The sequence below is a fragment of the Microbulbifer mixtoriginis (SeqCode) genome, from assembly GCF_052468275.1.
Map to the genome: position 1 here is coordinate 4,262,988 of NZ_CP174341.1, position 115,343 is coordinate 4,378,330.

General features: G+C 46.0%; 106 protein-coding genes and 1 tRNA gene (2 of these 107 cut by a window edge). 67 read left to right on the top strand and 40 right to left on the bottom strand.

Annotation, left to right across the window (positions count from 1 at the left end; all coding sequences use genetic code 11):
- Window positions 1–694, bottom strand: partial view of an argininosuccinate synthase gene (locus tag ACJJIC_RS18715; protein WP_252084944.1) — the 5' portion only. 527 nt of this gene lie to the left of the window's left edge; only the first 694 of its 1,221 coding nucleotides appear in the window; the start codon lies at window positions 692–694; its stop codon lies beyond the left edge, outside the window.
- A gap of 321 nt (window positions 695–1,015) precedes the next feature.
- On the opposite strand from ACJJIC_RS18715, the gene pyrC reads away from it, so the two are divergent.
- The 3 genes from pyrC (at window position 1,016) to ACJJIC_RS18730 (ending at window position 3,181) form a co-directional block, all read left to right on the top strand.
- Window positions 1,016–2,047, top strand: a complete 1,032-nt coding sequence (gene pyrC / locus ACJJIC_RS18720; protein ID WP_445357625.1) for a dihydroorotase — start codon at window positions 1,016–1,018, stop codon at window positions 2,045–2,047.
- Window positions 2,048–2,137: 90 nt separating this feature from the next.
- Complete coding sequence (gene rnt / locus ACJJIC_RS18725) at window positions 2,138–2,812, top strand: ribonuclease T (protein ID WP_252084942.1); 675 nt, start codon at window positions 2,138–2,140, stop codon at window positions 2,810–2,812.
- A gap of 174 nt (window positions 2,813–2,986) precedes the next feature.
- Entirely contained in the window at window positions 2,987–3,181 is a 195-nt protein-coding gene (locus tag ACJJIC_RS18730) for a PFL_1563 family small protein (protein ID WP_252084941.1), read from the top strand.
- A gap of 135 nt (window positions 3,182–3,316) precedes the next feature.
- Here ACJJIC_RS18730 and secF read toward each other — a convergent pair whose 3' ends face one another.
- The 4 genes from secF to queA form a co-directional block, all read right to left on the bottom strand.
- Complete coding sequence (secF, locus tag ACJJIC_RS18735) at window positions 3,317–4,318, bottom strand: protein translocase subunit SecF (RefSeq protein WP_252084940.1); 1,002 nt, start codon at window positions 4,316–4,318, stop codon at window positions 3,317–3,319.
- Between the two features lie 11 nt (window positions 4,319–4,329).
- Window positions 4,330–6,198: a protein translocase subunit SecD gene (gene secD, locus ACJJIC_RS18740; RefSeq protein WP_445357626.1), complete on the bottom strand. Its 1,869-nt coding sequence runs from the start codon at window positions 6,196–6,198 to the stop codon at window positions 4,330–4,332.
- 205 nt (window positions 6,199–6,403) lie between these two features.
- Window positions 6,404–7,522 carry a tRNA guanosine(34) transglycosylase Tgt gene (tgt, locus tag ACJJIC_RS18745; protein ID WP_445357863.1) on the bottom strand — a complete coding sequence of 373 codons (1,119 nt, stop codon included), beginning with the start codon at window positions 7,520–7,522 and terminating at the stop codon, window positions 6,404–6,406.
- A gap of 14 nt (window positions 7,523–7,536) precedes the next feature.
- Entirely contained in the window at window positions 7,537–8,610 is a 1,074-nt protein-coding gene (gene queA, locus ACJJIC_RS18750) for a tRNA preQ1(34) S-adenosylmethionine ribosyltransferase-isomerase QueA (protein WP_445357627.1), read from the bottom strand.
- A gap of 178 nt (window positions 8,611–8,788) precedes the next feature.
- Between queA and ACJJIC_RS18755 the strand changes: the two genes are divergently transcribed.
- The 5 genes from ACJJIC_RS18755 to ACJJIC_RS18775 all read left to right on the top strand — a co-directional run bounded on the left by ACJJIC_RS18755 (window position 8,789) and on the right by ACJJIC_RS18775 (window position 11,453).
- Window positions 8,789–8,875 (top strand) — tRNA-Leu (locus ACJJIC_RS18755).
- Window positions 8,876–9,256: 381 nt separating this feature from the next.
- Complete coding sequence (locus tag ACJJIC_RS18760) at window positions 9,257–9,733, top strand: hypothetical protein (RefSeq protein WP_445357628.1); 477 nt, start codon at window positions 9,257–9,259, stop codon at window positions 9,731–9,733.
- Window positions 9,734–9,771: 38 nt separating this feature from the next.
- Window positions 9,772–10,059, top strand: coding sequence for a hypothetical protein (locus tag ACJJIC_RS18765; RefSeq protein WP_445357629.1), 288 nt, complete (start codon window positions 9,772–9,774; stop codon window positions 10,057–10,059).
- A 54-nt stretch (window positions 10,060–10,113) separates the two neighbouring features.
- On the top strand, window positions 10,114–10,968 hold the full coding sequence (locus ACJJIC_RS18770) for a DUF2971 domain-containing protein (protein WP_445357630.1): 855 nt from the start codon (window positions 10,114–10,116) through the stop codon (window positions 10,966–10,968).
- 104 nt (window positions 10,969–11,072) lie between these two features.
- A complete protein-coding gene (locus ACJJIC_RS18775) occupies window positions 11,073–11,453 on the top strand; it encodes a hypothetical protein (protein WP_445357631.1) in 381 nt (126 codons plus the stop codon).
- A gap of 55 nt (window positions 11,454–11,508) precedes the next feature.
- Here ACJJIC_RS18775 and ACJJIC_RS18780 read toward each other — a convergent pair whose 3' ends face one another.
- Both ACJJIC_RS18780 and ACJJIC_RS18785 read right to left on the bottom strand, forming a co-directional pair.
- Complete coding sequence (locus tag ACJJIC_RS18780) at window positions 11,509–11,751, bottom strand: hypothetical protein (RefSeq protein WP_445357632.1); 243 nt, start codon at window positions 11,749–11,751, stop codon at window positions 11,509–11,511.
- Between the two features lie 30 nt (window positions 11,752–11,781).
- Entirely contained in the window at window positions 11,782–12,198 is a 417-nt protein-coding gene (locus ACJJIC_RS18785; protein ID WP_445357633.1) for a hypothetical protein, read from the bottom strand.
- Between the two features lie 484 nt (window positions 12,199–12,682).
- On the opposite strand from ACJJIC_RS18785, the gene ACJJIC_RS18790 reads away from it, so the two are divergent.
- Window positions 12,683–13,114, top strand: a complete 432-nt coding sequence (locus ACJJIC_RS18790) for a GFA family protein (protein WP_445357634.1) — start codon at window positions 12,683–12,685, stop codon at window positions 13,112–13,114.
- A 348-nt stretch (window positions 13,115–13,462) separates the two neighbouring features.
- Here ACJJIC_RS18790 and ACJJIC_RS18795 read toward each other — a convergent pair whose 3' ends face one another.
- Together ACJJIC_RS18795 and ACJJIC_RS18800 are read right to left on the bottom strand one after the other, a co-directional pair.
- Window positions 13,463–13,720 carry a hypothetical protein gene (locus ACJJIC_RS18795; RefSeq protein WP_444885786.1) on the bottom strand — a complete coding sequence of 86 codons (258 nt, stop codon included), beginning with the start codon at window positions 13,718–13,720 and terminating at the stop codon, window positions 13,463–13,465.
- Window positions 13,721–13,762: 42 nt separating this feature from the next.
- A complete protein-coding gene (locus ACJJIC_RS18800) occupies window positions 13,763–13,990 on the bottom strand; it encodes a hypothetical protein (RefSeq protein ID WP_152452121.1) in 228 nt (75 codons plus the stop codon).
- A 679-nt stretch (window positions 13,991–14,669) separates the two neighbouring features.
- Between ACJJIC_RS18800 and ACJJIC_RS18805 the strand changes: the two genes are divergently transcribed.
- Together ACJJIC_RS18805 and ACJJIC_RS18810 are read left to right on the top strand one after the other, a co-directional pair.
- Window positions 14,670–15,143 (top strand): NYN domain-containing protein, encoded by a 474-nt coding sequence (locus ACJJIC_RS18805; protein WP_444888275.1) that lies wholly within the window; start codon window positions 14,670–14,672, stop codon window positions 15,141–15,143.
- A 693-nt stretch (window positions 15,144–15,836) separates the two neighbouring features.
- The gene (locus ACJJIC_RS18810) at window positions 15,837–16,865 is read left to right on the top strand and encodes a patatin-like phospholipase family protein (RefSeq protein WP_445357635.1); all 1,029 of its coding nucleotides are present in this window, start codon (window positions 15,837–15,839) and stop codon (window positions 16,863–16,865) included.
- Between the two features lie 451 nt (window positions 16,866–17,316).
- On the opposite strand, the gene ACJJIC_RS18815 is transcribed toward ACJJIC_RS18810, so the two are convergent.
- On the bottom strand, window positions 17,317–18,036 hold the full coding sequence (locus ACJJIC_RS18815; protein WP_445357636.1) for a helix-turn-helix transcriptional regulator: 720 nt from the start codon (window positions 18,034–18,036) through the stop codon (window positions 17,317–17,319).
- A 176-nt stretch (window positions 18,037–18,212) separates the two neighbouring features.
- On the opposite strand from ACJJIC_RS18815, the gene ACJJIC_RS18820 reads away from it, so the two are divergent.
- Window positions 18,213–19,157, top strand: a complete 945-nt coding sequence (locus ACJJIC_RS18820) for an alpha/beta fold hydrolase (RefSeq protein WP_445357637.1) — start codon at window positions 18,213–18,215, stop codon at window positions 19,155–19,157.
- Window positions 19,158–19,229: 72 nt separating this feature from the next.
- Here ACJJIC_RS18820 and ACJJIC_RS18825 read toward each other — a convergent pair whose 3' ends face one another.
- A complete protein-coding gene (locus ACJJIC_RS18825; RefSeq protein WP_445357638.1) occupies window positions 19,230–21,176 on the bottom strand; it encodes an aconitate hydratase in 1,947 nt (648 codons plus the stop codon).
- A 461-nt stretch (window positions 21,177–21,637) separates the two neighbouring features.
- On the opposite strand from ACJJIC_RS18825, the gene ACJJIC_RS18830 reads away from it, so the two are divergent.
- Window positions 21,638–22,663 (top strand): patatin-like phospholipase family protein, encoded by a 1,026-nt coding sequence (locus tag ACJJIC_RS18830; RefSeq protein WP_445357639.1) that lies wholly within the window; start codon window positions 21,638–21,640, stop codon window positions 22,661–22,663.
- A gap of 205 nt (window positions 22,664–22,868) precedes the next feature.
- On the opposite strand, the gene ACJJIC_RS18835 is transcribed toward ACJJIC_RS18830, so the two are convergent.
- The gene (locus tag ACJJIC_RS18835; protein ID WP_444891040.1) at window positions 22,869–23,519 is read right to left on the bottom strand and encodes a class I SAM-dependent methyltransferase; all 651 of its coding nucleotides are present in this window, start codon (window positions 23,517–23,519) and stop codon (window positions 22,869–22,871) included.
- Between the two features lie 489 nt (window positions 23,520–24,008).
- On the opposite strand from ACJJIC_RS18835, the gene ACJJIC_RS18840 reads away from it, so the two are divergent.
- Both ACJJIC_RS18840 and ACJJIC_RS18845 read left to right on the top strand, forming a co-directional pair.
- A complete protein-coding gene (locus tag ACJJIC_RS18840; protein ID WP_445357640.1) occupies window positions 24,009–24,893 on the top strand; it encodes a DUF4396 domain-containing protein in 885 nt (294 codons plus the stop codon).
- Between the two features lie 312 nt (window positions 24,894–25,205).
- Window positions 25,206–26,297, top strand: a complete 1,092-nt coding sequence (locus ACJJIC_RS18845; protein ID WP_445357641.1) for an acyltransferase family protein — start codon at window positions 25,206–25,208, stop codon at window positions 26,295–26,297.
- A 141-nt stretch (window positions 26,298–26,438) separates the two neighbouring features.
- On the opposite strand, the gene ACJJIC_RS18850 is transcribed toward ACJJIC_RS18845, so the two are convergent.
- Window positions 26,439–27,077 (bottom strand): LysE/ArgO family amino acid transporter, encoded by a 639-nt coding sequence (locus tag ACJJIC_RS18850; protein WP_252084900.1) that lies wholly within the window; start codon window positions 27,075–27,077, stop codon window positions 26,439–26,441.
- A 101-nt stretch (window positions 27,078–27,178) separates the two neighbouring features.
- On the opposite strand from ACJJIC_RS18850, the gene ACJJIC_RS18855 reads away from it, so the two are divergent.
- Window positions 27,179–28,081, top strand: coding sequence for a LysR family transcriptional regulator ArgP (locus tag ACJJIC_RS18855; RefSeq protein ID WP_444885796.1), 903 nt, complete (start codon window positions 27,179–27,181; stop codon window positions 28,079–28,081).
- Between the two features lie 40 nt (window positions 28,082–28,121).
- Here the strand turns inward: ACJJIC_RS18855 and ACJJIC_RS18860 are convergent, their stop codons facing one another.
- Both ACJJIC_RS18860 and ACJJIC_RS18865 read right to left on the bottom strand, forming a co-directional pair.
- The gene (locus tag ACJJIC_RS18860; protein WP_445357642.1) at window positions 28,122–28,922 is read right to left on the bottom strand and encodes a fatty acid desaturase family protein; all 801 of its coding nucleotides are present in this window, start codon (window positions 28,920–28,922) and stop codon (window positions 28,122–28,124) included.
- A gap of 116 nt (window positions 28,923–29,038) precedes the next feature.
- Window positions 29,039–29,845, bottom strand: coding sequence for a hypothetical protein (locus ACJJIC_RS18865; RefSeq protein ID WP_445357643.1), 807 nt, complete (start codon window positions 29,843–29,845; stop codon window positions 29,039–29,041).
- An 896-nt stretch (window positions 29,846–30,741) separates the two neighbouring features.
- On the opposite strand from ACJJIC_RS18865, the gene ACJJIC_RS18870 reads away from it, so the two are divergent.
- Window positions 30,742–32,025: a CAP domain-containing protein gene (locus ACJJIC_RS18870; protein WP_445357644.1), complete on the top strand. Its 1,284-nt coding sequence runs from the start codon at window positions 30,742–30,744 to the stop codon at window positions 32,023–32,025.
- Window positions 32,026–32,651: 626 nt separating this feature from the next.
- Here ACJJIC_RS18870 and ACJJIC_RS18875 read toward each other — a convergent pair.
- Window positions 32,652–33,656, bottom strand: coding sequence for a hypothetical protein (locus tag ACJJIC_RS18875; RefSeq protein WP_445357645.1), 1,005 nt, complete (start codon window positions 33,654–33,656; stop codon window positions 32,652–32,654).
- Window positions 33,657–33,811: 155 nt separating this feature from the next.
- Window positions 33,812–37,117 carry a DUF5060 domain-containing protein gene (locus ACJJIC_RS18880; RefSeq protein ID WP_445357646.1) on the bottom strand — a complete coding sequence of 1,102 codons (3,306 nt, stop codon included), beginning with the start codon at window positions 37,115–37,117 and terminating at the stop codon, window positions 33,812–33,814.
- A gap of 860 nt (window positions 37,118–37,977) precedes the next feature.
- Here ACJJIC_RS18880 and ACJJIC_RS18885 point away from each other — a divergent pair.
- Window positions 37,978–38,979: an AraC family transcriptional regulator ligand-binding domain-containing protein gene (locus tag ACJJIC_RS18885; RefSeq protein WP_445357647.1), complete on the top strand. Its 1,002-nt coding sequence runs from the start codon at window positions 37,978–37,980 to the stop codon at window positions 38,977–38,979.
- A gap of 412 nt (window positions 38,980–39,391) precedes the next feature.
- Here ACJJIC_RS18885 and ACJJIC_RS18890 read toward each other — a convergent pair whose 3' ends face one another.
- Both ACJJIC_RS18890 and ACJJIC_RS18895 read right to left on the bottom strand, forming a co-directional pair.
- Window positions 39,392–40,231 (bottom strand): nucleoside deaminase, encoded by an 840-nt coding sequence (locus ACJJIC_RS18890; RefSeq protein ID WP_445357648.1) that lies wholly within the window; start codon window positions 40,229–40,231, stop codon window positions 39,392–39,394.
- 25 nt (window positions 40,232–40,256) lie between these two features.
- Complete coding sequence (locus ACJJIC_RS18895) at window positions 40,257–41,126, bottom strand: LysR family transcriptional regulator (RefSeq protein WP_445357649.1); 870 nt, start codon at window positions 41,124–41,126, stop codon at window positions 40,257–40,259.
- A gap of 93 nt (window positions 41,127–41,219) precedes the next feature.
- Here ACJJIC_RS18895 and ACJJIC_RS18900 point away from each other — a divergent pair, with 93 nt between their 5' ends.
- Window positions 41,220–41,723 carry a lactoylglutathione lyase family protein gene (locus tag ACJJIC_RS18900; protein ID WP_252084890.1) on the top strand — a complete coding sequence of 168 codons (504 nt, stop codon included), beginning with the start codon at window positions 41,220–41,222 and terminating at the stop codon, window positions 41,721–41,723.
- Window positions 41,724–41,796: 73 nt separating this feature from the next.
- Here ACJJIC_RS18900 and ACJJIC_RS18905 read toward each other — a convergent pair whose 3' ends face one another.
- Window positions 41,797–42,441, bottom strand: coding sequence for an SGNH/GDSL hydrolase family protein (locus ACJJIC_RS18905; protein WP_444885805.1), 645 nt, complete (start codon window positions 42,439–42,441; stop codon window positions 41,797–41,799).
- Between the two features lie 113 nt (window positions 42,442–42,554).
- Complete coding sequence (locus ACJJIC_RS18910) at window positions 42,555–43,754, bottom strand: multidrug effflux MFS transporter (protein ID WP_445357650.1); 1,200 nt, start codon at window positions 43,752–43,754, stop codon at window positions 42,555–42,557.
- A 523-nt stretch (window positions 43,755–44,277) separates the two neighbouring features.
- Here ACJJIC_RS18910 and ACJJIC_RS18915 point away from each other — a divergent pair.
- Window positions 44,278–45,249, top strand: a complete 972-nt coding sequence (locus tag ACJJIC_RS18915) for a glycosyltransferase family 25 protein (RefSeq protein WP_444888256.1) — start codon at window positions 44,278–44,280, stop codon at window positions 45,247–45,249.
- A gap of 176 nt (window positions 45,250–45,425) precedes the next feature.
- Here the strand turns inward: ACJJIC_RS18915 and ACJJIC_RS18920 are convergent, their stop codons facing one another.
- The 4 genes from ACJJIC_RS18920 to ACJJIC_RS18935 all read right to left on the bottom strand — a co-directional run bounded on the left by ACJJIC_RS18920 (window position 45,426) and on the right by ACJJIC_RS18935 (window position 48,813).
- Window positions 45,426–45,863, bottom strand: a complete 438-nt coding sequence (locus tag ACJJIC_RS18920; RefSeq protein ID WP_252084886.1) for a potassium channel family protein — start codon at window positions 45,861–45,863, stop codon at window positions 45,426–45,428.
- Window positions 45,850–46,305 (bottom strand): tRNA adenosine(34) deaminase TadA, encoded by a 456-nt coding sequence (gene tadA / locus ACJJIC_RS18925; RefSeq protein ID WP_252084885.1) that lies wholly within the window; start codon window positions 46,303–46,305, stop codon window positions 45,850–45,852. The genes ACJJIC_RS18920 and tadA overlap by 14 nt, the downstream gene beginning before the upstream one ends.
- Before the next feature lie 73 nt (window positions 46,306–46,378).
- Window positions 46,379–47,182 (bottom strand): putative RNA methyltransferase, encoded by an 804-nt coding sequence (locus tag ACJJIC_RS18930; protein WP_445357651.1) that lies wholly within the window; start codon window positions 47,180–47,182, stop codon window positions 46,379–46,381.
- Window positions 47,179–48,813 (bottom strand): GMC family oxidoreductase, encoded by a 1,635-nt coding sequence (locus tag ACJJIC_RS18935; protein WP_445357652.1) that lies wholly within the window; start codon window positions 48,811–48,813, stop codon window positions 47,179–47,181. Before ACJJIC_RS18935 ends, ACJJIC_RS18930 begins: the two co-directional genes overlap by 4 nt.
- A gap of 83 nt (window positions 48,814–48,896) precedes the next feature.
- Between ACJJIC_RS18935 and ACJJIC_RS18940 the strand changes: the two genes are divergently transcribed.
- From ACJJIC_RS18940 to ACJJIC_RS18950, 3 genes are all read left to right on the top strand, one after another.
- On the top strand, window positions 48,897–49,586 hold the full coding sequence (locus tag ACJJIC_RS18940; RefSeq protein WP_445357653.1) for a class I SAM-dependent methyltransferase: 690 nt from the start codon (window positions 48,897–48,899) through the stop codon (window positions 49,584–49,586).
- A 409-nt stretch (window positions 49,587–49,995) separates the two neighbouring features.
- Window positions 49,996–50,484, top strand: a complete 489-nt coding sequence (locus ACJJIC_RS18945; RefSeq protein ID WP_445359698.1) for a hypothetical protein — start codon at window positions 49,996–49,998, stop codon at window positions 50,482–50,484.
- Window positions 50,485–50,560: 76 nt separating this feature from the next.
- Window positions 50,561–51,058 carry an RDD family protein gene (locus tag ACJJIC_RS18950; protein ID WP_444888252.1) on the top strand — a complete coding sequence of 166 codons (498 nt, stop codon included), beginning with the start codon at window positions 50,561–50,563 and terminating at the stop codon, window positions 51,056–51,058.
- Window positions 51,059–51,085: 27 nt separating this feature from the next.
- Here ACJJIC_RS18950 and lptG read toward each other — a convergent pair whose 3' ends face one another.
- A complete protein-coding gene (gene lptG, locus ACJJIC_RS18955) occupies window positions 51,086–52,147 on the bottom strand; it encodes an LPS export ABC transporter permease LptG (RefSeq protein WP_445357655.1) in 1,062 nt (353 codons plus the stop codon).
- Window positions 52,140–53,270 carry an LPS export ABC transporter permease LptF gene (lptF, locus tag ACJJIC_RS18960; RefSeq protein WP_444888250.1) on the bottom strand — a complete coding sequence of 377 codons (1,131 nt, stop codon included), beginning with the start codon at window positions 53,268–53,270 and terminating at the stop codon, window positions 52,140–52,142. Before lptF ends, lptG begins: the two co-directional genes overlap by 8 nt.
- Window positions 53,271–53,457: 187 nt before the next feature.
- Between lptF and ACJJIC_RS18965 the strand changes: the two genes are divergently transcribed.
- The 5 genes from ACJJIC_RS18965 to ACJJIC_RS18985 all read left to right on the top strand — a co-directional run bounded on the left by ACJJIC_RS18965 (window position 53,458) and on the right by ACJJIC_RS18985 (window position 60,434).
- Window positions 53,458–54,924 (top strand): leucyl aminopeptidase, encoded by a 1,467-nt coding sequence (locus ACJJIC_RS18965; protein ID WP_444885815.1) that lies wholly within the window; start codon window positions 53,458–53,460, stop codon window positions 54,922–54,924.
- An 89-nt stretch (window positions 54,925–55,013) separates the two neighbouring features.
- Window positions 55,014–55,445, top strand: coding sequence for a DNA polymerase III subunit chi (locus ACJJIC_RS18970; protein WP_252084876.1), 432 nt, complete (start codon window positions 55,014–55,016; stop codon window positions 55,443–55,445).
- A 15-nt stretch (window positions 55,446–55,460) separates the two neighbouring features.
- Window positions 55,461–56,312: a hypothetical protein gene (locus ACJJIC_RS18975; protein ID WP_445357656.1), complete on the top strand. Its 852-nt coding sequence runs from the start codon at window positions 55,461–55,463 to the stop codon at window positions 56,310–56,312.
- 148 nt (window positions 56,313–56,460) lie between these two features.
- On the top strand, window positions 56,461–59,235 hold the full coding sequence (locus tag ACJJIC_RS18980; RefSeq protein ID WP_445357657.1) for a valine--tRNA ligase: 2,775 nt from the start codon (window positions 56,461–56,463) through the stop codon (window positions 59,233–59,235).
- Window positions 59,236–59,789: 554 nt separating this feature from the next.
- Window positions 59,790–60,434: a DUF4304 domain-containing protein gene (locus ACJJIC_RS18985; protein ID WP_445357658.1), complete on the top strand. Its 645-nt coding sequence runs from the start codon at window positions 59,790–59,792 to the stop codon at window positions 60,432–60,434.
- A gap of 429 nt (window positions 60,435–60,863) precedes the next feature.
- On the opposite strand, the gene csrA is transcribed toward ACJJIC_RS18985, so the two are convergent.
- A complete protein-coding gene (gene csrA / locus ACJJIC_RS18990) occupies window positions 60,864–61,070 on the bottom strand; it encodes a carbon storage regulator CsrA (RefSeq protein ID WP_445357659.1) in 207 nt (68 codons plus the stop codon).
- 939 nt (window positions 61,071–62,009) lie between these two features.
- Here csrA and ACJJIC_RS18995 point away from each other — a divergent pair.
- The 21 genes from ACJJIC_RS18995 (at window position 62,010) to ACJJIC_RS19095 (ending at window position 79,337) form a co-directional block, all read left to right on the top strand.
- Window positions 62,010–63,149 carry a hypothetical protein gene (locus ACJJIC_RS18995; protein WP_445357660.1) on the top strand — a complete coding sequence of 380 codons (1,140 nt, stop codon included), beginning with the start codon at window positions 62,010–62,012 and terminating at the stop codon, window positions 63,147–63,149.
- A gap of 102 nt (window positions 63,150–63,251) precedes the next feature.
- Window positions 63,252–63,530: a hypothetical protein gene (locus tag ACJJIC_RS19000; protein WP_445357661.1), complete on the top strand. Its 279-nt coding sequence runs from the start codon at window positions 63,252–63,254 to the stop codon at window positions 63,528–63,530.
- Window positions 63,531–63,866: 336 nt separating this feature from the next.
- A complete protein-coding gene (locus ACJJIC_RS19005) occupies window positions 63,867–64,430 on the top strand; it encodes a hypothetical protein (protein ID WP_445357662.1) in 564 nt (187 codons plus the stop codon).
- Window positions 64,431–64,937: 507 nt separating this feature from the next.
- Entirely contained in the window at window positions 64,938–65,450 is a 513-nt protein-coding gene (locus tag ACJJIC_RS19010; protein ID WP_445357663.1) for a CbrC family protein, read from the top strand.
- A gap of 97 nt (window positions 65,451–65,547) precedes the next feature.
- Window positions 65,548–65,961: a hypothetical protein gene (locus ACJJIC_RS19015; RefSeq protein WP_444908917.1), complete on the top strand. Its 414-nt coding sequence runs from the start codon at window positions 65,548–65,550 to the stop codon at window positions 65,959–65,961.
- Window positions 65,962–66,670: 709 nt separating this feature from the next.
- Window positions 66,671–67,159, top strand: a complete 489-nt coding sequence (locus tag ACJJIC_RS19020; RefSeq protein ID WP_445357664.1) for a hypothetical protein — start codon at window positions 66,671–66,673, stop codon at window positions 67,157–67,159.
- Window positions 67,160–67,177: 18 nt separating this feature from the next.
- Window positions 67,178–67,600, top strand: a complete 423-nt coding sequence (locus tag ACJJIC_RS19025) for a GNAT family N-acetyltransferase (protein ID WP_444908915.1) — start codon at window positions 67,178–67,180, stop codon at window positions 67,598–67,600.
- A 651-nt stretch (window positions 67,601–68,251) separates the two neighbouring features.
- Window positions 68,252–68,734: a YcxB family protein gene (locus ACJJIC_RS19030; RefSeq protein ID WP_445357665.1), complete on the top strand. Its 483-nt coding sequence runs from the start codon at window positions 68,252–68,254 to the stop codon at window positions 68,732–68,734.
- A 109-nt stretch (window positions 68,735–68,843) separates the two neighbouring features.
- Entirely contained in the window at window positions 68,844–69,212 is a 369-nt protein-coding gene (locus ACJJIC_RS19035; protein WP_445357666.1) for a DUF6559 family protein, read from the top strand.
- 600 nt (window positions 69,213–69,812) lie between these two features.
- Window positions 69,813–70,307, top strand: coding sequence for a T6SS effector amidase Tae4 family protein (locus ACJJIC_RS19040; RefSeq protein ID WP_444885832.1), 495 nt, complete (start codon window positions 69,813–69,815; stop codon window positions 70,305–70,307).
- Between the two features lie 1,131 nt (window positions 70,308–71,438).
- Window positions 71,439–71,915 (top strand): hypothetical protein, encoded by a 477-nt coding sequence (locus ACJJIC_RS19045; protein WP_445357667.1) that lies wholly within the window; start codon window positions 71,439–71,441, stop codon window positions 71,913–71,915.
- Between the two features lie 24 nt (window positions 71,916–71,939).
- Window positions 71,940–72,458: a hypothetical protein gene (locus ACJJIC_RS19050; protein ID WP_444908910.1), complete on the top strand. Its 519-nt coding sequence runs from the start codon at window positions 71,940–71,942 to the stop codon at window positions 72,456–72,458.
- A gap of 751 nt (window positions 72,459–73,209) precedes the next feature.
- Window positions 73,210–73,455 carry a VF530 family protein gene (locus ACJJIC_RS19055; RefSeq protein WP_226648534.1) on the top strand — a complete coding sequence of 82 codons (246 nt, stop codon included), beginning with the start codon at window positions 73,210–73,212 and terminating at the stop codon, window positions 73,453–73,455.
- A 546-nt stretch (window positions 73,456–74,001) separates the two neighbouring features.
- A complete protein-coding gene (locus ACJJIC_RS19060; RefSeq protein ID WP_445357668.1) occupies window positions 74,002–74,487 on the top strand; it encodes a hypothetical protein in 486 nt (161 codons plus the stop codon).
- A gap of 59 nt (window positions 74,488–74,546) precedes the next feature.
- Entirely contained in the window at window positions 74,547–75,233 is a 687-nt protein-coding gene (locus tag ACJJIC_RS19065) for a WYL domain-containing protein (RefSeq protein ID WP_444908908.1), read from the top strand.
- Window positions 75,234–76,049: 816 nt separating this feature from the next.
- The gene (locus ACJJIC_RS19070) at window positions 76,050–76,670 is read left to right on the top strand and encodes a class I SAM-dependent methyltransferase (RefSeq protein ID WP_445357669.1); all 621 of its coding nucleotides are present in this window, start codon (window positions 76,050–76,052) and stop codon (window positions 76,668–76,670) included.
- 268 nt (window positions 76,671–76,938) lie between these two features.
- Complete coding sequence (locus ACJJIC_RS19075; protein WP_444908906.1) at window positions 76,939–77,160, top strand: transposase; 222 nt, start codon at window positions 76,939–76,941, stop codon at window positions 77,158–77,160.
- Between the two features lie 36 nt (window positions 77,161–77,196).
- Window positions 77,197–77,295: an IS3 family transposase gene (locus ACJJIC_RS19080; protein WP_445357864.1), complete on the top strand. Its 99-nt coding sequence runs from the start codon at window positions 77,197–77,199 to the stop codon at window positions 77,293–77,295.
- A gap of 317 nt (window positions 77,296–77,612) precedes the next feature.
- Complete coding sequence (locus tag ACJJIC_RS19085) at window positions 77,613–77,870, top strand: hypothetical protein (RefSeq protein WP_444908905.1); 258 nt, start codon at window positions 77,613–77,615, stop codon at window positions 77,868–77,870.
- On the top strand, window positions 77,864–79,108 hold the full coding sequence (locus ACJJIC_RS19090; protein ID WP_445357670.1) for a cytochrome-c peroxidase: 1,245 nt from the start codon (window positions 77,864–77,866) through the stop codon (window positions 79,106–79,108). The genes ACJJIC_RS19085 and ACJJIC_RS19090 overlap by 7 nt, the downstream gene beginning before the upstream one ends.
- Before the next feature lie 28 nt (window positions 79,109–79,136).
- Window positions 79,137–79,337, top strand: a complete 201-nt coding sequence (locus tag ACJJIC_RS19095) for a hypothetical protein (protein WP_444908903.1) — start codon at window positions 79,137–79,139, stop codon at window positions 79,335–79,337.
- 34 nt (window positions 79,338–79,371) lie between these two features.
- Here the strand turns inward: ACJJIC_RS19095 and ACJJIC_RS19100 are convergent, their stop codons facing one another.
- Both ACJJIC_RS19100 and ACJJIC_RS19105 read right to left on the bottom strand, forming a co-directional pair.
- Window positions 79,372–79,539: a hypothetical protein gene (locus ACJJIC_RS19100; RefSeq protein ID WP_445357671.1), complete on the bottom strand. Its 168-nt coding sequence runs from the start codon at window positions 79,537–79,539 to the stop codon at window positions 79,372–79,374.
- A gap of 503 nt (window positions 79,540–80,042) precedes the next feature.
- A complete protein-coding gene (locus ACJJIC_RS19105; protein WP_444938491.1) occupies window positions 80,043–80,198 on the bottom strand; it encodes a hypothetical protein in 156 nt (51 codons plus the stop codon).
- Between the two features lie 607 nt (window positions 80,199–80,805).
- Between ACJJIC_RS19105 and ACJJIC_RS19110 the strand changes: the two genes are divergently transcribed.
- On the top strand, window positions 80,806–81,039 hold the full coding sequence (locus ACJJIC_RS19110; RefSeq protein ID WP_252084850.1) for a DUF5062 family protein: 234 nt from the start codon (window positions 80,806–80,808) through the stop codon (window positions 81,037–81,039).
- Between the two features lie 259 nt (window positions 81,040–81,298).
- Here ACJJIC_RS19110 and ACJJIC_RS19115 read toward each other — a convergent pair whose 3' ends face one another.
- Window positions 81,299–82,708 (bottom strand): YdgA family protein, encoded by a 1,410-nt coding sequence (locus ACJJIC_RS19115; protein ID WP_445357672.1) that lies wholly within the window; start codon window positions 82,706–82,708, stop codon window positions 81,299–81,301.
- Window positions 82,709–83,272: 564 nt separating this feature from the next.
- Here ACJJIC_RS19115 and ACJJIC_RS19120 point away from each other — a divergent pair.
- The 15 genes from ACJJIC_RS19120 (at window position 83,273) to ACJJIC_RS19190 (ending at window position 100,235) form a co-directional block, all read left to right on the top strand.
- Window positions 83,273–83,983: a DUF3885 domain-containing protein gene (locus tag ACJJIC_RS19120; protein ID WP_445357673.1), complete on the top strand. Its 711-nt coding sequence runs from the start codon at window positions 83,273–83,275 to the stop codon at window positions 83,981–83,983.
- A 454-nt stretch (window positions 83,984–84,437) separates the two neighbouring features.
- Window positions 84,438–84,851, top strand: coding sequence for an NADH-quinone oxidoreductase subunit A (ndhC, locus tag ACJJIC_RS19125; RefSeq protein ID WP_252084847.1), 414 nt, complete (start codon window positions 84,438–84,440; stop codon window positions 84,849–84,851).
- A gap of 18 nt (window positions 84,852–84,869) precedes the next feature.
- Window positions 84,870–85,517, top strand: a complete 648-nt coding sequence (locus ACJJIC_RS19130) for a NuoB/complex I 20 kDa subunit family protein (RefSeq protein ID WP_444885845.1) — start codon at window positions 84,870–84,872, stop codon at window positions 85,515–85,517.
- 41 nt (window positions 85,518–85,558) lie between these two features.
- Window positions 85,559–87,364 (top strand): NADH-quinone oxidoreductase subunit C/D, encoded by a 1,806-nt coding sequence (gene nuoC, locus ACJJIC_RS19135; RefSeq protein ID WP_445357674.1) that lies wholly within the window; start codon window positions 85,559–85,561, stop codon window positions 87,362–87,364.
- Between the two features lie 130 nt (window positions 87,365–87,494).
- Window positions 87,495–88,061: an NADH-quinone oxidoreductase subunit NuoE gene (nuoE, locus tag ACJJIC_RS19140; RefSeq protein ID WP_445357675.1), complete on the top strand. Its 567-nt coding sequence runs from the start codon at window positions 87,495–87,497 to the stop codon at window positions 88,059–88,061.
- Window positions 88,039–89,313, top strand: a complete 1,275-nt coding sequence (gene nuoF / locus ACJJIC_RS19145; protein ID WP_444891087.1) for an NADH-quinone oxidoreductase subunit NuoF — start codon at window positions 88,039–88,041, stop codon at window positions 89,311–89,313. Before nuoE ends, nuoF begins: the two co-directional genes overlap by 23 nt.
- A 56-nt stretch (window positions 89,314–89,369) precedes the next feature.
- Window positions 89,370–92,210 (top strand): NADH-quinone oxidoreductase subunit NuoG, encoded by a 2,841-nt coding sequence (nuoG, locus tag ACJJIC_RS19150; RefSeq protein WP_445357676.1) that lies wholly within the window; start codon window positions 89,370–89,372, stop codon window positions 92,208–92,210.
- Window positions 92,211–92,213: 3 nt separating this feature from the next.
- A complete protein-coding gene (nuoH, locus tag ACJJIC_RS19155; protein ID WP_252084841.1) occupies window positions 92,214–93,170 on the top strand; it encodes an NADH-quinone oxidoreductase subunit NuoH in 957 nt (318 codons plus the stop codon).
- A gap of 40 nt (window positions 93,171–93,210) precedes the next feature.
- Entirely contained in the window at window positions 93,211–93,729 is a 519-nt protein-coding gene (gene nuoI, locus ACJJIC_RS19160; protein WP_444885850.1) for an NADH-quinone oxidoreductase subunit NuoI, read from the top strand.
- A gap of 166 nt (window positions 93,730–93,895) precedes the next feature.
- A complete protein-coding gene (gene nuoJ / locus ACJJIC_RS19165; protein WP_445357677.1) occupies window positions 93,896–94,420 on the top strand; it encodes an NADH-quinone oxidoreductase subunit J in 525 nt (174 codons plus the stop codon).
- Window positions 94,410–94,727, top strand: coding sequence for an NADH-quinone oxidoreductase subunit NuoK (nuoK, locus tag ACJJIC_RS19170; RefSeq protein WP_435583630.1), 318 nt, complete (start codon window positions 94,410–94,412; stop codon window positions 94,725–94,727). The genes nuoJ and nuoK overlap by 11 nt, the downstream gene beginning before the upstream one ends.
- 1 nt (window position 94,728) lies before the next feature.
- Window positions 94,729–96,567 (top strand): NADH-quinone oxidoreductase subunit L, encoded by a 1,839-nt coding sequence (gene nuoL / locus ACJJIC_RS19175; RefSeq protein ID WP_445357678.1) that lies wholly within the window; start codon window positions 94,729–94,731, stop codon window positions 96,565–96,567.
- Window positions 96,564–98,156, top strand: coding sequence for an NADH-quinone oxidoreductase subunit M (gene nuoM, locus ACJJIC_RS19180; RefSeq protein ID WP_445357679.1), 1,593 nt, complete (start codon window positions 96,564–96,566; stop codon window positions 98,154–98,156). Before nuoL ends, nuoM begins: the two co-directional genes overlap by 4 nt.
- A complete protein-coding gene (locus ACJJIC_RS19185) occupies window positions 98,153–99,694 on the top strand; it encodes an NADH-quinone oxidoreductase subunit N (RefSeq protein WP_445357680.1) in 1,542 nt (513 codons plus the stop codon). Before nuoM ends, ACJJIC_RS19185 begins: the two co-directional genes overlap by 4 nt.
- A gap of 82 nt (window positions 99,695–99,776) precedes the next feature.
- Window positions 99,777–100,235 (top strand): hypothetical protein, encoded by a 459-nt coding sequence (locus ACJJIC_RS19190; protein WP_252084835.1) that lies wholly within the window; start codon window positions 99,777–99,779, stop codon window positions 100,233–100,235.
- Window positions 100,236–100,303: 68 nt separating this feature from the next.
- Here ACJJIC_RS19190 and ACJJIC_RS19195 read toward each other — a convergent pair whose 3' ends face one another.
- From ACJJIC_RS19195 to ACJJIC_RS19225, 7 genes are all read right to left on the bottom strand, one after another.
- The gene (locus ACJJIC_RS19195; protein WP_444891092.1) at window positions 100,304–102,826 is read right to left on the bottom strand and encodes a TonB-dependent receptor plug domain-containing protein; all 2,523 of its coding nucleotides are present in this window, start codon (window positions 102,824–102,826) and stop codon (window positions 100,304–100,306) included.
- Window positions 102,827–103,334: 508 nt separating this feature from the next.
- Window positions 103,335–104,045 carry an aspartate/glutamate racemase family protein gene (locus ACJJIC_RS19200; protein WP_444908892.1) on the bottom strand — a complete coding sequence of 237 codons (711 nt, stop codon included), beginning with the start codon at window positions 104,043–104,045 and terminating at the stop codon, window positions 103,335–103,337.
- 119 nt (window positions 104,046–104,164) lie between these two features.
- On the bottom strand, window positions 104,165–104,983 hold the full coding sequence (locus tag ACJJIC_RS19205) for an MBL fold metallo-hydrolase (RefSeq protein WP_252084832.1): 819 nt from the start codon (window positions 104,981–104,983) through the stop codon (window positions 104,165–104,167).
- A 149-nt stretch (window positions 104,984–105,132) separates the two neighbouring features.
- On the bottom strand, window positions 105,133–105,636 hold the full coding sequence (locus tag ACJJIC_RS19210; protein WP_444888215.1) for a protein disulfide oxidoreductase: 504 nt from the start codon (window positions 105,634–105,636) through the stop codon (window positions 105,133–105,135).
- 81 nt (window positions 105,637–105,717) lie between these two features.
- Entirely contained in the window at window positions 105,718–107,751 is a 2,034-nt protein-coding gene (locus ACJJIC_RS19215; RefSeq protein ID WP_444888214.1) for a protein-disulfide reductase DsbD family protein, read from the bottom strand.
- 975 nt (window positions 107,752–108,726) lie between these two features.
- A complete protein-coding gene (locus ACJJIC_RS19220) occupies window positions 108,727–109,755 on the bottom strand; it encodes a glycosyltransferase family 4 protein (protein ID WP_445357681.1) in 1,029 nt (342 codons plus the stop codon).
- Window positions 109,756–109,848: 93 nt separating this feature from the next.
- The gene (locus ACJJIC_RS19225) at window positions 109,849–111,006 is read right to left on the bottom strand and encodes an NAD-dependent epimerase/dehydratase family protein (RefSeq protein WP_444908890.1); all 1,158 of its coding nucleotides are present in this window, start codon (window positions 111,004–111,006) and stop codon (window positions 109,849–109,851) included.
- A 1,089-nt stretch (window positions 111,007–112,095) separates the two neighbouring features.
- On the opposite strand from ACJJIC_RS19225, the gene ACJJIC_RS19230 reads away from it, so the two are divergent.
- The gene (locus tag ACJJIC_RS19230) at window positions 112,096–113,724 is read left to right on the top strand and encodes a di-heme oxidoredictase family protein (protein ID WP_444908889.1); all 1,629 of its coding nucleotides are present in this window, start codon (window positions 112,096–112,098) and stop codon (window positions 113,722–113,724) included.
- Window positions 113,725–113,781: 57 nt separating this feature from the next.
- Here ACJJIC_RS19230 and ACJJIC_RS19235 read toward each other — a convergent pair whose 3' ends face one another.
- Window positions 113,782–114,264 (bottom strand): GFA family protein, encoded by a 483-nt coding sequence (locus tag ACJJIC_RS19235; RefSeq protein WP_444908888.1) that lies wholly within the window; start codon window positions 114,262–114,264, stop codon window positions 113,782–113,784.
- Window positions 114,265–114,356: 92 nt separating this feature from the next.
- On the opposite strand from ACJJIC_RS19235, the gene ACJJIC_RS19240 reads away from it, so the two are divergent.
- On the top strand, window positions 114,357–115,151 hold the full coding sequence (locus tag ACJJIC_RS19240; RefSeq protein WP_445357682.1) for a class I SAM-dependent methyltransferase: 795 nt from the start codon (window positions 114,357–114,359) through the stop codon (window positions 115,149–115,151).
- A 115-nt stretch (window positions 115,152–115,266) separates the two neighbouring features.
- Here the strand turns inward: ACJJIC_RS19240 and ACJJIC_RS19245 are convergent, their stop codons facing one another.
- Window positions 115,267–115,343: the 3' end of an MBL fold metallo-hydrolase gene (locus tag ACJJIC_RS19245; protein ID WP_445357683.1), read on the bottom strand. Its footprint extends 745 nt past the window's final position; the window shows 77 of its 822 coding nt (coding positions 746–822); its start codon lies beyond the right edge, outside the window; it ends in the stop codon at window positions 115,267–115,269.

The window sequence follows — 115,343 nt, forward strand, 5'->3', positions numbered from 1 at the left end:
GATCACCTTTCTCAAAGCCGATGGTGATGTAAGTCGGCTCTTCTGGCGCGGCCTCCGGGCTCACACTCCAGCGCCACATATCTTCCTCGGCTTCCGCCCAGGGGTCTTCGAGGATGCCACCCTCGTAGGAAATGTGCAGCAGGTTGGCATCCATCGAGTAAGGGGATTTTTTCTTCGTAGAAGAGAAATCCACTGGAATCTTGTGCTGCTCGCAGTATTGCATCAGCTTTTCGCGGGAATTTAAGTCCCATTCGCGCCAGGGCGCGATTACCTGAATACCCGGCTTCAGTGCGTAGGCACCCAGCTCAAAGCGCACCTGGTCGTTGCCTTTACCGGTGGCACCATGGGAAATAGCATCGGCACCGGTCTCGTTGGCAATTTCAATCAAGCGCTTGGCGATCAGCGGACGCGCGATAGAGGTGCCCAGCAGATACTCGCCCTCGTAAATCGCATTGGCACGGAACATCGGGAAAACGAAGTCCCGCACATATTCCTCGCGCAGATCGTCGATATAAATCTCTTTCACACCGAGCGCCTCGGCCTTGGCCCGCGCCGGTTCAACTTCCTCACCCTGGCCAATATCCGCCGTGAACGTCACTACTTCACAGCCGTAAGTATCCTGCAGCCATCGCACAATCACTGAAGTATCCAGTCCGCCGGAATATGCCAGTACTACCTTCTCGATTTTGCTCATTGCTGTCCTCTGCTGCTGGATTTTTGCCGCCACGATCAAAGTGCGGCGATTGGAATCACCTATCTGTGAAGTTTGTTTCGTTCTGGGGGAGGTTATTCTTGGAGGTATGCCCAGGCTCGGTATTTATGGGCACAATTAATACCCACACACTTTATCGGGGCGCGATTGTAGCGCCTCTGCTCGCAATCGACTAGCGCCAAGGTGAGAGTCTATACAATTGATTAACTTTTAACCGGTTCGCGCATCGCATTTTGACCCTGCATCGGGTAGCATGCGCGCCGCACAGAGACACTTCTACAGCAATTGATATCCTGGAGTACCATGACGGAGCAAATCACTCTTCGCGCCCCCGACGACTGGCATATTCACCTGCGTGATGGCACCGCCCTGGAACGCACCGTTGGCGATGCCGCCCGACAATTTCACCGCGCAATTGTGATGCCAAATTTGGTACCGCCCGTCACCACCGGTGAAGGCGCAGCCGCATACCGCGAACGCATTCTCGCGCATATCCCAGCCGGCCACACTTTTGAACCGCTGATGGTGATTTACCTCACCGACAAGACCGATGCCGAAGTGATTCGCCAGGCCCACGCCAGCGGCGTAATCGCAGCAAAACTCTACCCGGCTGGTGCCACCACCAACTCCGACTCCGGCGTAACTGACATTGCCAATATTTACCCGGCTTTGGAAGAAATGCAGTCCTGCGGCATGAAGCTGTTGGTACACGGTGAGGTCACCACCAGCGATATCGATATTTTCGACCGCGAGCAGGTATTTATCGAGAAGACCCTAGCGCGCCTGGTAGAAGATTTCCCCACTCTGAAAGTGGTTTTTGAGCACATCACAACCGCCAATGCCGCTGAGTTTGTGCAAAATGCCCGCGAAGGCGTTGCCGCGACGATTACCGCGCACCACTTGCTGTACAACCGCAACCATATGCTGGTTGGCGGTATTCGCCCGCATTTTTACTGCCTGCCAATTCTCAAGCGCGGCGATCATCAGTCCGCACTGATTGAAGCCGCCACCAGTGGCAGCCCGAAATTTTTCCTCGGCACTGACTCGGCCCCCCACGCGCACCACAAGAAAGAGCACGAGTGCGGCTGTGCCGGTTGCTACACCGCTTACTCCGCTATCGAGCTGTACGCCGAAGCCTTTGAGCGCGCCGGTAAGCTGGATAAGCTCGAAGGCTTCGCCAGCAATTTCGGCCCGGATTTCTACGGCCTGCCGCGCAACCAGGACACCATCACTCTGGTGAGGCAGCCCTGGGCACTTCCCGAAGCGCTGGATATGGGCGGCGAAAAGCTGATCCCCCTGGCCGCCGGTGAAACCCTGAACTGGAAGCTCGTATAATTCCAGTTCAAACCCTCGCGGGCCCAAGCCCGCGAACCCCCTACCCCGCCGGATTTATCCCGGCACAACTGAGATTTACAAGGACCCAAAGTGACCCCGGCCGAAGAACCCACAGGACCAAAGAGCTCCCTTGCCCAGCGATTTCGCGGCTTCCTGCCGGTTGTGATCGATCTGGAAACCGGCGGCTTTAATGCGCGCACCGATGCCCTGCTGGAAATTTCGGCGGTAATCCTGGATATGGATGAAGAGGGGAAACTTTTCCCGCTGGAAACCCACAGCTTTCACCTGGAACCATTCGATGGCGCCAATGTGGAGCAATCGGCGCTCGACTTTATCGGCATCGATCTGGAGTCCCCCGAGCGCGAGGCCTGGCCAGAGGAAATCGCCCTGCCGGAAATGTTCCGCAAGATCCGCAGTGCCGTGAAGAAACACAGCTGCACCCGCGCCATTATGGTTGCCCACAACGCCCACTTCGACCTGGGCTTTGTGAATGCCGCGGTTGAACGGACCGGGATCAAGCGCAATCCCTTCCACCCCTTCTCCTGCTTTGACACCGCTACCCTCGCCGGACTCGCCTACGGCCAAACCGTGCTGGCGAAAGCCTGCCAGGTAGCCGGTATTGAGTTCGACAATAGCTGCGCCCACTCCGCCGAATACGACGCGGAAAAAACCGCAACCCTGTTCTGCGGTATCGTCAACAAATGGCGGGAGCTGGGTGGCTGGCCAGTGGCCAATACCGAACTCCTGGAGCAGGAGACCGAGTAATCCTCGTTCGGGCCAGTGCAACTGGCCCTCTCCCACAAACCGCCCTTTAGTGACAGTGCAACCTCTGTATATGGCGGCAAACTGTGCACTATGAGTGCCACTTAGGCAGTTGGATGCTTTTTTATCCAATTTGCTGTATGATGACTGGCCAACCCAAAACACCGGACAGTCACCGTGGCCAAAAAAGCATCCTCCTCTTCCAGTCGTAAGCAGACCGCCCCCTTAGAGACCAGCGAGAGTATTGAGGCGCAAGTGCAAGCCTTTTTGGAGAAGGGTGGCGAGATCGAGCAGGTCCCCAAGGGGGTCAGCGGCCAGACCAACACTTCCGGTCCCAAACATATCACTCTGGGCAAAAAACCTCGCAGCTAACTGTTTGCCACTAGCTACGCAAATCACCCCACAGTGAAAACCCCGGTATCAGTATTTGCTTGTCAGGACTGAACAATCGGGGCAAAAAAAAGGCCGCTAAACAGCGGCCTTTTTTTATTTGGAAGCTCTTCCTGATTAGGGCATTTCTTCCAGCTCTGCACCTTCCTTCACCGGCGGCATCAGATCCTCTTTGCTGATCTTCAATGCCATCAGCACGTTCGCTGCGACGTAAACAGACGAGTAAGTACCCACAACCACACCGACGATCAACGCCAGGGAGAAGTTGTGGATCAGCTCACCACCAAAGAACTGCAGTGCCCAAAGCACTAACAAGGTGGTGAAAGAGGTCATAAAGGTACGGCCCAGGGTCTGACTGATGGAGATGTTAATAATCTCCTCCGACTCTGCCTTGCGCACTTTACGGAAATTCTCGCGGATACGGTCAGATACCACGATAGTATCGTTCAACGAGTAACCGATCACCGCCAGCACCGCCGCCAACACGGTCAGATCGAAGTCCAACCCCATCAGAGCAAAGAAGCCCAGCACAATAATGACATCGTGCCCCAATGCCGCTACCGCGCCAACCGAGAACTTGTACTGGAAGCGCAAAGCGACGTACATCATCACCAGTGCCAGCGCCACCAACATACCGAGGCCGCCATCGTCGCGCAGCTCGGCACCCACTTGCGGGCCGACCAGTTCGACCCGGCGCAGGGTAACGGTGCCCTCACTGCCGGCACGTAGAACCTCTACCACCTTGTCACCAATAGGCGTAGTGGTCTCCTGATCGGTGGCGCTAATACGAGTCTCTTCTTCGGCTACCTCTGGGGGCAACTTGATCATCAGCTCGTTATCGGAGCCGTAGTTAACAACCGTGGCGCCTTCGAAGCCGGCATCTTCCAACTGAGTGCGCACGTCGTTAATAAACGGAGTAACTTCGTAGCCCACTTCTACCTGCGTACCGCCGGTAAAATCCAGACCGAACTTCAGGCCCTTGGCCGCCAGTATCCCGATCGAAGCCAGCACCAGTACAACGGATAGTACGGTGGCAAACTTGCGCCAGCGCATAAAGTCGTACACGCGCTTGCCCATGTACTCGGTAATCTTTCCGCTTTCCACTTTGGTCTCACTCATGGCCAGCCTCCTTAAATCCAGAGTTTCTGTACACGGCGACCGCCGTAGAACAAATTGATGATTGCGCGTGTGCCCATGATGGCACTAAACATAGAGGTGAGAATACCGATAGACAGGGTCACCGCGAAGCCCTGTACTGGGCCGGAGCCGATAGCGTAGAGGATCACCGCCACAATCAGGGTAGTGATATTCGCATCCACAATGGTGCTGTAGGCGTTATCGAAACCGGCACTAATCGCCGTTTGGGGAGGCATCCCATTCCTGAGCTCCTCCCGTATTCGCGAGAAGATCAGCACGTTGGCATCCACCGCCATACCCACCGTCAATACGATACCGGCGATACCGGGTAGCGTCAGGGTGGCGCCGAGAATCGACATCACCGCCACCAGCAGAATCATATTGACCGCCAGGGCAATATTGGCGGCGAGACCAAATACCCGGTAGGAGATCAGCATACAAATAATGACTGCGAGTAGACCGATCTGTACCGATTGCACACCCACCTTGATGTTATCCGCACCCAAGGACGGGCCGATCACACGCTCTTCCACAAAGTACATGGGAGCGGCCAGCGCACCGGCGCGCAGCAGCAGGGCCAGTTCCTGAGCTTCTGCCGGGCTGTCCAGTCCGGTTACACGGAACTGTTTGCCCAGGGCGCTCTGCACGGTGGCCAGGCTGATAATCTTTTTATCTTCAGTTCTAACCTGCTCGACAATCTCATTGCCTTCGGCATCCGTTTTGGTCTGCGGGGTAAAACGGGTCTCGATAAACAGGGTGCCCATACGGCGGCCGACATTCTTCCAGGTAGCGCGGTGCATCAGCTCACCACCACGGGAATCCAGGGTGATATTCACCTGGGGAAGACCGCTCTCATCGTAGCCGACACGCGCATTGGTTACGCTGTCACCCTTGATGATGATCTTGCGCTCCAGCCAGGCGCCGCCGTACATCTGCTGTTGGCGCTCGCTGCGGTACTCGAAGTACTCCTTGTTGGTGACCAGCTCATCGGGGCGGGCCTCCATACGGTATTCCAGGTTGGCGGTCTTACCGATAATCCGCTTGGCTTCGGCAGTATCTTGAACACCGGGCAGCTCCACCACAATACGGTTGCGCCCCTGGCGCTGTACGATCGGCTCGGCCACACCCAGCTCGTTCACCCGGTTGCGCAGGGTGGTGAGGTTCTGGGAAACCGCGTAGTCCTCAAGTTGCTTAATCTCCTGCTCGGACAAGGTGGCCCGGATTTCCAGATTCTCGCCACTGCCGGTCTCGCGCAGTTGCAACTGCGGGAATTCCTTGCGCATGGTGGAAAGGGCCAGACTGCGCAGCTCCTCGTTGCGGAAACGCGCCACAATCTCGCGATCGTCGATCAGGTTAACGCTACGATAACGGGCCTTGGCCGCGCGCAGTTTGGTTTTCACATCCTGCACATAGCCTTCCATATTGGTTTTTACGATGGTGTTGGTATCCACCTCCATCAGGAAGTGCACACCACCGGCCAGGTCGAGACCCAGCTTCATGGGGCTGGCGCCGATATCACTGAGCCACTGGGGGGTAGTAGACGCCAGGTTTAGAGCAACCACGTAATCGCTGTGCCCCAGGGCCTCCTGAATCGCGCGCTTGGCAGGTAGCTGCTGATCGATGGATTCGAGGCGGATCAAAATCGCCTTATCACCCACCTCGCCACCAAAGTGGGCGATACCCGCGTCATCCAGGGCTTTGCGCGCCTTGGAGAGGACATTTTCATCCATCTCCATGGCACTGGACTGCCCGGAAATCTGCACCGCAGGGTCCGGCTTATAGAGGTTGGGCGCGGCGTAGATCAGGCCGAAGGCCACAACCGCGAGAATCAGAAAGTACTTCCAGATCGGGTAGCGATTCATGCTGTTCTCATTGTTCTAGTGTGACCCCGAGGGCCGGTAAATCTTGGCAATCTGCCACGATATGTGGGCGCAGTACACAGATTGCAAGGTGCACAGCCGCCGACAAAAGTGGGAGCGATTATACGGGGATCGAATGAACGGACAAATGACAGGGGCACAATCGTGCGATCGACTGTGCCCCAGATAGGATAAATGTGCGACAGGACTAGGCCTGCAGTGGCGGCACCTCACGATCCAGACCGCGGTAGAACTCCGCGACATACGCCTCCAGCTCGTTGGCGGCAATAGCATCGCGCAGCTTTTGCATCAGGCGCTGGTAGTGACGCAGATTGTGAATCGTATTCAGCTGTGCACCGAGAATTTCACCGCAGCGATCCAGGTGATGCAGGTAAGCGCGGGAGAAGTTCTCGCAGGTGTAGCAATCGCACTCTTTCTCCAAGGGGCCCGTATCGTGGCGGTGCTTGGCGTTGCGGATTTTCACCACACCCTCGAAAGTAAACAGGTGGCCGTTACGCGCATTGCGCGTGGGCATGACGCAGTCGAACATATCCACTCCGCGACGCACCGCCTCGACAATATCTTCCGGCTTGCCCACGCCCATCAGGTAGCGCGGCTTATCTTCCGGCATCTTGTGCGCCAGGTGATCCAGTACCTTGATCATCTCTTCTTTCGGCTCACCCACAGACAAGCCGCCAATGGCATAGCCATCGAAACCAATCTCGGTCAGGCCGCGCAGGGACACATCGCGCAATTCCGGGTACATACCGCCCTGTACAATACCGAACAGCGCCGATGGGCTATCGCCGTGGGCCTTCTTAGAGCGCTCCGCCCAACGCAGGGACAACTCCATAGATTTGCGCGCTTCGTCAGTGGTGGCCGGATAAGGCGTGCACTCATCGAAGATCATGACAATATCGGAACCCAGGTCCCGCTGAACGCGCATGGATTCTTCTGGGTCCAGAAATACCGGACTGCCATCGATCGGCGAGCGGAAGGAAACCCCCTCCTCCGTAATCTTGCGCAGCTCACCCAAGCTAAACACCTGGAAACCGCCGGAGTCGGTGAGGATCGGTCCGGACCATTGAGTGAAATCGTGCAAATCGCCGTGGGCTTTAACCACTTCGGTACCCGGGCGCAGCATCAGGTGGAAAGTATTGCCCAAAATAATTTGTGCACCGATCCCTTCGATATCCCTCGGCAACATGCCTTTCACGGTGCCGTAAGTGCCCACCGGCATAAACGCCGGGGTTTCCACCACACCGCGAGGGAAGCGCAAGCGGCCGCGACGGGCCTTGCCATCAGTGTTATCCACTTCAAACTGCATAAAACATTCGCGGCTCACTGGGTATCTCCTTTCGCTGGTGCGACTTCTTCTTTTTTGGCATTGGGATCGCGGGTAATAAACATGGCATCGCCGTAACTAAAGAAGCGGTAACGCTCCTCAACTGCGGCCTTATAGGCGGCCATCGTATGCTGGTACCCGGCAAAGGCGCTCACCAGCATCAATAAGGTGGATTCCGGTAGATGGAAGTTGGTGACCAACTTATCCACAACCTGGAATTCATAACCGGGATAAATAAAGATATCTGTCTCTCCCACGGTGGCCTGTAACTGGCCACTGCGCGCCGCACTTTCCAGCGCGCGTACGCTTGTGGTACCCACCGCAATCACACTGCCATTGCGCGCGCGGCAAGCGGCTACCGCATCCACCACATCCTGGGAAACATCCAGCACTTCGCTGTGCATCTGGTGCTCGTAAATATTGTCTACGCGCACCGGCTGGAAAGTACCGGCACCCACATGCAGGGTAACGAAGACAACCTCGACACCTTTATCCTGCAGCGCACCGATCATCTCATCATCAAAGTGCAGCCCCGCCGTCGGCGCGGCCACTGCACCGGCATTGCGGCCGTACACTGTTTGGTAGCGCTCCCGATCGCTGGCATCGTCTTCACGATCAATATAAGGAGGCAGCGGCATATGGCCGAGGCGATCCAGAATCGCCAGCACACCCTCTTTTTTGGGGAAGGACAATTCAAATAGCGCATCCTTGCGGCCGGTCACCTCTATACGGGTACCGTCTTCAAGGACGATCGTGGAACCGGGCTTAGGCGACTTACTGGAGCGCACATGGGCCCAGATATCCGTCTCGTTGAGCACCCGCTCCACCAGGATTTCCAACTTACCGCCGGTCTCCTTCTGCGCGAACAAACGCGCCGGGATCACCCGGGTATCGTTAAAGACTATCAGGTCACCTGCCTGTACCTGGTCGAGAATATCTGGGAACTGCCGATGTGCAATGGCCCCGCTGGGCCCATCCAGACACAAAAGACGGCTGCCACGGCGCTCTTCAGTAGGCGCGCGGGCGATCAGCTCATCGGGCAGATGAAAGTCAAAGTCCTGACGCTGCATGGAATCCTGGAAATCTAGAAACTATGGAGAGGTCGCGAAGGTTATAGGAAATTTTAGGAGCTGTTAACTGGGACGACAGAAAATGCGCTAAGTTATTGAAATCACTGGTTGACCCAGACCAAAGCATTGCTATAATCACGCCCTCTTCGCACCGACCCCAAGGTCGAGCAGCGAAAGTGCCAGAGTGGTGAAATTGGTAGACACAGGGGATTCAAAATCCCCCGCCCTTAAAAGCGTGCCGGTTCGAGTCCGGCCTCTGGTACCATCTCTCAAACCCGCGTCAGCCCTAGCTTTCGCGGGTTTTTTAATTCTGACTTACCTTCCCTCAATTTTGAAGAATGGCGCTTAAAAGCTCTAAAGTGTCCACATTGTGTCCACACAGGATTTTTTTGTCTCTCCCCCGCCCACATGTGGACACCATCCATTTATTGCTTTCCCCCTATGAAACTCCTCTTCATTTCTCTTCCCATCTCTTCAAAGTGTGAAATCCAAAGCATCCACAAACCCCGCACTAACTCAGGCCTGGGCCGACGATCTCATTTCACCAACTAAAAGAGCGCCCAAAATCGGCAGGCGTGGGGAGGAGTGACCGGCGGCAATTTTTACTGCACAATTATTAACCACAAGAAATCAGAAGGAGCTGGTTATGCGAATTTTTAAAGGGTTTTTGAAGGTTGGCGCCTGCCTGGTGACTTTATCTGGCTGCCAGGATGCTATGAAGGGAAATGAAATCTACCCAACAGCAGATAACCTAATAGAAATTGATCCAGACCAGCTAAGTATTATGGAAGCCAGGAACAGTGATGATGGCATCCTGATTGTGGTTGGTGAGTCCCCTTCTCACAAGTGTGAAATAATAATACCTGGAGCAAACCTTGGACAAAAAATCGCAGTTACTTCTTTAATGAATGAAGAGGGAATACAAGCAACCTGTCTTTGGGGTAGCGAAAAATATATACAGTCAAGGGAGCATCACACTGTAACCACGGCTCGTGTTGCCGATAGAATAATAATAGATATCCAACTTTATAACCCCTCCGCCGGAAAGTATTTGGCAATAACGGCTTTTCTTCCCCATCAAAATCTTAGGGTAGGCCAGCACGCCGACAAGCATATTAGTTAACCTAATTAACAAAAAACAAAAAGGCAAAACGCCATTCTATGAGAAAATTATTTTTCAAATTAATCAAAAAAGAAGAATTTCTCAAAGCAGCACTAGTTAAAAACCACCTATCTGTAATTTTAACTTTAGCTAGCGTCACATGGCTTATTTTCTTTGGAGGGCTGGAGCTTATATTTGCATCCGCTCCTAGTCCTGGAATGAAAGTGGCAACCATACTGATTGGCTATGGAACTCCTTTGGTCAATTTCATATACGGATACAAAGAAATAAAGATCAGACATGAAACCTACATTATTCGTAGATCAAACCATGGAAATCATGCATAAATACCATGAATCCCCCACTGGCGTAAAACCACTAAGTATTCAAGGGAAAAGTGAATGATCAATAGAACTTTTAAATTTAGGTTCGGAAATAAAGATGACCTTAACGCCTTGCATGAAAATTATGTATGGTTTGCTGACTTTGAAAGTCTCAATGACCCCTTTGAAGGCCAAGTCCAATTTATTACAGATGACATCAATGATGAATTAAGACTGAAATTCTTAACAAAATGCTTCTCCGAGCGCCCACTAAAGGAGGCCTCCCCGGAAGCTGAGGCCGACAGCTATTACAGAGAATATGAAGAAGTTAAAGGTATTCCATTCTCTCAATTTGTCGACTCGTGGGCCAAAAAAGAATTTGAAAAAATCCAAAAATCACATAGGAGTAGATATTTTGTATTCTCACAATCGCAAACCGGAGATGACCATGAATTTCCTTCTCCATTAAACAATATACAAATGTGGTCACACTACGCAAACAAATTTGAAGGTTATTGTATTGAGTTCGACTTTGATAGACTGAAAGACACAATTCAATCCATGAACTCAATAATGCTCAACGCTGCCCCTGTCAAGTACCCTCAAGTTGGAACCCTTCCTACATTAAACCTAAAGACTTTCATGCAGGACTATTTAAATGGCGATAAAGAGGCAGCCAAAGAAATACTAAAGGCGCTCTACGTTAAGCAGCAAAACTGGATGATAGAGAATGAAGTTCGCTTTATTTCTCAAAATCGCGGGAAACACTATTATGACCCATCGAGCATTAGGGCAATATACATCGCTGAAAAAATGCCATCAACGGATCGAGAAGAGATCATCTCAACCGTAGAGGCCAAGCGAAAAGGCATAAAAATTTTTGATGTGGAAATTCATGAAGATGAATACATGCTTGGATTTTCCCCAAGATAGAGTTCACCGATTAAAATTTTTTTCAATCAATCAACCCTCAGCTAGGCAAGTCGCACCTTACACAATTACTTATTCATGACACTATTGTAAAGTAAATATTAGCAATGAATGAATCACAACTTGCATCAGAAATTGCAAATAAAATTATTTCGGACTCAAAATTCTGGATTGCCTTAATAGGCTTATGCGGGGCAATTGTCGGCTCTCTTTTGACATTTCTGGGAAATTTTATTTTACACCAGCTAAAGGAAGGCCCCCAAAAAAAACTAGAAAACCAACGTATCGACCTGCTAAAAAAGATGCTCGATGATGATAGATTTGAACAAAAATGGAGAAGCCTATCTGTACTGAGTGCAGTAATTGGCGCATCTGAAGAGGAGACTAAACGGCTCCTCTTTATTTCTGGCGCTAGAGGATCAGAAGAGACTGATGGAAAATGGGGGTTAATAAAAAATCACCCCTTACCAGGCCCGCAGAATTTATAGTAAAAACGAAATGTAATCTACACTATATCCAACAGCCATCAAGGCAAGGGTAGGTTTATACTACCCTTGCCTCTAAAACCCCACCCCACTTTATCGAATACTCGGTATAGCTTCCGGTCACAACATCCAAAATCTGCAACCAAGAATAAAACTCCGCTTTCTTAGACTTCGCAATTTCTTCCGCCAGCTCCATTGCCGTTTCTTCTGTAGGTGCGGAACCTCTAAAGCTCTTAGCTCCGCCATTCATCAAGTGAACCCGTTCGGCGAAAATGGCGTACCTGTTTACTCTGTTTTTCATAACTTCTCTCCTTTTAAGTGTATAACCAGCTTAAGCCCGAACCGCGCTAAGCTGAGATTTCAAACTATCCGCACTGCTCTTGTGCCCATTAATTGCCGCCTCCTGGTCTGGTTTTTTGCCATTACTGGGGTGCGTGTGTGTAGCGAGTGTTCCGGCCAGGGCCGACATTACGCCGATTAAATCTTCTAATACCTTCAGCACATTTAAAGATTCACTACCTAACCAAACCTTGCCGCCGTCTTTTACTTTGATGGTTTGGCGGACCTTGGCCACTGATTCGCGAATATTTCCCATCTGTTCTTTTAAGTCGCGCCCCACTGAAATATTAATATCACTGCCGCTTGTAATATTTAGATTGTCTAGGGCTGACAAGTTCAGGCCACCAGCAGATAAGAAACGTAAAGCTCCAAGAAATTCAATTATTTTTACGCCGGCCATTTCTTCCACGGAATGCTCATGGACTTGTCGGTGCTCGCTTTCACAGCTTGTCTTTATTTCGGCGGCCTCTGTAATTCCGTGTAATAATTTCTCGCGTATATCCCCGTGGGTTTCCCGGCTACAGTCTGTGCTGTCATCCACTTTTAGTCACACTGAGTCGCATTGCTGCCACATTAAACTCTACGGTCGAGTGCTAGGGGCCCTACCCCGTGCGATAACACCGTACGAACAAATGGCTCATCAGCCATTGTGCATAGTGCAGTGATAGCGGTACAAAAAAACAGGCAAGAAATCAAATGAAAACCTCTACCATCTCGTAATTTATATCGACATAGGACGGATAAATAACTAGCCAAGCTAACAACATTTATGTTTACATCACGTTGTGTGATCAGCATTTATGATTCAAACAAATCATCTTGTCGATAATAAAAAAGCATACTTAATTTAGATTCTTATTTTAAGTCCACTTTTACATCTACAGGCTCAATATATGAATAGTGAGAATTCAATTACTTCCGGTGGTTGCTTATGTGGAGCTGTGCGGTATGAGGTTAAAGGGCCACTACGCAACGTAGTTAACTGCCATTGTAGTATGTGTCAAAAGCTACATGGAAGTTTCGGCCCTCACACAAAGGCTCGCAAGGTCAATATTAAGATAACAAAAGATGACGGGCTGGCGTGGTATAAAACATCAGAAGTAGCCCGCAGAGGTTTCTGCCAGCAATGTGGATCAAGCCTATTCTGGGAACCATTTAATCTCGATGCTACTGGAATTATTGCAGGATCACTAGATGGCCCAACTGGGTTGAAAACAATGGGGCATATTTTCACCGGCGAAAAATCTGATTTTTACGAAATTGATGACGAACACCCTCAATTCAAGGGATCATCAAATGGGCAGCTTGTCAATGACTACAAATAAATTATTATTTTTTTGACTGAGAGAAAACCCCAAATCTAAAAGATGAAAGGCAAATAATCCCTTGATCGTAGGCTCAATCTCTACCTGATCAAAAACAATCAATTTAGGTAGCAATAGTCAATGAGCTGACACTTAAGTGATAATATCGACTTTAGTGACAGCTCAAATTGAAACAGTGCAAACAACATAGCTGATAGCCTTTTGGCAGTAAAACAATCTCTCAGGAAAAGGATTTCCCCGGCCACTCTCGCAACGGTTAAGGCTCCCTTCTATGATGCCTTCTTCTATGATGCCCTCTTCACTTTTATCCAACTTGACTGAAACCAGAGGGTGTCATTAATTAGCTATTCAGTTTTTACTATCCGGACACTCTCTTTCCTCCAACACCCCACCGGTCTTGATTGAATACTCGGTATAGTTACCAGTCATAATATCGAGAATTTGCAGCCAAGAATAAAACACCGCTTTTTCAGACTTAGCAATTTCTTCTGCCAGATCCATGGCGGCTTCCTCTGTAGGTGCAGAATCCCTAAAACTTTTTGCACCGCCATTCATCAAATGAATTCGTTCGGCAAAAATTGCGAATCGATTGATCTTTCTTCCCATGATCTATCTCCTTTCGATAAAACTGCTTAAGCCCTTACATCCTTATGCAGGGGCTGCCAGCCAATCCATACTGCGCTCGACTTCCCGCATCTGCGTCAATGTCAGATCCAACTCCTTGCGCAGATTTACACCAACAGAAACTGAAAAGCTGCGCACATACTTCGTATAATTCAGCATACAGATAGCATACATTGCTCGGTTGTCATAATCCGAGCGATACCGGCAAATCCGGACAGGCTCTCCGTCGAAAATGATGCTTCTGGTTCCCATGACCACCCTTACCAAACTACTGTACATGCATACAGTATAAGATATGGTGATCCTGCTTTGTCAACCCACAATGGACTCAACACCCTTAATGAGCCCTGAATAGGCTAAAAATCAACCTGTTATCACAAAGTGGTGTCTTGAAGATTTTTGAGGTCTGAATGAGTCGCAGAATAAACTGGGATTTGTCAAAACGACGAAAAACCGCTAAATAACATCACTAAAAATTGGTCGTTCAGAAAGGTAGCCCTGTACCAATTACAAGTAGTCAAGGGAGACTGAACTCCATTCAACGCTACTCTATTTCTTAAGAGAAACAGATTTTCTGAAATATGGCCTGAATAACCATACTGGACTAGATTTAAGCGCTTACTAGTTTATCTTGTTTTATATCATTGAGTAGATAGCACCAAATTGGTCAATCAGCAAAATTATTCACTAAGGGTAGAAGGCATTCCAAGCGTTCAGTTTGCACAGCATTGGTTTTATATACCATCGTTTTGCCAATACATGCTGTCATTTTTAATAGCCTGTTTTTATAATCCAGAACATTCAAAATTTAGTATTGACTAACAATTGTCACTTGAAAATGAAAGGCGAGCAACATAAAGTACCCACTTAAGCAATAACACTTAATATCGCTATTTTTAGTATCAGGCTTTTAACATTATTGGAATATCAAATGGAAAAGGTTGCCATTCTTGTTGACGTGCAGAATGTTTATTACACATGCAGGCAAATCCATAAACGAAACTTTGATTATAATAAGTTTTGGTCTGAAGCAACTCATGGAAGGAAAGTTGTAAAAGCCGTGGCCTACGCCATCGACCGTGGCGATAGAAAACAGTATCAATTTCAAAATATCTTAAGATCTATCGGTTTTGAGGTGAAACTAAAACCCTTCACTCAACGGTCCGATGGTTCCGCCAAAGGTGATTGGGATGTGGGGATAACGATAGATGCGATGGAATATTCAAGCTTAGTAGACACTATAGTTTTAGTTTCAGGTGATGGTGACTTTGATATTCTTGTGCATAAGCTCAGATTAGATAGAGACAAAAAGGTTGAAGTATATGGCGTACCAGAGTTGACCGCTGCCACATTATTCAACGCGGCAAGTAAATTTATTCCAATTGATAACAAACTTTTACTTTAACAACTATCTATCTAAGTATACGGCTCTTTTATAGGCTAATATGCATCTATAGGACGACAGCACAAGCTCCATAGCCAAACATCAGCAAGGAGCTTAGTACTAACTTGAAAATTTAATGCGGGCGCTGATACTCCTCTATACACTTTTACCAGCAGTAGTGATTCAAATACCTATAAGACCCTATTTAATGACTTAGGGTGGCAGCCTCTCTACAGTTTAACCTCAGGATATACCGCTGCACTTCTGGTTATTAAAGATTTCTCAAATGCACAAGTCAGTATAACTACTATTTACCAGCGTCATGACAACACCCTAGACATTGATAGAATAAAATCGATGGAATCGACCAGATCTGTAGATGTTCTCCCCCAATTTAAAAAGCTCAGGCTTTTCGAGCTAGTAAGCCATAAAACCTAATTGACTTACAATGAGAGCTTTAAAAGAACCTATCAGTCAATTTTGTACTTACTTAAACCTTTCTATCTATCCAATAATCAACCCAAGGTCTGGGTGCTTGTATATTTTTCCATTTTGACAACTACTTATTTAACTCACAAATATCCATAACATATTGATATTTATACTAATTATAAGAACTCATAAAAAGCTTGACCCTTCAAAACAACAACCGATCAATCAAGTGCTATGTTTTTAAAGATAACCTCTAAGTGTCAGGGTAGAGGAGAGTCGATAATGACTATGAGAATCCTATCTATCGATGGAGGGGGTATCAGGGGAATACTGCCTGGCGAGATACTGGTATCTCTTGAGGAAAAACTAAAAAAAGAATCAAAAAATCCAGATGCCAGGATCGGCGACTATTTTGATCTCATTGCCGGCACAAGTACAGGTGCCATACTCGGTGCTGCATATATCTGTCCTAACAAGAAAGGAAAACCTAAATTTTCAGCTCGAGAAGTAGCCAATATCTATTTTGAAGAGGGAGATGATATATTTGAAGTCAGACCCTTGCAAAAAATTAAACTATTGCGGGTATTTCAAGATGAAAAATACTCCGCACATGAACTAGAGAGAGTTCTGAAATATTACTTCAAAAAAATAAAACTGAGCGAGCTATTAAAGCCAACTTGTTTTGTTTCCTATGACATTAAAAGTCGCAAACAAATAATTTTCAGGCAACATTGCGCAAAAACGGGAAGTGAGGATTTCCTGGTAAGAGATCTACTGCGTGGAAGTTCCGCTGCACCAACATATTTTGAAGCAGCACGTATCCGCCCACAACTACCATTTAAGACAAAATATGTCCTAGTGGATGGCGGTATGGTCGCCAACGATCCAGCCTTATGTGCTTACTCCGAAGCAATAAAGTTTAGTGGGGTGGGAGGGATTGAAGATATGGTAATTGTTTCTCTCGGAACAGGTAAAAAACTTAGAGAATACTATTATCAAGAGGTAAAAGATTACGGGATTTTGGGATGGTCAAGACCTGTAGTTGACATTGCACTTAATGGTAACTCACAAATGACTGACTATCATCTGGAAAAAATCGCCTCTACCGTAAAAGGTAGACAATATTATAGAATTGAACCTCTGCTGTTCGACGCAGAAAAAGAAATGGACAGTGCCACCCCAGAAAACTTAAACAACCTAAAAGAAGCTGGAAAAAAGAATGCTGATGAATTTGACTCTGTATTAGAAGAGATAGCTGAGATACTAGTTACACCTAATAAGCCTCACGAATATATACCATATCACAAGTGATGGTCTAAACAAGCTACTTTAAATGTTATATTTATACTAAATATTTATCTTTTGATTTTTGCTAGATAATCGTAGATTACTAAGGCATCCTATTTAATATAAAACTTACAAAATCATCTAACAAAGATAACCAATAATCCTTGATCGTTAAATATTAGCCTTACCTTTCGTGAGCTTGAAAACAATCACTGTCAAAGTTATCTCTGAAGTTGTAATCATAATTAAAAGGTATAAACAAGATTCATCAGCAAAATTTCAAACTAGAGCGTTTAAAACTGCTGAAAAAATATACAATTAAGAGTAAAATATAACCTTAATATGAATAGCCAATATACTTTATATTGAAACCCCTTTCAGATCTATTGAGAATGTTCTGACGAAAGATACCTTTTTTCCTCTTATAATGAAGATATACGAAAACCTAAAGATCAGCTTTATAAACTAGTGAAGATTAACGAGGTAAATCCTGAATTGGAGAGACACTATCTTCGAATAAAACATGTCGGCGTCGAAATGTTTTGCCCTTAAGGTATTCCGGATTACTGATTCTGTCCATTCGAAAATGACGGAAGTCTTTGCGTGCGGGATCCCAAGCTACCAAATACCATAGAGGTGGCAAAATCAGCATCGCCTGTGGCTCAACAACCCTACTGGTTACAGATCCCTTTGCATCACGGTATTGGAAGCTTAGTTGTAACCGCTGGAGAAAGGCTGTCTCGAAAGTGGGGAGCAACGCGGGCTCCATTTCCTGAATATTTGATACGTCTACCTTTGGTGAAAGCTTACCGATATATAAGCAGTCTAAAAACCGGCGTAAATCACGTACTTTGTCCGGTGGCAAAGCCTTCTCTATTTTGGCAAGCCCAGTATCTGCAAGCCCCGAAAAAGGTAAATTCCCGGCTGCACGCATTGATGCAACGCTGATAAGGAGTGCAAAGACCTCGGCAACCGAGAGGCGCGCTGTGGTTTGGACCGATTGCGGGTCTAATTGCAGACCGCCCCCAGGGCCAGGGTCAGAATGGATAACAAAGCCCTCATCGCGCAGTGCGCTAATATCACGCAACACTGTACGCCTGGATACACCGACCTCTTCTGCTAAGTCAGCAATCGTAGAAGTACCATTTCGGCGAAGGCTGCGCACGATGGCGTCTTGTCGAAGTCGAACACTCATTTTGTAAAGATATTATTAAATGGTGACATTATTTGGCACCATTTAATTTTAGCCTATGTCTGTTCCTTTCAGCAAAGGAGTTCTGAAATTGCAACGCACATCCGTAGCCCCAAGTCGAAGAAAAGGGGCTGTCCGGCACATAAGGCATTGTTGAGCCTCAAAAAAGGAGAAATACATTGTTTAATCTAACCGAATTCCCCAAGCCCACTCTTATTCCAGTCAACGGCGTTGAGTTAGAAGTCTTTGAAGCAGGTCAACAGAATACGGGAAAACCAATTGTGCTTTGTCACGGCTGGCCAGAACATGCCTATTCTTGGCGCCACCAGCTGCCTGTACTTGCCGAAGCCGGCTACCACGTTATCGTTCCAAACCAGCGTGGTTATGGCAATTCATCCCGTCCTGCCGATATAACTGACTATGGTATTGAAAACTTGTCGGGTGACCTCGTCGCGCTTCTTGATCACTACGGATACAAAGATGCCACCTTTGTCGGCCATGATTGGGGCGCAATGGTAGTTTGGGGGCTTACGCTATTACATCCAAACCGGGTCAACAAAGTTATAAATATGGCCCTACCCTACCAGGCTCGCACAGAAAAGCCGTGGGTCGAGTTTATGGAAGAATTTCTAGGAAGCGACTACTACATTGTTCACTTTAACCGACAGCCAGGCATCGCGGACACTGTGTTAGATGCAAATACTTCACAATTCCTTCGCAATATATTCCGCAAGAACGTACCTCCAGCACCACCAGAGCCTGGAATGATGATGATCGATCTCGCCAAAGCAAAAGCGCCACTTGGCGAGCCCTTAATGAGTGATAGCGAACTGGCTGTTTTTGTTTCCGCATTTGAGAAAACAGGATTCATGAGCAGTATTAATTGGTATAGAAACCTTGACCGAAATTGGCAGATCTTGGCAGATGTAGAGCCAACCATCCAAAAGCCAGCACTTATGATTTACGGCGATCGAGACTTGATCCCTAAGGCTCCAAACTTAAAAGAGTTCGTCCCCAATGTTGATATAGTCAGTCTCAACTGCGGCCACTGGATTCAACAGGAAAAACCGGAAGAAACAAATCAGATCATTCTAAAGTGGTTAGAAAAACAGGATGCCTCTTAGCGTAAAAGGCTATTCGATATAAAAAGTATTTAATTAAAGCATTTGAGTAATTTACGGGTGCACTAAAACCCACTATTTCTCGTTACTCAGATACTTTTCTCGTACTTGATTAATCATGCCACCAGCCTCTAGCACTTCGATTTCATCTGCTGACAAGTCACTGCGCAGATTAATACTCTCGCCGGATGACTTAATCAAAAGCTTTACAGAATTGTTTGATTTCAGTTGTGCTATTGGCTTGTCAATCTCAAGGATTGAATCCTGCTCCAGTCGATCGTAATCATCAAAGCTCTCAAAAAGTAGTGGCAGAACACCAAAATTAATGAGATTACGGCGGTGGATACGAGCCATGCTTTTTGCAATTATGCACCTTACCCCAAGAAATCGTGATGATACCGCTGCATGCTCACGGCTGGAGCCTTGCCCATAATTTTCACCACCAACAACAAAACAGTCACCATTCAATTTTATCGCCCGCTGGTAAAAGTTTTCATCAATACGGGAAAATGTATAGCGACTAATGGCGGGGATATTTGAGCGTAAAGGTAAAATCTCCGCTCCAGCAGGCAGTATTTCATCTGTCGAAACGTTGTCACCCGCTTTCAGTAATAGCGGACCCGTTAAGGTGTTTGGAAGCTTTTCAAAGTTTGGCAACGGTTTGATATTCGGACCTTTAATCAGCTCAACGGCTACAGGGATTTCTTGGGGTGGCTGAAGTAAAGGTCTTATATCTGGCAGATATTCCGGCTCACTAAAGCTGGGATAGTCCATGTCCAGATCACGAGGATCGGTGATCACGCCCTTCAGTGCACTGGCAGTGGCGGTTTCAGGGCTGCATAAATAGACTTGGTCATCTGCTGTGCCGGATCGACCGGGGAAATTACGTGGCACAGTACGTAGGCTGATACGGCCAGTGGCCGGAGCCTGCCCCATACCAATACAACCGCCACAACCTGTTTGGTGCAAGCGCGCACCCACTTCAAGTAGTTTTGTGAGATCGCCACTCCGGCTAAGCTCCTCTAGCAATTGGCGCGAGGTTGGGTTGATATCAAAAGAGACATCGTCGGCTAATCGACGACCTGCGACAATACGCGCTGGTATGGCGAAATCCCTCAGCCCAGGGTTAGCAGAAGAGCCAATATAGCTCTGGTAAATAGGGCGACCAGCCACTTCACGTACGGTTATCACTTTGTCTGGACTGGATGGGCAGGCGATCAGCGGCTCAAGATCAGATAAATTAATGGTGTCCTCTTCGTCATAGCTTGCACCCTCATCGGCTTTCATTTCTACATAATCGCTTTCCCGATGCTGTTGCTTGAGGAAGGCCTTCACAGCGTGATCGGCAGGAAAGACACTGGCCGTGGTACCCATCTCCTGCCCCATATTGGCGATTACATGGCGGTCCATAGCAGTAAGATTGGCGAGGCCTGGGCCGTGGTACTCGACAATTTTATTCACACACCCCTTGACCGTTTGCCTACGCAACATTTCCAGGATGATGTCTTTGGCACTGACCCATGGCGGCAATTCACCCTCAAGCTTTACGCCGAGCACTTTCGGCATTTTCAGCGCGAAGGGAACGCCAGCTATAGCCATGGCCACCTGTAGACCACCAGCACCAATGGCCAGCATACCCATAGAGCCGGCTGCACAGGTATGGCTATCGGCGCCAAGTAGCGTCTTTCCGGGAATATCAAAGCAAGCCATATGTACCGGGTGACTTACACCGTTTCCAGGACGTGAAAACCAAAGTCCAAACTTGCGACAGGCGCTTTGCAGGAACAGGTGATCATCCGCATTTTTGAAGTCCGTCTGTAGAAGGTTGTGGTCTACATACTGTGCGGAAAGCTCAGTTTTGATTTGTGATAAACCAAGCGCCTCTAGCTCTAACATCACCAGAGTGCCAGTACCATCCTGAGCCAGCGTCTGGTCAATCTTTATCTCTATTGGGCTACCGGGTTCCAATGAACCGCTCACGAGATGACTCTTAATCAGTTTCTGTGCGAGGTTCATAGCCATAGTGGGTACCCTTGAGCAAATTTCCTTAATCTGAGAAGCTCCACTTTCGGCGCCTCTTGAGCCTGATTCATTGTAGTCCGGGTCAAGATAGTTACTATGTGTGTCTAAATGCCCTTCTGTATTGGCATGATTAATTAAACGCCGGGCCGACAACCTAAGGTCTTGGACAATTCGAAAACACACTAGCCTCAATATGCCATTAAAAATAGCCTTCTCTTTTTCCTTTTGACAAACCAGTGATCAAACCCAACAAAACTCACGCCCTGTGCCTATGTGAGTTTTCTTTAAAATTAACTTATTCATTTTATGAATACAGCCGTACTGCTCAACATGTATTTTTTAATACCAGAAACTTATTTTTACATGCATTAATCACCGCTCACATTGAAGGCATTAACCATTGAGCCTAGTGCTATCTTTCTACAATTGCACTCAATGAATGAATCCAGGGAGAGTTAACAGTGGCGATCCGAATCCTATCTATTGATGGAGGGGGAATAAGAGGCATACTGCCTGGTGAGATATTAGTCTCTCTTGAACATAAGCTAAAAATGCAATCAGGCAACCCCGACGCCAGAATAGGAGATTTTTTTGACCTCATTGCAGGAACAAGTACTGGCGCCGTATTAGGCGCAGCCTATATTTTCCCTAATGAAGAGGGAAGACCAAAATTTTCAGCCCAGGAAGCCGTTAATATTTATTTTAAAGAAGGAGACAAGGTATTTAATGGTGGAATCTGGCCTTACCTGGATAAGCTGAGACTCCTCAAGGAAGAAAAATACTCTACACATGAACTAGAAAAGATATTAAAGAAATATTTTGGAAAAAAAAAGCTTAGTGAACTATTAAAACCCACCTGCTTTATTTCCTATGACATTAAAAAGCGCGAACAAGTTATCTTTAGGCAACACTGCGCATTAGTGAGAAATGAAGACTTTCTAGTTAGAGATTTACTACGAGGCAGCACCGCCGCACCAACCTACTTTGAACCCGCACGTATTTACTCACTATCACCAATTAACAAAAAATATATCCTGGTAGATGGTGGTATGGTTGCCAGTGACCCCGCTTTATGTGCTTACTCAGAAGCCATTAAGTTTAGCGGTGTGAGTGGGATCAAGGATATGATTATTGTGTCTCTTGGTACTGGTAAGCAGCTAACAAGTTACAAATACAAAGAAACGAAAAATTGGGGTATTTTCAACTGGGCAAGGCCAGCTATAGATATTGCATTAAGTGGCGGAGCCCAAATGACCCATTATTACCTGAAACAAATTTCATCAACCGTAGAAAACACAAAGTACTACCGAATTCAGCCAGATCTCTATGATGCGAATTCTGCATTAGATGATGCATCTCCCAAAAATTTGAAAAAACTGAAGAAGTCTGGTGAAAGAAATGCAAAGTACTATGATAATTTATTAGATGACATTGCTCGGACACTGACAAATACACAAGATAACCATCAATATGTGCAAAGATATTGATACCTATCAATACCAAATTAGCTATATTAATAAATAATCATTCAAGCATCTCGTCAAACAGAGACCATACATTAAAAATTTTCTATAGAGTTTACCAATACTCAAACCATATCTATTCTTTATCTTTAATCCGCTATTTATAATTGAATAATATAGAAACAATCGGCAGCAACACTAAGCTTGTTAAGCTCATATGATTCTTTATTCAGGCCTCACATAAAACAATGTTTATTAACTTTTCTACTCGATCTCCGGTATTACTCTCTCCATATTCAATATGCCTTTCACAGCACAGAACCCTAAAGCCAGCTTCAATTAATTGAGTCCGAATATCGCTTTCATCAAAAAGCTGAAACCCAAACGATGTAAATGATAAATTCTGCATAAAGGACTTATCACCAAAAGCTAAACAAAACTTTCCTTCAGGCACCAATACTCTGTGTATTTCAGACAAATGCGTTTTGATAGATTCCCAAAAGTAGATGGTGTGGACAGTAATCGCCTTCTCGAATTGACTGTCAGCAAACGGTAACCTCTCCGAGGTTCCAACTTTAAAGTCCATCTGTCCCGATTCAATGTGTTTAGAGTTGAGAGTTTTCGCGCTCGCAACCATTTCACTAGACCAATCAATTCCGGTATAGCGAATGCTAGAACCTTTTCGAAGTACATCGACTGCAAATTTACCATTGCCAGGCCCAATCTCAAGAATATGGTCATGATCCACCACACGAAGTAATTCTAGTGCGGCCAGGTTCGTTGCTTTATTAGCCTTATTCATCTGCAGTGCAGTATCTGAAGCTAAGGCGCCAGATGGCTTCCTTAGTTGTTCGGCGACTAGTTGAGGATCTTTAGACATTGTATCTCCATTTAGTATTCATCATAAAATGTATATTAATATCCAAAATATATTATTTATGATACTTACAAATTGACATTCATTCAGAGATTAAAAATAGTCCTCTCGAGGTGGTTTTGCCTTAGTGTTTAGCCGCCATAAAGAAATTGCTATCTTTTATTGCTTAGCTTATAAAGCTCATCATTAAATTTAGCTAAATACACCCAAAACAAGCAAATACTTTTATAGAAATCCCTAGAGTGAAAAATAGACTACCCTAAGCAATTTCAATATATAACGTTAAGCGGATTCGTTAGGAGGTTTTAAATGTCGATTAAAATAAAGACTAAAGGTATTCCTCCTGCATACGCCATAGCGCAGCAAAAGTATATACATATACAAATATGTAGCTGTGGGTGGATAGCAGCTAATGCTCATCCGGATTCTCAAAAACCAGCACCTATCAATTAAACTACTAGATACCGGCATAATCCTTAAAGAGAATCTGGCATGCTAAATGGCGCTATGCTTGTCTGGTTTATTTTCGCGGCTATAAGTGTGGTCTTTGTCGTTTGGGATTCTATCACCAACGCGCCGACCAGCTGGGTACAGCGCATGGCGTGGATACTGGTTATTGTATATACAGGTGTTGTTGGGTTGATTCTGTATTTACTGACTTGCCGGCGCCCCTTTCCCGGTGGCCACGATGCATTTACGCGCGCCACTTGGAAACAGAGTGTCAATAGTGAGATGCACTGCCTGGCCGGTGATGCCACCGGTATTGTTATTGCCGCATCCATTGTACCCTTCTATGGTCTCACCAATGGCTGGGATGCCACCATTGAGTATATTGCTGGCTTCATTTGCGGGCTGTTCATTTTTCAGGCGTTGATGATGCTGGGTATGTACCAGGGCAACTATTTGAAAGCGGTGCGCAAAACATTTTTTGCTGAAACGGTTTCTATGAATATGGTAATGGGGGGAATGATTCCTACCATGGTGATACTGGCTTCACTGTGGCCAGAATCGGAAGATCCCACCAATGCCACATTTTGGTTTCGCATGAGCCTTGCAAGTATTGTCGGTGGCTTTATCGCTTATCCCATCAACTACTGGCTGGTAAAAAACCACCTAAAACACGGATGCATGACCCTACCAGGACTGGATGGTCCTGCGCCCTGTCTAGGGTTCTGTTCACCGGAAACTGATCCTGATATCAAGAATAGCCAGCCAATCCCCTCATCCACCCATGATTCACAATCCGAACATGAGGGGCATACCATGACAATGCAAACATTGCCTTTTATTGCATCCAGTTTTTGGGTAGTGGGAACTTTTCTGTTTCTCTTATTTGCGATACTAATGACTAATCAGTTTGTGCCGTTGAAGTTTTGACTGTTTATTTAATAATCAGTCTCGAAAAGATCAGCAAGTAAGATTGAATTATCCTCTGATTCGAGGATTTATGGTAGGATTCGGTTCATTCATCAGTGTCCTCTGGAAGCTAAGAACCGTTCGCTTTAAGCAATAAGGCTCATTTCCTTGACCTGATTTTAAGTATAAATTGCCTTGTAAAGGCTTATCATTGTACTTAATTACGGCTCGCCTTAAATGCTATTTATAGCATTTCAAGCTTGCTCGTAGCAGCGAAATAAATTCTAAAACCTATGGGTTTTCCTCTGCTGATTAAAGGAATACAGCAAATCTATGAATAGCCGTTTACTTAACCTTGATGCACTGCGGGGGCTTGCAGCAATTCTTGTTGTTTGGCAACACAGTAGTGAAGTTTTTATTCGTAATTCCAGTATCGCCCAACATGGCACCGAGCTGGCTGAGTTTGTGAACCAACTAGATTTTGGCCGAATAGGAGTAATCTGTTTCTTTTTAATTTCGGGCTTTGTTATTCCTTTTAGCCTCTCTAGTGCTCAAAGCTCCTTAAAGAACTTTGCCATTCGCCGTTTCTTCCGTCTGTATCCAGCCTACTGGACATCGCTATTTATGGCACTTGGGCTAACTTGGCTTATCAGCGACTGGATGTATCCTGCAGCCACTATTGCCGCAAACACAACCATGCTACAGGGGTTAATGGGGTTTGATAATGTGCAAGGGCTTTACTGGACCTTGACAGTTGAATTAATCTTTTACTGCTTATGTGCATTGATTTTTGCCAAACGGCAACTTGCTAACCCCCTGGTCCTACTACTCTTCTGTTGGGGAGGGTTGTCCCTATTTATAGGTTGGCAATTATTAGAACAATTACCCATTAAGCTGCCAGAGATGGCTCCCACTATTACTTATATTCCTTTCTGTATCGCCGTTATGTTCTGCGGAACCTTGATCCGACATAGTTATGTGAGTAAGAAAAACTACTGGTATGCCATTCTCGCAGCAGCAGGCACCTTCTCTATTCCGCTGATGGTTTTGTTTCTTTATTTCCTCGGTAAACCGGTCACCGAAGACCCTTTGCGCTTTGCCCTACCGCATCTCATAGCTTTGGCTATTTTCTTTGTAGTTCTGCTAGTACCCTTTAGGCCATGGCGCATTCTGGTAGCATTGGGAACCATCAGTTATTCCGTTTATCTATTCCACCCCATTGTGATGCGTGGGCTGAATTGGGTCATACAGCAGTCTTGGGCACAGTCATTTTCTGCTTATTCTGTAGAGGTCTATATGTTGGCCACGACTCTTGTGAGTATTGCCCTGGGTACTTTGGTGTACAAGCTGATTGAGAAGCCGGCTATCAATATGGGTCGCCACTTAAGCAGAAACACAGAAAATAAAGAGATGGCCATTGCCTAAGAGGAAGCTGCCACCAGTTAGTGTTTTTAACTTGAGGGTATTGAGAAATGCCTGGATAAACGTTTTTTATCCAGGCATGTATGCATCAGAGCAGTGACCCAATAAAATTTACCTGCCACCACTCCCCATTAAGTGAACTTACTACTGTGCCCAGAGAAGGCTGGCAGCAATCGACCACATCATAATACCCACCAATACATCCAGCACGCGCCAGGTTTTTGGGTTCTTAAACAGCGGCTGCATCATACTGCCACCAACCGATAACAGCGCAAACCAAAGCACCGAGGCACTGCAAGCGCCAATCACAAAGAATAAAGTACCTTCCCCTGCGTACTGGGCACCGACCGAGCCAATCAGGACAACCGTATCCACATAAGCATGGGGGTTTAACAGGGTAAGCGCCACAGCGGTAATCAAGGCAGAGCGCCTGGATTTAACCCACTCTTTCTTATCCTCTAGCCCCTTATTGGTAAAAGCTGAACGAAACGCCATAGCACCATAGCCAATCAGGAAGGCCACGCCCAACCAGGTCAACCAGACCATCCAGTTTCCTTCTGCTTGGGCCAAGTGTGACACCAGGTAGACACCACTGGTGATCAGGACAATATCCATCAGAACACACAGCGCAGCGATACTGTAGTGGTACTGACGGCGAATACTCTGCGTCAATAGATAAGCATTCTGCGCGCCAATTGCCATGATCAAGCTGATAGTAGTGATAAAGCCCTTGGTTAGAGGGGCTAGCAACAAACCCGAAATCACGTTGCCTCCTGTGGTCATTGGGGTCTGCCCGCGGTGTGCGGGTCGGAAAGTGGCGGGAGATTAAGAGGCGAGCTAGAATAAGTAAATTTAATTATATTGATACCTCATAAGAATATCTTATGTTAGATCTCAAACAGCTTCAGGCTTTTGCTTTCGTGGTAGAGGAGCAGAGTTTTGATAAGGCCGCCGCTTTGCTTCACGTCAGTCAATCTGCAGTATCCCAGCGAATCAAAGCGCTTGAGGGACAAGTCGGGCAGGCCCTACTCATCCGATCAACACCACTGCGCCCTACTGAAGCCGGTCTTAAAGTGCTGGGTTATTTCCAACAGATGCACCTTTTGCAACACGAGCTGCTAGCAGACATAGACCCGGAGGGCAGTAAAACCCGTTATAGCAACCAAAATAAGGTGCGTATCGCCCTTAACTCGGACAGCCTGGATACTTGGTTCCTTAAAGCCGTGACCCCCATCATTCGTTCCCACCACCTACTTGTTGACTTGAAAGTCGATGACCAGGAAGCCACCTTAGAGCTGCTCAAGAACGGAGAAGTCATTGGCTGTATTAGTTCGGTAACCAGTAACCTGCAGGGCTGCCAGTCCATTCTATTGGGACACATGGCTTACTACCCGGTATGCACTCCGGCTTTTAAGGCACACTACTTCTCGGACCCAGTCGATGTGGATGAATTTCGCTATGCCCCTGCAGTTGAATTCAACTATAAGGACCAGCTGCAAAGCCGATACTTAAAGCAGTTTTGGGGAATAGAGGCCGGCCAATACCCGTCTCACGAAATCCCCTCCTCTAAGGGATTCCTCAATTTTCTGACATTGGGCTTGGGCTGGGGAATGGCACCAGATATACAAGTGGAGGATTTATTAAGACAAGAGAAACTGATCAAGCTGACTCCAGATCAGCATCTGAAAATCCCCTTGTACTGGCATGTTTGGAATTTGAAATCCAAATTAATTAAAGAAATCACGCATACTTTGGCTGAGTATGCCCATAAAGCATTGCACCAGTAATCAGCACTGGTGCAAATAAATACTTGACCTTAGCTACGCCTCATCTCACTACCTGTTTCAAAACACCGAAATAGTTACTGGCCAGCTCAACATCATCGTAATAACCACGATCCTTTAGCAACTTATGCAACGCCCTGAGGTTATATGTGGGCACCGCCATGTAGGCATGATGTTCACAGTGGTAACTCAAACCTTCTGTGGGACTGACAAACAGAAGCCCTAAAATACCCCTAGGCACCGAACGCGTATTGTATTTTGGTTCCAAGTGGTAAAGATCTTTGACCCCAGCGTGTTCGGCGATCTGACGCATCCGAATAATAGCCATATACACGGTAAGATAAGCCACAATCCACAATAGATATAACTGCGGGACACCAAAAGCCCACAGTATGGCAAACATTACACTATTAACGAATAAACCTCGGGTTAACTGAAAATTCACTCGCTTTTTACGGCTTAGTAAGTCTCGCCCACTAAAAAATAAATATAAATTCGCTTTTAAACCAGTTAACCCCAAAAAATCTCTGGAAAACTTCCTAACCAAACTCTTTTTACTGACAGGATAATCCTTATAGTTTTGCAGGTCTGGATCTTGATCTGTACCGGCTTTGCGGTGATGCATCATATGACTTTTTATATAGGTTTCTCCATCCATTAACAAAAACGGTGAAGACAACCATTTACAAACAAAATTGTTATAGGCTCGAGTTGCGAAAAGTGTTTTATGACCAGTTTCGTGCATAATGGCTGCCAGGGCCTGCTGCCGCCCAGCAAGTAAAAATACTGCAACAATATAAGTTGCCCAGTGTGGCAATAACGCTGCTATGGTAAAAATTCCCATTATACCGAGCCAAGTGCTGACCACTATCCACCAGGCCTTGGCATCACTGCGCTGTAGGAATGGCTTAACCTCTTCTTTACTAAGGGGGATATTCATTGCAAGTCACCATTTTGTGATTATGTGTCAACACCTAACTTCTGCAATTGTTCCAACCAAATATTGCGACCGGTACGGTCATACTTGCGTACAATACTTTTAAGTTCCTGGTATTTATTTTGTGGCCTGATTACTTTTGGTAGTAAAGGGTCAGTCGCTAAACGATGGATAGCCTCGCCACCCAAGCGGCATGTTTCAGATAACGAAGCTTTGACAGGCTTTGATGCCAGGTTTGTAAGACTGCTCTCAAGAGCATCTATCAAGGCACCATACTCTCGATCTAAACGTTCAATATCCCACAAATCTTGTCCCCATTGATTAACCAGTGTGTCCGATACATCCTGCAAGACAAAGCAGTGCGCATTGGTTTCGAGACCTAGTGTAATCAGCATGTCGGTTAATTTTTGATGACTCAGTGTGAGATTATTGGGCCGCACCAATAGGTGATCCAGACCTTCGGCAAATCCATACCACTCAAGTACCATTAATGATTTCTTACGAACTGCACGTGCTGTTCTTTTAGGTAGGTGGCAGGCTATCCACCTGAAATCCCAGTTATCGTATTGAAAGGTATTGTTTTTCCAACGGTTTATAAAAGCGCGTTTGGACAGTGCTTTTTCTGTCAAACTGTAGATACCACGCCGATTTTGAGTGATCAGGCCGGTGCCCACCAATCTATTTAGTGTCACCCGTAAATTATTTTTGGAAACATCAAATGCATCAGATATGAAACCCAGCTGATTGGTTGCCAGTTCATGTCGCTTATTAACACCCATCAAATCCAATAGAATATTTTTGGGGGTAGGCTCATAGGTAAACTGATACATAGTGAATATTACGTCATTAGTCTTGAGATACCTTTTGTGTAATATTACAGAACCAGACCCAACACACAACACTTTGTAATTTTTATTTTAGAAAAAGTCATTTAAATCAACATAAACATTACCTGGATATTACTACAGGTATTCAGATCGCACTCTCACTTATTACCACCTAATAGCATTGCGATTAACAAAACACCCTAAGCATACCCATAGGATGACACTTTTCCCCACACCCTACTTAGACAAGCACTATACAAATCGCTTACCACTACTGAACTCCTTTAATTGTTGATCCAATTTACACAAAAAGGGGCCACCCATATAAACCACCAATCATATAAAATATATTATTCAAGAAATTAGCACCTCCCAAAATGACAAGCTTAAAATTAATTAAGCTCAATTGACTTTGCGAAAAACTTTTAACAACAAGAGGATATCAATCAGACCTCTAATGACAAACAGGCATTTGACATATGACCATTGATTAAAATCAACCTACCGAAGATCTGGAGCAACTTTCATTGAAAACCGACTGAAACTTTTACTGAGTGATCGCTACTAGTCCATATTTGTTTTAATCGCAGCTACAACTCACCTTGAGATTCCGGCCCAACAGCCTCAAGAGAAATCCGGGCTATTTAAAGTAAATTTACTCTAGGGCGTCATTCAATAAATATCATGCTGTTTCACTTTCCACTATTAAAAAAATCAAGCATCAAGATTAAAAAACGAAAAATAAATAAATTTTTCACTAATTAATTTACCTTCTCAACAGTCCATAAACCATCAATCATATTGCAATAAAATACATGTCACGCTTCACAGAATAACGGAAATGCCTCTCTATAATTCGCTCGATTTTATAAAAGTACAACGTGTAAAGTGGGTCTGATATGAATGATTCCTTCAAACTAATAACAGCTATCTGTTTATCCGCCCTCCTGGCTGCCTGTTCAGGTGGCGGGGGTGGTTCCGACAATGACAATAAAGGCACTCCTGAGGTTAGTGATGATGGAGGGATGAACCAAAATCCCAGTCCTGATCCCGACCCTGATCCCGACCCTGATCCCGACCCTGATCCCGATCCCGATCCCGATCCCGATCCCGATCCCGATCCCGATCCCGATCCCGGTGAAGATGGTTCCTTTGAACTCTCTTTGGAACAAAAACGTATCATGTTAGACACTCACAATGAGTACCGGGAGAGATGCGCGAAGGGTGAATCTGGAGAAGGTAACGGCCCAGAATCTGCCGGTAATATGCAGACCCTTTTTTGGGATGATGCTTTGGCAAAAATGGCCAAAGAAAGAGCATCAGCCTGCTATTTTGGTCACTTAAATGAGGCAACCGGTATTAGAGAGGCATTTGAAAAAGTTAAAGGTGAAGTATCTTTTGTATTGCCCGCTGGCAGTATTGAAATCGGAGAAAATGTTTCAATTAATATTTTTAATCCACCGGCATCGCAGTATGCTGCCGAGACCTGGGCCGGCTCAGTTAAATCTTGGTATGATGAAAGCTATGGGTATGACTGGGATAATGAATTCTGTCATGCGGAAACATGTGGCCATTGGGCCCAGGTATGCCATGGAGAAACCCGTTATGTTGGCTGTGCTGTAGCGGAATGCGATAGCATTATTGGTTCTAGTAACCCTGCCTATAACGATGGCGCACATGTGGTGGTATGTAATTACTTCCCCTCATTAGATAAGAGCCGACGTATTCCTTTCACCAATGGCTGGGGATATGAAACCTGTAGAACGTGCCAAAACTACGACCTTCCCTACTGTGTTGATAACATGTGTACAGGAGGGATAGCCAAAGATTGGAATGCCTCAGAAAAAAGAAACAAGAATGTAGATCAGTGTACCGATGGCTTGGGCAGAGATATAGTACCTTGTAGCTTTTACGATAATGAGGGTGTTCCCCCCCAGGTAACAGGGTTCAAATATAAATACTCTGAAGGAAAAGTAATATTATCATGGAATGAAGCCATTAAAAATGGTGGCACACATCACTATAAGATTTTCCGAGATGAGGAGTTTGTAGGTAAAACTCGCCACTTGACCTACAGTGACTCTGATTTAGGTCAGGAAAAAAATTATAGATATAAAATAATTGCTGTGGATCATGCTGATCAAAGAAGTCAGCCAGCATTTCTGGATGTAATTATTGATTAAGTTTACAAGGTCCTAATATAGCACTTGATGACTCAAGGGACTAAGAAGGTTATTAGGGTCTACCTACTTCAATTATCGTAGTTAGAATAATGAGTGTAGGCAGGCCCTAGTAAGAGTCTCAAGAGTTGTTCTTCGTAATAAAAATTGCAGCCAATATAAATTGGCTCAATGCGTACCTTGATGATATGACTTATTAACTCACCGATCTCTAACTACTAATAACTATTTTATCTGTCATAGAGGACCATAGTTTTAGCTTTTCCATAGTCAGAACTCTTTATGGCGGCTCTAAAGGATCTCTGTAGAATACGGTAGATTTTCCTTATCCGATGGGTAAGAGGGAGCTATATGGGCTTCCAGCCTATGCCATGGGAGGAGGCCATCCATTTGAGAAAGGAATTTTCCCTGCGGGTTTTAGGACGCTTCAAACGGTATCCTGCTTCGGCAAAGGTGACTTGGTGCATGATCTATCATAGCCTTGACTGATAACCGAATACTATTAGATTTGATCCGAATTATTGAGGCCCCTTAGAAAAGAAGGTAGCCTCCATGATAACTACCTCAATGTAGTTATCATGGCAGGGGTTTAGTACTACTAACACTTTAAGATAAGAGGATAAAATAAACTAAAGCACGTCATCTAAGTGCTGTAAGAAAGGTACTATTGTTTGATTCCTCACATCCTGACTCATATCTCGACCGATACTCGTATGATCCAAATTTACCCATCTCTGTGAATACCACCCTAGGTCAGTATCTTGAGCTGTATAAGCAAAAGAGTGAACCCCAGATAATTCAATGACCTCAGCCCCACCAGTCAACTGCCTAAGATATAAATTATCTTTGTAAGGAAATTGTGTATTGAGATCAGTGTAATAGCTTAAGTAACTAGAATTCATGGGATTACGATGGAATGAAGAAGTTACTCCCAACTCATTTTGGGTCCATTTACAAACACCATCAAAACTGTGTACAACAGTTCGTATATTACGAAAATCGGGATCAGCTCGTATAGCTTTCGCCAATCTCATAACGAGACAACCACCACGAGAAGAGCCCGCCAAGTAAATAGTCTCTAGATTGGAGGCATAAGCCTTTGACTTTAGCCAACTGAGGTATGCCTTTTCTATACGAGACTTCTCATTACCACTAATCATCTGGTTAAATTGTGTATCAAAAGCAATCGCCAAGAAGGTCTCATCTGTTGGAAAATGCTCTGAATCTAGCAACTGTCGAGCAAGTGAACGTCCATCTATACTGCGAGAGCAAGATCTCTTTAGTACTCCACAGTCTTTTTTATAGCCAGACCTCTGGCCTGTCACAGAACTTTCTGCACCATTTCCTGGTGGCTGTTGTCCTGCAGCAATAAATACTAAGTTTTTTACATCATCGCGTGCTGGGTTTTGCACTCTAGCAATCTGAGTATGAAGCTGACGGCTATTACTAACGCCCTCTATCTCCCAGGCTCGATACTCAGATAGGGTGTCTTGTTTGAGGCACCAAAATTCCTGGCAATACCGAACCCGCTCCAAATTCACCGAAAAATCCGACTTTGGCTCGAAAGCTTGAACCTGGGCAGAATTAAAAGCAATCGACAGCCAAAATAATTTTTTTATTATTTGAAATTTCATTATTCACCAATAGTGTACTTTAACAATCTAATGATCCATGGGGAGCCAAACCTCATATAGCCCTAATTACTGCCTTTAGCAATGAAGTAGACCGCAATTGAAAACTATTCTACTCCAAGCGAAAGAGCCATCCATGGCTCTCACTGAGGCAGTTACTACTCAACGGTTTCTGGATTATTTATATTCTCGGCATCAGATTTAGAAACATCAATATGCCGGAAAACTATTCTATCTACCTTAAATTTCTGTGAACGGCCTGACATCACCAGCTTATACGATTCGCCTGCTTTTAGCTTATAAACGGCGACACGTTTATTATCATGACCACCAGGATCAAATTTATTGCCAGATTCCCAGATGAATTTATTATGTTCTCCACCAAAGAACTTTGTATCTTTTTTTAATAGTTCCAGAGGAGCATCTTTACCATGACTATTCCCAGCATTAGGTCCCGCCTCATAATTTCCTTCAAGTCGAAAGTAAGCGTCATTTGCTAGGTCTGTACGAAACTCACCCTCATACACCAAGTTTTCTTTCGCAGCGTGCAGATGCAAATAGTACAAACCACTTTTTGTTATATTGAAAGTGTACTCCAAGGGAGATTTAGGTGGGCCGTTTAGTGGCGTATTACCATTAAACTCAAGATAACTGCTCCCTGTATGGCCGCCAATATCATTTTTCTTGATCCATTCACCTAGATTTGAGTAGGTATTTTCAGCCTCCATAATTACCAGGCCGTTTTGTTCCGTGTAGTCACCTTCAGGTTGATCTGGATTTAACTTGTCAAAATTCCAAATCGGACCGATATGACCACATCCTTCTTTACCTATATCCACACGGCCGGGACAGTAGTTTTCATCACCGGCATCATTTGCCGGGCCGTTACCACACTGAATATCATTGTATTTGGGACGGCCAGCCGATCCTGGGCCCGGGCCAATTAGGTCACAAGCTTCTTTAACCGTTATTGTTCCATGGTCGGTCGAAACCATAATATCGGCAATATTGTGGTCAAAAGTTGACTCACAAAAACATTGATCCCCAATAGAATAACTATCCATCCAATTAGTTTGAGGTTCGAGTAAAACATCATTAGGGTTAATTGGTAGAACTTTTACAATATCTGGGTGAACATTGCTATTTATACCTTCCGCTTTGATGACCACTGCCCAGTCCTGATTAGCTTCTGTTGGGGCAGTGCCAATACTATGAGTACCTATTCCGTCAAGTTGATTACCCGTTGTCAACTGGCCGCTTCTTGGATTGAACCAGTAAACCTTATAGGTATCCTCATTTGGAATCTCTATATTCGTTGTGCCACCTTCACGCAAGTAAACTAGATAAACATTACCGCTATCTGAAAGCACCCAATCGTTATTGGTTGAAGTTACTTCATTATCCACATTCAAACTGTGTAGATTAACTTCAAGTTGATTTTGCAAAATATCGTTAAAGAATTTAACAAAGTGACCAGTTTGCTCCCAATGGTTGTCAAACTCCCTTAAGTTCTCTACCGCTAAGTCATACGCGTGGCCGGAATTAGGATTTTTTAAATACCACTCAAATCCTGCACCACCTCCCATAACACTGCCCCACATCCAGTTGACCCTCTGAACTTGGGTAACCTCAGAATGGGGCACAGGCGCTTGCCCGCCGGAAGCTTCAGTGAAAGTAACATACCAAAGATGGTTATTATTCTGGGATTCAGTCAGCCACTTTCTACTCATCTGATAAGGGGCATTGCGATGGTTCGCATCGCTAGGAATATTATCAATTTGAATACTCGGTCCATTAAAATTACTATTTCCCAACAATGGCCGATAGTGCTGATCCCATTGGCCACCATACGTATGGAGCAGGGTGGGATGATCGTAGGGGTCTACATCCTTTAAATATTTAGCGATTGCCTTGTGTTGCTCTTGGCTAAGAGTGCTCTCCTCACCCATATTCCATTGTAGCGCCGGGTGATGTCCAAAGCGGGAAATCATCTCCCGGTAATATAATTTACGTTCAAGCCCTAAATTACCGTTATTCAGAACTTTATTATTCTCTGTTTCCTGCGTCATAAAGTGAATCAGCATGCCTTTACTGGTCATGTGATCCATTGCGACTTCCCACTGGTCTAATTTGCTGACATCAAAAGCCCGATGGTTACCATCATATACCGTCCAAGGATGAGCATCGCAACCATCACCACTCTCGGTGTTTGCCATGATATAAATTGCGTTGACATTTTTTTCAGCTATATAATTCACTAAACCAATAAGGCTTTTTCCTTTACCATCTTTCCAGGTAGGGTCTCCATTATTCCAATCACCAAGGTGGGGCTCAAAACTATGTAATATGCCTTTGCAGGAATTTACGTTATAGTGTTTTTCTGTATTATCAAAGCTTGAATAACCAAAAATATTTTCAGGGCTATCCATTCCACCTTCTATATATACCGACTTATCCCCCAGATGCTGCAAGTAGCGGGTTCCTTTTTTATGTACCAGTAATCCCTTACTCCTCATATCAAGCTCAGGTGCTGTGGATTGTAATACTGGGAAATAACCACTTTCACCATCAAATGAAATAGCATTACCTGCATTTGTATCTAGATCAACCGCAACCTGGCTCCCTTGTCTCATAGATATATCGAAGAACCATTTACCTGAAGTTGGCGGTGAAAAATAGGCACGCCACTTAGTTCCTTCAGTTGCACCTGTATTTGCTGAATTGCCATCAGCGGCGAAATGTCCAGGCACTGTGTAAGACAAGTCACCTTGTGTAAAGATCACGTTATATCGATAATCGGTAAACGTAGCATCATCATTTTCTGATGCATACAAATCATCACAAGTGATCGTTATACGGTGCCACTTTTCCAGCGTACCGGAAACAGTACAATGTTCACTATGGCCGATATCATCCGGGTCAACTGGACCCGGAGGATCTGTTGGATCTGGGTCTGGATCTGTAGGATCGGTTCCATCATTCTGCTTTACAGTAAATGTAATTGAGGCACTGGTTCCGGCAGTGCCTGCCCCATCATCCAGAGAATAAGGTGTTGCGGTAAGGGTGTAAGTTCCAACTGCGGGGGTCCAATGATTAAAATCACCCTGATCATCACCAAATAGAGCATAGGGCGAGACATTTTCAGTCATATTGTGCGTCTGAGCCCCTGCCAACTCAAATATTACACTCTCTGCCTGATCACTATTTGCCCTAATATTTAACTGGCTTCCAACCTGGCTTAGATATATCTCTGCACCATCGGTAAGTGAAAAAATATCCGAGTTGCCCTGTGAATTGACCAGAGTGAAAGACGATATTGCTAATCCATTCCCAGGGTCCGTTATATCAGAACCTATCGAAGGAGGCGGGCTCTCATTATCAGATTCCCCAGACGACGAGTCGCCACCACAACCAGCCAATGTGGCGGTAATCAGAAGTGCCAAAGGCAAGCTACTGTTATTCATTTCCAGTTTTCTCTACTTTAGAAGTAAACAATTATTTACTAATTACAGGATTTAATAGGCATATAGAAATTGGCTACAGCATGCAGCACTGGCCAGATACTAAATCGCTCAGATACATACCTACCGTGAATTCAGTCACATGTAATCAGGACTAGTTCCACAGCTTATAGATTGGCGAAAAAAACTATTTTTTTTCATTTTTCTCAAACAAGAAGGTTTTGATCCACCTTCACTTTAATAGCATTAGAATTACCCTTATCAAATCCTTAAGCCAACCAACAAACCGACAAAAAGATTCCGAATAGAACCAAAAGAACCATTGGCTCCAACAAGATAAAATAGTGAGAAAAAGATGAACAGTGCTAAGAAATTATTCGACGGAGCGGGAAATCTGGACGATGCTATACCTCATTCAAAATATACACCTACGAGAAAATTATCTGTTACGATAGAAGAGATTACTTAACCCGATAATTTATAGATTCAGATCATATTAAAAGCTTTCGCGCGATATTACGATAGCGCTTTTATTTTAACTCCCGATATATATTAAACCATTTTTAATTTATATCTCCGCAGACTAGACAAATTGGAACACCAACTGCTCCGCAAGGATCAACTAAAATTGGAAGCGTTACCGCCAGCGTAGTAAAAATTATACTTTGTAAGTACTGGAGGAATTTAATCTCACCAAACCCAAATCGTCAGTCAAAAAAACTGGTTCAAAATCACACTTTAAGTGTTAAACTCATACTATAATGGCGTCGCTTTATACATTAACTTAAGAAATTCACTAAAATAATTTATTTGTCATTTGGCGACCAATTTCATAGATTATTAGCAGTACAAAAAAAATCAGTATGACTACCAATAACCAGGAACTTTATGCTTCTGAGCCAACAGGCTTGGCAACTTCCACTTATCGTCACGTACTATACTGGCAACACCTAGGGTTTCCAAAAGATAAGTTAAAGAATATATATGGTGATCATTACTCTGAGTTTCAAAACCTACAACATCGTGTACCAGTGAGGCTGACTGGACAAGCACTTCAAGAGGTATCCGACTACTTCAGTGATAACACCATAGCGTTTCGTACTGGTCTAGATGTGTCAATTTCCAGCATCCAAGCATTTGCTCATGTCTTAATGGCTTGCCCTACTGTCAGACATCTTGTTAGCCTCGGTACGCAATTCCAACAACTGGGCACACAAGGCTATCAAGGGTTATTCAGTGAGGGGAATGAACGCTCCAGCTTTGATATTTTAATTCCTAGCTTTTCGCCTCTCACCACACAACAAGTTGAATTGAATATTGGAGTCATTTTTAAGCTGATTTCAGATATTGTTGTCGATTATGAAAGCTGCCATCCGGTTATTCACTTTGCTCATCATAATTCCGAATTAATGAATAATGCCTCCTCCTTAATTAATATTCCCATTGAATTTGGGCATAAAAAAAATTGCATTAGCTTTGATAACTCCATTCTTGATAAACAACTATGTAGCCCAGGAAAAACCTCCCTTGACTTTAATAAGCTCACTGCAAAGAAGCAGCTCCAGAAGATGAAGTCAGATGAATCATTACCCAATCGATGTAAAGATATTATCAAAGATTATTTATCAGAGGGTGCAGCCAACCTGGATTTCTTGGCAGACATACTGCAAATTAATAAGCGCTCCTTACAGATTCGCCTAAATGCACAAAATACATCTTTTAGACGTTTATTGGATTTAGCCCGGAGAGAAAAACTGAATTCACTGGATATCCAGTCCATGGACAAGTTACAAGTCGCAAAAGAATTAGGGTTCTCAACAATTATAGCGTACGAAGAATCCTACAAACGCTGGAAAAACATTTGATCAACCCTATCAAATAAAAAATAAATAAAAGAAAAAATCAACACACTACCAACCAAGACAATCTTATTTAAACTCTAACTGTTAATTCTACAGCCCACGAAAATACTGCCAGCGAGCTTATAGATGTCATTCGATCTATATTGCTCGCCCCCAGAAATTCAACCATCTATTCTCCGACAACTCCTATGGAACTTTTCAGATCATGTTTTTTTCAACTGAAATTTTAAGAGTGAGCCTAGGACCAATCTTCTATTTATGAAACTCTGGAGAACGCCAGCATCTTCATAAGTCGAATCAAACACAATTAAGCCACCTAGAAGCAACAAAAATCAGGAATTTTCAAACCACTAATGATTACCATCAATAAAGGAAATTAACCACCCCTAAATATAAAGGCTCACATTTAACAATATTAGTGGCGATGTACCTCCCCCACTAAACACCGATCAATATCTCCCGGAGCACTTTCTAATTGCCTCAATTGCTTTTGGCTCTCCAATAGAAGAATATTATTCGCTTGGTATTTAGGTTTAAAATCCATTAATTGCTGGTAGGCAGCCTGATAAATGCCCTTCGCTTCAGCACTCATCAAAAAATCTGTAATCGTGCTGCTAAACAATAAGCGATGACTGTAAAATGCCCCTTCAAGCTGGGCCCTCTGAAGTAAACTAGATGGCTCTGAAGAAATATTTCTAGCTCGATAATTTGCAGGAACCTCTATTTTACAAACATTTTCCACATGCGGTTTCGACTCAAATTTATATCTACAATCAGACTTAAAACTCTGCTTCAGCCTTTCTATATTCTTCCCAAAATCCGGATCTGATTGGCCATATATAACTCTAGAGACCTCAAGAAAAATCATCATACCTCCACACATCATACAGGGCTCCAGAGTGCTGTAGATCGTAGTATCATTAAGGTAATTAGTCTCTTTCCCTCTACATTTACTGCCGATACATTGCTGCATTAATCGCACTTCAGCATGTTGGGTTTTATCTCGACACAAACCAACTGCATTGCGCTGTACTCCTATAATTTTTTCCTGCACATTGTCATACAGGACTGCCGCAATATTGTAGCCGCGCTTCTGTTTTTCTTTTGGCTCCACCCAATCAAGGTAAGCTACCGAGTAAGCAAGCAGCATGAGTATCTCGTCTTTCTCCTGCTGAACAACTGAGCTGGGCGGCAACTCAGCCTGAGCACCCATGGCAATAATCCCAAAATATAACCAGCAAATAAAACGCAACATAAAATGTCCGAAGTATTCTAACGGTTTAAAGCCACTCCCTAGCTAAAGCAACCACAGTTTTTACCCGCGCCGGTAACGCCTTGTGGCGACGTGTAATTAGAAATAAAGTCTCAGTGATGGAGTTCGCCAAGCGATGAGGCTTAATTTGCGCAAAATTATGAAAGGCATTGACTGCATGAGCGGGTAATACCGTAAAACCCAAGCCCATACTGACCGGTTCCAAGATCAGGCCAATTTGGTTACAAAATCCCTTGAGTTTAAACATATCTACATGCTGGAATTCTGAGAAATTTGCCCCCAGTAACAAGCCCGCTTGATGAGCACCATCTGGGTGACCGATATAACCCAACTCTAGCAACACCCTCCAACTCAACTTCTTGACTGACGCAGGGGTCACAAGCAGTAATTCTTCACTGCCTACTGGCTGACTCGCTATCTCCGCCATTGTTGACGGATTAGTTACAAACCCAATGTCTGCCTTATAACCAAGTATGGATTCTTCCACAGCCTGATTAGGAGCAAAACGATAGTCTATGGTCAGTTTCGGGTGTTCTCTTTGCAGGTCCAGTAATTTTGGATAGAGCTTTAGACCCACACTACCTGGGGATTGAATACTCACTTGTCCCTCATAAGCTGGATCTTCGCCAAGTCGTTGACCCAATGTAGATAGGGATTCGACGATATCTTGTGCCTCTAGGTATAGCTTTTCGCCTGCCTCGGTCAGGGTGAATTGTTTCCCCTGCCGATGGATCAGCGCCAACCCAAGGAAGTCTTCCAGGCGGCGTAAGTGTTGACTAACGCCAGATTGGGTCATATGCAGGTGCTGCGCCGTTTTGGTAAAGCTACCTAGCTCCACCAAAGTACAGAAACTACGCAGCCACACAGGGTTAATCATTACAAAAGTTACTCAAAAAAATTACAAATCATAATTATACGTAATGATCTGGGCACAGTAACTTATGCGAAAGTAATTGTTGGAGAGTGACTAATGAAGAGTGTTTATCCGAGAAACTTTTCTCATATCGGTATTTCAGTGCCTGACTTGGAAGCTGCCGTTAAGTTCTACACAGAGGTCATGGGCTGGTACCTGATTATGCCACCAACGGAAATCAGTGAAGATCACAGCGCCATTGGTGAGATGTGTACCGATGTCTTTGGAGCCAAGTGGGGTAGTTTCCGCATCGCTCACCTTTCCACCGGCGATCGTATCGGTGTGGAACTATTCCAATTTCCCAACCAGGAAAACCCAAAGGATAATTTCGAATACTGGAAAACCGGCGTATTCCACTTCTGTGTTCAGGACCCGAACCTGGAAGAACTGGCAGAGAAAATTGTCGCAGCTGGTGGTAAAAAGCGTATGCCAAAACCCAGATATTACTATCCAGGAGAAAAGCCATATCGCATGATTTATATGGAAGATCCGTTTGGCAATATTCTGGAAATATACAGCCACAGTTACGAACTGATTTATAGTAGCGGTGCCTACAACTGATTCTACAGTGAACCGGCACCGGTACTTCCGGTGCCATAATCAGCATTTGGTTGATCGCTGGCAGTTTGTATTGCTAGTGCAAGACTTTATTGTCTGAGAGGAAATCAGCAATCACCTTGCCTAAAACCGAGTGTTGATCCTCGTCTAAATGAATACCATCCCGTTCACTGACTTTGACCCACCTATTTGCATCCAGAAATAAGGTACCCAGATCGTTAGAGACTTTTTCCAGCTCCTGCGGGAAACCTTCACAGCGTTTTTTCGCACCAGTAAATTTATAGCCAATAATGCCGCAAGGATTGTTGATCGTTAGGGGAGCAACAATTAGAACCTTAGGTACTGGCATACCCGGCTCGATAGGTGCACTGCGAATTACGGAGACTAGCTTAGCCACCCCCTGGGCAGACATACTGGCTTTATTATCGTGAGTATCCTGGAAATCATTGGTGCCCAACATTAGGATTACACAATGCAATGGGGAGTGCATTTCAATCACCTGTGCCAATCCCTCAACACCCCGCCGGCCCTCACGAAATGGATCGTCCCAAACGGTCTTGCGACCATTCAGGCAATTTTCAATCACTCGTACATTATGCTTATTTTCATTTAAGTGGAACTCCATAACTCCAGGCCAACGCTGGGCAAATGTCATGCGCTGTCGCGTATCCGGAATGATGCCCCAGGAAACACTATCGGAATAAACCAGAATATTATCCATCTTGCCGACCTCCTTCCTTATATTTGGGGAACTCACTTACAAAGAGATTCCCGAACTTTATGGACAAAGGGGCCAACTCCTAAGGAAATGTAAGCCCAAGCTAAATTTAAACTCTAGTATGGCACCACCAAATGCGCTATTCCCCGCAAAGTTAGACGTGAAATAATCAACGAACTGACACCACAAACAGCAATAGCTGCCGTTAACGGCAAAGGCGTGCCATCAAAAACCAGACTGGTTAAAACAATAGCCAATGCTCCGAGCAACATTTGTAAAGCGCCACCCAGGGCTGCGGCAGTACCAGCAATGGGGCCATGTTCTTCAAGAGATAACACCATGGAAGTGGGAATAACCAGCCCAAGGAATATATTACAGGTCAACAACATTGCCACCAGTAATAAAAATTGATCATAACCCCAAAACACAACCATACACATCACCATAGAGCTGATGGCAAAACCAGCAGTAGCCCACTTCACCACCGCCACTGAACCAAAACGGGCCCCCAGGTTTGCAGCAAACTGACTAGAGATAAAGAAACCCAGCGCATTTAAGGCAAAAGCAAGGCTGAACTCCGTTGGTGTCAGCCCATAAAAATCGGTGTACAGGAAAGAGGCCGTGGCAAGGAAAGAAAAAAAGCTGGCGATACCCAAACCACCGATGCTAGTCAGACCCACATACACAGGGTCGCGCAGCAATGTCGAGAAAGCGCCAAGCATGGCATTTAAACGAAATGGTACACGGTGATGATGATGTAAGGTCTCCGGCAAGCTGGTTACTGCCAGCAATAAGCTGGCCAGGGTCAGCAAAGCAATCAGTAAAAATACACTGCGCCACCCAAAAGGGACTATCAAGGTACTGCCTATCAGCGGGGCGAGCATCGGCGATATAGAAATAACCAACATCACCGTAGTCATTAAGCGAGTGGCCTGGGTACCAGTGTAATAATCTCGAATCACTGCCCTGGGGATCGACATCACCGAAGCGGCACCAACGCCCTGTAAAAACCTTAGAGCGATCAGCGCCTCTATTGAGGGCGCCAGAGCACAACCGATAGAAGCCAAGGTAAAAAGAACCAATCCAAAATACAGCGGTGGCTTTCTACCAAACATGTCCGAAGCGGGGCCATAAAATAGTTGGCATACCCCAAAAGCAACAAAGTAAGATATCAGGGTGTACTGAGCAGCCTCTATAGGGGCTCCCAAATCCTGGGCGATATCCGGTAGGGCCGGCAGATACATATCAATAGCAACAGGCCCAACACAGCTCAATAAGCCCAGAATGAGTGCCATCTTAATAAAATTCAACTTCATAGAATGTCCAATAAATCAGGCTCGGAAATACAAAAAAATCGAAATGTCGCTATCAGGAAATAACCTGATGCTTCCAGAGTAAATTCTCTTATTTCATTCAAGCTAGCGCTCTTGCAGTACAGAATACCTGCCTAGGTATAAGAAATGCGAACACAAACGTTTACAGCCCAAAAGTCGGCTCAACCTCGCAATCTTTTTACTCCCCAATTCCCACAGTTATTCAGTGGCAACTAAAAGCTCTATCGCCCAGAAGTACTGACCATTTCCTAAAAGCCTATACCGACCGGATAGTCGGACATTAAGATTAGCCAAGGCAAAAGTTTGGATGGCGATGATCTAGGAGGATAGCGTTCAAGACGCTGGGGGTTAGGTAAAAATAGATGAAATTATGCGTCCGCTCCCCTATTGACCCTGTTTAGCCCTCCTGATGATGGGGTAGAAATATGTTCGAATCCTATATCTCACTAGCCAGACTGCAGTTTCCTATCGGTGGTTTTATCCGTTTACAGAGAAATCAGAAATTGTGGCACTAGAAAAACGCCGCAGGAATCACTCTGTACCCAGTTGGTCATTAGCGGCTGCAAAAGCCGAACGTTTGCCCCTGCGCTCTCGCCACCGCTTTGCCCCACAAATTCCTTTGCGCACTCGGCCTGCACTCAACCGGCGGCAGCAAAAAACCCCTTTGTTTATTGCCCACACGCCCTGTTGGGTAATCACAATGTATCCAGAGGGCGAAACTGTAAATCGGTTACTGGGAACCCTAAAATCTCAGCGCCTTCGTGCCAGCCAAGTCGCTGGCGTTGAAGGGCGCAATGGTATACCCAAGCTTGAGGACGATGAGGTTCTCTGTAACGCCATCACGCGTTGGCGTCACTTATGTGAGCTGAAAAGTTCTGAGATCGGTTGTTATCTGGCTCACCTTCGCGCTATTCGTCAGGCTTATCAGGCCGGTCTACAAAGGGTATGTATCCTCGAGGATGACGTTCAAGTGGAAGGTGACTTTGCCAGAGTATTGGCGGAGCTGGAGCGATTGCCCCCAGAAGTGGAAATGATTCGTTTGATGGGCCTGAAAGTACGCAAGCGCAAAATTATCCGATCCCTCAATGATGGTGTGCACAAGCTAGTTCGCCCAGAGCGGGGTTGGTGCGGGGCCCAGGGTTATTTGATCAATCGCTGTGGAATGGAAAAGGTTCTGAGGTATGCCAGGCGGATTTTCGAGCCTATCGATAAGGTCTTTGATCACTTTTGGCAGTTTGATCTGAAGCTTTATGGTATCGAGCCCCATCTACTATGGGAAACCGAACACATTTCCAGTATCGAAAAATCTAACGTCCACAAGGCCAAGGTGGCCCGTTGGCTTTATTGGCTACACCCTTTTGGCAAGCTGTGGCGCAGTATTGAAAGACATAGCTACCTGTATCGTTTTAAAGGCGATTTTTACCCAGCAGAGAAACCAAAGAAACGCCCAGGGCGCACTGCCCGAATGAAACTCTAATTCAAGAGATAACCAGGGCGCCTCTGAATAATTCCGTGATGCCTCTGGGTTTCAGAGCCGTTCTCTATCAAAAAGTGGCTTTGCACAAATATCTAAGACCTTTCAAGAGAACACAACGCATAGTGTGAACACTCCACAAGGCCCGCATAGATCTTATGGAATTATTCAGTGGCTCCCTAGATATCCCAATAGCGCTGCATTTTTAAAAACATGAAAGAGGCCGTCCAGGTAATCATGACCAACCCCGTTAAAGCCTCTAAGCCAGCAGTGAAGCGTAGATGCCCCAAAGGCTCAATATCGCCAAAGCCAAGGGAGGTATAAGTGGTAAATGAGAAATACGCACAATCAAGCAGGCTGCCGTTGAAATTACCTTCTAGTGTGCCGAAGTAAGGCGAATTCACCATAAAGTAATAGCCGTAGGCGAAGAGCCAGATTTCCGCTACGTGAGCCAAAAGGGCACCAAACACCCCCAACACTATGGCAAAGTTGTGCCGCACCGGTAGCCAGCGCCCCAGGTGCACCAAAGCATTGAGGACTTCATGATGAATCAGCACCACAATAGCAACAATGATGCTGTTCACCGCAAAGGCAAAAGCCAATTCAGCGTCGATCATGGAAAAACTCGCGCACCAGCCTCCCGGCCTCTTCAGCCATCACACCAGACTCCACAGAAATTTTATGATTGAAGAAACCAGCTTCACCAAGCTTCAGCTGGCTTTCCACCACGCCGGCACGTGGCTCTTTGGCACCAAAAACCAAACGACCAACACGCGCATGCATCAAGGTTCCAAAACACATAGTGCAGGGCTCGATAGTGACGTAAAGCGTGGTATTTGGCAGGCGGTAGTTTTGCTCTGCCTCCGCCGCGTGACGTAATGCGACAATTTCCGCATGAGCACTGGGGTCACAGTTGCCAATAGGGCGATTACTGCCCTCGCCAATGATTTTACCTTCCCGCACCAATACGGCCCCAACCGGTACTTCTCCCCGCTCTGCGGCAAGCTCGGCTAATTCCAGGGCTCTGCGCATAAACGCATAGTCTTTAGGTGTCGCCATAACTCTTTCTTAGACCTCTACTACAGGGAGTACCAACGCATACACAAAGTATTTCGCTGTCATTTCTACTAGATTATTTTCTCTTGATGAAACGACGAACAATAAAATCCGCCTCGAGAACCAGGCTTTCCTGCTCTTCCAGCTCCGCGCGAGCCTCTCGATTGCCCTTCCAGGCAAAAGGCGTCATCGCGAGAAAATCCGCAATCGCTTCGTGCCCGCGCAATTCAAAAGGAAAACAGCAGCGTAAATCGACCTCGGGATACAGCCCCTCAATCAACTTTGGGGCTGGGTGTTTACGAGGCTCCCGGTAGAGGTGTCCCTTCAAACTCCACAAGTGATCCGGACCGGGAGAAACATCCAGCAAATGCCCCCCCTCCTTTATTACCCTAAGCATCTCAGTATCCGGTGCAGGCGCAAAAATACGTAAGAGGTGATCCACGCTATTTGAAGCCACTGGCAGGTTGGTATTGCTGGATACAACAAACTGAGCACCACTGTCGGCTTTAGCCGCCATACGGACGCCTGACTTGGAAATATCTACCCCGGCCAACGCATGGCCGTGCCATCCGGCAGACTCCAACTGGCGTAAATAGTAACCTTCGCCACAACCGATATCCAAAAGCCGGCGCCCAGACTGGTAGGGCAGCAGCGCGGTAATCGTGTCCACTAGTGGGCGATAATAGCCCGCCTTGAGAAAGCGGCGACGGGCATGCAGCATTTCTGTGGAATCTCCCGGGTCCTTGCGCCGCTTGCGATAGACGGGTAACAAATTAACGTAACCCTCCCGCGCGCGATCAAAACTGTGCCGGTTACTGCAGTGCCAGGTATCTTTACCCAGCGTCAATGGCGTTGCGCAGAGGGGACATTGCCAAATCATTCAACTTCCTGAACTTGTGTATTCTTCATCATTGAGGGAGGGGTGCGCTGTAAAATAAGATCCGCTGCCTTCTCCGCAATTGCGATCACCGGTGCATTGGTATTACCGCTGATCAGGGCCGGCATTATGGAGGCGTCCACAACCCTCAGTCCATCTACTCCATGTACTTTTAACTCCGCGTCGACTACTGCGAGATCATCATTGCCCATCTTACAAGTGCCCACCGGGTGATAAATTGTCTCGGCATGCTGACGAATATAGTGTTTGATGGAAGCCTTGCTGCTGAGCTTATGCTCCGGCAGCCAGAGGCGCTTCTGGTAGCGTTGTAAATCTTCCTGGTGGATGATGTCCCGAGCCATTTCGAATGACTCCAGCATCACCTGCATATCTTCAGGCTCGCTAAGATAATTGGGTTGGATACTCGGCAGGGCCTTGGGATCCTCTGTATTGAGAGTTATTTCACCACGGCTTTTGGGACGCAATGCACATGCATGCAAGGTGTAACCATACCCCGACTGTTTATTGAAACCGTGTTCAAAGGATGGCACTGCCGTGAAGTGGAATTGTATGTCCGGGCGGCCGTTGGCCAAGGTTGAACTCGCGAATCCCCCCGCTTCGGCAACATTACTGGTCAATGGGCCCCGATTCAGGAAGAACCATTCAGGCGCACGCATGGCGTGCTTCACTCTCGCCCACAGATCATTCGAAAAAGTGATTGGGTCTGAGGTCTCCACCACCTGAGAGATATCGAGGTGGTCCTGAAGGTTTTTACCCACCCCTGGCAGGTGGTTCTGCGGCAGAATATCAAACTTACGCAGCTCCTCTTGTGGGCCAATGCCTGAGAGCAATAGCAAATGCGGGGTCTGTATTGCGCCTGCGCAGAGTAATACCTCCTTATTGGCCAATATTTTTTTACCATTGAGCAATTCCACCCCCACAGCCCTGTCACCTCTCAATATCAGCCGAGCGACTGGACTACGCGTGAGTACTCGTAAATTGGGACGCTTTTTTATCGGATGTAAATAGGCTGCAGCAGCAGAGCACCGCCGACCTCTGCGCTGTGTTACCTGGTAAAAGCCCACTCCATTCTGCTGGCTGCCATTAAAATCACTGTTTGCCCGGTGTCCAGCAGACTGAGCTGCGCGCAGGAAGGCTTGCCCAGACTCAGTTTTCCACTTCAGATCACTTACCGTGAGCGGTCCATAGCCACTATGGTGCGCATCACTACCACGCTCATTGCCCTCCGAGAGAAGAAAGTAAGGCAATAAACTACGCCATCCCCAGCCTGCATTACCTGCGGCTTCCCAGGCATCATAGTCCTCACTTTGACCACGGATATAAACCATCGCGTTAATCGCGCTACTGCCCCCGAGAGTACGGCCTCTCGGCCAGAACAATCGACGCTTGTTCAGGCTTTGCTGTGGTTCTGTGTAATGGTGGAGGTTATAGTCTGTGCCTGACATCAACATCCCGATACCCAGGGGCATGGATATCAACGGACTGCGATCCGGGGGCCCTGCCTCGAGCAGGCAAACACGATGCTGCTCATCAGTACTCAGCCGGTTGGCCAATACACAGCCGGCAGAGCCGGCACCTACGATCACATAATCAAACACCATTTGAGTGGACATGGGACCTCAGCACCTTTGCAGCTGGATTTTCCTCGACGGTACACTCAACCTCGTCAAAATTACAGAGATGAAGGAACGCAAAGATGAGGGATTGCGAATTTAGTGACAATAAAGTCCTACGCAGCTGGCACAATAATGCCGGCGAGTGGGTGAAGGTGGTGGACCGGGGAACAATACCCAGCCGCAGGCTGATCACCGACCAGGCAATTTTTGAGGCTGTCCTTGCGCATAATCCCTCCAGCGTGCTGGATATTGGCTGTGGTGAAGGATGGCTATCCCGTCGCCTGGCAGCAGAGGGCATGGATGTCTGGGGGATTGATGGCGTGGACGAATTAATTAATGAAGCCAAGCGCCGAGGGCAAGAACGGCAACAATTCCGTACTGTTTGTTATGAAGAGCTAGATCCGCAGGCATTTGAGCGTAAATTTGATTTGATTGTATGCAACTTCTCTCTGATTGGGGAGGAAGCCACCAATGCCATTTTTCACAGGGCTTGCTCCCTGCTCAACCCACAAGGGTATCTACTCCTCCAAACTTTACACCCCCTACTCTCCTGTGGCGATGAAAAGTACCTGGATGGATGGCGACCGGGTTCCTGGCAAGGTGTAGAGGGGGATTTTCAGGAGGCAGCGCCCTGGTATTTCCGCACACTATCAAGCTGGACCCAATTATTCATCGAACATGGATTGATGCTCACCACCCTGCAAGAACCCCTCAACCCAACCACCGGAAAACCTGCCTCATTAATCCTGGCAGGACAAGTTTGCCCTTAACCCCTAAAGCAGTTACTGGCGCCAGTTTTTGAATGCCCGGTTATCAGCGTAGTCGCTTTCAGCGACATTTTCGCGCTCAAGTCTACTGAAAACCCACAAGCTCCCCTCAAATACGGCGCTCAAAGCAAGACCGTTTTTTCATCAATCATGGCGCACCAATATCAAAAAAATAATAAAAAAACATTGGCGCTCTCCTGATCACAGCTACGACTGCTTGGACAAAAATGGAAAAGGGTCCAATCCATGCGGCTTTCAGGGATGTTTCCGACAATTTGCGACTGTCCAGTAAGTGAAGTAGCAGAAGCCGCCTATTTTCTATGGGAAAACGCTTCGAGGTGGGTATCCCATAATAAATTCAACGACCGCTTGCGGCCTTCCGAAATGAGATGCAACACCTGGGGTAGATAGAATGGCACTCTGCAGTTTCAGAATCAGACCGGGCAAATCCTTACCCAAAACAGTTGGATTACTGCTATTTCCCACCTGTTGTATCTGCTCAGCGGACGAACTTTTTATCCCCGATTCTCAACAAGCCCTAAATATACAATCCGTGAACCTATTTTTCTCCGACAGTGCCTTCGCCATGGACAATGCTGCACTATTCCAAGCCGCAGATTATCTTCGCAGTAATTCCATGAATAGTACGCAACGACGCCTCAACTACCAGTGGCTACAAATGCATACCTACCCCAGTGAGTTTCGACCAACCACTGGCGGTAAGGCACTATTCAAAATTGTTAAGATTGGTTTAGATACCTACAAGCAGCGCAACAAGAGCACGGTGCAGAAAAGTATTCTGCGTTACACCACCAACCGGGGCAAGATAGGTAACTCGGTAGATTATGGCATCAACCTTTCTGACGACAAATTCAAGATTTCTTTCGAGTACGAATTTTAGACCTGGCAGACGACTTGCCCTTGCCCTCCCCTAGTTTTGTTAGAATCTCCGCCAATCGATTTTGGCGGAGATAGCCGTGAGCAGCTCAAGTACCCCTTCTTCATTTCCCGAACTTCCAATCGCCAGCGTCGGCCGGCGCTTGGCGGCCCTGATGTACGACCTGCTAATCCTGATGGGACTGATGATGGTATACGGCTTTATAGCCCTGCCAGTGGCCTCGGTATTTGGTGGGTTAAGCTGCCAGCCAGAAGCTATGGATTACAGCCCATGTGTCGGCGGACCAATTTATCAACTGGGCGCTCTAGCGGTGATCGCCGGCTACTTCTTCTGGTCCTGGCGGGTAGCCGGACAAACTGTGGGAATGCGCGCGTGGCGCTTGATCGTGGCGAATCCAGATGGCGTACAGCTTACTTGGCGCCAATGTATCCTGCGAGCCATTGTCGCCCCTCTCTCTATCGCCTGCCTGGGCCTCGGCTACTTTTCCGCCTGGGCCCGCTCCGACAAGGCTACTTGGCACGACTTGATTTCAGAGTCTCAAGTGCGCCTTTTACCCAAAAAGAAGAAAAAAGGGTAACCGCCAACAAATTAGGCGCAAGGGGCCCTATCGGGCCCGCTTGAGTAATAGCCAGCCCGCACCAAAACAAAGAAGAACCGGCAGCAGTACAGCCAGCAGTGGTGGAAAACCAAAAACTAGTGAAGAGGGGCCGAGTATCCCCTGCACAGTTTGGAAGATGATCCCCACCATAATCCCGGTAAACACTCTCAACCCGGTGGTTACTTCACGCAGTGGGCCAAAGATGAAGGAAATTGCCACCATAACCAAACTGGCAATGGTCAGTGGTTGCAATATTTTCTTCCAAAACTCCAGCCAGTAGCGCCCGGAATCTTCCCCCTTACGATCCAGGTAAGTACCGTAATCCCAGAGGTTGCGCGGGGAAAGATCCGAGGGCAGCGGCACGATCAGGGCAAACAACTCCGGCGAGACCTCCGCTTTCCATACATTGGTTGGCAGGTCTTTACTCTGCGTATCTTCCCCCAGGAACTGGGTGCTGCGACTATTCTTAAGCAGCCACTGCTCATTCTGAAACTGCCCCCGTTCAGAGAACTCCACCCATTGCAGCTCCCGGTTATCCGCAAAGTGGTAACGGGTTACGCCATAGAGTTCACCATCTGGCAGGGCAGCATTAAAGTGCACAAATTCGCCACTGTCTTTTAACCACATACCACTTTCGAGGCCACTTGCTTCGAGCTCACCCAGGGCGCGTGCTTTGTTGTTCTCGGCGATTACATTGGTCTTGGGAATCACAAACTCCGCCAGGGCCAAACCGATAAAAATCAACAGAATGATTGGTTTCATTACCGCCCAGGCAATACGGCCGATAGAGACACCAGCCGCACGCATAACGGTCAGTTCACTGGTGCCTGCCAGTGTTCCCAGCCCCACCATACATCCCACGAGGGCGGAAAAGCCCAACTGCTCATAAATACGCCCTGGCAATCTCCACAGGACATATTGTATTGCCTGGCTAAAGCCGTAATCGCGCTTGAGGTCTCCCAATTGGTCGATAATGGCGGAAATAATATCCAGGCCCAGAATAATCAATAGCACCACGAAAACCGCTAGGGCGATGGTGCGGCCAATATACATATCCAGCTTATACATCGGCCGACTCCTTAACACCTTCCGGCAATGGTTTGGGTTTAGGGCGCCAATTCCTCGCCGCCAGAAGCAATAACCCAATCAGTAGGAAGGGGGGGTGTACCAACCAGATCACCGCGGGGTTGGCAAACTTGCCATCCTCTACAGCCCCGCGAACCCCCTGCAGAACCACCAGGTAAATGAGGTATAGGAGTATCGCGGGGAACATCTTGATAAAGCGTCCCTGGCGGGGATTAGTACGCGATAGCGGTACCGCCAGCACCGCAACCACCAACACCAACACCGGCAAACTCAAGCGCCAGTAGAGGTAGGCCGTCTCCCTGGGGTTGTCACTGCCAATCAGCTGCGTAGTAGGGGCCGACTCAATTTGGTCGCGCCAACGACTGCGCAACCGTGGTGGTTCCATTAGTACCTCGTAGCTGGAAAACGACATCTGCCTGTATTCCCGCTGTCCCGGTACGCCCTCGTAACGATAGCCATCGCGCAGTACCAGGTAGCGCAGCCCCGTTTCGGGATCGATTTGCTGGACCCCTTCTTTGGCGCGAGTAACTACCTGGCGATTCGCCTCAGTCTCAGCTTCCGTGGCCCTCAACTCGGCGAGGAACACTCCCAGCATGGTGGACTTATCCTCACTCAGGGCCTCTGCGTAATACACTGCCTGGCCGCCACTGGTGGATATAAATTTCTTCGGTATCAGGTGATCAAACTCATTGCGGGATTTTTCCGCGTTGAGCATCAGGTTGGAACGCTCGGCACCAGCGGGGGTGAGGTACAAACTCATTGAAGCCACAAACAAGGCCACTGCCAGAGCCGGTGCCAGGGTGTAAAACAGCAAACGCCATTCGCTGAAACCACAGGCGTGCAGCACTGTCATTTCGCTCTCTATATAGAGGCGCCCATAGGCCAAAAGAATCCCGACGAATAACCCTAATGGCAATATCAATTCCAGGAATCCCGGTAAGCGGTAGGCCATTAAGGAGAAAAGGATATTAGCCGAAAGGTCCCCTGCGGCGGCTTCCGCAAGGTATTTCACAAATCGGCCACTCATCACCATTAATAGCAAAACTGCGCTGACCGCCAGCGTGGCAAACAGCAGCTCGCGGCAGAGATAGCGGAAAATAATCACAGGGCGAACGAATTCCTTGGTGACAGCGGTGTGATGAATTGGACTTCAGTCGAACAAGTTGCCCACTAGGTACAGCAATCCATAGACGAGCAGGTTAAACTTGTGCGACGCATTATCACTAAAAATTCTTGCTATGTCTCGGTTCAGAGCTATGCAATCTATTGTCAGATTTTAAGGAAAGCGAAAAATGCAGTTCTCCGCAAAGGTCTCGGATATCTCCAAACAGCGCGCAGCCTGTTCCGTTATTTCAGCTGATGCTAAAAATGGCTTAAGCCCCAGCGGTAAAAACCTCGATCAACTCGCAAAAGGAACTATTGGCAAAATTCTCAAGCGTGGTGATCTGGGCGTAAAACCCGGCAGCACCCAGTTAATCGACCTGCTGGACGGACCCAGTGAGCGAGTGCTGGTCGTTCGCACCGGCAAGGGAGACATCAGCCAGGCAGAGTTCCGCAAGCTGGCCAGCGCCAGTGCCGCAGTGGTGAAAAAGTTCAAAGACGCTACCAGCTACCTGTGCGAGCTCGAAGTAAAAGGGGCTGATAAAGCCTGGCAAGCCCAGCAGATTGCGCTGGCCACAGGTCTGGCCACCTACCGCTTCACCCAGTGCCTCACTGATGCCAAACCCTATCCTCTCACCAAATTCACCCTGCATGCCATTGATCGCAAGCAGCTAAAAACCATCCAAAAAGGGATGGAGATTGGTGCCGGCCAAGCACTGGGAAGCAATGTAGCACGGGAACTGGGTGATCTGCCTGGCAATATCTGTACACCCAACTATCTGGCAGCTCAGGCCCGCACACTGGCCAAAAAACACACAAAGCTCTCCACAACTGTGCTCGACGAGAAAAAAATGAAAGCGCTTGGTATGGGCGCACTTCTCAGCGTAGCAAAAGGCAGTGACCAGCCCCCCGCCCTGATCGCCATGAACTACAAGGGTGGCAAAACCAGCGAGAAACCTATTGTGCTGGTGGGCAAGGGCATTACCTTCGATAGCGGTGGTATCAGCATCAAGCCCGGCCAGGCCATGGATGAAATGAAATACGATATGGGCGGTGCGGCCAGTGTTTTCGGTGTGATGAACGCCCTGGTGGAGCTGCAGCCATCTATCAATGTGGTGGGCCTGGTCGCCGCCGCAGAAAATATGCCCAGCGGCCGCGCCAGCAAGCCCGGTGATATCGTCACCTCCATGTCCGGAAAGACTATCGAGATTCTGAACACCGATGCCGAAGGCCGCCTGGTACTTTGCGACGCACTCACCTATGCCAGCAAGTACAAGCCCCGCGCGGTCATCGATATCGCCACTCTCACCGGTGCCTGTGTAATCGCTCTCGGCCACCACGCCACTGGCCTCTATGCCAATAACGAAGAACTCGCCCAAGACCTGCTCAAGGCCGGCGAAACCAGTGGCGACCGCGCCTGGCAAATGCCTCTTTGGGATGAGTACCAGCCCGCCCTGGACTCCAACTTTGCCGATATGCAAAACATCGGCGGCCGCGATGCCGGCTCTGTAACCGCCGCCTGTTTCTTGTCCCGCTTTGCCGAAGAGTACACTTGGGCACATATGGACATCGCCGGTAGCGCGTGGAAATCCGGTGCCGCTAAAGGTGCCACCGGACGTCCGGTACCGCTTCTGGTGGAATACCTGCTGGGAAAATAACTGGCAAAAGCGCACAATAGCCGCCCCCGAGCGGCAGCCGTAACGGCCCCTCGCGGGCCGTTGTCGTCTCTGTACAAATATAAGCCAGCATGACCCGTATCGACTTTTACATCCTCTCCTCCGATCAGCCCCAGCAAGCGGATATCTTCGCCTGTCGCCTGGCGGAAAAGGCCTATCGCAACGGTCTTCGGGTTCTGCTTGCCGTGGATAATCAGGAGCGTGCCGAGCAACTCAACCAGCTGTTGTGGACCTTCCGTGAAGACAGTTTCCTGCCCCATGCCAACCAAGCGAATGGCGAGCAGGCTGCCATCGAAATCAACTGCGGTGAAGATCCGCAGGCACACCACGGCCTACTGATCAACCTGTGCAGCAAAGTCCCCAACTGGTTCAGCCGCTTCGAACGTCTCGCCGAGATCGTCGTTCAAGAAGCCAATGCCCTGCAACGCTCACGATCGCGATTTGGTCACTTCCGTGATCGCGGATATCCGTTACAATCCCATAAGATCAACCAGAGCATGTAATCACTAACTACCGCCATGTCCGGTCGAAAGAACAAGCACAAGCAGCGCGGACAACCACGCAAACCTTCCAGCGAGCTGCTCGATGAGCTGAACTCACTGCACGACCTACTCAACAGTGACGATCTCGATGAAATCCCACTGCTCAACCAAGTAGCGGGCCAAGTAACGGGGAAGGATGAGCCAAAAACCCTAACCGCTGCACCTCCTACAGAGCCTCCATTGTTATCCACTGAACCAGAAGCCCCGCCACCTTCCCCAATGGATGACGCCTTAGAAGAGGACCTGCCCATATTGTTTTCCCCAATCGAGGAGACACTGGGCGAAGAACATAAAGTGCAGTTGGCCGAATCGGATCTAGCCCTATTGCGCCCCTTACAAAACCTGCCCGGCAAAACAACGGCAGAGCCCCAAGTGCAGACTTCCCAGGAAGCGTCAGCCCATGATGATGACCATGATGACCAGCCTGGCAATAACGCTCAATCGAATAGTGAGGGGACTGACATTGATCGTACAACCGCAACGGATACAGCAACTGAGGCTCCTGTACCGGCACCCGACAACCCCTTCTTACCAGCCCATATTCGCTCGCGGCTTACCGGGGGGCGTATCCCATCCCATGAAAGGCAGCCCCAAAACAAACCCGAGGCCATAGAAACCGCCAGCGCGGGTACCCGTACCCAGGCATTGGTAATGGCCCAGGCGATTGCAGAAAAGGAAGGGCCAGTAGAAAAATTGGAGCCCTCAGAGAAAGAGCGCCAGCGCAACGATTTGATTGAAGAATTGGTAGCCCAACAGCTTCCCCAACTGGAAAAACAGCTGCGTGCCCAGATAGAAAAAGTGGTCGACGAGCTAGAGATCTGGGACTGAGTGCGATTTAGCCCTAAAGCTGCCTTTTGCCCACCCTACCCCCGGCGGTATAATTGCCGCCTTTTCCGCGCAGCCCGAGCAAGTACCAGACTATCCTGAGCCAAAACGCTGTGCACGCAGTCAGTTAAATACAAGGTTTCCCGCCCGCATGGACAAAACATACCAGCCCAACGCCATCGAACAGCAGTGGTACAAAACCTGGGAGGAGAACGGCTACTTCAAGCCTTCCGGGGATACTGAGGCCAAGCCCTACAGCATTATGATCCCGCCGCCGAACGTCACCGGCAGCCTGCATATGGGCCACGGTTTCCAGGAGTCCATCATGGACGCCCTGATTCGCTACCACCGCATGCAGGGAGACAACACCCTGTGGCAAGTGGGCACCGACCATGCCGGTATCGCCACCCAGATGGTGGTAGAGCGCCTGCTGGGCGCCGAAGGCGTATCCCGCCACGACCTGGGCCGCGACAAGTTTATTGAGAAGGTCTGGGAGTGGAAGGAAGAGTCCGGCGGCACCATTACCCGCCAGCTGCGCCGCCTGGGTGCCAGCCCCGACTGGTCCCGCGAACGCTTCACCATGGACGACGGCTTCTACAAAGCGGTGCAGGAAGTCTTTATCAAACTGTATGAAGACGGCCTGATTTATCGCGGCAAGCGCCTGGTGAACTGGGACCCGAAATTCCACACCGCGATCTCAGACCTGGAAGTATTAAACGAAGAGAAGCAGGGTCACCTGTGGCACTTCCGCTACCCGCTCTCCGACGGCTCTGGCCACTTGGTAGTTGCCACTACCCGCCCGGAAACCATGCTCGGCGATACTGCCGTAGCTGTACACCCGGAAGACGAGCGCTACCAGCACCTGATTGGCAAGACCATCAAGTTGCCCCTGGCGGATCGCGAAATCCCGATTATTGCCGACGAATACGTCGACCGTGAATTCGGCACCGGCTGTGTAAAAATCACCCCAGCCCACGACTTCAACGACTACGAAATGGGCCAGCGCCACAACCTCGAGATGATCAACATCCTCGATGCCGACGCCCACCTGAACGACGCAGTGCCGGAAAAATACCGGGGCATGGAGCGCTTTGCCGCGCGCACCCAGATTGTCGACGACCTGGACGCCCTCGGCCTGCTGGAAAAAGTAGAGCCCCACACCCTCAAGGTCCCTCACGGGGACCGCTCCGGCGCCGTGATTGAGCCCTGGCTCACCGATCAATGGTACGTAAAAACCCAGCCCCTGGCCGATGAAGCCATCGCCGCCGTTGAAGATGGCCGCGTTGAGTTCGTACCGAAAAACTACGAAAACATGTACTTCTCCTGGATGCGCGATATCCAGGACTGGTGTATCTCCCGCCAGCTGTGGTGGGGCCACCGCATCCCCGCCTGGTACGACAACGAAGGCAAAGTCTACGTTGGCCGCAGCGAAGAAGAAGTGCGCGAGAAGCACAACCTGGGCGCCGATATCAGCCTGCGCCAAGACGACGACGTACTCGACACCTGGTTCTCCTCCGGCCTGTGGACCTTCGGCACCCTGGGCTGGCCAGAAGATACCGAAGAACTGAAAGCCTTCCACCCCAGCTCCGTACTGGTCACCGGCTTCGATATTATTTTCTTCTGGGTTGCACGCATGATGATGCTGACCCTCTACTTCAAGAAGGAAGTACCGTTTAACACCGTGTACGTACACGGCCTGGTGCGCGACAACCACGGCCAGAAGATGTCCAAATCCAAGGGCAACGTGATCGATCCTATCGATTTGATCGACGGTATCGACCTGGAGAGCCTGGTAGCCAAGCGCACCTCCGGCATGATGGTGCCGCACCTGCGCGAAAAGATTGAAAAGCAAACTCGTAAGGACTTCCCCGAAGGTTTCTCTGCTTTTGGTACCGATGCCCTGCGCTACACCTACTACTCACTGGCATCCACCGGCCGTGACATCAAGTTTGACGTGGGCCGTATTGAAGGCTTCCGTAATTTCTGTAACAAGATCTGGAATGCCTCCCGCTACGTACTGCAAAACTGTGAAGGACAGGACTGTGGCCAGGACAACAGTAGCGACTTCGAGCTGACTGTCGCCGACCGCTGGATTATTTCCCAACTGCAGCGCACCGAAATCACCGTACGCGAAGCGATGGATACCTACCGCTTCGACCTCGCCTCACAGGCCCTGTACGACTTTATCTGGAGCGAGTACTGCAGCTGGTACCTGGAACTTTCCAAGCCAGTACTATGGGACGACAACGCCTCCGACGCAGTGAAGAAAGGCACCCGCCGTACCCTGATCCGCGTACTGGAAACCATCTTGCGCCTGGCCCACCCGCTGATGCCGTTTATCACCGAAGAAATCTGGCAGCGTGTAAAAACCCTCGCCGGTTCCAACGGTGACACCATTATGCTGCAACAGTACCCGGAAGCCGATAACAGCAAGATCGACGAAGAAGCGGAAGCGGCCGTTGCCTGGTTGAAGCAGGTTATTGAAGGCGTGCGTAATATTCGCGGTGAAATGAATATTTCCCCAGCGAAGAAAATCCCACTGATCCTGCGCGGCGGTTCCAGCCGTGACCAAGAACTGCTGGAGCAAGCCCGCAGCCTGCTGATCAAACTGGCCAGCCTCGAAGAAATCACCTGGCTGGAAAGTGGAGAAGCTGCACCAGCCTCCGCCACTGCCCTGGTAGGCGATATGGAATTGCTAGTACCCATGGCCGGCCTGATCGACGTTAAAGCCGAGAGCGCCCGTCTACAAAAAGAGATTGATAAACTCTCCAAAGAACTCGCACGAGTTGAAGGCAAGCTCAACAATCCCAAGTTTGTAGATAAAGCTCCCGAAGCCGTTGTTGCCAAGGAGAAGGACAAGCTTGCAGAAATGAAAGGTGCTCACGAGCGTCTGCAACAGCAGCTTGAAGAAATCAGTAACCTTTAATGGTTCTGGTAATCCGCTCCGATAAAGAGCGGATCTGATTAAAAAAAGGGGGCTCTGCCCCCTTTTCTTTTTTTGATATAAATCAAACTACCCCTTCTTGAACAAGTGCCTTTCGATTTTCTATCAACTTCAGAACCCGAGTCTGTGCTCAACTTACCTGCATCGCTTGTGGATTTGTCAGCTCCAAAATCAGCTTTACCGAAGTGATATACGACCTAAAGCGCACGAAGACGCTTCAAGCACCGCCCAATTATTCAACCCTCCTGAGTACCTGATAAGAAATCAACATGATTTTCAATCGGTTTGGCTGTTATTTTTTATAAAGATCATGAATGATTAAAAGCTCCAGGCATAACAGTGAGTTAGAGAAAGTCTATTCATTGGGGATAGTGGCCAAAGGATCATTTTGCATTTGGGTCAAGAATTCAGGCTTGTATGTAATTTATTCATCCCTCAAGGTTTTACGCATTTCTTCGTTAGATTGATTCCAGGGTAGCAATCATGATAATAGTGGTCAGAATGATTACGATATAAATAGTTATACGTAAAAGAAGATGAATCACAATAAACTAATTACGCAAAAAGCTAGAGAAAACCTTAAGCCTTTAGGATTTGTACAATCCGGTAAATCTCGAATCTGGTATAAAGACAACGGTTGGTGGTCTGTAGTAGTTGAATTTCAACCCAGCTCTCACACAAGAAGCACTTATGTAAATGTGTCTGTTAGTCATTTTTTCTATGAGTCGGCCGGCTGGGCTTTTCATATACCTAATAGACTTCCCGGTTTTGCAAACGCAGAAGATGATTCTGATTTTGAACATAAAGTTGATAAGATGGCTATAGAGGCAGCAGCCTTAGCCTCACACCTCTTAGGAAAATATAAATCTGTAGAAGAGTTTATTTCATGGTATTCCAGAGATGAACGGCGCTCAATATGGGATGATTATTATTGCGGTATATTTAAAGCCCTTTCAGGTAATCTAGACGAGGCTAAGTGTTACTTTCAAAACATATGCGACTCCAAGTATGATCGCACTTGGGAAGATGCTGTTCAGCGCAGGGCTGGTGAGTTTGTATTCCTCCTAAGTAATCCAGATGCGTTCAAAAGCTCATTACAAGGCATTGTATTAAGGACTAGGAACCTAATGTGCCTTGATGACTACAAAGAAGGTGAAATAGTTCTACCATGGGCATCGTAACGTATAATCAGTTTAGGTTTGGGATGTGCTAGACGTGCACCCAAACTAAAGGGGTAATAAGTATTAATTTATGAACTCGATTCAGCTGGAAGGCCCACGATTTTATAGCCAGGAGGATGAAGACCTCTTTTTTCGATGCATCTATAACATGCCAGGTTACGACGATGTAAAAGGTAGGGGTACAGTGCTCACGATCATTTTCTCTGATCAAATTTCCGCTGAAACACATGGCCTAATTAAGGCGCTTTGCGCGAGATGGGAAACAACTATATACAGGTAAGGAAACGCATCTCAGACCGTACTTATAACAAGTCGCTCAAGTACGCTCCGGCCAAAAAAAGCGTAGCCTCCTCAGAACGCGCTAGCGCGCCTCTAACAAGGCTTCAACCCTATCGCCCGGCAGACTGAACACGCAACGCACGGCCTTGCTTAAGGCACTCCGTAATCTCCACCACCTCCATCCCCCAGCACCCTCTCCTTTTGGACACGTCTATAGATTTCCTCACGATGAACGGGTAGAGATTTGGGAGCACGTATGCCTATCTTTACCTGATTACCCTTAACTCCCAATACCGTAATTGAGACGTTAGCTCCAATCCGTAAGTTTTCACCCGCCCGACGCTTTAAGATCAACATATTTGTTTCCTATTAGTACTCAAACCATACGTAGACCTCCCTTAATGGAAGGAATTGAAAGTAACTTTTAAGGAAGTATCAGGTGGAGCGCGAGAACGGTAGGCATAGAAGTAGAAAAGGCAGACGCAACGCTTCCAGAGCCAGGGAACATGCCCCAAACTGCTGAATGGACTCCACTTTATTGAAGACGAGCGGGTTTCTAGCGTATGATCCATATAGCCATTTTGATAGTCTAGTTATCAATTTGGTTAGCTGGCCCTAGGTGTTCCACCACCTTGGGTCAGCGCCTTTTACTTACTCTTACGTCACGCTACCGTTCTCCTTTGAGGGAATAGTTTATAGAAAATTCTTGGGTCTCTTGAATCTCTTTGGTCACCGGCCTTTTATAGGCTGTTCAATGAAGACCCAAATATCGATAAATATCCACCGATTTTACGCAGCTTTGACACTAAAACAAACTGAATAAAATCCAATAAGATTATTTTTGTGCCTATATTTTGTGTAATCACAAACTGAGAATCTTAGTTGCACATAAAAATAACCGTTAGAATTGGTACTCTTCCCCGCAACTCACTTTGGAATCCAGAACCAGTAGATCATCCCTAGCGGCTTCATTCTCTGATTTTACATACACTTTGTTGTTTTCATCCTCTATCAATACCAAAGATCAAGAGCAGCCTCACATATCCACAGTAAAAAGAACGCTAACTTATTGATTTTGAATAGTTTAAGCCTGTGATAAAAAGCAGCGAAATGTCGGGAAATAATGCAACCGCAATATATCCACTAGAGTAAATTCCCACCATTGCTGACTAACATGCTGATTTATTTTTTCTGGCTAGAGGGGTTTTCTGCTCTTGGGATATATTGACTCGTGATATAATGCGGCTGCTTTTGGATACACTATTAGGCAGCCCTTCAAAATAAAGGGATTATTTAATGAATGAAGAAGTAACAGAAGTCGATTCTTCAGGACCTATTTCTTGCACTAATTGGAAGGCATTTGAAAACAGAGAGGCTCACAGAGCTACCATAGAATATCCTTTATATACAGATGCTAGAATAATTGGTGAAATATCAGAAGGATATGGACCATACAAGTTTTTAAATACTGTACCAGGAGATGATCGCCCCGGTTTACTCAAGCCAAGTATCATTCTTAGAGTAGAGTTTCATTTGGAAAATAATCTCGCGCAAATGAACGAGACTGACACTTCAAATTATCATGGTGGTTGGTTTCCGGACGAAATTGCTGCACTGGTATCATTATGTTTAGGAATTAGAGTCAAAGCTGCAGATGAATCACGCCGCTTTGATCAAGGCGGTGATCCTTTGGGGCGCCCACAAACTTTTAGATTCCGACGTGAACCAACAATGAGTCTTGATGATAGGCAGCTAAAGTTACCTAATTCAGTGGGTGCTCATTCACTTGAAAACCTAACACCAATAAAAAACCTTCCGAATCTTTCAGGAAGGGAAGCTATTGCTGTTATTAGAGCTGCTAGGTTATATCAAGATGCCTTATGGATTGGAGAATCTGAACCAGCTCTTTCATGGCTAATGCTTGTTTCTGCATTAGAGTCTGGTGCGAACATGTGGCATCAAGGTGATGATTCTCCTGTTTCAAAACTTGAAGCATCCAAGCCAAATCTATATAGCATATTAGAAAACACAGGCGTTGAGGGACTTACAGAGATTGTTGCCAATGAAATTGTACATACTCTAGGCGCAACAAGTAAATTCATTAAATTTATTCTTAAGTATTTACCAGAGCCACCTGAAAAACGACCTCTAGCATGGGCACAAATACCTTGGTCTCGAACTTTTATGAGATCCGCATTAGGAAAAATATATGAGTATCGTTCGAATGCCTTACATGGAGGTATTCCTTTTCCTGCTCCTATGTGTAGTGGAGAGATAATTATTGGAAATTGCATGGCAGAAAAACCTACAGGTGTAGCATGCCAAACTCTTGGCGGAGTTTGGTTGGCGGAAGATACCCCAATGCTTCTCCATATGTTTGAATACATAGCAAGAGGCACATTAATTAACTGGATTAAGAGTTTGGAAAATGCCTAACAAGGTCGTGCAATCTGACTTTCGGCTACTTTCACGCATTATGCAAAAAATACACAAAAGGCGGTAGTTGACGATGGCGCTAAGTGAAACAAGGGGGTGGAGATGGGTGTAGAGATAGAAATTGACGAGAGAATGAAGAACAGAAGAATCAACTATGAATTAATAAATTCCATTTTTACTGCCGTCATAGTTTTTTCTGCTTGTATCTCATCCTACTATAGCTATCAAACAGTTAAGATAGCCTCCGCAAATACAGAGCTCCTTGAAGCACAAGATGCCAGAGAGAGCAGGAAAGAAATGAAAGAAATGGCCGAGTTAATTCTAAAAGTTTATGCGTTAACTAATGAGAAAGAATCGACATCTGACAATGCACAACAATAAATCACTTAAAGGCAAGTATTATATGCTGGAATCAGCTTTATCTGATTGGCAGGAAGGTAAGGCTACTGCAAAGGTTGTAGATATCGAATTTACAAATAGATATTAATAGCAGTGTTAGGTAGGCAAACTTAAATCGAGTGGCCGGTAGTTTCTAGCTGTCAGCCTCCACACCACCCATCGTACAGGTCCGTAATGTTCGGTTGCTTATCCGTAATGAATCTCTACCCAACGATACTGTCATGACAGTGGCTGCGGTTTTTTATCTACCCTAGTGTGGGGTCTTAGAAATCGACAAACATAAGAAGGATAAATCAAATGAACTATAGGGAAAGTAAGGTGGTAGATCTTCTGTATAGAGCTTTACTTTGGATCAGTATCGCTTACTTGATGTGTTACCTTTCTGAGGAAATAGGGTCTAACACTGGTAAATTTCTAGGGAACGCGCTAAAGATAAAACCTGATATAAATTGGGGCAACTTTGTTGCAATGGCAGGGCTGTTGGTGGCCCCCTTTGCTATGGTGTTAAGGGAAGCTGAATACGCTTTTCAGAGACATAATATACGTATTGCAGCAGTAAGTACTATAGTGTTTTTGTTGGCCAAGATATCATCTGACTTGGTACTTATTTGTTACGGAATGATGTCTTTTGTTTTAGGTTGGAGTATATATTTATTTACGAACAATAATCCCACCTCCCACGAATATTTGATTTTTGGTATTTCACTACCGTTCTACTTGGTTATTATGTTTTTTCTTTCCTTTATGTCGCTTATAGTTCGATCCGAGTTAAATGGTCGGCTATTTGGGTGGTGGCGTAGTCAGTTTCCCGCATTTGGTCGAGTGGCAATATATAGCTTATCTTTAGTTGTATTTGGTGTTGTGAGTTGGGTGCACCACTAGTTTCTAAATTGGGTAGCCGGTAGCTTATAGCTACCAGCCCCTTCTATCCCCGCGATAGTGGTTGACGGGCAGGGCCTATTTATGAGTCATCAGCCACGCTAACAGCTTCACAGCAGCAAGCTAAACAGATCTCCTCAGATAAGAACATCAACTTTCACTACACAACTGCATCATTTACTCTACCCGTTAAACCACATGGCTTCGCTGTTCCTGGCCACCTCGCCTCCAGGCTAAGCCTTATAGGATGTTTCTATTCGCCAGCTCGTAGTCTTGCTAGCAGCTTCCTCCCCACAAAATCTCACTGTGTAGCAGTTGCCATTCGCTGGTAGTTATCATTTAATGGCGCCCATTAAATGGTGATCCTCCTACAGGGGACTTTCACCCCATTAGTCCACGCCCATACTGGGCGTACCAAGTACAAGTAGGTTGCTACGGGCCTTTGGCCCTTCGCGGAACGGCCTACGCTGCGCCCCATCCACCCCTGTTGTAGTCGCTATGAGTAAGAGCATGGAATTCAGATACTTTAGAGATCCAGAAGGGTTTGCACTTCTAGTAGACAGCCCGCAACCTTGTTCTGTCTGTAGCAAAGTAGGAGTTTGGTTTGATACTGGCGGCTACCCTGGTATCAATGAAATTGACTGTATTTGCGAAGATTGTCTCAAGTCTGGAAAGTTAATCGACTTAGAAATAGAAGCAAACCAATTCTACGACGATGATTCGGAAGAGTCGGTCACTCTAATGTATAAGACTCCAGCGTTACCCACTTGGCAGGAAACTGCATGGCCTTTAGTAAACGGCAAGTTTCCTGTGTTCGAGAGAATTGCATCTAAGCAAGATTTCGAAAGTAAGGACGATTTTTTGAAGTCATTTTCAGGGGAAGGTCAGGAAGTGTCAGAGATCGAATGGCTGTGGGATAGACTACCAGAAAAGAAATTGAACAGTTACAAAGATGCCGGTGATGTCTCGGTTTACCTATTTACATTGGAAGGCAATAAATACTGGGTGTGGGATGCAAACTAAAATTCATAACAAAAACAGCCTAGGCGACGCCAAAAAGCGGCCCGCTTGCTGTTGACGTTAGGTATTGATGGGTATGCTCATAAAAAGAATTTATATAATGTCACTTGAACATCCAGGGCCCGGATTTAACGGGACCTTGGGGCGAGTCGGTCAAAAAGCTAATCTTCTGGATCTAGAAATGTTTGTGAGAGGCTATGAGTCATGCTTACTAGATGCTTATGGTGAGAAACGAGCTGAAGATGAGTGGCTAGATTTTATTGAATACTTGCGGCATGAAGGGTTATTTCCTACAGAAGGGTGGGCAGCGAAAATCAGTCAGCAAAACCAATATAGTGAAGACTGTTTTGAGTACTTTCGTGAACTTCTCCATAAGTACCTTGTGTTGCGAATGCCCGATTGGTTTATTGAGTTCAACTGCTCAGCTCAGCCTAGCCCATGGCATAATGTCAATGGTCCTCGCAGTCAAGATATACGTCTAAAAAAACATATAGAGGCCGTGAACAAAACCTAAATTGGGTAGCAGGCAGTTCTAGCTACCGGCCCCCACTCCACCCATCATGCGGGTCCGCAATGGGCAGCTCCCCATCCGTAATGAATATCTACCTAACGATAGTGTCGAGCAGCTCTTCATTTGAGCTGAGTGTCATGACAGTGCGCTACCTTAACTTTATCCGACTAGAAACATATCAGTAGGCTATCCCTGTCTTTTAACTCGGGGATTTAGCTTCAGGCCTTCACCGTGTCCATGCTATTAATCTTGGCATTAGGCTACTATGCCGTCGGCTAACTTTTGTTTAATCACCTTGGCCATTACTGACCGAAGCGCTACTGTGTTCCACCACTTTTTTTCTATCCCCGCGATGGGGGCTAGCGGGTTGGGCAGCGGCCATGCCGACAACTTCACAGCAGCAAGCTAAACAGATCTCCCCAAATACGAACGTGACCTTTCACTGCACAGCTACATCATTGACTCTACCCTTAGACCACCCCGTTTCGGTGCCCTTGGCCACCTCGCCTCTAGGCCAAGCCATATAAGATGCTTCTGTTCGTCAGCTCGTAGTTTTGCTAGCAGCCTCATCCCCACAAGACCTCACGGTGTTGCAGTTGCCATTCGCTAGTAGTTAGCATTTAATGGCGCCCATTAAACGGTGATCTTCCTACACGGGACTTTCACCCCATTAATTCACGCCCATGTTGGGCCCATCAAGTAAAGGCACCCGATGTCAAAACCGCCGCTTCGCTCTGGTTTTGCCACAGATGCTTTAGGCGTTAGAGGTAAGGAGTTTCAAATGAGGGCCATTTTATTAATAACCGTTCTTTTTCTTGGTGCTTGCGAAGTATCCACTTCAAAGAATTATACTATTCAAGTTGAGGGAGGCCAGAATCATGAGGAGAATCTCAAGGCCGCCCCTGTCATAGCTAACCTTGTCTGGAATGGCAATTTACACCATCAAATTCAAAAAGAAGTTGTAGAGCTCCAAGATCAAGATTTAAGTAATCTTTTAGGTCTTCGCTACAAAAATGTGTCTTTTAGTTCTGGTGAAAAAGGCGTTTTTATTCAATGCATATTTAAATCTTCATTCAGTGACAAGGTGGGCGATAAAGTTATTGAGATTTGTAGAAAAGAAGTGGAAGCTCAAATTGCTGACCACTTCACTTCCAATAAGTCAAATCATTCGGACGCCACTGTCGCGACGCCCGGTGTTTGAGACGTTATGACTTGACCAATGATGCAATTTATTAAAACCAAAGACTTGAATAAATCTGCAAAACTTACTCTTGCCAACATGCAGGAGTACTATGACATGTATGGCGTTGACTGGACTTTATCAGATGTACGCAGTGCAATTGAAAATCTTGAGAATTATGATGTAGTGAATGATGATGGAGTTTTTGGGATTGTTAGACTCTCATTTGAAAACAATCGCTGTCAACTACGAGATATTCAAGTTGTATCTAATCAACAAAACAAAGGGTTAGGCGCTTTAGTTATCTCTAAAGTAACCGAGCTTGCAAGGCAAAAAAAACTAGGGTTCATTGATCTACGAGTATTTAAACGTAGTCCAGCATATAGACTTTATGGTCGCCTAGGGTTTGTCATAGAAAAAGAAGATGATAAATTTTACCAAATGACGCTTACAGTCATATAAATCGGGTAGCCGGTGGTTTCTAGCCACCGGCCCCCACACCCACCATCGTGCGGGTCTGCAATGGGCGGCTCCTATCCGTAATCTCTGCCCAACGATAGTGTCGAGCAGCGCTTCACTTGAGTTGAGTCTCATGGCAGTGCGCTACTTCTGAATCAGCCGCCACGCCGACAACTTCACAGCAGCAAGCTAAACAGATCTGCTCAGATAAGATCGTGAACTTTCACTACATAACTGCATCATTGACTCTACCCGCTTCGGTGCACTTGGCCACCTCGCCTCTAGACCAAGCCATATAAGATACTTCTGTTCGCCAGCTCGTAGTTTTGCTAGCGAATTCCTCCCCACAAGACCCAACGGTATTGCAGTTGCCATTCGCTGGTAGTTAGCATTTAATGGCGCCCATTAAACGGTGATCTTCCTACAGGGGACTTTCACCCCATTAGTTCACGTCCATGCTGGGTGTGCCAAATTTAGGCAAGTGGACAAATTACTGCGCCTTCGATTCCGTAATTTGCCGTTGCTAAGGGCGTTATGTGGGACTAGACCGAGGTCTTATTGGGAGATGTGGCGTAATTGACATTAGCTTAAAGAATCATCCTGACACTCACTGTAGTGCTACGACAAATTTACCAGATACAATAAGTTGTTTTTATGCAGCCTTTTAATACTCAATTTACCTTATCTAGAGATTACCTAGCCGAATGCTATGATCAGTCTCTACCCTATGGGAAAAATGTCAAGCCCAATTATCTTCTTCCTACATTATTATTATCTTCTGGTGCGGGATTACTATTATTTACTGAGCAACCTAAGATCGCAAGTTGCACGTTAATTGCATTAGGCGTGCTGGAACTGATTCACATTCGATATCGACGAGCTTGGTGGTTAGCACGGCAGATGCTTGGGAAAAGTGCCGGTAGTGAGGTGAAATTAACCATAGATAAGGATGGAATCCAGACACAGAATCCTTATACGACAACAGCTCTGTCGTGGACAGATATCGAGCATATTATTGAAACCGATTTAGGGCTTATTTTGGTGGCTAAATCCGGGGGGCAGCAGTACTTGTCTAAATTGTTATTACCTGCTGAATTAATTAATGAGATAGTTACCAAGATTAAGGGTAAACATTGATTTCAATAAAAATTAAAGTCGTACCTACAATGCAGCTAAGCTGCCCAAACGCGACGACCCTACGGGGTCGCCGCTTGGCAAGGCGTTAAATGCACACAAGGAACACGTAATGCAGTTCATCCGAAGAATACAGCGAAATAGAGCGATAAAATCGTACTTACGGAAATTGCCTAAGTTGCTAGCGAAAGATTATGGAAAATCTAAAAGGTATCGCCCAAAACAAGTAAGGGCTACGATTGAGAGGTCAGGGCTCTCAATTATTTATACCTGTTACGCGATTTCAATTTTTTGCTCAAAGAAGGAATTTGATGCATATCATCATGAAATTGGTGAAGTGTGTGATTACGGAGCAATGCGTGGAAAAGTAGGAGATCTTCATTTTTACGGAAATGCAAATTTTAGTAGTAACGATGTTGCATCTGTTGGCTCTGACTTTGGTGGCGGTTCACATGGTATGGATGGCGGCGGCACAGATTGAGGCATTTAAATCGGGCAGCCGGTAGTTTTTAGATACCGACCCCCACACCGCCCATCAGCGAATCCACAATGGGCGACACCCTATCCGTAATGCATCTCTACCCAACGATAGTATCGAGTAGCTCTTCATTTGAGCTGAGTGTCATGGCAGTGCGCTACTTCTGAGTCAGCGGCCACGCCGACAACTTCACAGCAGTAAGCTAAACTAATCTCTCTAGATAAGAACGTGAACTTTCACTACGCAACTGCACCATTGACTCTACCCGCTAAGTCACCCAGCTTCGGTGTCCTTGGCCACCCAGCATACAGGCTAAGCCTTATAGGATGTTTCTGCCCATCAACTCGTAGTTTTGCTAGCAGCTTCCTCCCCCAAGACCTCGTGGTGTTACAGTTGCCTTTCACTAGTAGTTAGCATTTAATGGAAACTATTAATCGGTGATCTTCCTACAGAGGACTTTCACCCCATTAGTTCACGCCATACTAGGCATATCAAACGCCTGCAATCTGACTTCCGGCCATTGGTACCTTTTGTACAAAAGCTGCCGGCAGTTAAGGCAGGCGTTAGCTTTAGTCGGAAATAGCAAACCAACAAGGAAGTTAAATGGTACGTTTTGATAGATTATGGGAAAACTACCCAAATGAAGATCCATGCGATGCAAAGAACCGAGATGGTGAAAAGCTTTTTGGAAATCAATGCGCGATTCGACTAAGTCATGCAATGAAAAAATCTGGTATTAAATTCAATACTTTTCCTAAAGGAAGGAAGTGTTGGGTTCACCCAGGAGAGGAACATATTCTCGCAGCAGCAGAGCTTGCAGATTGGATTCAAAACTCAAAAATTCCAAATATGCTAGTTACTGAAAATATTACCGGTGAAAACTGGAGAGAAAAAGTAGAATCGAGGAAAGGAATTATCTGCTTTGAAGATTACTATCTCCGCAGTGATGGTAGCGGTGGAGATCATATCGATCTCTGGAATGGTAGAGCTATGACTGGAATTGGTTCATATTTTCGTACGAGATTCAATATAGTTATTCCAAGCATTTGGTCTGACTTAGGTAAATCTAAAAAAATAAGGTTCTTTCCGGTAGCATGATGAAAAAATTACTCTGGTTTATAATCGCGTTTGTTTGCATCAGCATTGCTTATTTCTTCTTAGTGTATTTGGCCGGGTGGGCCTTGAGTCTGGCAGATTTCAGGCTCTACAATTCTGAAGCAGATCAGCAGCGTAATTTCAATATCGTAATGTCAGGGTGGCTTTTACTTTCCATAGCAGGTGCTGCTTGGTTAAGTAGGCGAAAAAACTGATAATGCGCAGCAAGCTGCAGTAGAGCTAGGAGTTAGCACCAAAAAGGTGTTAAGCAACGCATCAAGAAGAAGCTCAGGCTTTTGTACTAGATATCCTATGGTCAGTTATCTACGTGTGGAACCACAATTACATTTCTAATAAAGTTAACTATAAAGCTAGCTGTGCTAAAGCGGGTAGCCGGTAGTTTATAGCTATCGCCCCCTACAACACCCATCGGGCAAGTCCGCAATGTGCTGCTCCCTATCCTTAATGAATCTCTACCCAACGATAGTGTCGAGCAGATCTTTATTTGAGTTTTATGTCATGGCAGTACGCTACCTTAAATTTATCCGACTGAAAACATATCAGTAGGCTAGCCCTAACTTTTAACTTGTGGATTTTGGGTTCAGGCCTTCACTATGTCCAAGGTATTCATCTTGGCATTAGGCTACTATGCCGTCGTCTGACTTCTGCTTAATCACCTTGATCATTATTAACCGAAGCGCTGCTATGCTCCACCACTTTGTATAACCCACGATGGTAGCTAGCAGGCTGGGCCTATTTATGAGTCAGCGGCTACGCTGACAACTTTACAGCAGCAAGTTAAACAGACCTCCCCAGTTAAAACGTGAACTTTCACTCCACAACTGCATCATTGACTCTACCCGTTAGACCACCCGGCTTCCGTGCCCCTGGCCACCTCGTCTCCTGGCTAAGCCTTATAGGATGTTTCTATTTGCCAGCGCGTAGTTTTACTAGCGGCTTCTCCTCAACAAGACCTCACAGTGTTGCAGTTGCCATTCGCTAGTAGTTAGCATTTAATGGCGCCCATGCTGGGCGTACCAAGGCCAGGCACAATCGCCCCTTCGGGGCTGGGCCGCCGCTGCTTCGAAGCTCCGACCTGTGCTGGCGGGCGTTATATGAATACGAGGAATTATCATGAATAAGAAAGATATTGATAGAAAGGATCAACTTGTAAGGGAGATTCTTGCTGATTGGGGTGAAGCACTCTTAGAGGTAGGAGAAGATATTTCAGTACGCGATGTACTAAAGCAGGAGTTAAGGGTTGCAACCCCGACCTTAAGAATATTCATAACGGTTAAGACTTTTGAAGAAAGAGCTGAGTATTATCGCTCTCATGGCAACTACGAGGAGTTAAAAGAGAAGCTAGCAGAGGCAAAAAATACTCTAAAGAAACAAATAGAACTAGGCTCCATTTATATGAGAAATGGATTTCATTATAAAATTGATGGTGAGACCATCGAAATGAGCTCAGAAAGGCTTAATAATGAAAGCTTAGCCGGGGCTCTTAATAATGTAAAAGCAGAAATGGACAGCCAAACAGAAGATGACCTAAATTCAGAGTTTAGTAGCTTGCTTAAAGGTATCGAAATGTTTGCTGAGGTTTATAATTAATCAATTTTAATAATAGGAATTGTTTTGTCTGAAGAAGCCGGAAAGTTCGTATTAAAAGCACCTAAGGAGCTTTTGGTAAAGCTTGTAAAGCTAAATGGGGAGGACTTAACAGAGGCCCTAAAAGAGCTTTTTTCGTACTCTGGTGTAGAGTCAAAAACATATGAGCGCGAGAGCTATAGATTCGATAAATCGGAGTTAATAGGCGACTATCTAATCGCAACATATGGACAGGCCTGCTGTGAATGGAGTTACATTGCTAATGCTCTTCTAAAACAAGGTAAAGGTATCGAAGTCTATGCTAGTTGTAATTGCTACGATGAGTGTAGCTACGAATACTACGCATTAGATGAAAAAGGTACAAAAGTGGCATTTTCTTTACCGCTAGAGAATGCAGACGAGATTGTACAAGAAGATGAAGACTTCATTGAGCGAGTATCACAAAAAGCGAAACAGTGGAGTTCCATGATTCCAGAGCAAGTCAAGCAAGGGGCTCCAGAGTTTGATGAAGTACAACTTGATGAGTTCTTAAGTTACTGCGAGTAATCATATAAATCGGGTAACCGGTAGTTTCTAGCTACCGGCCCCCACACCACCCATCGTGCGAAATCGCAATGGGCGATTCCCTACCCAAATTAAATGTCTACCTAACGATAGTATCGAGGAGCTCTTCTTTTGAGTTGAGTGTCATGGCAGTGAGCCACCTCAACTTTAACCGACTGGATAACATATCGGTAGGCTAGCCCTGTCTTTTAACTCAGTGATTTAGGTTCAGGCCTTAACCCTGCCAAGGGTATTAATCTTGGCATTTGGCTATTATGCCATCGGCTGACTTCTGTTTAATCATCGTGGTGATTACTGACCGAAGCGCTGCTGTATCCCACCACTTTTGTCGATTCCCCCGATGATGGCTAGCGGGTTGAGCCTACTTATAAGTCAGCGGCCACACTGACAGCTTCACAGCAGCAAGCTAAATAAATCTCCCCAGATAAGAACGTGAACTTTCAATACTCAACTACATCATTGACTCTACCCGTTAGATCTCCCGGTTTCAGTACACTTGGTCACCTCCCTTCCAAGCTAAGCCTTATAGGATATTTCTGTTCCTCAGCTCGTAGTTTTGCTAGCAGCTTCCTCCCCCACAAGGCCTCCCGGTGTTACAGTTGCCATTCACTAGTAGTTGGCATTTAATGGCGACCATTAAATGGTGATTTTCCTAAAGGGGACTTTCACCCCATTAGTTCACGCCCATGCTCGTGGCATTATGCGTCATTAAACATAGAGTATTGATTGAAGAATGAGTAAAGAACAACCAAATAATCCGCTACATGGTATTACTCTTGAGAAAGTTGTTACACGATTGCAGGAGCATTATGGCTGGGATGGTTTGGCAGATAGGATTAATATCAATTGCTTTAAGAGCGACCCATCAATTAAGTCTTCGCTCAAGTTTTTACGCAAAACCCAGTGGGCACGAGATAAAGTCGAGAATCTGTATATCTCAACTTTTGAAAATAAATCTCCGTGGGGTAATCGTAAATAAGCACTATTTGGTAACCACATAGATGTCGCTGTGATTAGGCAGGGACAGGCGCATAAATCGGATAGTCGGTAGTTTCTAGCTACCGGCCTCCACACCACCCATCGTGCCAGTCCGCAATGGCCGGTTCCCTATCCGTTGAATCCCTACCCAACGATACTGTCGAGCAGCTCTTCATTTGAGTTGAGTGTCATGGCAGTGCGCTACTTCTGAGTCAGCGGCCAGGCTGGCAGCTTCACAGCAGCAAGTTAAACTGATCTCCCCAGATAAGAACGTGACCTTTCACTGCACTGCTGCACCAGTGACTCTACCCTTAGACTACCCCGTTTCGGTGCCCCTCCAGGCTAAGCCTTATAGGATGTTTCTGTTCGCCAGCTCGTGGTCTTGCTAGCGGCTTCCTCCCCGCAAGATCTCACAGTGTTGCAGTTGCCATTCGCCTATAGTTAGCATTTAATGGCGCCCATTAAATGGTGATTTTCCTACAGGGAACTTTCACCCCATTAGGCAACGCCCATGCTAGAAATTATGTATGGCCAGAGAATTTAGGTTGTGCTAAAACAAATTAACGAAGACAAATGGGACAAAATGTATGGAGGTGAGACCCTGAGCTCACTGCCATATTCTGTTAATAAATTTGAGAAAGCACATGGAATAACCTTCGAGCGATATGAAGAAGGTGGGATTGGAGGGTGTTATTGTACCTTTATAAAAATTTCTAAAAATAAGTACTTTCTGCAAGGGTTTGGAGATAAAGATAATCAGGAACCGGGGGTGTCACTGGAAATGGATGGGTGCAATCCTTCACCAAAACACAGTCTTAACGATATTGCCTCCACTCTTAATATCGCTATCGAATCTATGCCTTGGGTAAGGGAAGACCTTTCTACTCCAAGATGGATGTTAACTCGACAGGGAGATGATGGAAATGAAGTGGAAATTTTCCGAACTCATCGTAAGATAGTGGCTGATTGGGCTATGAGTCAATATGAAAAGCCTGGGCATAAACAATGTTACTTCGTAATAGAAAAAATATAACAAACGAAGGCAGCCGACTCATAAATGCGCAGCTATTTTAAACGTTAGGAGCAAGACAAATGGAAGCTATCGTTTATTACTCAAGAAATGCAAAAAAGCCCCCGTTAGAAGTGGTCATCGAGCTAGATGAACAAACTGTATATATTAACTGCAGTTGCCCGCTTGGGCAGGAAAAGAAAATATGCCGACATAAAATAAACGCTATCAGGGGGGATAAGTCAAAGCGACATCAATCCACCTCTGACAAAGTCATTACGCGGTTAAGGCATCTTTTTGGCTCAAGCTCTTCATTACGGCAGCACCTCGAAGAAAAATGGCGTGCACTTCGGGTTTTTTCCTCAGAGCACCCGGAGTATAAAGAGGAAATAGGCAACAAAAGACGAATATTGGGTGAGGCATTAGCAAACGGCTTTCTGAATGAAAACATATACCAATCTCAAGAGCCGTTTGATGCTGTTGAGTGGGAAGAAGCTAGAGAAACATTAATAAATGGTATGAATTGCCCAGTAACACTGAAGTATGTAAATCATGAGGGTATAGCTACTGAAAGAAAGGTGCTTGTGGGTGAGGTATTTGTCAGTAATGCTAATTTCTATATGCTCGGTTATTGCTCTCTCCGCGAGCAGATGCGTACGTTTCGTGTTGATCGTATACAAGGAATTAGTTTTGACAAAGAATGCGCCGTAAGCGATAAAAGCATACTTCTGGATGTCGTTTTCCAGGGTAATCCGCAAGTACAAATATGAAGCCAGCAAGTACGGATGTAGCCCCTAAACCGGGTAGCCGTTAGTTTCTAGCTACCAGCCCCCACATCACCCTTCGTACAGGTCCGCAATGAGCACTTCTCTATCCGTAATGAACCTCTACCCAACGGTAGTGTCGAGTAGTTCTTCATTTGAGTTGGCTGTCATGACAGTGCGCCACCTCAACTTTATCAGACTAAAAACATATCTGTAGACCAGCCCTGTCTTTTAACTCGTAGATTTTGGGTTCAGGCCTTCACCGTTTCCAAGGTATAAATCTTGGTATTTGGCTACTATACCGTCTGCTGACTTCTGTTTAATCACCTTGACCATTACTGACCTAGGCGCTGATGTGTTCCACCACTATTGTCGATCCCCGCGATGGCGGCTAGCGGGTTGGGCCTATTTATGAGTCAGAGGCCACGCTGACAGCTTCACAACAGCAAGCTAAACAGATCTCATCAGATAAGATCGTGAACTTTCACTACAAAACTGCATCATTGACTCTACCCGCTAGATCATATGGCTTCAGTGTCCTTGGCCACCTCGCCTCCAGGCTAAGCCTTATAGGATGTATCTATCCGTCAGCTCATAGCTTTACTAGTCGATTCCTACCCATAAGATCTCACAGTATTGCAGTTGCCATTCGCTAGCAGTTAACTTTAAATGGTGATCTTCCTACAGGGGACTTTCACTCCATTAGGCTACGCCCATGCTGGGCCTATCAAGTAAAGACAGCATCGCCCCTTCGGGGCTGGACCTTGCTACGCTCGGCCGCTGTTGGAGGCGTTAGATTTTTTTACTCATCGGAGATAGGGAATGTCAACGAGAGAAATCTCCAACTATTATGACTCAACAGAACATAGTGATACTCGTGAAGATTTAATTTTTGCTCTTGGTGAAGTAAAAGGAAGAAAGATTGCTGTTGATTGTGGCTGTGGAGCAGGATCAGATATAGCTTATTTGCGCAGTAATAATTTCACGGTTCATGCCTTTGATATCGAGAATGAATCTATATCTAGATGTCGTAAACGATTCAAAGATGATGAGCAGGTTATTCTATCAAGGGATAGCTTTAATACTTTCCATTATCCTGAGTCCTCGTTGGTAGTTGCTGATGCCAGTCTTTTCTTTTGTCCTGAAAAAGATTTTGAGTCAGTTTGGTTGAAAATAATTAACTCTTTAACGGGAGGTGGAATCTTTTGCGGTTCATTCCTTGGGCCGAAAGACACAATGGCTGGGCCTGAGTATGATATGGAAGCATTTTGGAGTGATACTCTAGTTATGAATGAATCGAAGATTAAAAAACACCTCAGTAACTTTGAGCTATTAAAGTGGACTGAACATGACCTTTCAGGAGAAACTGCAGATGGCACACCGCACCATTGGCATATATTCTCCATCGTAGCGAGAAAAAAATCTAAACTGGGTAACCAGTAGTTTCTAGCTACCGGCCCCCACACCACCCATCATGCATGTCCGCAATGGGCGGTTCCCTATCCGTAATAAATCTCTACCCAACGATAGTGACGAGCAGCTCTTCAATCGAGTTGAATGTCATGGCAGTGCGCTACCTCAACCATATCTAACTGGAAACATATCGGTGGTCTAGCTCTGCCTTGTAGCTTATGAATTTTAGGTTCAGTGTAGTGATCTAATCCATCCAGACACTTCGCGAAGATGGTAAAACTAACGAGCAAGGTGAAGTATGAAAACAAAAGGTACACGTCGGCATTTCAATCCGGCATTTAAGAAAGACGTCAAAACTCTTATCTCTGAACAAGGAGATTCGATTTCTAAGCTATCAGAGGCTGCAGGAACAACTGCCAATAACCTGCGACGCTGGATAAAGGGCCTGAAGCAGGAAGAGGAAAATTGTCGGGATAAGATACCGATTGAACGTTTTTTTAGCGTCCTGAAGCGAGAGTGATTAACGGGAAATCTCTATCCGATAAGAAAGGAGGCGATAGCAGATGTAAGAGCCTATATTGCTTTTTACAATTCACGCAGAATACATACAACACTGGGGGACCTAGCCCCTATCGAATTTGAGAAATGTACTTAGAGGTGTGTTCGGTTGGAGTTGACCACAACAGAGTGGGGGAAAGAACTGAAATAGGCGTTTAAATTTACTAACGGTGGTTAGAGCCTGGCAATCTGACTTATTTGCGCCACGCCCCTGAGCTATTTTTTTAAAGAGGCTAGGCTACCGTAGATTATTGAATTGCAAATAAATTTATCTGATTGCCACTTTATAGGAAATCTATAATCTAAAGTAGCTAATAGATTCGCTTTGGGACTTAAAGGGTCTTTAATAGAAAGATAGATAGTGAACCACTGGCTCCCTGGTCAACTACTACATGAAATCAGGGCTCTTAACTCATGAGTAAAGATACAAGATTTTTTCATAGTGTTTTTTCAAAATACGCTGATCTTTCCAAGGAGCAGTGGAAGCTGGCGCTATGTAATGTAACGCAAATGTATACAGCGGATAAGATTAAAATGTTCCCTGTCTCTGAAAGAAAAAGAAGAAGCGAAATTGTAGCTTCAGCGAGAGAATTTGCTGTAAAGCAACATGCAGAGTACGAGGATTACAGCAAGATAATTAAAGCTAATAGGCGCGGGGGCTGGGTATGTTGATCGTGGCCGGCACCATGATTGCCTTCTCGGTCTTCGTCCTCCCTTTGACGGGGGAAACGGCCACCACAACAGGCACGACACCCGCGGCGCTTCCGCCGCTGCAGGACACCTCACTCCCCGATCGGGTTAAGCTGGGATTCCTTCTTTACAACGACCTGAACATCTCGGCCAGGCGTAACACCGGATGCGTCACCTGTCACGCGCACTCGGCCGGTTTCGCCGATCCACGCAGTGCCGCCGATCCCGTAAACATGCCGGTCTCCCCCGGGTCCGAGCCCGGGAAATTTGGCACGCGCAACGCCCAGACCGCCGCTTACGCGACGTTCAGCCCCCCATTCCACTGGGATGAGCAGAAGCAGACCTATGTCGGCGGGCAGTTCTGGGATGGCCGGGCCAACTCGCTGAAAGACCAGGCAATCGGACCGCCACTCAACCCACTGGAGATGGCCATGCCGAACAAAGAGGCGGTCCTCGCACGCCTCGCGGAGAATCCGGTCTATCTCGAGGCCTTCCGGCGGCTCTACGGCGTAGACCTCAAGTGGCCACAGGTCGAGATGGTCTACCCCAAGTTCGGCGCCGCAATCGGGTCCTTCGAGCCCACTGACGAGTTCGCCGAGTTCAACTCCAAGTACGACTACTACGTTGCAGGCAAGATCGACCTGACCCCGCAGGAACAGTTGGGACTCCAACTGTTCAACGGCAAAGCAAAATGCAACAACTGCCATAGTAGCAAGCCGCCGGCGAACTACCCGCACGCCCTGTTCACCGACTTCACCTACGACAACCTGGGGCTCCCTGTGAACCCGCGAATCGCCGGCCTGCACGGCGTCGACAGCCTGCCACTCGACCTGGGCCTGGGCGGTCGGCCAGAGATTGCCGCCAAGCACCCCGACGGATCGCAGAATGGTAAATTCAAGGTGCCCACTCTCCGCAACATTGAGATCACCCCACCCTACGGGCACAACGGCGTCTTCGCCACGCTCGAGCAAATCGTTCATTTCTACAACACCCGTGATACGCTCGGTGAAGTGCCCGACGCAACCGACCCGAACTTCGGAATCACCGGCTGGCCTAAACCCGAAGTCCCTAAGAACGTCAACCGGGCCGAGCTGGGCAACCTCGGGCTGACAGACGACGAAGAAGCCGCAGTCGTGGCGTTCCTGAAGACGTTGACCGACGACGCGTTCGACGAAAAGGACCTCGAACACCCCGAAGGCGAGGCGCCGCTGCGCCGTTGACGATAATCAAATTGTCGAGCAGCTTTGGATGCCTGGAGTCCATTTAAATATCGGTGGATCCTATCCAGGTAGTAGGCTTTCGGAGATCTCGCTCAGCTGGATGGTAGCCCGTGTCACTAAACATCCCGACCTCATTCTCGATGAGAAATGCCCCCCAAACCCAGATAGCTTTGAATCCAACATCAGGGACTGGTTACGAGAGTCAATCGACCTTGAATCTGACTTCTAGACTTTATCCCTATCAACGCCTGATGAATCAGACACTACCGGATAGTAGAGATATCGGTGAGAGGCTTTGGCACAAATTCGAGAGCACTGATCGACGCAACTTGCTGCCTGCTGATTTCAAAACAATCGGGGATTACTTGGCTTTTAGTATCGTTAACCTTGAGCTTAAGCCTGCGTTCAACAAAGCGTTTAATACTCGCCATAACCCGTTCACCCGCGCGTTTAGAGGAAACGAAAATCAAAAATCGTCCGCATAGCGGATAAAATTATGTCAACGTTTTTCCAGTTCTTTATCTAGCAGGTCGAGTACAATATTGGAGAACTGCGGCGATAAAAGGCCACCTTGTGGCCCCCTCATGACAGGCTTTCCAATATCCATCTCCTACACATCCTGCGCGCAAGTAGCTTGCGATCAATTTGAGTAAACGCTTATCGCTGATTCTTTGGCCAAGTAAACTCTTAAGGAAATCATGATTTACTCGATCAAAAAATTTCGATAACTCGACATCCTCCGCTATTCGTTTCCCTTCCTCGATATACTTTCGCAGCATTTTCACTGCATGATGCTGTGATCGCTTTGGACAGAAGCCATAGCTAATTTCCGAAAATTTTTATCGAAGATGGGGTGGATAACTTGGGCAACAGCTTGCTGAATAACACGATCAAAGATTGTAGGTATCCCAAGACCTCGCTGACCACCATCTGGCTAGCGAATGTAGACACGCCTAACGGGAAGCCGTTGATAATGACCTTGCCGAATAATTTCAACAATCTCATCGCCAATTAGCTTGAAGTGCTGAACAAACTCATCGATGGTAATCCCATCAATGGCTGCGGCACTTTTATTGCCGGATGGCAACATATCGGTAGGCTGCCCTGTCTTTTAACCCTGGAGTTTGGTTGAGGCCTTCACCGTGTCCAAGGTATTAATCTTGGCACTTGGCTACTAGGCCGTCGGCTGAGTTCTGTTTAATCACCCTGGTCATTTCTGACCGAGGCGCTGGCTATGTTCCACCATTTTTTCTACTCCACGATAGTGGTGGACCTACTTATGAGTCAGCGCCCACGCTGACAGCTAAACAGATCTCCCTAGATAAGAACGTGAACTTTCACTGCACAGCTGCATCATTGACTCTACCTGTTAGATCACCCAGCTAAACCTTATTAAATGTTTCTGTTCGTAAGCTCGAAGTTTTGCTGGCGGCGGTCTCCCCAAAAGACCTCGTGGTATTGCAGTTGCCATTCGCTAGTAGTTAGCATTTAATGGAATCCATTAGCGGTGATCTTCCTACTGGGGACTTTCGCCCTATTAGTCCAGGCCCATGCTGAGTGCACCAAGCGCCTGTAAATTGACCCCCGGCCATTGTCATCTTTTTTGCCAAAACCTTAATAAATAAGGTGACAGTAGCCACCGGCAGTTGAGGCGGGCGTTAGGTGCGTAATATCGACGACCTCTTTGAGAGATGATAATGAAGAAACTCAAAAACGAAAAAGAGATGGTAAAAAAGGCTATAGCACTCGGTACTGCATATGGCACCAAGCGAGGCGTTGTCGAATTCGAAGCTACCGATTCAGCTCACGAGAAACTCGAATATATTTACCGTCTTTTAGTTCACGATAAATTAATTCAACCCCTTCCAGAAGACAAAATATCACAGAAGGCTATCATGCATAGGTTAGCAATATGGGCCTCAAAGCAGTGAAGAGAGGAGTTTTATCGTAAGACCAGGAAGTATTTGGTAGACATACTAAAAGGGCTTAAAAAGTCATAGTCATGGGTTAGCAGCCATTAGCGCCGATATTCCTACGTTTCACCACAAATAAAAACGAAACCATGTCCGGCTTTGTTTATAGCTTAGGTAAACACCGTTAACACAAGAAAACCGATAAATCGTCAGGCTTAGAAGAGGAGTATGAAGTGGCTTAAGATAAGCCACTTCAATCACAAACGACTAATATCCGCTAAAGGGGCAGCGGCATAGGTTTTTCATTCACCTTAAACTCGCTGTCTTTCAGACTGATATTGGAGCTGTAGCCGTCATTGGTTGATACTAACAAACCTTGTTGCTCAAGAGACGCTAATATGGTCGGCACTTGTTGAGCAGCTACTTGCTCCAGCTGCTCTTCACTCATGCCTTGGGTTTGCGGGTTATTTTTCAATTGAGCTTTCATCACTTGTACGGCCATAAATTCAATCAGGGCTTTATCGCCGCTTAGCTTGCCGTCAACTAAGGCATGTGACAGCCAGAAAGCCGGATCTAGTGGTTGCTCCGGTAACACGCTAATGCCAACTAAGCTAGTATGCAGGTTACTGTTAAAGCTGCCTTGCGGGAAAGTACCACGTAAGCTGGTAACATTCACTTGAGGTTCGCCAGCCACTAAAGATAACAGATTAGCGTTCATAAACTCCATAGCCTTAGCTCCTGCCTCTTCAGCAGGCAGCGTATTGGGTGAGTTGGCAAAATCCTGATAAGACTTCCAAAACTCTTGGCTGATATTGACGACCTCAATCTCAAGGGCCAGATCTTCACCATGGAATTCAGCTATGTCGACCTTTTTAGAGCCGTAGGCAACCTGCATATTTCCCAGTTGTTTTTCTTGGTTGAATTCAGTACTGCCCTTCACATATAGGTCAGCAATGTCAATATTTTCGTTTTGTTCTCTATCATTTAAACTGATGGCACCAAGGTTAATTGTTATATCAGAATCATAAAAAGCACTTTCAAAGATTGCCTTAAAGGAGGAAGCCATGGTCATATCCATAGTCAAACTTTCAGCCTTGACGTCCCTTAACTCAGAAGTGACAGTAAGGCTATCGGCACCCCCCTGGTAAGTTAGTTGCCCATCCTGATATTGCCCTTTACCCTGGAAACCGCTGAAAGTTAACTGAGCTTTATGATCTTCAATATCAGTAGTAAATGGCGTAATGCTGTCGTTATAGTAATAACCACCTAAAACATTCATATTGCCATGAAGCTGGTAAAAAGGAGTTTGCTCAGCCCACACCAAATGTTCACGTAATTGATCACCGGCAGCTTCTAGTGTCCAGCCAAGCCATCCGAAACCGGCATGTTCACCGAAGCGAAAGGGGCCGTGGGAAGCACTGAAATCTACTTCTACAGAAAAAGATTCAAGTTCAGGGGTATCTGACACACCCGAGAAAGCATTGAAATCCATGCTGACCAAAAAGGTAGTCTGGGTTGAAAACCAGGATGAATCCATGCTTTTTATTTCAACCGTGTATGCCGAATTTTCATTTGCGGCAGTGACTATTTCATCAATGGATGACTCAAGTCGAATGCCGGCAATTTTCGGTGCAACAACACCAGTAAGCACTGCTGCTGGAAGCAATACACTCAATAATTTCTTCATTAAAACAAATCCAAACTACAAATTGGCTGAGAAGTAAGTCTATTATTATCTCATATTTACAGGCAACTGTAAGCCAAAATATAAATACTTATTCTTTCTTGGTGTAAACTACAAACGGACACCCCTATAACAACAATATGTAAAGTGGACTTAATAAAACTCACCACATCTAGTCCTTAATATTGGAGGCGGGAAGCCTTGCTCGCCGAAAATGCGAATGCTGTAATTAGTTGTAATTGGTACAAACTTTTATATTCGATAAGGGATCGCGTAAATGTAACCATTGGTAAGTTGAGATTCCGTTTGCTGGGCCACCGGAAAGTATAAATTCATGTATTTGTGATTGTAATTATTGCCTGCATTCAGCTTTAAAGTACATCACTTACTTTACCCGTTAGATCTCCCGGCTTCTGTATCCTTGGCCAGCTCGTTGTTTTTCTATCGGCCTCCTCCCCACAAGACCTTGCGGTATTACAGTTGCCATTCACTATTAGTTAGCATTTAATGCAATCCATTAAACGGTGATCTTCCTACAGGAGGCTTTCACCCCATTAGTCCACGCCCATGTTGGGTGTACCAAAGCCATCAACCATTGCCAGCAAAGCTGCCTGGACCTCCGCACTTTGTGCTCCAGCAGGTTATGACGGCGTTAAGGCTACAATGAATATTCGAGAATCTATCCAGTCTCAATTTTCCGGAAAAGCTTTCGAAAGACCTTTGTTCTATACCCACAAAGGAGGTCTTCGTTTTGAGCTTTCCTTAGGTGGAGATTGGCTCGATCAATTTGACTTAGCATTACGTAAATCTCACGAGATATGTGAAGAAATATTCGATAAGGAGATTGTTGCCTGTTACCGTATCTTTAGTAACGAACCCCTAGTTTCTTCTATCTCCACTTTTCGTGAGCTTAGAAACATTGGATTATTTCCCGAGAAAGTGAAAGAGAAAGAGCACTGGCTTGAGCGTGTAGCGGTAGATGAAGGCTGGATTGAGGGGGAAACTGAAGATTACTGGCATACAATTGCGATAAAACTACCCAAATCAAGTCTGAAGAAGCTACTTTGGTGCAGCATGGCGCCAGGCTTAGGCGTCAAGCCATGTCCGCTAGTAAACATCTACCTCTTTGATCTAACTAAAGGAGTTGAAGCTTGGCCTTATGATGTTCGAGGCATGGACGTTATTGGCAACAAGGCCATACTGTCTCAGCTATACAAGAAATTCAACTCATACCTTCTCGACTACGATAGAGAGATGATGGACACCAATTTTGGCTAAGGTCTTAAATCGGGGGGCACAGTCCCCTGATTTATCTCCGCACCACTCCCCACACTAATCCCAATCTCAGCTCTCTCTATCTTGAATCGCCTTTTCACCTATTTTATTGCGCCATACATGTCTTAAATATCTCCATTTATTGACACAAAATTAAGTTTTCCGATCACTGACGTTAATTATCACAGAATTCCATCTAATAAAAAGTAAAGGTATAAGAATTAAACGTTCCTTAGTGATACTGGCGTAATCTTGGACTAAGCCTTATAAACAGTGAACAAGCAAACAAGGATTTTGGGAGCTAGCAGGCACCTCGTTGAAGTAGAGGGCAACTCAAAAGTATTCCATTCGTTTTCTGTACCAGAAATCGTTCCTATCAAAAAAATACCAAGTATTTTCGCGGCGGTACTAAGAATCAATTCGGGCGTGACCCATAAGAAAAACGGGGAGAAAGAAGTTGAACTACCCAGAGCAGCTCAACCCGGAAGTGTGGCCTCTTGTCGTTTATTGCCTTGCTGTACTCGCACTAATTGTCCTGATGCTGAGCCTTTCCTATTTTCTCGGGCAGAAGAGAAGAGATCCCGCAACAGATGAACCTTTTGAATCCGGGATTATCTCCCAGGGCAGTGCTCGCCTGCGAATTTCAGTTGCCTACTATTTGGTTGCCATTTTATTCATTGTATTCGACCTGGAAGCGGTTTATCTGTTTAGCTGGTCAATTGCCTTCTTTGAGACCGGACTTCTCGGCTTTATCGAAGCCACAATCTTTATTGTCATCCTACTGGTAGGGCTGATCTACCTATGGCGCCTGGGTGCATTGGAGTGGGGCGGACAACAAAAAAGTTTGATTGGCCGCAAAAATAATCAATAAAGAAACCAGGAAAACACCATGCGCTGGCAGCTGAGTAAGGCAGATGATGTCATCGCCTCTGACTCCCGTAAGTCAAGTGGCGAGGAATTCGAAGAAGACCTGCAAAAAAATGTTCTACTCGCCAAGTTGGAAGAGTTAGTCGCCTGGGGACGCTCTAATTCACTTTGGCCATTTAACTTCGGGCTTTCCTGCTGCTATGTGGAAATGGCCACTGCATTTACCAGCCGCCATGATATCTCCCGTTTCGGCGCAGAAGTCATTCGTGCAACGCCACGGCAAGCTGATCTTATTGTAATTTCTGGCACCGTATTCCTAAAAATGGCGCCTGTGGTACAGCGGCTCTACGAACAAATGATCGAGCCTCGCTGGGTGATATCCATGGGCTCTTGTGCCAACTCTGGCGGCATGTACGACATTTACAGCGTGGTGCAAGGTGTCGATAAATTTTTGCCTGTTGATGTCTATGTCCCCGGGTGCCCCCCACGCCCAGAAGCATTACTGCAGGGTCTCACTCTGCTACAAAAATCCGTTGCTGCCGAGCGCAGAAATTTCAGTTGGGTAGTGGACGAACAGGGAACCAGAAAAGTAGCCAAACCAAGCCAGCGGGATTTGCATCGAGAAGAACGGATGCGTACGGAACTATTGCGCTCTCCAGATACGGTTTAAAGCTTAAAGCGCTCCAATAAAACAATAACAATGGGACCCTCATGACAGGCGTTATAGCAAAAAGTATTCACAGTGAGACTGCCTATAGCAAGGAGGCTGAGCTATTCCTGCGTGATCTCGACCAGGAATATCATTTGCACAATTACTGGTTACAACCAAATTGTGGAGATATGCCCACTCTATGGGTAGATGCCCAGTCCCTGATTCCCATATTGCAATTTCTCAAGGTAGATATTTCTCGTCCATTCGCCATGCTTTACGACCTCAGCGCAATAGATGAGCGCTTGCGAGTAAACCGCGGAGAAGGACCAGAAAAGCAGCCAGCTAGTGATTTTACCCTGGTCTACCAACTCCTATCTTTCACTCGCAATTTATTTATCCGCATTAAGGTCGCTCTGGCCGAATCCAAGCTTTCAGTGCCATCAATTGATGACATTTGGCAAAACGCCAACTGGTATGAGCGGGAGGTTTGGGACCTCTTTGGGATTAATTTTGAAGGGCATCCACATTTGCGCCGGATTATGATGCCCACTACCTGGAAAGGACATCCCCTGCGTAAGGATCATCATGCACGCGCCACAGAAGTAGACCCTTTCAGTCTTTCTGAAGAAAAAGAGCGTAAGGAGCAAGAGGCACTATTATTTCGTCCTGAAGATTGGGGCATGGCTCGTGCCAATGAAGACTCAGAATTTATGTTTCTAAATTTGGGGCCAAACCACCCCAGTGTGCATGGCGTTTTTCGCATCGCCCTGCAACTCGATGGTGAACAAATAGTGGATGCGGTACCGGATATCGGTTATCACCATCGCGGCGCAGAAAAAATGGCAGAACGCCAAGCCTGGCATACCTATGTACCCTATACAGATCGCATTGATTACCTGGGTGGCGTTATGAATAACCTGCCCTACGTATTGGCTCTGGAGCAACTCGCCGGAATTAAGGTGCCCGAACGTGCCCAGGTTATTCGTGTAATGATGTGCGAGTTTTTCCGCATTTCCAGCCATCTCGTCTTTTTCGGCACCTTTGCTCAGGACGTCGGACAGATGTCCCCTGTCTTTTACATGTTTATCGACCGGGAGAAACTTTTTGGCATAGTCGAGGCCATCACTGGTGGGCGTATGCATCCGGCCTGGTTTCGGATCGGCGGTGTAGCCCAGGATCTGCCAGAGGGTTGGGAAAAGATGGTCCGGGAATTTCTCGACTATATGCCACAACGCTTGCGCGATTACGATGGGATGGTAATCAAAAATAAACTGCTACAAAAACGTACACGGGGCATCGGCGTCTACAATACCGCTGAAGCACTGGAGTGGGGAGTGACGGGTCCCGGTCTGCGCGCAACCGGGCTTGAATGGGATTTACGTAAAAAACGCCCTTACAGTGGCTATGACCAATTTGAATTCGATATTCCCAGCTATGATGGTGGTGATTGTTTTGATCGGTGTCGTGTGCGAGTGGATGAAATGTGGCAGAGCCTGCGCATTATCCGTCAGTGCCTGGAAAATATGCCGGCTGGGCCCTATAAATCCGATCACCCATTGACGACGCCTCCACGAAAGGGGCGCACTATGCAGGATATAGAAACCCTCATCCAACACTTTGTAAATAACAGTTGGGGACCTGTAATGCCCGCCGGTGAGGTGTGTTTCCCAATCGAAGCCACTAAAGGCCTCAACAGTTATCAAATTGTCAGCGATGGAGGGACGACATCATACCGCACCAGAATACGCACACCCTCATTCCCTCATTTACAAATGATTCCACTTATGTCACGGGGACTGTTAATTGCGGATCTTATTGCAATCATTGCCAGTATTGACTTTGTTATGGCAGATGTTGACCGATAACAACAATAAATTCAGTTTAGATTATGGGGAGATTTATGAAATACAGGATTCGATGCTCTTATGTCGCAGTAACCACCGGCGGCAGTAGCATCTTCTAGATGCCTCCGTGATTCGACCATAGGAGGCGAAAATGTCCAGCGTACTAGAACCGGAAATGATCGAAGTAATGGAGCAAAGTAACAAGGATCCAGGAGAACTCTCCGAAACCCTCACCGATGAGGAAAAGCGAGAAATTGATGAAGAGGCCTCTCACTATGAGGGAAAATCTTCTGTAGGTTTAGAAGCACTTAGAATCGTACAAAAGTATCGGGGCTGGATTTCAGACGGTAGTCTACGGGCCATTGCAAACTACTTGGAGATGCCTGTAGCCCAACTGGAGAGCGTAGCCACTTATTTTCAACTAATTTTTCGTCAGCCCGTTGGGAAAGAAGTGATCTTGCTTTGTAAAAGTGCCAGTTGCTGGGTTATGGGCTGTGATCAATTACAAAAACACATAAGCCAGAGTCTACAAATTGAACCAGGGCAGACAACAAATGATGGAATATTTACTCTATTGGAGGCTCCCTGCTTAGGCGATTGTGATAAAGCGCCTGTACTCATGCTGGGAGAGGAAATGTATAGAAACCTCGATGAATCAGCTATCGACGCACTAATCGATAAAAAGAAACAAATCCATGCTGACAAATCCTCTCACTAAAAATATCACCAAAGAAAATACCGCAGCAGATATCACCCGGTACCTGGATAATGATGGTTACCAAGGATGGCGCAAAGCGCACTCTATGGTACCAGATGACATTATCAATCTTGTTAAAGATGGCGGGTTACGTGGACGCGGTGGAGCGGGATTTAACACTGGATTGAAGTGGAGCTTTGTTCCCCGAGGCGAAGGATCCCCTGAGCAAAAGTTTGTTGTCTGCAACGCAGATGAAATGGAGCCGGGCACATTCAAAGACCGCCTCCTTATGGAGCGTGATCCACATTTATTATTAGAAGGGATGGCAATTGCTGCTTACGCCATAGGCGCATCCATTGGTTACATATTCATTCGCGGGGAATATCACCTGGCAGCAGAACGCCTGGAGCGAGCAATAGAGGAAGCAAAATCTCAAGGTCTTATCGGAAAAAATATTTTTGATAGTGATTTTTCACTGGAAATTTTTGTGCATCGCAGTGCAGGTAATTATATCTGCGGTGAAGAGACAGCGCTTCTCAATGCTCTCGAAGGGCAACGTGCAATCCCCAGAGCTAAACCACCATTCCCTCAAGTAAGTGGCTTATGGGGTAAACCTACAGTTGTAAATAATGTAGAAACCTTCTGCAATATACCCCATTTGGTAGCATATGGAGTCGACTGGTACCGTGGCTTGGGCGTCGGACAGGATGCTGGCAGTAAAATATTTGGCGTCAGCGGCAAAGTCAAAAATCCCGGCACTTGGGAATTGCCAATGGGTACCCCTATTCGCGAAATTATTGAACAGTATGCCGGTGGCATGAGAGATGGACTTAGGCTAAAAGGCTTCCTACCAGGCGGAGGATCTACTGATTTCCTGGGGCCCGATCACCTCGATCTCCCTATGGATTATGACGTGATCGGCAAGGCTGGTAGCCGTATGGGAACCGGTACAATTATTGTGTTAGATGATAAAACCTGTCCTATTGGGCTGGTACTAAATCTTACACAGTTTTTTGCGCGCGAATCCTGTGGATGGTGTACTCCTTGCCGAGATGGCTTGCCCTGGATTGTGAAAGTTCTGCAAAGAATCGAGAATGGGGAAGGTCTGCCCGAAGACCTTGAATTGCTACATGAGCAATGTAAGCGCATTGCCCCAGGTAAAACTTTCTGTGCATTGGCTCCTGGGGCAGCAGAACCCATTCAGAGTTCCCTCAAACTATTTGAACAGGACTATATAGATCATATCAAGAAAGGCTGTTGCCCCTATAAATAACTAGCGAAAGAGATTGGCCGGACTCCCAATAATATCAAATAAATAATGGATTAACGATGCCAACCATAACGATCGATGGCGAGAAGTATCAGGTTGATGGCGATCAAAATCTTCTCAGCAGCTGTCTGACTGTAGGTCTAAATGTCCCCTATTTTTGCTGGCACCCTGAAATGGGCTCGGTAGGTGCTTGCCGGCAATGTGCCATGATCGAATATAAAGACAGTGAAGACCAATCGGGTCGATTAATTATGAGCTGTATGACACCAGTTCGAGATGGTGGTATCTACAGTGTCAATGCCGAGGCAGCAAAAGAATTTCGCGGTAGTATCATTGAAGACCTGATGACCAATCATCCCCACGACTGTCCAGTTTGTGAGGAAGGTGGTGAGTGTCACTTGCAGGATATGACTGAAATGTCAGGTCACACCATGCGCCGCTATAGGGGCACCAAGCGCACACATCGCAATCAATATCTTGGTCCATTTATCAATCATGAAATGAATCGGTGTATTACGTGCTACCGTTGTGTACGGTTTTACAACGATTATGCTGGAGGGAGTGATTTACAGGCACTCGGTCGTAATCATCAGGTTTATTTTGGTCGTCAAGAAGAAGGTCGCCTACAAAATGGCTTCAGCGGAAACTTGGTTGAAGTATGCCCTACCGGTGTATTCACTGATAAAACATTCAGTGCACATTTTGTTAGAAAATGGGATCTACAAACAGCGCCTTCAGTTTGTGAACATTGTGCAGTAGGGTGTAACACTGCACCTGGTGCAAGAGAATCCAGCAATGGTAACGACCCTGTACTAAGGCGTATTACCAATCTCTTCCATCACGATATAAACGGTTACTTTCTCTGCGATCGAGGTCGTTTCGGGTACGAATATGTCAATGGCTCAACACGCATTGATCAGGTATTGAGTGTACATAATGAGGAGCTTATTAGCTCCACTGCAGATTCAAAAGATAAACTTCACTGTAAAGTAAACCCCCGCGATGGTGTTCTACACCTATCGGTACAAGTCACCGCAGCTCAACGCCAACTCCGCCGGATCATTGGCGTTGGCTCTCCCCGAGCATCAATAGAAAATAATTTTGCTCTACAGCAACTAGTTGGAACCGACAATTTCTTTTCTGGGCTAAACCGTCTCGATCAGCAATTATTGCAACAGATCAACGCTATACAGAGTGACGACCGAATAAAAAATCCCAATACTCCAGAAATAGAATCCGCAGATGCGGTTCTGATAATCGGTGAAGATATCTATAACACGGCGCCCCGTATTGCCTTGGCTGTGCGTCAAGCAGCACGTAATCGTCAAAAAAAGCAGGCTCAAAATTTAAAAATTCCTTTGTGGCAAGATGCCTCAGTAAGACAACTAGAGGGTGATCCCAGCCCGATTATTTTTATAGGAACAGAGCTTACCGACCTCACAGATATAACCAAAACTACCCTGTTTGAGTCACCAGAAAAAGTTGTACAGTTTACTAATGCACTAACTGAGGAAATCAAAAATTCTAACAACCAGGGAGCTGAAAATACCTCAGAACTACAGAAACAGATTAGACACGTGGCTCAAATACTGGAAAACGCGATTAATCCACTGATTATATCCGGAGTATCCAGCAGGCATCCCGACACTTTAAGCGCCGTAGCCAATCTGGCTTGCGTAATAAGCGATCGCAAAAAGTCACCCACCAATCTGTATTTAAACTGTGGTGAAGTTAACAGCTTGGGATTAATTCAGCTTGTTAATGAAAGTGATAACAATCTGGATCAGCTCTTGGAGTCACTGACAACAACAAAGAATACTATTCCAACCAGTCTTGTTGTGCTGGAAAATGATCTATATCGGCGACTGGATACACCATCTGCAGAGAAAATTTTTTCTCTAGTGGATGAAGTTATTCTGATGGATTCTCTACTTACGCCTACCGCCAAGAGAGCCAACTGGATATTCCCTGCATCTACAACAGCCGAATCACAGGGTACTTATATAAATAATAATGGTTTAGCCCAGCGATTTTATGCGGTCTATGAAGGCAAAGGATACATTCAGGAGAGCTGGCGCTGGCTCGTGGATGCTGTAAATTTCTGTACTGAGAAGTCCGCTAACCTCTCAATGATCAACAGCTGGAAGCACAGTACAGATCTCAGTAATGCCATAGCAAAGGAGTTCAAGGCACTGGGGGTTCTCGCTGATCTCGGCCCCAATGAAGACTATCGCATTGATGGTCTTAAGATCGCTCGACAAAGTGCCCGTTATAGTGGGCGTACCGCTATCCACGCCCAACAACATGTTTCAGAAACACCCCCCATTAAAGATCCTGATGCTCCCATGAGCTTCAGTATGGAAGGCATACACAATCCCAATAAAACTACACTCCAGGCAAATATTTGGTCACCAGGATGGAACTCCAACCAATCTATCTTTAAGTTTCAACAACAAGTTGGTGGTGAGCGTAAAGGGGGTCCGTCAGGCAAAAGAATTGAACGAGCTCCACGACCTATCTCTGAATACCTCCCCTCTAGTGGTGAATTAGAGCATCCATCAGAAACCTCCAATAAATTACAAATGCTTCCCATTTATCGCCTCTTTGGTAGTGAGGAACTCAGTAACCAATCAATGTCTCTCTCTGAGATTATTGACGCTCCATTTATATTAATACATCCAGATACCCTAGCTCACTACACTCTGACTATGGGAGAACTGGTAGATATAGAAACCAGCAATGACACCCATAGAGCAGAAATAAGATCCTGCAACACCATACCCCATGGGTGTATTGGTGTGCCTTTTGGATTACCGGGAATGGAGACCCTGGCTCCTCAGATTCCTGGCTATGCCTCTCTACGTCCGGCAGTGGCACCTATGATTAGCGAGGATCAATAAGCCATGAGTACACCAATCTGGATTACTCTGCTCAATATTTTCGGTGTACTTATCGTTACCGTGTTACTCGCAGCTATCCTCACTTGGGGAGAGAGACGACTTCTTGGGTTTTGGCAGGATCGGCCAGGTCCAAATCGGGTGGGTCCCTTCGGCACATTACAAGTTCTTGCCGATATGATTAAGCTGTTCTTTAAAGAAGACTTCATTCCTCGGTTTGCCGATATTCCTGTCTTTGTTCTAGCGCCTACAGTCGTTATGGCAACCATGCTGATTGCTTTTGCCGTAGTGCCCATGTCACCAAGTATTGGGGTTGCCGATCTTAATATTGGTCTACTGTTTGTGCTTGCAATGAGCTCCATTGCCGTTTACAGCATCATCCTTGGTGGCTATGCCTCTAATAATAAGTATGCGCTACTAGGTGGTCTCCGAGCCGCCGCACAGACAGTTTCCTATGAAGTCTTTATGGGATTGAGCCTGATGGGTGTAGTGATGATGTCCGGTAGTTTCAATTTGAGGGATATTGTCAATGCCCAGGCGGACACCTGGTTTATTGTGCCCCAGTTTCTGGGTTTTATTGTTTTCTTTATTGCCGGTATCGCCGAGAGTCGCAGGACACCCTTTGACCTCCCCGAGGCAGAACATGAATTAACAGCAGGATTTCATACTGAGTATTCAGGTATGAAGTTTGGAATGTTTTTTGTTGGTGAATACCTTGCTGTAATTCTGATATCCGCACTAATCACCACTTTATTTCTAGGAGGGTGGCATGGCCCTCTACTCCCTCCTATTATCTGGTTCTGCCTAAAAACTGCTTTTCTGGTTGCCATTTTCATTCTATTGCGTGCAGCCCTTCCCCGTCCTCGATATGACCAGTTGATGAAATTTGGCTGGAAGGTCATGTTGCCCTTGTCTCTGTTTAATCTGCTCGCAACCGCTGGAGTACTGTTATGGATCGCCTAGGCCTTCAATCACATCCCCACAGTATTGCCGGAGGACGGAAATGATCGCCAGTCAAATTCGCAGTATGTGGTTAATATTTAAACATCTATTCCGGCGTAATGTCACCGTTCAGTATCCAGAGGAGAAACCTTACCTGGCGCCACGCTACCGTGGGAGAATTATTTTAAGCCGGGATCCCAATGGCGACGAGCGCTGCGTAGCCTGTAATCTTTGTGCAGTTGCCTGCCCGCCAGATTGTATTTCTTTACAGAAAACCGAAGATCCTGATGGTCGTTGGCGTCCAGAATATTTCCGTATTAATTTTTCCCGCTGCATCATGTGTGGACTCTGTGAAGATGCATGCCCAACTTATGCGATCCAATTAACACCTGATTTTGAAATGTGTGAATACGATCGTCAAAACATGGTGTATGAAAAGGAAGATCTATTGATCGATGGACCAGGAAAATATCACGACTATAGTTTTTATCAGGTCGCAGGCAAAGCCATAAAAGGAAAAGATAAGGGCCAGGCAGATAATGAAGCAGAGCCAATTAATGTTAAAGGCTTGAATCTATAGCTTTAAAAAACATACATCATTATTGGCCCAAACAATCACCAACAAGTCAACAGCCACCGGCAAAGAAAACAATAATTAAAAAACAAAATTATTCATTAAATAAGAAAAAGTCGCTGAGAAAAACAATCACTCAATCGACTAACACAATACCAGGGAGCCGAAAGGCATGAATCTTATCTTCTATTTGACAGCCGCCATAGCGGTAGCGTCCACAACCATGGTTATTTTTCATAAAAATGCTGTACATGCCCTTCTTTATCTAGTGACATCGCTACTCGCAGTGGCTGTAATCTTTTATCAATTTGGGGCCCCTCTCGCTGCTGCCTTAGAAGTAATTATTTATGCCGGGGCAATTATGGTATTGATTATTTTTGTCATTATGATGCTCAATCAGGGAGATTCCACTGTAGCTCAGGAACAAGCGTGGCTCCAGCCCAGAACCTGGATCGGCCCGGCTTTATTGTCTGCCTTATTATTAGCTCAACTTATTATATTGGTGAATAATGGACAAATCTCTTCAAGTCAAACCTATCACTACATAGGCCCCAAACAAGTAGGTATCGCGCTATTTAGCCACTATGTTCTCGCTGTAGAGTTGGCTTCAATGTTATTGCTGGCTGGATTAGTTGGTGCATTTCACTTAGCTCGTCGTAGAAATATTGATTTAGAGGGATCTAATAATGCCAATTGAAACCGCACCAGGTCTTGAGGCAGGTGTTCTACTTGCAGCCATTCTCTTTTGCTTGGGACTGGCAGGATTAATGATGCGAAGAAATGTCATTTTCATGCTGATGTGTGTGGAGATTTGCACAAATGCTGCAGCACTAATGTTCGTAGTCGCGGGTGCACATTGGGGAAATGCTGATGGCCAGGTAATGTTCCTATTTGTCGTCACTCTTGCGGCAGCTGAAGTAGCAATTGCGCTTGCCTTAGTTCTGCAATTTTATCATCGCAAGCATACTGTTGATATTGATCAATTAAATGAATTGAGAGGCTAACATGCAGGGCCTATTGGCTTGGGTGCCACTTTTACCACTGATCGGCTTCCTCACATTGGTAGCTATCCCACTATTTTATCGGGATGAGCCTTCGCAAAAGGTGATTGCCTATATCGGCGTAGGCAGTGTTGGCTTGGCTGCTCTATTTACAATAATTGTGGCTATTGTTTTATTTTGGGGGAATCCCTCTGAATCAATCAATATTTCTCTATGGTCGTGGATGTTGGTGGACAACCTGAAACTAGGTTTCAATTTCCACGTGGACTGGCTAACCATGGTGATGTTACTGATTATCACTGGTGTTGGGTTTCTTATCCACCTCTATTCAGTGGGCTATATGCGGGAAGACCTTGATTTCCGCCGTTACTTCGCTTACCTAAACCTGTTTGTCTGTGCCATGTTGATTCTGGTTTTGGCTGATAATCTGGTCTTACTTTATCTTGGCTGGGAGGGTGTTGGACTCTGCAGCTATCTTCTAATTGGTTTTTGGTATAAGGATCCAGCCAATGGAGCAGCTGCCCAAAAAGCTTTTATCGTCACCCGTATTGGTGATACGGCAATGGCTATCGGCTTGTTTCTGCTTTTCTATGAATTCTCAACACTAAACATTCCTGAGCTTGTCTCGACCATAAACGGTCCAGATGTAAACAATGACATAGTCACTTTAGCGTGCCTTCTCTTACTGGGTGGTGCCGTGGGTAAGTCGGCACAATTACCACTGCAAACCTGGCTACCTGATGCCATGGCTGGTCCAACACCAGTGAGTGCCCTGATACATGCTGCCACTATGGTTACCGCAGGTGTATATTTAATTGCCCGTATGCATCCTCTTTATATGTTATCGGAAGTGGCAATGACCGCTGTGGCAGCCGTTGGCGCTCTCACACTACTTCTGGCTGGCTTCAGTGCAATAGCTCAAAGTGACATAAAAAGAGTACTCGCCTACTCCACAATTAGTCAGATCGGTTACATGTTTCTTGCTTTAGGCGTTGGTGCTTGGTCTGGCGCTATTTTTCACTTAATGACTCATGCATTTTTTAAGGCCCTGCTATTCCTATCTGCAGGATCAGTAATTTTAAGCCTGCATCATGAACAAAATGTTTTTTCAATGGGTGGACTCTATCGAAAAATACCACTCACTTTTATTTGTTTTACCATTGGATGTGCATGCCTTGCTGCACTTCCCTTCACCTCAGGATTCTATAGTAAAGACCATATATTATTGAGCGCCTGGGAATATCACCAAGGCATTAACATCTTGTGGCTCGCCGGCATACTCGGAGCACTCGTAACTGGAATTTACAGTTTCCGTGTATTATTTCTCGTGTTTTTGGGAAGAGAGGGTCAAGCTTCCACTCATTGTAAAGATGCCAATATCCCTGTAATGAGCATACCTCTCTGTATTCTCGCAGTGTTGGCATTATTTGGTGGCTTATTGGCCCCGCCGCTGCAATCCGTATTTGGTGTTCGCCCAGACGAAGCCCATTCCCCCTGGATCGAAGGCACTGCTATTGCAATGCCATTAATAGGCCTTGCCATTGCCTGGAAGTTATTCCGTCATGAGCAAAGAACAGGAGAACAACGTTCAAGTCTATTGCAGTTCTGGTTCTCCGGCTGGGGATTCGATTGGATATACGATCATCTACTGGTGCGACCTTTCAAGTTTCTTACTCAAATAAACCACAATGATATTATTGATAGTATTTACAAAGGCACCGCAACAATTAGCCGACAAATGCATGCTCTTCTAAGTACCTCGCAAAATGGACAAGTGCGTTGGTACCTAACTACCTTCGCCGTTGGTTCCATTCTATTCCTAGCACTTCTGGTGGCGTTATGACCCTTTTAACGATCATTATTATATTGTTCGCCGGCGGCGTGCTAGCCTGGCTAGCTGAGCGCTATTTTAAAACTGGTGGGCGCTGGATCAGTATGATCAGCTTATTACTTGCCGCCTTATTACTCACAAACTACTCAACATTTATTCATTCAACAGAAGTTGGCACATCGGAGCCTTGGTGGGAGAGTTTACAAATACCCTGGATTCCCAGATTTGGAATTGACTTCCATTTAGCCATTGATGGCTTAAGTTTTCTCATGCTGGTACTGACACTGGCAATGGGAATTTTTGGGATAGTAATGACCTGGAATGATATTAATTTTCGCAGAGGTTTCTTCTATTTCAATTACCTATGGACTTTAGCCGGTGTTGTTGGTGTCTTTACCGCTATTGATCTTTTCCTTTTCTTCTTTTTCTGGGAAGTCATGCTGATACCCATGCTGTTCTTAATCGCAGTATGGGGTTATGAGCAACGTATTTACGCCGCAATCAAGTTCTTTATTTTTACTCAAGCAAGCAGTCTTCTAATGCTTATTGCGATAGTTGCTCTTGTTTATATCCACTACACCAACACCGGGCAGCTCACTTTTAATTACAATGCCCTACTAGATGCCCGTCTATCACCCGGAATTGCCTACTGGATAATGCTAGGGTTCTTTGTTGCTTTCATAGTCAAATTACCAGCTTTACCTTTCCATACTTGGTTACCAGACGCGCATACTCAGGCACCTACAGCAGGGAGTATCCTGCTGGCCGCCATTCTCCTTAAAACGGGCGCTTATGGCTTGTTGCGCTTCAACCTACCGCTATTTCCTGAAAGCTCAATAGCATTTGCACCGGTAGCAATGACTATTGGAGCACTCAGTATTATTTACGGAGCAATGCTCGCCTTTGCTCAAAGAGACATGAAGAGGTTGGTAGCTTATTCCAGTGTTAGCCATATGGGGTTTGTGTTACTTGGCTTGTATGCCCTTGATACTATTGCTATTCAAGGAGCTGTTATGCAAATGATCGCTCACGGCTTGAGCACTGCAGCTTTATTTGCCCTGGTGGGTGCTATTCAGCACCGCTTTCACACCAGAGATATGCACCAGTTGGGCGGTCTTTGGGCCAGATTGCCAAAGTTATCCGCCGTTGCGCTTTTCTTCGCAGTAGCATCTCTGGGCCTACCTGGTTTAGGCAATTTTGTTGCTGAGTTCACCGTACTCGTAGGTAGTTTCCGAAGTAATCACTGGCTTACAGCCCTGGCAGCAGTTGGACTCATTGGTGCAGCGCTCTATGCTTTACTCATGATGCAAAAGGTATTCTTTGGGAAACTGAACAAGCGACTGGAAAAGCCGATTCAGGAGTACGAGGCTACAGATCTCAGCATACGGGAATCTAGCGCCCTCCTCACTCTCGCCGTCCTATTAGTCTTTATCGGTTTACGCCCACAACCAGTTTTTGATATTGCCGATCCAACTGTTCAACGGTCCGCAACAAGAATTGATACTGTTTTAAATGATCAGAAAATCTTAAATGAACAATTATCATCTCAGACTCTCTCACCCAAGCTTAAACCGACCTCAGTTGAGGATAACACCCCATGAGTGCACAGGAACTTTTTGGAATACTGCCACTACTGATACTTAGTGCAGGTATAGTTATTCTATTGTTACAGGTATCTTTTTGGCGTGGGCACCTGGGTGCATTGGTAACCACCCTAATGACTCTACTGCTTGCCATGGCTTCTTGCTTTTGGGTTGCCGATGAACTGACTGGTGCGACAAGCTCGCTTCAGGTAACTGAGCTTATCCTGATCGACTACACTGCATTATTTTTCACACTTATATTATTGGTAACCGCCTTTGCCGTCAGTATTATGGGGTTCAACTACCTACGTCTACGCTGTGACCCAAAAGGAGTAGCTGGTAGTTATCCAGAGGAATATTATATTTTATTGCTTCTGGCAATGCTTGGTGCCTGCACTCTGATTTTCTCCAGCCATTTTGCAACTTTTTTCCTGGGACTTGAGTTAATTAGCCTCTCTCTTTATCCCATGCTAGGTTTTTCCTTAACTGGCGATCTATCCCCAAAAAGAGAACAGCTTCAGTCCCTTGAATCAGCCATTAAATATTTAATTCTATCAGCACTATCCACTGCATTAGGCCTGTTCGGTATTGCGCTTATTTATAGCGCTTCTGGCGCGCTAGACTTTACCGGCATAGCCTCTCGAATTACTGAGTTATCCCAGACCTCCACGCTATTTGCGACTGGAGTTACTTTATTTCTTATCTCTGTGGCTTTTAAATTATCACTTGTGCCCTTTCATATTTGGACACCTGATGTTTACCAAGGGGCCCCCACGCCAACAACAGCCTTGATTGCAACCGTAGCCAAAGGAGCGGTTATTGGCTTCCTATTACGTTTCTTTAATACTCTGGACCTATACAGCAGCAAAACTTTAATCGATATGCTTTCTATTGCAGCCATAGCCAGTATGATTGTAGGAAATCTTCTCGCATTAATGCAGTCGAATATCAAACGTCTTTTAGCCTATTCTTCAATTGCACATATCGGTTATTTGATTGTGGCTTTTATCATAGGAAAAAGCACCTTTGGCACAGAGGCCGTTATTTATTACTTGATAGCTTACATAATTACTACCCTAGGTGCTTTTGCGATAGTGGGCTTGGTCGCCGATTCGGTTGAAGAAAAAGTGCTTAGTGGAGAGTACCCTGAAAATCCCACTTCAGATAGCCAGACCCCCTATCAGCGCGCATTTTATCAGGGGTTGCTCTGGCGCTCCCCCTGGTTGGCCAGCTGTTTCGCTGCCATGCTCCTCTCCCTTGCCGGCATACCGCTAACTATTGGCTTCATTGGCAAGTTCTATGTGTTTACAGCAGGGGTTGAGGGTGAAATGTGGGGGCTTCTAGCGGGTGTGGTTATCGGTAGTGCTCTGGGACTTTTCTATTATCTAAGATTACTTCTTACCCTTGTACAACGTGATAGCTCCCAAGATACAACCTCTAACGGCACAGTACAAATTGCTGCATCTGGCCAGTTGTTACTACTGGCACTGACGGGGGCTCTGTTAGTATTCGGTATTTTTCCTCAGATCTTGATCAACTGGATAAATGCACTATAAAGATTAATTAGGGTATGGCCGCAAGAAGATACGACCTGTTTTCCGCCCAATAACAATTTCCTGGGTATCAAAGGGCAGACCTATGAAGACTTTCAAGCAGGCATTTGAAATCATTCAGGATGCAGAAAAGTTTCACCTGGATATGGCAGACCTTTACGAGAATTTACTTGAAAAATCTGAAGATTATCGAACTCAGCTGTTATTAAGACATATGTTAGAGCATGAACAACGTATGGCGAGAAACCTCTCAAACTATGGAGAAATCGCCCAGCAAAAGGTCATGCAGACCTGGTTACAGTACACCCATGAAGAATCCGCCCATGATTTTATTCGCCAACTACCACTTAGTGACCCGCCCACTATCAAAGAGGTCAATAATATTGGAAGGGAAGTAGACCGATATTTTTCCAGTCTTTATGAAGCGGTGTACGGCGCTATTGAGTCCATGGAAGTAAAAGAAGTCTTTGAGGACTTGAAGCAGATACAAGACAAAGAACGTATCACCTTATCTATGGCAACTAACTCTCTCTGGGACATGTAAAAAAGCCCGCATAAAGCGGGCTTTTTTACAGTAACGATAGCTTTTAAGTAAAGCTATTCACTGAGGGCTTAAAACTCATACTGTGCACGTACATAGTAGAGCGCACCATTAAAGCCCATTGGTGCTGTCTCGGGGTATTCAGCGCCTGCAACACCTGACCAGGGGTTCTTATCTGGGTAGTTATTAAACAGATTTTCAGCCCCTGCGATCAGCGACAGCGAATCGCTAAAGTCATAGGCACCCTCTATATCCACAGTCCACTCATCACCGGCATCAATGGGTAGGCTGTAATCATCCAGGTGCGCTTCCCAGTAGCTGCCATAGTAGTTCAAACGAACTAGACCACGCCATCCTTCACCCGCATGAGAAATGGTTGCATTACCACGAATGTTGGGCAGACCATCTTCCAACTGCCCAAGACGCATATCACTGATGGTTTCTTCCCGATACTTGGTGACTTCTGTATCAGTCCAGTTTGCTGCGAAACTTAAGTCAGTGGCATCTCCGAGCGGATAGGTTGCCACCACATCAATTCCACGGGTCTTGGTGTCGAAGTCGTTGGTATAAAAGCGAATCGATGTTAGTGAATCAGCTCCGCTAATACCATCGGCCACCAGTTGCGCTTTTTCCGCTTCACTTAGTTCCTGATCGGCAGACTGGGTGATACGATCACTTACGGAAATTTGGAAATAATCGAGGGTAATATCCCAGTCACCGGCAGCAATAATGGCGCCAATAGTAAAGTTTTTCGACTCTTCAGGTTGTAGTTGCTTCCCACCTTTTAATACCGCAACAGGGTTTGTCGGTGGGATAGTACCTTTATTCTCTAGCTGACCATCTGCAAAAGCCGTAGTCACATTACTTATATTTGACTGAGCTGGTGTAGGTGCACGAAAGCCGGTACTGTATGTAGAGCGCAAGGCGATTACATCATTAATTGCCCAATGTCCGGAAACCTTATAGTTGAAAGTACTACCGAAGTCTGAGAAATCTTCCCAGCGTAGGGCTGTGCCCAAACGAAGATTATCAGTCGCTTCCAGTTCAAAGTCGGTATAGAGCGCAATATTATCGCGGTCGAAAGTACCAATAACTTCAGGTCCGAACCCAGAAAAACCATTAGAACCGATAAGGAATTCTTGTTCTGTCAATGGACCTTGAGTCCATGAGGCTTCATCCCCCATATTGACTTCGAACTCTTCCTCACGCCACTCAAAGCCCCCGGCCATATACAATGCCTTACCGGAAATTTCAGTAGCCTTGGTCAGGTCAATATTAAAATTGGTCTCAGTTTGCGCATAACCACCAGGGCTAAAGCTGGTTGGGGTATTTGGGCCCATTGTGGCATTAATGGTATTGTAGATATGGAAATCTACTTTGTTCTGGCCCCTACTGGCACTGACATCGTAACCAATACCATTGGCCAATTCACCGCGCAACCCGAAGACCATGGAGTAATCTTCTAGATCACCACCGAAACGAGGGGTAAACCCGCCAGGGAACATCTCGGTAAAGGAGAAACATTCATCGAGATCATGAGCTTCAGAGACACTGACATTCTGACAATTATCAATACCATTGCTGGGATCTAAGTCACCTATCAGAGGTAAAACAACCTCCTTGTCAGGGACCCCATCACCATTTGTGTCAATCTTATCCTTATAGGTAAAAACCCCATCTCGATTTTCTGGATTACGGAAATAGAATCCTCCATCGGTGGAACGGCTGGCATAGTTACCAAAGGCATATAGTTCAGCAGTATCGTTCAGCTCAATGGCACTGTTAATAAAGAACTTAGTGTCATCATCAACTTCGGGCTGACCCCAAATTTGCGCTGGATTAGCAACATGAGTATTGCCATCGGCGATCAGCTGCGCAGCATCGTCCCGCTGAGTACTGCGGCTTGTGGAGTCCTGCTCGCGATACTCCATACTGAAGTTTACAAAACCAGAATCGGTCAACGGCAGGCCAAAGTTGGCAGCAACCATACTCTGGTCGCCATCACCCTCGGCAGTGGTAGCATGCTTCACCTCAACGGTGCCACCCTCAGCAGCATCTTTAAGCTGGAAGTTAATCACCCCGGCAATGGCATCAGAGCCGTACTGAGCGGCCGCACCGTCACGGAGTACTTCTACTTGCTTCAGTGCAATCGCTGGAATAGCAGAGATGTCAGGTCCTTGGGCACCATCCGATACACCACTACCAAGGAATGCAATCACGGATGCACGGTGACGGCGCTTACCGTTTACTAGAACCAGGGTGCTATCGGGCGGCAGTCCACGCAAGTTGGCCGGGCGTACAATCGATGCGGCATCAGAGATCGGCTTGGCATTAACATTGTAGGAAGGCACAACATTGCGCAGCAGGTTGTTGAGGTCACCATCACCTTGGTTAACAAATTCGTCACCAGTAACGATGTCGATAGGTGCGGAGGAATCCGTAGCCGAACGCCCCTCAACACGGGTACCAATAGTGATGACTTCCTCCAGAAGTGCATCCTCGGCAACTGCGGGGCTGGACACAGCGGCAACCGCCATTGCCAATAGCGATGGCGCGCCACAGGCCGCTAGCCAACGCTTCTTATTTTCTTTCATGTAATTACCCTGTCAATTATTGGTTTTATCTTCCAATGCTAATCGATCATTTTTCGGCAGTGTGGTACCGGGTACGAAGCAATCTATCCTGATTGGAACAGTACGTGCCGAATAGCGTACTGATATAGCCCGCCCCTCCAATGATGGACATCATCATTCTTCATCACTGCAAGAAGCGTGACACAGGTAAAAAATGCCAGCAAAAATGGAAAATTAAAATACCTAAATAACAGGTATTTACAATTTAAATCATGTCTATTGAGGTGATAATGACATTCATGTCACTGTGAGAATTCACAGCAAAACGAACTAAAGGAGATTAATAGAAAGTAATTTTCAGAGTACTAGGTAGGCAACTGTCATACAAACAAAGGATATGCGAAATGGTAACTGATTTTTACTCCAGAGTTAAATAGCTCATCCTAAAAATGTAAAATAAGTAGGGACCAATATCCACATAAAGGTATTGGATCCCAATATATTCCTATAGGTAGGCCCCAAAAACTGACTAGGAAGCGTTCAAGGAAAATTCCACAGCTTTATTCGCATGAATTTGAGTAGTATCCAACAGTGGGATAGTCACATCCTCTTTTGAAACCAGCATACCAATCTCGGTACAGCCAAGAATCACACCATCCGCCCCTTGAGCAGACAAAGAGTGGATAATACGCAGATATTGCTGCTTTGATGCAACTTCAACTTTGCCCTTACAAAGCTCCTCATAAATTACCCGATGGACAATTTCCCTATCCGCGGCTGTGGGAACTATCAGGTTTATTCCGTACTTTTCCTGAATGTATTTACGATAAAAATCCTGCTCCATGGTGAAAGCAGTACCCAGCAACCCTACCTTATTGACTTTATCTTTAAGCAAAACTTCAGCTACAGCATCGGCAATATGTAAGAGAGGAATACCTACGGAAGCCGTCACCTGATCCGCGACTTTATGCATGGTATTGGTACAAATTAGAATGCAATCTGCCCCAGCAGCTTCCAACGCTTTGGCGGCTTGTGCTAAAAGGCAGCCTGCCTCATCCCAGTTATCGGATCGCTGTAACTTCTCCACTTTATAAAAATCAACACTGTATAAAATAATCTCTGCTGAGTGTAATCCTCCAAGACATCGATTGAACCCCTGGTTAATTAACCTATAATAAAGCTGTGTACTCTCCCAGCTCATACCACCAATTAGGCCAACTTTTCTAACTTCACGCTTCACTACTTGCTCACCTAACTTCCATAAAATTAAGCAACAAATTTAAAGTAACCCAGCAGTAGAAACAACCAATAGAAAAACAATCAGATAAAAGAAATAAAAATGTAAAATATAGCTAGTAGCTACTCGGTGTACTTTGATGGATCCATGGACATACAAGAAGCAATCAAGTTTCTTTTACTGAAGTTATAACCTGAAAGAAGAGCCATCATATTCTCCCTCCCCAAAAGGCGACGAGTAATTTCTTTAAGTGATACACCCTGGCGCCCCAACTCCTGAGCAGAACTCGACAGGTTAAGCAAGTAATCATACTTTTCTTGAAGCCTTTTCTTACCATTCTCTACCAAACCCCGATGGGGACATAAGATAAGATCAAATTCATATTGAAGTACTTTGCGCATACTTTTCATCAAAACCGGAATACTCTCATCCTTACGCAACATTTTTAGATGACTGGCCACATAGAGGTCAGCAGTAAAAATCCAGCCCCGGTCTTCCATCAGGTAACAGGTCATATCCTTAGCATGACCTGGTGCGGCGATAGGTATTGTTTTCTCGCCGGCTATACGCAGATCTTTTGGCAATTCGGCTGCTTCAGCCAGCCCGGCAGCTCCCCAAATTAACCTTTGAATTGGCGGTATACGAAAACCCCGTTTAAGAATTTCTATAGTGGCTTTGGGGGCACGAGGTTGAACTCCTGTCAACTTATAGATAGCGCCGGCATTGCCGCTATGATCCTCATGATGGTGAGTAAGTAGAAGCTGACGAAACGGCTTGTTTTTCACAAACCACTTGACATACTTCCATTGATTGCTAGGCCCTGTATCAATAATGGTATCTTTTAAGCGATAAACAATAAATGTGGTATTAATCCCAAAATCAAATCTGCCAACTCTCTGCGCATCAAGATCTTTGTAGTCAAATGAATCAATGACCGACACACAAGCCTCCCATGCCTGAGACCGAAAAATTGAGAAGACTAGAGATTTAAGATAGTTATACCTCAGTGAGAAGGTCTAGATATCTGATGAAGTAGGGATAAAATTGGTGACAGCATCGACCTATTGAGTCATGAATCTGCTAAAAACGGCTATTCCGTGAGTTCCATACGCAATTTCAAGCCAAGCTTGGTGGTAGCACCACTGGTAGTCCAGGCAATCTTTCCGTCACTCCCCACAATAATCATCGTTGGCGTTACTTTGATTCCCCAACGGGAACTTATTCTGCCCTCGGGGTCATTGATTGTAGGAAACTTCAGATTGTGCCGGAGCATATATTTCTCTACCTCATCCTCATCACCAGATCGCATGGCAATTCCCAAAACCTGATATTCCCGCGCCAGCTCAGATATTTTGGGAGATACTATACGGCAATAAGGGCACCACGAGCCCCAAAAGTAAATAAGGACTGGTCCATGAGTTGTCATCTCTTTAAGATTTAACAAGTTTCCATTTATGGTTTTACCTTCTAGTGGTGGAGCTGTGTCTTTGGGAAGGTCTCTTTGCTGGTAATAGCCAACCGCAGCCATTACCACTATAGCTAGCATAGAAAAGGCTACTATTTTTACCGCCGCCCGGTACCATTGAATTTGCACCGTAAACTTTTCCTATATTTTGAATTTTCTAGCCAATTTTGGAAATCCATCACACCCAGTACAACTAAGAGTGGTTCAACTCTATCGCTCCTCATCCTCTTCGTTGTTATTACTATCTTCGAACAAATCGACAATCATAAATTCCTGCAATACCTGGGGTAGAAGCTTGGGTCTCTTTGCTCCAGCAGGATACCAAGCATAAACAGGGATTGAGTTGCGCCCTAATGCGGCCAGGGATTCAGTAATTTCTGGGTCTTCTCGAGTCCAATCGGCACGCAGTAACAAAACATTATTATCCTGAAAGAGTTTTAATGTTTCCTCTTTATCAAGCACTCGCTTTTTATTTACCTGACAGGTAACACACCAAGCAGCTGTATAGTCGACAAACACTGAACGCTTTTCCTGTTGCGCCTGTTTAAGCAGTTCAGGATCATACTTTTGCCATGAAACTAAAGTTTGTATCATTTTCTGATCTGCTCGCTCCATAACCTTAAAAGCTAACGGCAAACTGATAAATAAGAGCCCCCAGGAAATTCCCCTAACTAAACCTGTGGAGTTATGTATCATCCAGAGGATAATCGTTGCTATCAGTACCATAGAGGTACCCATTAGCCAACCCATCTCTCCTTCCATTCGACCCAGAATCCAAAGGAGCCAAATCACTGTAGCGTAGAGCGGAAAAGCCAGAAATTGGCGAAGTTTTTCCATCCATGGTCCCGGAGATGGAAGCCTTCTTAGGAGTGATGGGCTAACACAGAGAATTAAGAATGGAGCTGCTAAACCAATCCCCATAGAGATAAAGATAAGCATGGCCTCTAGTGGAGGTAATATTGTTGCAGAACCCAACGCTACGCCCATAAATGGTCCAGTACAGGGTGCAGCAACAAACACTGCAAGGGCACCTGTACCAAAGGTTCCCCCTTTACTCAGGCCTGCAACCTTCACCAAGTGTTGACCAAATTCAAAGACTCCATGAAAAGACATGGCCATCACCCAAAATAATACAATCAGGCTCAACACCACTTCAGGGGACTGAAGTTGGAAGCCCCACCCTATAGATGCCCCTCCTGCTCGAAGTAGTAAAAGTAACAAGCCTAGGATCGTAAAGGTGCTAACCACGCCAGCAGCATAAATGAGCCCTTCCAACGGGCGAGAACCACCGCTATAGCCCTCCCCTATTAAGCCAAGCAGCTTAATTGAAAGTACAGGGAAAACACAGGGCATCAGATTCAATATGACCCCGCCAATAAATGCCGTGAGGATGATCAGCCAAATGGGACGCCACTTCTCAGTAGGTAGAGGGCTACCGAAGGGTACATCATCAAACTTCCAGGCCTGTTTTCCATCACTGATGACAAAACCAGTTACCGCGGGAGTAGTCGCCTCAGGCTGGCGCTGGAAGAGATAGATGAGTGACCAACCATCTCGTCGGACCCTTGGCTTGGCGGGAGAGATGACTTTTCCATCCAGTGGAAAAACCTGTGGTACCTGACCTTTCTCACGTGCTTCAATCAACAGGCGTATGCGGTCTTTTCCTTGAGGAACCAGCGATTTTATCATCCAAGGGCTGCTTTCATTCGAGGTAGGCACTCTCTCTGCAAAGTAATCCCTTATTATCAGGTCATCTCCTGTCCACTTGGGCTGCTTCCCAACAGGGCGGGTTAAGGTTATGGTGCCACGTCCTGGAATGCACTCGATCTTACACACAAGCCATTCAAGATCCGCTTTCAAAGCGACTTGCTCAGCTCCTGACTTGGGTTTGAGGTCAAAAAGATAGGCAACACTGCTCTCATAACCCAGGTTTGTAAGGTGTTCCACCTTCAAACGAGTTGGAAAAGGCCATTCAATATTTCCTATGCTTGCCCCCGAAGCTTGTATATTAAAACGGGGCGCGGCTCCGGAATCTCCCGGATTTCGCCAATACACGTGCCACTCAGGGTCCACTTCGAAGTAGATACCAATTTTTTCGGTGCGTACTTCTTCAAAGCTAGAAGGGGCTAACCAACGTATACGCACATGATCGCCGGAAGTCTCTTCCTCTGCATAAAGGAAAGAACCATAAAAAAAAGCCAATCCACTAATGATGATTATCAAGACAAACTTGATTTTAAACACACTCTTTTCCTTGGGCCTTATGCCTGGGAAATTTATAAATGCAGTACTGGTTATCTATGAACACTATACTGAGAGATAACCACTTAAGATCAATAAATTGGACGCAGATTACCCCGTCAATATCCCCTTACTAACTTTTGTAATTAGACGCAGATTCTCGTTTGAGATATTCGTCAGCCCTTTAAGTTTTTCAATAATCTATAACCATCGCTCCTTAGACTCCAGGCTGGTCAGAGACCTAAAACTTACTCACAGCTCATCTTGGCACAAAAAATAGCCGCCGATTAGCCTGGTATTTAGATACTCATCAGCACATAGTAGGAAAATAATTGATTGGAAATAGAGATCGAGACTCTGGCAGACCGCTTACAGATCAACCACTTGTCAGTCGTTGAATATTATGACGGCGTTCCTTATGCCCTTTCCAGCGCCCATTGCTTTCCATATTGGTCTCTCGCTTATTCAGTATCAATCTTATGGAAAAGGGAGTGACGCCTAAGAAAAAGGCAACCATCTGAAATTTATCGGAAATATCCGCCAGAATATGTTTTCTGAATTAATGTATCTGCGCTTTTACGGCGAATAGTGCCTCAAAGAGATAGGTAACTCCATCTGACAGGATGTAAAGAAAAATAATCAGAAGCAATAATTCTAGTGAGCACTTATCTTTCAACGCAATGTTTAAGATTTCTTTTATTTCTGGGCTTATAAAGAGTGGAGAAAGTATTTATAAAATAACAATGGCACTCTGGAATTGAGACTCTGGGCTTGAAAACCTGTAAAATTCAACCTCAACTTTCTATGAAAGTTTTAATGATATCATTGAATATATAATACCCTTGTGCGGGATCGAAAGATCTCCCCAACACATACTCTCACCTTTGATCTAAAATGGGTCATTACATATACTTATAAAATACAAGCTGAACTTAACCCTTTTTATCCACACTATCAATATTTATATAATTTATCTTTTCAATATTCAGCCAATAAAGGATGCTCAACATTAACAGGAACCAAATTCTCCAAAAAGTCCTCAGTAGCCAAATCCCAACAGAAAGTTCTCGCTCGTGCGATACAATCCTCTGATTTGAATGTAAGAGCTTTTTGAATAGCCACCCCAAGATCTTCATCCATAGCACCAACCGGTGCATCGCCAATGATATCTCTTGGTCCGGTGACCGGATAGGCCGCAATTGGCAGGCCACAAGCTAACGCCTCAAGATTCACCAAACCGAAAGTATCTGTCAAAGATGGAAATACAAAAACATCCGCTCCAGCATAACACTCGGTTAATGCCTCTCCCTCTTTTACCCCCAAATAAATTACCTCTGGAAACTCTTTCTTTAATGCATTTAATTGAGGACCATCTCCTACCACCACTTTGGTTCCAGGAGTATTAATAGACAAAAACCTATCTAGTGACTTCTCCACAGCAATACGACCAACATTTAACATAATTGGCCTGGGCAGCCCTGAAAAAATTTCAGTTTCAACCTGGTGAAATTTATCCAACTCCACTCCTCGACGCCAGCGAACAATCCTACTAATACCTAAATTTCTTGCTTCTGTCTCCATACTTGTAGTTGTCACCATCGTTTGAGCTGCAGACTGGTGAAAATCCACAAGTAGTCTATGCAACCAACTTACAGGTATTTTGTATCTTAGGGAAACATATTCAGACAGTCTTGAAAGCCATGAAGTTGTATATCTTAAACCTCGCTTTTTACAATATCTCCGCATGGAAATACCAATTGGCCCCTCTGTCATAATATGAATAGTATCTGGGGAAAAATCATCAACAATACGAGCAAGACGGGAACCAGGGAATACTGCAATTCTAATTTCATGATATCCAGGCCAGGGGAAATACCTAAAGTCATCAACAGATAAAAGCTTGACTTCATGCCCTCGAACAGACAATTCTTTTATGGTTTTCTCTAGAACCCGCGATACGCCATTAAGCTGCTTCGGATAGGTGTCCGTAGCAATCAATATTTTCATACCATAAAACCTTTATCTAAAGAGAAGAATCGTTTCAAAGCAGCGCCAACAAAAATACGAAACCACTAAATAAAGCTGAGACGATTCCGACACTTACCATTTTGACAAGCAGGGTATTTTGCTCTGATCACAGCGACTGGAATATTTCTTTGCCACCTGCTCCACTTCTGATAAAAGCTTATCACTCAGCGTGATCGGCTGTAGCCCCATCTCCAGCAACTGGTCATTAACAGCCAGTAAATCATTTTCTGGAGACTCTTTTCTTGGGTTATCCACATAGGCAATAGCCACGTCTGTTTTATCAGCAATCAACTTCGCCAGATCCCTGACTCGATGCATTTCAGTCATCTGGTTCAATATTTTGACCCGATCATCTTTTTCCGGAGGATTTTCTATCGCTAACTGTATACAACGGCAACTATCCTGAATATGGATAAAAGCACGTTTCTGCCCACCGGTACCATGAACTGTAAGGGGATAATTAATCGCAGCCTGCATTAAAAATCGATTCAATACAGTGCCATAGTCTCCATCATAATCAAATCGATTGATAAGATACTCATCCCTACGGGTTTGATTTGTTTGTGTGCCCCAAACAATACCCTGATGTAAATCAGTAATACGCAGCCCATCATTTTTATTATAAAAAGCAAACAATAACTGATCCTGAGCCTTAGTCATATGATAGATAGAACCAGGATTTGGAGGATATAAAATTTCCGAACTGATAAATCTACCTTCCTCTTCCACTTGCACCTTAAGGTATCCTTCTGGGATTTTCATGCCGGCAGTGCCGTAACCATAAACACCCATAGTTCCCAGGTGTACAAGATGAATATCCAGCTTACTTTCTACAATCGCGGCAAGAATATCGTTGGTCGCACTCAAATTATTATTAACCGTCAATCGTCTATGGCTTGATGACTTCATCGAATAAGGCGCTGATCGCTGTTCGGCAAAGTGTACAATTGTGTGCGGTTTCTCGGTAACCATTAGCTCTAGCAGCCTGTGATATTCTTTACCGATAGTGATTACAACATGCCGAATATTCTTGCCCGACACTTCTCGCCAAACCCTCAGCCTCTCTCCTAATGGCTGAATAGGCGTGAGCGACTCGACTTCCAGCTCTATATCGGTTTTTCTCCTTGAAAAATCATCGACAATTATAACTTCATAGCCTGCATCAGAAAGATGAAGGGCGGTTGGCCACCCGCAGAATCCATCCCCACCAAGAACCAGTACTTTTCTCACCCTAACCTCATTTATTAGTGACGGAAAAATGACTTCTATTTGAATACACTGAATCAACTATTGATAATGAACTAGATTATCTTCACTAGCAGCATATCCAATCCAAGAGCAAAATCCTTTCGCTTATTGGTTATCTTTATCAGTAATTTCCACTCAAACTTAACTCACGGATAAAGCCAAGCATCTCTGCTAGAACTATCTCACTGTTTGCAGTGTGAAATATATGGCGTCAAAGACAAAACAAGCGCCAATCAAAGGGAAATAGCGCCAATCTTCATTTTCTTTGGCTTTTGTGGGAACAGAGTAGATCATTCAGGAATTCAGCGTTACTTTGAACAACCTTCAAATTACTAAGCATGTCCCAACCAATCAGACAAGATTTACAATCATTTTTGATTATCTTCACCGGCGTAGATCACCACCATTTCATGTGCAATAGAAATTTGCACATTCCTTCCACATTCCAATCATGATCAGGAAAACCTGAGCCCATCCACGCAAGGCAGAGCCAACAGAGCGACTAAACCTATTCCTCACATTGAAAAAAACCTGCACTCATAAAAACACGGGACTTTATTATTTGCTGTACGAAAAACTTATGCCTGCCAGATTAAAGTACTGACCACCATTACCAAGAGGCCCACTGTCATCGAAAAACAACTTTTTAATTTATCTAAATTAATGGGAACTTCACACGCCGAGATGACAACTAAGACACGTAAGACAAATACAAAAGGTCTGTGCAGCAGCGCAGAGGGTTATGGGCAAAAATTAATATCTGGGGTCGTACTTAGGGCATTAGCTCTAGCAGAAAGTTAGCTCTCTAAAAAAGCCAACTATCAGCAAATCTCCCTATTTTTTGAGCCTACTTCCGCAAACGGTTTTCCGTAAGCGGCTTGCAAGGATGCATTTAAGCTTTATTGAAATGCACTTTGTGGGAATAAAAATATCCTCACCAAGAATCTATTTAGCAATTTTTCCTGAGACTGACTGATCAGCCCCTGGATAAATTGCCGTACTTTCTACCCGTGCATTTTCATAAATATACTGCTCCATCCGCATTCTATTTCGTACCGGGAGATATAGCTGATGATTTCCAGAAGACACTTATTGCCTATTTCCCTGGCAATATCGGCCCTAACATTTATTGCACCTCCAGTCCTCGCGGATTTTGGTTCTAAACATGACAAGCATCGGGTACCTAAGAACGCAAGAAAAGGTCCGCGGCCACCCAAGCAACAACCCTTCGATTTCAGTTCAATCTTTAACACCGTCCAGATTCTGGAAGCTGGCGCTGTGGAAATACACCTCGGTGGCCATATTGATCAGGCCACACTGGAAGCAATGGACCCAATTGAAGCCTATGTTCATGCTTTCGAAGAAGGTGATGAGCTATTTGAAATGAACTACAACGCGCTCGATGGGGTAGGTGTCAATGTCGGCAACGGTAAGCGCTTCACCAGTTTTCCGCGCCCTGATCTCAGAGGCCCAAGGGCCTGGGCCAATATTTTGCCCCATCGAGCTACAGGCCCCAACGGTGATTCCTGTATCAGTTGTCACAATGTTCCCGTTGCCGATGGCGGCGGTGGTGTGAACGATAACGTGATCCGTATGGACCCAGAGCGCAAACAAAAAGGCTTTATTGAGCGTAACTCCCCGCACCTGTTCGGCATGGGCGCGGTACAGTTGGTGGCCGAGGAAATGACCACCGAATTACACAACCTCAGGGATCAGGCTGTCGACGACAGTTGTGCCTCCGGTGAAAGTGCCACTGTGGAAATGGTAGCCAAAGGGGTGAGTTTTGGTGAAATATCCGTTTCCTGTGAAAACGTCAACTACGACAATCTCGCTGGCATTGATACAGATCTTGTTGTGCGCCCCTTTGAGTGGAAGGGACTCACCGGCTTCGTACGTGCTTTTGTGCGAGGTGCTGCGCACCAGGAACTCGGTATGCAGGCCACCGAACTGGTCGGTGATGCCGATAGCGACTTCGACTCTGTCAGCAACGAACTGAGCGTGGGGGATATCACCGCACTGGCAATCTACAATGCTGCACAACCACGGCCAGTCACCAAGCTCGAATTGAACAGCGTGATTGATACCCTGAATGAAGAGGAAAGGGAAACCTACGGGCTACCTCTCAGTGAGGCAGATATTGCCAGCATTCAAAATGGCGAGGAAATTTTCTCCTCTATCAGCTGCGCCTCCTGCCACTCTCCCGAGATGGAAGTCAGCTCACCAGTATTTTATGAACCGTCGAAACACGCCAGCTATCGCGATGAGACCTACCCAGCGGGCAACATTGCCGGGTTACCCACTACCTCCCTGCAATTTAACCTGCTGACAGATATTCTCGACAACCCTCAGGAGCTACCTTCCGGCCAGACATTGGGACAGTTCGAGGAGTCCGAGAATGGCGGAGCAATTGTACGCCTCTATGGCGACCTGAAGCGCCACGATATGGGCCGAGCCATGGCTGAGGAGTTCGATGAGGGCAACGTGGGTGCCTCGGTATTCCTTACCGAAAACTTGTGGGGAGTAGGCTCCACGCCACCCTATCTACACGATGGCCGCGCCACCACCATGACGGAAGCTATTCTGTTTCACGGAGGGGATGCACAATCCAGTAAAGAGCAGTTTGTAGCCCTTAGCGATGGTGACAAAGCCGACCTGCTGAATTTCCTGGATAACCTGGTACTTTACCTGGCTCCAGAGTAAGTCTCTAAAAACCCACAATCCAACCGGGGCGGCCTATCGGCTCGCCCCTTTCACATCTCAATACAAATTATGGCGTTGATGCCACTCTGCCAGTGACTCATCTGGGTACTCATCGAAATGCTTGTCCACGGCTCGAATATCCGGCTCTACCCAGGTTTTGGCAAAGGCCAGCATCATATGGGTAAGTTCTGGTGGTACGGGAAGCTCACTATCTATCGCAGAGGCAAATGGGTGGACCAGATCGGGCCAGCGGGGGTCCCACAACCAAAGCGCACTGCCACAGCGGGAACAAAAATGGCGCTGCGCCGGGCTGGCACTATTGCTGCCAGACTTATCTCGCAATATTGCCTGATACACTGAGATAAACTCCTTCCCCTTTACCGTCAGCGACTGGTAATCCCCTCCCAGGTTAACGGCATAGCCCCCTCCCCCAGCCGTCTTGCGGCAAATCGAACAGTAACAGCGGTTAAATGGGTATGGTTGTGCACATTTAAGATTGAATTGCACCGACTGGCAGTGACAGGAACCTTTTAGTTTCAATATGAAATCTCCCCACTTGTCTTGCTTACACCTCCAATGTCTGTATCTAGGCTAGACTGGTTAGCGGTCCCACAATCAAGGGTTATGCCGCCATGGCAATAGATAAGCCCGTCAGACACGATAAGTGGCAGGCCCAGGAATATGTAAAGGCCTCCTCCATGCAGTGGCGGCACGCCATGGAAGCTATCCAGCGCTGCAACTATCAAGGCGCCAGTACTATCCTCGATGTGGGCTGTGGCGATGGCAGAATCACCCGCTATCTAGCCGAACACCTCAAGAGTGGCAAGATAGTCGGTGTGGACCTCACTGAGGATATGATTCGCCACGCCCGCAAAGCCCACTCCGGCGTACCCAATCTCTCCTTCGAGCAAATGAGCGCCGATGAAATTCAGTTTGATAAGCAGTTCGACATTATTTTTTCTTTCAGTTGCTTGCACTGGGTGGCAGACCAGAAGAAGGTCTGGAATGGCTTTTACAAACACTTACGAGAGGATGGCAAGATTGTGGTCGGCTTTCAGGTTGACCATGAGAATTTCTGGGATACTGTGTACGAATTCCAAAACAACAATCAATGGCAGGCATATTTTGAGAACTTTCTCGATCCTTACAATCATTATTCCCTGAATGAAATGCGTAATTATATCGAGGATGCTGGATTTTACCTGCCCAGGATCGATGAAATCCATCATGTGGAAAATTTTGGCACCCGAGACACGCTCACAGCGTTTTTCTTATCTTGGGTGCCTCAATTTCGACATCTGCAGAACTCGCAAAGACAAGAATTTGCCCAACAAGTGATGGATGCCTACTACCAAAAAATACATCCAGAAATGCGCAAACATGCTGGAGTACGGATCAAGCGATTTATTATTGAAGCCGTCAAATGAATCGGAATCCATGTATTAATTTTAAAGCTAGTAAACTCAAATCACCCTTAGCTGCTAACTTTTTAGAACTTAACCATTCTCTGCAAACTTTTGAAAAAGTATCAATAAAATAAAATCACGAACGGGCCATTGTATCTAGGTCCACCTTCAAGCAAGAGGCAATTAAGTTTCTCTTACAAAAGTTGTGGCCAG

Excerpts from the sequence above, each read along its gene's own strand:
- ACJJIC_RS19195 (WP_444891092.1), bottom strand. The coding sequence starts at position 102,826 with ATGAAAGAAAATAAGAAGCGTTGGCTAGCGGCCTGTGGCGCGCCATCG.
- pyrC (WP_445357625.1), top strand. The coding sequence starts at position 1,016 with ATGACGGAGCAAATCACTCTTCGCGCCCCCGACGACTGGCATATTCAC.
- ACJJIC_RS18760 (WP_445357628.1), top strand. The coding sequence starts at position 9,257 with ATGCGAATTTTTAAAGGGTTTTTGAAGGTTGGCGCCTGCCTGGTGACT.
- lptG (WP_445357655.1), bottom strand. The coding sequence starts at position 52,147 with ATGTATAAGCTGGATATGTATATTGGCCGCACCATCGCCCTAGCGGTT.
- ACJJIC_RS19130 (WP_444885845.1), top strand. The coding sequence starts at position 84,870 with ATGCGCTGGCAGCTGAGTAAGGCAGATGATGTCATCGCCTCTGACTCC.
- nuoG (WP_445357676.1), top strand. The coding sequence starts at position 89,370 with ATGCCAACCATAACGATCGATGGCGAGAAGTATCAGGTTGATGGCGAT.
- ACJJIC_RS18935 (WP_445357652.1), bottom strand. The coding sequence starts at position 48,813 with ATGTCCACTCAAATGGTGTTTGATTATGTGATCGTAGGTGCCGGCTCT.
- nuoI (WP_444885850.1), top strand. The coding sequence starts at position 93,211 with ATGATCGCCAGTCAAATTCGCAGTATGTGGTTAATATTTAAACATCTA.
- ACJJIC_RS18920 (WP_252084886.1), bottom strand. The coding sequence starts at position 45,863 with ATGATCGACGCTGAATTGGCTTTTGCCTTTGCGGTGAACAGCATCATT.
- ACJJIC_RS18880 (WP_445357646.1), bottom strand. The coding sequence starts at position 37,117 with ATGAATAACAGTAGCTTGCCTTTGGCACTTCTGATTACCGCCACATTG.
- ACJJIC_RS18855 (WP_444885796.1), top strand. The coding sequence starts at position 27,179 with ATGTTAGATCTCAAACAGCTTCAGGCTTTTGCTTTCGTGGTAGAGGAG.
- ACJJIC_RS18995 (WP_445357660.1), top strand. The coding sequence starts at position 62,010 with ATGAATGAAGAAGTAACAGAAGTCGATTCTTCAGGACCTATTTCTTGC.
- ACJJIC_RS18965 (WP_444885815.1), top strand. The coding sequence starts at position 53,458 with ATGCAGTTCTCCGCAAAGGTCTCGGATATCTCCAAACAGCGCGCAGCC.
- ACJJIC_RS18850 (WP_252084900.1), bottom strand. The coding sequence starts at position 27,077 with ATGACCACAGGAGGCAACGTGATTTCGGGTTTGTTGCTAGCCCCTCTA.
- csrA (WP_445357659.1), bottom strand. The coding sequence starts at position 61,070 with ATGTTGATCTTAAAGCGTCGGGCGGGTGAAAACTTACGGATTGGAGCT.
- ACJJIC_RS18900 (WP_252084890.1), top strand. The coding sequence starts at position 41,220 with ATGAAGAGTGTTTATCCGAGAAACTTTTCTCATATCGGTATTTCAGTG.
- ACJJIC_RS18875 (WP_445357645.1), bottom strand. The coding sequence starts at position 33,656 with ATGAAATTTCAAATAATAAAAAAATTATTTTGGCTGTCGATTGCTTTT.
- nuoC (WP_445357674.1), top strand. The coding sequence starts at position 85,559 with ATGACAGGCGTTATAGCAAAAAGTATTCACAGTGAGACTGCCTATAGC.
- ACJJIC_RS19105 (WP_444938491.1), bottom strand. The coding sequence starts at position 80,198 with ATGTTGCCATCCGGCAATAAAAGTGCCGCAGCCATTGATGGGATTACC.
- ACJJIC_RS19040 (WP_444885832.1), top strand. The coding sequence starts at position 69,813 with ATGGTACGTTTTGATAGATTATGGGAAAACTACCCAAATGAAGATCCA.
- ACJJIC_RS18790 (WP_445357634.1), top strand. The coding sequence starts at position 12,683 with ATGAATAGTGAGAATTCAATTACTTCCGGTGGTTGCTTATGTGGAGCT.
- ACJJIC_RS19240 (WP_445357682.1), top strand. The coding sequence starts at position 114,357 with ATGGCAATAGATAAGCCCGTCAGACACGATAAGTGGCAGGCCCAGGAA.
- ACJJIC_RS18885 (WP_445357647.1), top strand. The coding sequence starts at position 37,978 with ATGACTACCAATAACCAGGAACTTTATGCTTCTGAGCCAACAGGCTTG.
- ACJJIC_RS19100 (WP_445357671.1), bottom strand. The coding sequence starts at position 79,539 with ATGGCGAGTATTAAACGCTTTGTTGAACGCAGGCTTAAGCTCAAGGTT.
- secF (WP_252084940.1), bottom strand. The coding sequence starts at position 4,318 with ATGAGTGAGACCAAAGTGGAAAGCGGAAAGATTACCGAGTACATGGGC.
- ACJJIC_RS18895 (WP_445357649.1), bottom strand. The coding sequence starts at position 41,126 with ATGATTAACCCTGTGTGGCTGCGTAGTTTCTGTACTTTGGTGGAGCTA.
- ACJJIC_RS18775 (WP_445357631.1), top strand. The coding sequence starts at position 11,073 with ATGAATGAATCACAACTTGCATCAGAAATTGCAAATAAAATTATTTCG.
- ACJJIC_RS19110 (WP_252084850.1), top strand. The coding sequence starts at position 80,806 with ATGAAGAAACTCAAAAACGAAAAAGAGATGGTAAAAAAGGCTATAGCA.
- ACJJIC_RS18795 (WP_444885786.1), bottom strand. The coding sequence starts at position 13,720 with ATGGGAAGAAAGATCAATCGATTCGCAATTTTTGCCGAACGAATTCAT.
- ACJJIC_RS19095 (WP_444908903.1), top strand. The coding sequence starts at position 79,137 with ATGCCTGGAGTCCATTTAAATATCGGTGGATCCTATCCAGGTAGTAGG.
- ACJJIC_RS19220 (WP_445357681.1), bottom strand. The coding sequence starts at position 109,755 with ATGAAAATATTGATTGCTACGGACACCTATCCGAAGCAGCTTAATGGC.
- ACJJIC_RS19115 (WP_445357672.1), bottom strand. The coding sequence starts at position 82,708 with ATGAAGAAATTATTGAGTGTATTGCTTCCAGCAGCAGTGCTTACTGGT.
- ACJJIC_RS18945 (WP_445359698.1), top strand. The coding sequence starts at position 49,996 with ATGGCACTCTGCAGTTTCAGAATCAGACCGGGCAAATCCTTACCCAAA.
- ACJJIC_RS18905 (WP_444885805.1), bottom strand. The coding sequence starts at position 42,441 with ATGGATAATATTCTGGTTTATTCCGATAGTGTTTCCTGGGGCATCATT.
- ACJJIC_RS19055 (WP_226648534.1), top strand. The coding sequence starts at position 73,210 with ATGAGTAAAGAACAACCAAATAATCCGCTACATGGTATTACTCTTGAG.
- ACJJIC_RS19230 (WP_444908889.1), top strand. The coding sequence starts at position 112,096 with ATGATTTCCAGAAGACACTTATTGCCTATTTCCCTGGCAATATCGGCC.
- nuoH (WP_252084841.1), top strand. The coding sequence starts at position 92,214 with ATGAGTACACCAATCTGGATTACTCTGCTCAATATTTTCGGTGTACTT.
- ACJJIC_RS19030 (WP_445357665.1), top strand. The coding sequence starts at position 68,252 with ATGCAGCCTTTTAATACTCAATTTACCTTATCTAGAGATTACCTAGCC.
- ACJJIC_RS19015 (WP_444908917.1), top strand. The coding sequence starts at position 65,548 with ATGTCACTTGAACATCCAGGGCCCGGATTTAACGGGACCTTGGGGCGA.
- ACJJIC_RS19190 (WP_252084835.1), top strand. The coding sequence starts at position 99,777 with ATGAAGACTTTCAAGCAGGCATTTGAAATCATTCAGGATGCAGAAAAG.
- ACJJIC_RS18980 (WP_445357657.1), top strand. The coding sequence starts at position 56,461 with ATGGACAAAACATACCAGCCCAACGCCATCGAACAGCAGTGGTACAAA.
- ACJJIC_RS18975 (WP_445357656.1), top strand. The coding sequence starts at position 55,461 with ATGTCCGGTCGAAAGAACAAGCACAAGCAGCGCGGACAACCACGCAAA.
- ACJJIC_RS18810 (WP_445357635.1), top strand. The coding sequence starts at position 15,837 with ATGACTATGAGAATCCTATCTATCGATGGAGGGGGTATCAGGGGAATA.
- ACJJIC_RS19085 (WP_444908905.1), top strand. The coding sequence starts at position 77,613 with ATGAGTAAAGATACAAGATTTTTTCATAGTGTTTTTTCAAAATACGCT.
- nuoF (WP_444891087.1), top strand. The coding sequence starts at position 88,039 with ATGCTGACAAATCCTCTCACTAAAAATATCACCAAAGAAAATACCGCA.
- ACJJIC_RS18930 (WP_445357651.1), bottom strand. The coding sequence starts at position 47,182 with ATGATTTGGCAATGTCCCCTCTGCGCAACGCCATTGACGCTGGGTAAA.
- ACJJIC_RS19000 (WP_445357661.1), top strand. The coding sequence starts at position 63,252 with ATGGGTGTAGAGATAGAAATTGACGAGAGAATGAAGAACAGAAGAATC.
- ACJJIC_RS18845 (WP_445357641.1), top strand. The coding sequence starts at position 25,206 with ATGAATAGCCGTTTACTTAACCTTGATGCACTGCGGGGGCTTGCAGCA.
- tadA (WP_252084885.1), bottom strand. The coding sequence starts at position 46,305 with ATGGCGACACCTAAAGACTATGCGTTTATGCGCAGAGCCCTGGAATTA.
- nuoE (WP_445357675.1), top strand. The coding sequence starts at position 87,495 with ATGTCCAGCGTACTAGAACCGGAAATGATCGAAGTAATGGAGCAAAGT.
- ACJJIC_RS19020 (WP_445357664.1), top strand. The coding sequence starts at position 66,671 with ATGTCAAAACCGCCGCTTCGCTCTGGTTTTGCCACAGATGCTTTAGGC.
- ACJJIC_RS18765 (WP_445357629.1), top strand. The coding sequence starts at position 9,772 with ATGAGAAAATTATTTTTCAAATTAATCAAAAAAGAAGAATTTCTCAAA.
- ACJJIC_RS18835 (WP_444891040.1), bottom strand. The coding sequence starts at position 23,519 with ATGTCTAAAGATCCTCAACTAGTCGCCGAACAACTAAGGAAGCCATCT.
- ACJJIC_RS18825 (WP_445357638.1), bottom strand. The coding sequence starts at position 21,176 with ATGGCTATGAACCTCGCACAGAAACTGATTAAGAGTCATCTCGTGAGC.
- ACJJIC_RS19185 (WP_445357680.1), top strand. The coding sequence starts at position 98,153 with ATGAGTGCACAGGAACTTTTTGGAATACTGCCACTACTGATACTTAGT.
- ACJJIC_RS18910 (WP_445357650.1), bottom strand. The coding sequence starts at position 43,754 with ATGAAGTTGAATTTTATTAAGATGGCACTCATTCTGGGCTTATTGAGC.
- ACJJIC_RS18780 (WP_445357632.1), bottom strand. The coding sequence starts at position 11,751 with ATGAAAAACAGAGTAAACAGGTACGCCATTTTCGCCGAACGGGTTCAC.
- ACJJIC_RS19070 (WP_445357669.1), top strand. The coding sequence starts at position 76,050 with ATGTCAACGAGAGAAATCTCCAACTATTATGACTCAACAGAACATAGT.
- ACJJIC_RS19025 (WP_444908915.1), top strand. The coding sequence starts at position 67,178 with ATGATGCAATTTATTAAAACCAAAGACTTGAATAAATCTGCAAAACTT.
- ACJJIC_RS18890 (WP_445357648.1), bottom strand. The coding sequence starts at position 40,231 with ATGTTGCGTTTTATTTGCTGGTTATATTTTGGGATTATTGCCATGGGT.
- ACJJIC_RS18865 (WP_445357643.1), bottom strand. The coding sequence starts at position 29,845 with ATGTATCAGTTTACCTATGAGCCTACCCCCAAAAATATTCTATTGGAT.
- tgt (WP_445357863.1), bottom strand. The coding sequence starts at position 7,522 with ATGCAGTTTGAAGTGGATAACACTGATGGCAAGGCCCGTCGCGGCCGC.
- ACJJIC_RS18985 (WP_445357658.1), top strand. The coding sequence starts at position 59,790 with ATGAATCACAATAAACTAATTACGCAAAAAGCTAGAGAAAACCTTAAG.
- ACJJIC_RS18815 (WP_445357636.1), bottom strand. The coding sequence starts at position 18,036 with ATGAGTGTTCGACTTCGACAAGACGCCATCGTGCGCAGCCTTCGCCGA.
- ACJJIC_RS18805 (WP_444888275.1), top strand. The coding sequence starts at position 14,670 with ATGGAAAAGGTTGCCATTCTTGTTGACGTGCAGAATGTTTATTACACA.
- ACJJIC_RS18840 (WP_445357640.1), top strand. The coding sequence starts at position 24,009 with ATGCTAAATGGCGCTATGCTTGTCTGGTTTATTTTCGCGGCTATAAGT.
- nuoM (WP_445357679.1), top strand. The coding sequence starts at position 96,564 with ATGACCCTTTTAACGATCATTATTATATTGTTCGCCGGCGGCGTGCTA.
- ACJJIC_RS18800 (WP_152452121.1), bottom strand. The coding sequence starts at position 13,990 with ATGGGAACCAGAAGCATCATTTTCGACGGAGAGCCTGTCCGGATTTGC.
- ACJJIC_RS19120 (WP_445357673.1), top strand. The coding sequence starts at position 83,273 with ATGTTGGGTGTACCAAAGCCATCAACCATTGCCAGCAAAGCTGCCTGG.
- queA (WP_445357627.1), bottom strand. The coding sequence starts at position 8,610 with ATGCAGCGTCAGGACTTTGACTTTCATCTGCCCGATGAGCTGATCGCC.
- ACJJIC_RS18770 (WP_445357630.1), top strand. The coding sequence starts at position 10,114 with ATGATCAATAGAACTTTTAAATTTAGGTTCGGAAATAAAGATGACCTT.
- ACJJIC_RS19075 (WP_444908906.1), top strand. The coding sequence starts at position 76,939 with ATGAAAACAAAAGGTACACGTCGGCATTTCAATCCGGCATTTAAGAAA.
- ACJJIC_RS18860 (WP_445357642.1), bottom strand. The coding sequence starts at position 28,922 with ATGGGAATTTTTACCATAGCAGCGTTATTGCCACACTGGGCAACTTAT.
- nuoL (WP_445357678.1), top strand. The coding sequence starts at position 94,729 with ATGCAGGGCCTATTGGCTTGGGTGCCACTTTTACCACTGATCGGCTTC.
- ACJJIC_RS19010 (WP_445357663.1), top strand. The coding sequence starts at position 64,938 with ATGGAATTCAGATACTTTAGAGATCCAGAAGGGTTTGCACTTCTAGTA.
- ACJJIC_RS18870 (WP_445357644.1), top strand. The coding sequence starts at position 30,742 with ATGAATGATTCCTTCAAACTAATAACAGCTATCTGTTTATCCGCCCTC.
- nuoJ (WP_445357677.1), top strand. The coding sequence starts at position 93,896 with ATGAATCTTATCTTCTATTTGACAGCCGCCATAGCGGTAGCGTCCACA.
- ACJJIC_RS18940 (WP_445357653.1), top strand. The coding sequence starts at position 48,897 with ATGAGGGATTGCGAATTTAGTGACAATAAAGTCCTACGCAGCTGGCAC.
- nuoK (WP_435583630.1), top strand. The coding sequence starts at position 94,410 with ATGCCAATTGAAACCGCACCAGGTCTTGAGGCAGGTGTTCTACTTGCA.
- ACJJIC_RS19090 (WP_445357670.1), top strand. The coding sequence starts at position 77,864 with ATGTTGATCGTGGCCGGCACCATGATTGCCTTCTCGGTCTTCGTCCTC.
- ACJJIC_RS18970 (WP_252084876.1), top strand. The coding sequence starts at position 55,014 with ATGACCCGTATCGACTTTTACATCCTCTCCTCCGATCAGCCCCAGCAA.
- ACJJIC_RS19065 (WP_444908908.1), top strand. The coding sequence starts at position 74,547 with ATGGAAGCTATCGTTTATTACTCAAGAAATGCAAAAAAGCCCCCGTTA.
- secD (WP_445357626.1), bottom strand. The coding sequence starts at position 6,198 with ATGAATCGCTACCCGATCTGGAAGTACTTTCTGATTCTCGCGGTTGTG.
- ACJJIC_RS19045 (WP_445357667.1), top strand. The coding sequence starts at position 71,439 with ATGAATAAGAAAGATATTGATAGAAAGGATCAACTTGTAAGGGAGATT.
- ACJJIC_RS19035 (WP_445357666.1), top strand. The coding sequence starts at position 68,844 with ATGCAGTTCATCCGAAGAATACAGCGAAATAGAGCGATAAAATCGTAC.